Raw genomic sequence first — 115,343 nt, 5'->3', positions numbered from 1 at the left:
GGCGACGCCCTGAGCTACCGCGAACTCAACCGCCGCGCCAACCGCCTGGCTCATCGTCTGATTGCGGCGGGCGTTGGCCCTGACGTACTGGTGGCCGTGCATGTCGAGCGCTCGGTAGACATGGTGGTTAGTCTGTTGGCGACCCTCAAGGCGGGTGGCGCTTATGTGCCGCTCGACCCGCAGTTCCCGGCAGATCGACTGGCCTTCATGCTGGAAGACAGCCGCGCCCGGGTGTTGCTGACCCAATCACACTTGAATGGTCGCCTGGCACAACCGGACGGTCTGCAGGTGCTGTGGGTGGACGCGGTAGACGCCAGCGGTGCCGACCATGACCCGCAGGTGAATATCACGCCGGAGCATTTGGCTTACGTGATCTACACCTCCGGTTCCACCGGCAGGCCCAAGGGTGTGATGGTCCGTCATCAGGCGCTGTGCAGCTTTGCCTGCGGCATGGCCGGTAGCCTGGAGATTGGCTCCGACGCGCGGGTGCTGTCGCTGACCACTTTCTCGTTCGACATCTTCGCCCTGGAACTCTACGTCCCACTGATCGTCGGCGGCACGGTGCTGCTGAGCGGCCAGGCACTGGCCCTCGACCCGGAGGCGATTATCGATCTGGTGCACAACCAATCCGCCCGTGTGCTGCAGGCCACCCCATCGACCTGGCGCATGCTGCTGGAAAGCCCGCGCGCCCAGCTGTTGCAGGGCATCAAGTGCCTGTGTGGCGGCGAAGCGCTGCCGGTCGACCTTGCCCAAGGCTTGCTCGATCTGCGGGGCCCCGTGTGGAATCTCTATGGCCCGACGGAAACCACTGTCTGGTCGGCTGCCCATCGTCTGTCAGAGGCGCAGCCTTTTGTCGGGCGGCCGATTGCCAACACCTCGTTGTTCATTCTCAACGCCGGACTGACGCCATGCCCGCAGGGCGCTGCCGGTGAATTGTTAATCGGCGGCGTTGGCCTGGCGCGCGGCTATCACGCGCGACCATCACTGACCGCAGAACGCTTTGTGCCCAATCCTTATGGTGCCCCGGGCGAACGCCTGTACCGCAGCGGCGACCTCGCACGCTATCGCCCCGACGGCGTGGTCGAGTACATCGGTCGGGTCGATCATCAGGTCAAGGTGCGCGGTTTCCGTATCGAACTGGGTGAAATCGAAGCCTGCCTGCGCGAACACGCGGCAGTGCGTGAAGTCGTGGTGCTGGCTGAGAACGACCGCTTGATCGCCTACCTGGTGACTTTCGCTGCCGAACAGCAGGCAGCGCTGCGTAACCAGTACAAGGCAGCGCTGCGCGAGCGCCTGCCGGACTACATGGTGCCCGCACAGCTTATATTCCTTGATAGCCTGCCATTGACCCCGAACGGCAAGCTCGACCGCAAGGCGCTGCCCAAGGCAGATACCGAGCTGTTGCTCGAAGCCTTTAAGGCGCCCGTCAGTCAGCGCGAACAGCAAGTCGCGGCCATCTGGGCTGATGTGCTGGAGGTGCCGCAAGTGGGCCTCGACGATCACTTCTTTGAGCTGGGCGGGCATTCGCTGCTGGCCACGCGAGTGGTGTCGCGAGTACGCCAGGCACTGGCGCTGGAAGTCGCGCTCAAGACCCTGTTCGAACAGCCTGTGCTCGGTGACTTTGTGCGCGCATTGGGCGAGGAGGGCGTCACCGCACCAGCACTGCTCAAGGCCGACCGCACACACCCCTTGCCGTTGTCTTACGCCCAAGAGCGCCAATGGTTCCTCTGGCAACTCGACCCGCAAAGCTCGGCATACCACATCCCCAGCGCCCTGCGTTTGAAAGGCGCGCTGGACGTGGCCGCGCTGCAACGCAGTTTTGACACGCTGTTGGCGCGTCATGAAAGTCTGCGCACGCGTCTGCGTCAGGAGGCCGGCGGCGCGGTGCAAGTGATTGAAGACCTGGGCTTGATCGAAGTCGAACGTTGCGATACCAACGAAGCCGGGCTAAAGGGGCAGGTGGCCGAGGCCGTCGCCCAACCGTTCGACCTGCTGCGCGGGCCGTTGCTGCGGGTCAAGTTGTTGCGCCTGGCCGACGACGATCACGTCGTGGTGCTGGTACAGCATCACATCGTCTCCGATGGCTGGTCGATGCAGTTGATGGTCGAGGAATTGGTGAAACTGTATGCGGCTTTCAGCGACGGCCACACGCCGCAGTTGCCGACCTTGCCGATTCAGTACGCCGACTACGCGCTGTGGCAGCGCAACTGGATGGAAGCCGGCGAGAAAGCGCGCCAGCTGACTTACTGGCGTGAGCAGTTGGGCGGCGAGCAGCCGGTATTGGAGCTGCCGTTCGACCATCAGCGCCCAGCGTTTCCAACCCATCGTGGTGCGCGTCTCGGTGTTGAGTTGAAGCCGCAGCTGTTGGCCGGCTTGCGCAGCCTGGCGAACCAGGCTGGAGTCACGTTGCCGATGGTGTTGCTGGCGGCCTACCAGGCCTTGCTGCATCGCTACAGCGGCCAGGAAGACGTGCGCGTCGGGGTGCCAATCGCCAACCGCAACCGCCTTGAAACCGAGGGGCTGATTGGTTTCTTCGTCAATACACAGGTGCTCAAGGCTGACATCAACGGCCAGATGAGCGTGGCGCAACTGTTGCGTCAGGTGCGCCAACGGTCCCTGGAAGCGCAGGCTCATCAAGACCTGCCGTTCGAGCAACTGGTGGAAGCGCTGCAGCCCGAACGCAGCATGAGCCTGAGCCCGTTGTTCCAGGTGCTGTTCAACCACCGCGTGACGTCGGCAGGCAGTCATTTGCAGCGTTTGTCCGGGTTGCAGGTCGAGGTGTTGAGCTGGGATGAAGGCGTCGCCCAGTTCGATTTGGCGCTGGATGTGGAGGAATCCCGCGAGGCGTTGCGTGCATCACTGAGTTACGCCACCGATCTGTTTGCACACACCACCATCGAACGCATGGCCGGGCATTGGCAGAACCTGTTGCAGAGCATGGTGGACGATCAGCAGCAGGCCATCGGGCAACTGAACCTGCTCAGCCTTGATGAGCAACAACACATTCTGCACCTGTGGAATTGCACTGATTCGGGCTTCTCGGCCAAGCGCCTGGTGCACGAATTGGTCGCCGACCGTGCTCGGGAAAACCCGAATGCAGTGGCGGTAAAATTCGATGCGCAAACGCTGACGTACGGTGAACTCGATCGCCAGGCCAATCGCCTGGCGCATGCGCTGATCGCCCGTGGTGTAGGCCCGGAAGTGCGCGTGGCCATCGCCATGCCGCGCAGTGCCGAGAGCATGGTGGCATTTCTGGCCGTGATGAAATCGGGTGGCGTGTATGTGCCGCTGGACGTGGAATACCCGCGTGATCGCCTGCTGTACATGATGCAAGACAGCCGCGCGCAACTGTTGCTGACTCACACCCGCGTGTTGCAGCAATTGCCGATACCTGAAGGGCTGAACACCCTGGCGATAGATCGCACCGAGGGCTGGGCCGATTACAGCGACACCGCACCAGAGGTCGCACTGGACGGCGACAACCTCGCCTACGTGATCTACACCTCCGGCTCCACCGGCCTGCCCAAGGGCGTGGCGGTGTCGCACGGCCCGCTCGTGGCGCATATCATCGCCACCGGCGAACGCTATGAAACCGGCCCGGCGGATTGCGAACTGCACTTCATGTCCTTCGCCTTTGACGGCTCCCACGAAGGCTGGATGCACCCGCTGATCAACGGCGCCAGTGTGCTGATCCGCGACGACAGCCTGTGGCTGCCGGAATACACCTACGCACAAATGCACCGCCATAACGTGACGATGGCGGTGTTTCCGCCGGTGTACCTGCAACAACTGGCCGAGCATGCCGAACGCGACGGCAACCCGCCGGCGGTGCGCGTGTATTGTTTTGGTGGTGATGCGGTGGCGCAGGCGAGCTACGACCTGGCCTGGCGTGCGCTCAAACCGACCTACCTGTTCAACGGTTACGGCCCCACCGAAACCGTGGTCACGCCGCTGCTGTGGAAGGCACGCAAGGGCGACCGTTGCGGCGCGGTCTATGCGCCTATCGGCACGTTGCTGGGCAACCGCAGTGGCTACGTGTTAGACGCGCAGTTGAACCTGCAACCGATCGGCGTGGCCGGTGAGTTGTACCTGGGCGGCGAGGGCGTGGCCCGGGGTTATCTGGAGCGTCCGGCGCTGACCGCCGAGCGTTTTGTACCGGACCCGTTCGGCAAACCCGGCAGCCGTGTGTACCGCAGCGGCGACTTGACCCGTGGCCGCCCGGACGGCGTGGTGGACTACCTTGGCCGTGTCGACCACCAAGTGAAGATCCGTGGTTTTCGCATCGAGCTGGGTGAAATCGAGGCCCGTCTGCGCGAGCAGGACAGCGTCGGTGAAACCGTGGTGGTGGCCCAGGAAGGGCCGACCGGCAAGCAGCTGGTGGCGTATGTCGTACCGGCCGATCCCGCGCTGATCAACCAGGCCGAATTCCGTGACGCCCTGCGCCGTGCGCTCAAGACCCGACTGCCGGATTACATGGTGCCCACGCACTTTATGTTCCTGGCGCAAATGCCGCTGACCCCCAACGGCAAACTCGACCGTAAAGGCTTGCCCGCGCCGGATGCGAGCCTGATGCAGCAACGCTATGTGGCACCCGAAACCGAACTGGAGCAGCAGATTGCGGCGATCTGGGCCGAAGTGCTGCGCCTGCCGCAAGTGGGCCTGGATGACAACTTCTTCGAAGTCGGCGGCCATTCCTTGCTGGCGATCCAGATTACTTCGCGGGTCCAGGTCGAGTTGGGCCTGGAAGTGCCCTTGGTCGAAGTGTTCCAGACCGAAACGTTGCGTGCCTATGTGCAGGCCGCCGCCACCTTCCGCGCGGGCAGCGTGGAAGATTTTGATGATCTACGTGACTTTTTGAGCGAACTAGAGGCGATTTGAACCATGCTTTCCAACCCGAATATCGATCTGGTCTCGCGCTTTCTTCGCCTGCCGCTTGAACAACGCCAGCAGTTTTATCAGCGCCTGCAAGCGCGCGGCATGAGTTTCGCGCAATTGCCGATTGCCCCCACCCGGCATGATGTCGACACATTGCCATTGTCTTACGCCCAGGAACGCCAGTGGTTTCTCTGGCAGCTTGATCCGGACAGCGCCACTTATCACATTCCTGGGGCGCTGCGCCTGCAAGGCCAGCTAGACCTCGCGGCGTTACAACACAGTTTCGACCGTTTGCTGGCCCGCCACGAAAGCCTGCGTACCCGCTTGGTACAGGACGGTGAGCAGCTGTTGCAGGCGGTAATGCCTGAAGCCAGGGTTGAAATCGTGCAGATGCAAACGGACGAACAGCAATTGATGGCGCGGGTGGAAGCGGAGGTTGCACGTCCTTTCGATCTGCTCCAGGCGCCGCTGTTGCGCGTGACACTGTTGCAACTGGCCGAAGATGAACATGTGCTGGTGATGGTCCAGCACCACATCATTTCCGATGGCTGGTCGATGCAGGTGATGGTCGAGGAACTCGTGCAGCTCTATGCGGCCTGCTGCCAGGGGCGCACCCTGGCGTTGCCGGACTTGCCGATCCAGTACGCCGACTATGCCCTGTGGCAGCGCGGCTGGATGGAAGCGGGGGAGAAGGCCCGTCAGTTGGCGTACTGGCAGGCACTGCTGGGCGGTGAGCAGCCCGTGCTGGAGTTGCCCCTCGACCATCCGCGACCGGCCCAACAAAGCCATCGCGGCAACAGCCTGCAGGTGCATCTGCAACCGGCACTGGTCAGCGACATCAAGCGCCTTGCGCAGCAAGAGGGCGCCACCCCGTTCATGTTGCTCCTGGCTTCGTTCCAGACCTTGCTCTATCGCTACAGCGGGCAGTCGGACATCCGTATCGGCGTGCCAAATGCCAACCGTAACCGTGTCGAAACCGAGCGGCTGATTGGCTTTTTCGTTAACACCCAGGTGCTCAAGGCCGACCTTGACGGGCAGATGACGTTTGTCGAACTGCTGCAGCAGACCAAGCGGCGCTCACTGGAGGCCCAGGCGCACCAGGACTTGCCGTTCGAGCAACTGGTGGTGGCGTTGCAGCCCGAGCGGAGCCTGAGCCACAACCCGTTGTTCCAGGTGATGTTCAATCACCAGACCGACGCCCAGGGCGGGCGCGAGGGGCAGCAATTACCCGGCTTGCGCGTTTCGGAGCTGGACTGGGACAGCCAGACCACGCACTTCGACCTCAGCCTGGACACCCATGAATCTTCGGAAGGTATCTGGGCGGCGCTGACCTACGCCACTGACCTGTTCGATGCCGCGACAATAGAGCGTTTGGCGCAGCATTGGCAGAACCTGCTGCACGCAGTGGTGAGTGCACCGCACAGCCGTCTCAGTGACGTGGCGATGCTGAGCGCAACCGAACAAACGGTGATACGCAAGGAATGGAATGCCCCGGCCACCGGCGGCGAACTGCAGGCGGTGCATCAGCTGTTCGAGGCCCAGGCCCAGCAGCACCCGCAACGCCAGGCCTTGGCCCTGGATGAGCAGACCATCAGCTATGGCGAGTTGAATCGCCAGGCCAACCGTCTGGCCCATTACCTGATCGCCCACGGCGTAGGCCCGGAGGTGCTGGTCGGCATTGCCGTGGAGCGCTCGTTTGCGATGGTGGTGAGCCTGCTGGCGGTGCTCAAGGCGGGCGGCGCTTACGTGCCGCTCGACCCGCAATACCCGCGTGAGCGCTTGCTGCACATGCTCGACGACAGCGGCTTGCAGCGGGTGTTGACTCAGTCGTCCCTGCGTGAGCGTTTGCCACTGCCTGAACACGTGTCGGCCCTGGACATCGATGTGGCCGATGCGCAACTGGCGCAGTGTGCCGAGCACAATCCCGGGCTCGACTTCGAACCGCGCAGCCTGGCTTACGTCATTTACACCTCAGGTTCTACTGGTAAACCCAAGGGCGTGGCGATCAACCATGCGGCTTTGAGTGAGTTCGCAAACATCGCTGCGGGCTACTCGTGCCTGACCCCGGATGACCGGGTGTTGCAGTTTGCGACCTTGAACTTCGACGGTTTCGTCGAGCAGTTGTACCCGGCGCTGACCGTCGGCGCCAGCGTGGTCCTGCGTGGCCCGCAGCTGTGGGACGGTGCCGAGCTGTACCGGCAGATTATCGCCCAGGGCATCACCCTGGCCGACTTGCCGACGGCCTACTGGAAACTTTTCCTGCAGGATTGCCTGGCGGCCGGCCCACGCGCTTACGGCGCACTGCGCCAGGTGCATATCGGCGGCGAAGCCATGCCGCTGGATGGCCCAGCGCTGTGGCGTCGCGCGGGGCTCGGGCATGTACGCCTGCTCAATACCTACGGGCCTACCGAGGCGACGGTGGTGTCCAGCGTGCTGGACTGCAGCGACGACGCGACCGTGATCGGCGCCAGCGCCAGCCCTATCGGCCGGGCGCTGCCGGGGCGTGCGTTGTATGTGCTCGACCGCGATTTGAATCTGCTGCCGGTCGGTGCCGTGGGTGAGCTGTATATCGCCAGTGAAAGCGGCCTGGCGCGTGCCTATCTGCAGCGACCTGCACTGACCGCCGAACGTTTTGTCGCCGACCCGTTCAGCCGCTTGGGCGAGCGCCTGTACCGCACCGGTGACCTGGCACGCTGTCGCGCCGATGGGGTGATCGAGTACGTCGGGCGAGTCGATCACCAGGTGAAAATCCGTGGTTTCCGCATCGAGTTGGGTGAGATCGAGGCGTTGCTATTGGCCCAGACAGGCGTGCGCGAAACGCTGCTGCTGACCGCTGACAACCAGTTGCTGGCTTACGTGGTGCCCACACAAGCGCTGTCCGAGCCAGAACAACTGGCCGCCGGTGAACAGCTCAAGGCCCGCCTGCGCGAGCAATTGCCGGATTACATGGTGCCGGCGCACCTGATCTTCCTCGCACGCATGCCGTTGAACCCCAATGGGAAGCTGGACCGCCAGGCCCTGCCCAAACCCGATGCCACTTCGGTCCAAGCCGACTGGCAAGCGCCTGTCACCGCTCTACAGCAACAAGTTGCCGGGATCTGGGCCGATATCCTCGGCACTGAGCGTGTGGGCCTGACTCAGCACTTTTTCGAGCTGGGTGGGCATTCCCTGCTCGCCATGCAGGTGGTCTCGCGCATGCGCCAGGCGCTGAACCTCGAAGTGCCACTCAAGATGCTGTTTGAGCAGCCGCGCCTGGATGGATTTGTCGCGGCCATTGAAGCCCATTCCCCGACCGCGCCCAAGGCTCCCGCGTTGCTGCCGGTGGGGCGTGACCAGCCGTTGCCGTTGTCCTATGCCCAGGAGCGCCAATGGTTCCTGTGGCAACTGGAGCCGCAAAGCGCCGCGTATCACATACCTAGCGCCCTGCGCTTGAAAGGGCGGTTGGACACGGCGGCGTTGCAGCGCAGTTTCGATACGTTGCTGGCCCGTCACGAAAGCCTGCGTACCCATTTGCGCCAGACGCACGATGGCGCCGTGCAGGTGATTGACCCGGTGGCGTCGTTGCCGATGGTGCGTGCCGATGTCGAGGAGGCCCAACTCAAGGCGCGCGTCGAAGCTGAAATCGCCCGGCCGTTTGACCTGCAACAAGGACCGTTGCTGCGCGTGACGCTGCTGCGTCTGGCGGCTGACGAACATGTGCTGGTGCTGGTTCAGCATCACATCGTGTCCGATGGTTGGTCGATGCAGTTGGTGGTGGAGGAGCTGGTGCAGCTTTACGCTGCTTACAGCCAGGGGCAGGGCGTGCAATTGCCGCAACTGCCGATCCAGTACGCCGACTACGCCGTGTGGCAACGCAACTGGATGGACGCGGGCGAGAAAGCCCGTCAACTGGCGTACTGGCGCGAGGTGCTGGGCGGTGAGCAGAGCGTGCTGGAATTGCCATTCGACCATCCACGCCCGGCCGTGCAGAGCCACCGTGGTGCACGCTTGCCGATCGAGCTGGCCCCGACACTGGCCCACGACCTCAAGGCACTGGCCCAGCAACAAGGTGTGACGCTGTTCATGCTGCTGCTGGCGTCATTCCAGACCTTGCTGCACCGCTACAGCGGCCAGGAAGAGATCCGCGTCGGCGTGCCGATTGCCAACCGCAATCGCAGCGAGACCGAGCGCCTGATCGGCTTTTTCGTTAACACCCAGGTGCTCAAGGCCGACCTGCATGGCCAGATGAGCGTTGAGCAGTTGTTGCAGCACACGCGTCAGCGCGCGCTGGATGCCCAGGCGCATCAGGACCTGCCGTTCGAGCAATTGGTGGAAGCCCTGCAACCGGAACGCAGCCTGAGTCACAACCCGTTGTTCCAAGTGATGTTCAACCACCAGACCGATGTGGGCCAAGCCCAGGTCCAGCATCAATTGCCGCAACTGCGAGTCGAAGGGCTGGACTGGGAGAGCAAGACGGCGCATTTCGACCTGGACCTGGATATCCAGGAATCCGCCGAAGGCATCTGGGCCACCTTGGGTTATGCCCAGGACCTGTTTGAAGCCGACACCGTGCACCGTATGGCCCGCCATTGGCAGAACCTGTTGCAGGGCATGGTTGCCAACCCGCAGCAAACCCTCAGCCAATTGCCGCTGCTGGACACTGCTGAGCAGCAACAGATTCTACAGCTATGGAATTGCACCGACTCGGGCTTCTCGGGCAAGCGCCTGGTGCACGAAATGGTCGCCGACCGTGCTCGCGAAACACCCGATGCGGTGGCGGTGAAGTTCGATGCGCAAACGCTGACGTACGAGGAACTCGATCGCCAGGCCAATCGCCTGGCGCGTGCGCTGATCGCCCGTGGTGTGGGCCCGGAAGTGCGCGTGGCCATCGCCATGCCGCGCAGTGCCGAGAGCATGGTGGCGTTCCTGGCCGTGATGAAATCGGGTGGCGTGTATGTGCCGCTGGACGTGGAATACCCGCGTGATCGCCTGCTGTACATGATGCAAGACAGCCGCGCCAAGCTACTGCTGACACACTCGGCGGTGCAGCAGCGGCTGCCGACTCCGCAAGGCCTGGAAGTGCTTGCGGTTGATCAGGCCGCGGCCTGGGCCGAGGTTGACGACACCGATCCACGGGTTGCACTGGACGGCGACAACCTCGCCTACGTGATCTACACCTCCGGCTCCACCGGCCTGCCCAAGGGCGTGGCGGTGTCGCACGGCCCGCTCGTGGCGCATATCATCGCCACCGGCGAACGCTATGAAACCGGCCCGGCCGATTGCGAACTGCACTTCATGTCCTTCGCCTTTGACGGCTCCCACGAAGGCTGGATGCACCCGCTGATCAACGGCGCCAGCGTGCTGATCCGCGATGACAGCCTGTGGCTGCCGGAATACACCTACGCGCAAATGCACCGCCATAACGTGACGATGGCGGTGTTCCCGCCGGTGTACCTGCAACAACTGGCCGAGCATGCCGAACGCGACGGCAACCCGCCGGCGGTGCGCGTGTATTGCTTTGGGGGTGATGCGGTGGCGCAGGCGAGCTACGACCTGGCCTGGCGTGCGCTCAAACCGACCTACCTGTTCAACGGTTACGGCCCCACCGAAACCGTGGTCACGCCGCTGCTATGGAAGGCCCGCAAGGGCGACCCTTGCGGCGCTGTCTACGCACCGATTGGTACGTTGTTGGGCAACCGCAGCGGCTACGTGTTGGACGCGCAGTTGAACCTGCAACCGATCGGCGTGGCCGGTGAGTTGTACCTGGGCGGCGAGGGCGTGGCCCGGGGTTATCTGGAGCGTCCGGCGCTGACCGCCGAGCGTTTTGTGCCGGACCCGTTCGGCAAACCCGGCAGCCGCGTGTACCGCAGCGGCGACTTGACCCGTGGCCGCCCGGACGGCGTGGTGGACTACCTGGGCCGTGTCGACCACCAAGTGAAGATTCGTGGTTTTCGCATCGAGCTGGGTGAAATCGAGGCCCGTCTGCGCGAGCAGGACAGCGTCGGTGAAACCGTGGTGGTGGCCCAGGAAGGGCCGACTGGCAAGCAGTTGGTCGCCTATGTGGTGCCGTTGGACCCGGCGTTGATCGACGATGCCGTGGCGCAATCGAACGGCCGTGAAGCGCTGCGCCGCGCCTTGAAAACCCGCCTGCCCGACTACATGGTGCCCACGCACCTGATGTTCCTGGCGCGCATGCCACTCACGCCCAATGGCAAGCTGGATCGCAAAGGCCTGCCGCTGCCGGACGTGAGCCTGATGCAGCAGGTGTATGTGGCGCCACAGAGTGAGTTGGAGCAGAAGATCGCCGCGATCTGGTCCGACGTGCTGCGCCTGCCGCGCGTGGGGCTGCATGACAACTTCTTCGAACTGGGTGGCGACTCGATCATTTCGATCCAGGTCGTCAGCCGTGCGCGCCAAGTGGGTGTGCGGTTCACGCCCAAGGACCTGTTCCAACACCAGACGGTCCAGAGCCTGGCGGCCGTCGCCCGCGAAGGCGAGAGCGCGGTGCTGCTGGATCAGTCGGCGCTGACCGGCGAGCTGTTGCTGCTGCCCATTCAGCATGCGTTTTTTGCCGATGACATCCCGGCGCGTGAGCACTGGAACCAGTCCGTGGTGCTGCAACCGCACCAGTGGCTGGAGGTGCCTGTGCTGGTGGCCGCTCTACAGGCGCTGATTGTGCATCACGACGCCCTGCGCACCACGTTTGCTCAAGGTGTAAATGGCTGGAGTGCGGCGTATCGAAGTGCGGAACAGCATCAGGCCGAACAGGTGCTGTGGCAGACCACCCTCACGACCCTCGAAGAACTTGAAGCCTTGGGCGAGGAAGCCCAGCGCAGCCTCGACCTGAGTCAAGGCCCGTTGCTGCGCGCGGTGTTGGTGGGCATGGCCGATGGCTCACAGCGTTTGTTGCTGGTGATCCACCACTTGGTGGTGGACGGTGTGTCCTGGCGCATCCTCCTCGAGGACCTGCAAACGGCCTACCGCCAAATCGCCCAAGGCGCCGCGATGGTGTTGCCCGCCAAGACCAGCTCCACGCGCGCATGGGCCGCGCGGCTGCAAGCTTACGCCGGCAGCCCGGCGCTGGCGCAGGCGTTGACGTGGTGGCAGACCCAGCTACACGGCAGCCACGCCGGTTTGCCGGGCGCCGACCCGCAGGCCAGCCTGAGCAACCATCATGCATTGAGTGTGACGACCCAGTTGGACCCAGGGTTTACCCGACGTTTGTTGCAGGACGCTCCCAGTGCCTACCGTACCCAGATTAACGACCTGCTGTTGACGGCCCTGGCGCGCGTCATTGTGCGCTGGACCGGTGACGCGTCGATGTTGATCCGCTTGGAAGGCCACGGCCGCGAGGACTTGTTCGATGAGATCGACCTGACCCGCACTGTGGGTTGGTTTACCAGCCTCTATCCCTTGCAACTGACACCGACCGATTCCCTGGCGGGTTCCCTTAAACACATCAAGGAGCAACTGCGCGCTGTACCGGACAAAGGCCTGGGCTTTGGTGCCTTGCGTTACCTGGGTAATGCCGAGGCGCAACAGGCATTGAGTGCATTGCCGCGCCCACGTATCACGTTCAACTACCTGGGGCAGTTCGACGGCAGTTTCGAGGGCGGCGAACAGGAAGGTTTGTTTGCGCCTTCCGGTGACGCCAGTGGTGCCGAGCAAAGCCTTGACGCGCCGCTGGGCAACTGGCTGGAAATCAATGGCCAGGTCTACGCAGGCGAATTGAAGTTGAACTGGAGTTTCAGCCAAGAGATGTTCGCGCAAGCGACCGTGCAGCAGTTGGCGGACGAGTACGCGTTGGAACTCAAGGCCTTGATCGAGCATTGCTGTGCTCCGGAAAATCAAGGCGTCACGCCGTCGGACTTCCCCCTGGCACGCTTGTCTCAAGGCCAGCTGGATGCGCTGCCACTGAACTTCTCTGAGGTGGAAGACCTGTATCCGTTGTCGCCGATGCAGCAAGGCATGTTGTTCCAGTCGTTGTATGGCGAAGGTTCGGGCGATTACATCAACCAGATGCGCATCGATGTGGACGGGCTGAATGTCCCGCGTTTCCGCCAGGCCTGGCAGGCAGCTGTCGACCGGCATGAAATTCTGCGCAGTGGTTTCCTCTGGCAAACCGATGTCGAGCAACCGTTGCAGGTGGTCTACAAGCAGCGGCGCATACCGCTTGAAGCGCTCGATTGGACGGACCGCGCGGATTGCTCTGCGGCCCTCGATAGCCTGGCCGAATCGGCGCGGGCCCAGGGCTTCGTGCTGGAACAGGCGCCGCTGCTGAGCCTGTCGGTCATACGCACTGGGGTGTCGAGTTATCACCTGATCTATACCAACCACCACATCCTGATGGACGGTTGGAGCGGTTCGCAGTTGTTTGGTGAGGTGTTGCAACACTACGCCGGCGAGCCGCTGGCTGCGCCGACGGGGTGCTATCGCGATTACATCGCCTGGTTGCAGGCGCAGAACAAGGCCGTCAGCGAAACCTTCTGGAAAGACCAGTTGGTCAACCTGCAGGCGCCTACGCGGCTGGCATGCGGCCAGTCGAGCGAGGTGCAGACGGCCCCGGCGGCCAACGGTGAACATCGCTTGAGCTTTGATGCCGCGCATACCGAGCGTCTCAAAGTGTTCGCCCAGAGCAACAAGGTCACCCTCAATACGCTGGTGCAAGCCGCCTGGCTGTTGCTGCTGCACCATCACACCGGGCAGGCTACCGTCGCGTTCGGCGCCACGGTGGCGGGGCGCCCAGCCGAGCTGCGCGGTATCGAGCAGCAAGTCGGTTTGTTTATCAATACGCTGCCCGTGGTGGCCACGCCTGAGGCGCAGATGCCGGTCAGCCAGTGGCTGCAACACATCCAGTCGCAGAATGTGCGCTTGCGTGAGCAAGAACACACGCCGCTGTTCGAGATCCAGCGCTGGGCCGGTCTGGGCGGGGAGGCGCTGTTCGACAGCATCCTGGTGTTCGAGAATTACCCGGTGTCCGAGGCGTTGGAGCAGGGCGCGCCGTCGGGTTTACGCTTTGGCACCGTGCACAGTCTGGAGCAGACGCACTACCCGTTGACCGTGCTCCTGGGCATGGGCGAAAGCCTGGGGCTTGAATTGAACTACGACCGGCAGGCCTTCAGTGCCGCGCATATCCAGCGCCTGGCCGAGCACTTCCAGCAGCTGTTGAGTGCCTTGATTATGGATGCCGACCAGTGCCTGGCCGCGCTGCCTTCGGTGGCATTGGCCGAGCGCCAGACGCTGCAGGCCTGGAACGCCACGGCGCAAAGCTACCCGCTGCACCAGAGCGTGCATCAATTGATCGAGGCGCAGGTGGTTCGTACGCCAGACGCTACGGCCCTGGCGTTTGCCGGGCAGCACCTGAGTTACGCCGAGCTGAACCGTCGGGCGAACCGCCTGGCGCATCGCTTGATCGCGGCCGGCGTGGGGCCGGACGTGCTGGTGGGCCTGGCGGTGGAGCGCTCCATCGAGATGGTCGTCGGTCTGTTGGCCGTGCTCAAGGCCGGTGGCGCCTACGTGCCGCTGGACCCGGAATACCCGCGAGATCGACTCGCCTACATGTTGCAGGACAGTGGCGTAACGTGGCTGCTGACCCAGGCTCATCTGCTGGAACAACTGCCGATCCCGGCGGGCGTTCAGCACCTGGTGCTGGAGACGGGCGAGGCGTGGCTTGAGGGTTATAGCGCGCACAATCCTGACATCGCCGTCGATGGCGAAAACCTGGCGTATGTGATCTACACCTCGGGCTCTACCGGGCAGCCCAAGGGCGCCGGTAATCGGCATTCGGCGCTCACCAATCGGCTCTGCTGGATGCAGCAGGCGTATGGCCTGGAGGCGAGCGATAGCGTGTTGCAGAAAACCCCGTTCAGCTTTGACGTGTCGGTGTGGGAGTTCTTCTGGCCACTGATGACCGGCGCGCGCCTGGTGGTGGCTGCGCCCGGGGAACATCGCGATCCGGCCAGGTTGGTCAGCCTGATCAACGCCGAGCAGGTCACCACGCTGCACTTCGTGCCGTCCATGTTGCAAGCGTTCTTGCAGGACTCGGCGGTAAGTGCCTGCCATAGCCTGCAACGCATTGTCTGCAGCGGTGAAGCATTGCCCGTGGATGCCCAGCAGCAGGTGTTTGCCAAGCTGCCCGGTGCCCAGTTGTACAACTTGTATGGGCCGACGGAAGCCGCCATTGATGTGACCCACTGGACCTGTGTCGATGAAGGGCATGATGCGGTGCCGATTGGTCGGCCCATCGCCAACCTGGGTTGCTATGTGCTCGACGGCAACCTGGCGCCGGCGCCGGTGGGCGTGTTGGGTGAGCTGTACCTGGGCGGCATCGGGCTGGCGCGGGGTTATCACCGTCGGCCGGCGCTGACCGCTGAACGTTTTGTGACCGACCCGTTCGGCAGCGGCGCGCGCCTGTACCGTACCGGCGACCTGGCGCGCTATCGCGACGATGGTGTGATCGAGTACGCCGGGCGCATCGACCATCAGGTCAAGCTGCGCGGGCTGCGGATCGAGTTGGGTGAAATCGAGGCGCGCCTGCTGGAGCATGCCTGCGTGCGTGAAGCTGCCGTGCTGGCAGTAGGCGGCACGCACCTGGTGGGTTATCTGGTGTTGCAGGAACCGTGTGCGGACTGGAAAGCCTTGGTGGGTGCTCACCTTGCTGCGCAACTGCCGGATTACATGGTGCCCGCGCAGTGGGTGGTGCTGGCACAGATGCCGTTGAGCCCCAATGGTAAGCTGGATCGCAAAGCGCTACCCAAGCCTGAAGCAAACGCTGCGCAGGACTATCAGGCGCCGCAAAGCGACATTGAGCAGCAGGTCGCGGCGATTTGGAGCGAGGTGCTCGGTGTTGAGCGCGTCGGGCTGAACGACAACTTCTTTGAGTTGGGTGGCCATTCATTGCGCGTGCTGCTGCTCAAGGAGCGCATCAGGCAGGTCAGCGGGGTCAACTTGTCCGTCAGCCAGTTGATGCTCAACCCCACCGTGCGTGGGCAGGTCAATTGCGTGCAGGGCGAGGTACGCAGCGAGTTGATCGTCAAGCTCAACAGCCAGACCCAAGGCACGCCGCTGTTCATGTTCCACCCAAGTTTCGGCTCGGTGCATTGCTACACCGCCATTGCCCTGGCACTCAGGGAGCAGCGCCCGGTGTTCGGCGTGATCTGCCGTGCGCTGGTGGAAGAGGGCGCACCGGTGCCTGAATGGCAGGCGATGGTTGACGATTACACCGCGCAATTGTTGAAGGCTCAGCCACAGGGTGCCTATCGCCTGGCCGGCTGGTCACTGGGCGGCAACCTGGCGATGGAAGTCGCCTACGCACTAGAGCAAGCCGGGCGTGAGGTCGAATTTGTCGGCTGGATTGATTCGGCGCCACCGCAGTGGCTCAAGCCTTATTGGGACGCGGTGGTGATCGAGGATGATCGTGAAGTATCAGCCAATGAGCGCCGTGCGGCGTTGCTTGGGGTGATGTTCCCGGCGTTTGCCGAGCAGATTGAAGGGGCGTGGCAACAGTGCCGGCGTCAGGCTGCGGATGAAGCCGGGCAATGGCAGGCGTTTGTAGCCTGGGCCGAACAGACCCTGGGTGAGGCCTTCACCGGCATCAAGGACGAGTTGCTGCGTGGCAATGAAGCGCAGATTTCCTGGGAGGTTGACCGCGCACTCAGCGAGCGCATGACCGCGGCTGACTTCAAGCCGATCCAGGCTCCGGTCAGTTGCTGGTGGGCTTCTTTGAGCCGCGCGGGGCACTTCAAGGACCTGATCGAACAGAACATGGCCGGTGTGATTGGCCAGGCGCGCATCGAGCGTTCGGTGATGATCGAGACTGATCATGACGGGATCATCGACAGCGCCGCGTTCATCAATAGCCTGGTGGCTGCCATGGAGTAAGGGGCTGTTGTACGAATAAACCCGGATCATTGATCCGGGTTTTTTTGGGCTTTGTTTCAGGTGGGGCAGGCATAAAAAATGCCCGATGAAAGCAGGGCTTTCATCGGGCGTTGAGTTGATCGCCTGGGCGATCAAGGCATCCGGTCAGAAGTTCCAGCGGGTGCTGACCATCACGTTGCGCGGCTCGCCGTAGGCCGCCGAGTTATAGAAGCCCACGTTGGTGTAGTAGGTCGTGTCGAAGATGTTGTTGAGGTTGATGGTGGCCGAGAGGTTCTTGGTCAACTGGTAGCGGGTCATCAGGTCCACCACTGTGTAGGACGACTGGGTAATGTCCTGGTTTTTTTCGAGCGGCGAGTTATAGATTTCGTACCAGCCCTTGCTCTGCCAGCGCACGCCGCCGCCGACGGTGAACTTGTCCAGGTCGCCCTTGAGCTTGTAGGTGGTGTTCAGGTTGACCTGATGCTCCGGCTCGAAGGTGGAGATTTTCTTGCCGTCTTCGTCGCGTACGATCTTGTGGGTGTAGCCACCCTGGACTTGCCAGCCCGGGGCCAGCTCACCGGAGATCTCCGCTTCGTAGCCTTTGGTGACGGCCTTGGAGCCCTTAAACGCGTAGTTGTTCGGCGTTGGGGTCTGGTTGTTGTAGGCATCGTCCGAAATAGCGCGGTTGGTCTCATGCACTTCGAAGTAGGCAATGCTGGTGTTCAGGCGGCCTTCCAGGAACTCGCCCTTGAGGCCGAACTCGTAGTTTTGCCCCTCGTCCGGTTCCAGCAGTTTTTGGTCGCGGTCCTTATAGGTGCTTTCCTGGGGTTGGAAAATATCGGTGTAGCTGGTGTACAGCGAGAAGTTGTCGTTCAGGTCGTAGATGACGCCGGCATATGGGATGAACCGGCCGGTTTCTTTGTAGGACGGGTTATTACCGGTGACGTGGTAGTTGGCGACGCGTCCGCCGAGGATCACGTTAAGGTCATCCATCACGTTCAAACGTGTGGTCATGTAGTAGCCGTTCTGGCGAATGGTGTCGTCGATGTACTGCTGGACCGGGCCGTAGATCGGCCTGTCGATCTTGCCATTCCAGTTGTAGAAGTCGACTTTGTTGCCGCCTGGCCATTCCGGCGACCAATAACCCTTGCCCTGCCAGCGCGAGGTACCGATCGAGCCGCCCACCACCAGTTCATGGTCGCGGCCGAACAGGCTGAAAGGCCCGGTGGCGTACAGATCGGCCGAGGTGCTTTTGGTTTCGCCGGTGTACTTCTGCCCGTTGATCGACGCGGTGCCATCGGACTGAGGCTCAACGAACTGGATCGAGCCCAGGTCGGCGTGGTAGCCGTTGATCTTATGGTCGAGTTGGAACTTGGTGACCCAGCCGTCGCCCATGTCATGTTGCAGCATGGCAAAGGCGGTACGGGTATTCTGCTCCCAGGAACTCCAGGTGGTGCCGTTGTTATAGGAGCGCGGCATCTTGTTGATGCTGCCGTCGTATTTCACCAACGGGAAGGCACCGGACCAGCTGGAGCCTTGTGGAATGTTGTCCTGATAGTCGAAGCCCACCGTCAGCATGGTGTCGGGGGACAGGTCGAATTCGGTAATGCCGTAGTAGGTTTCGGTCTTGCGTGAGTAGTGGTCCATGAAGGACTTTTTGTCTTGATACGCCGCCACTGCGCGACCACGGACGTTGCCGCTGTCGGTCAAGGGGCCGCTGACGTCGACTTCGCTGCGGTAATTGTCCCAGGAACCTGCGCCCAGCTGGACATGGCCCTTGAATTCCGAGGTTGGCTTCTTGCGGATCAGGTTGATGGTCGCGCCCAGGGAACCCGCACCGTTAAGCAGGCCGGTGGCGCCCTTGAGTATTTCGACGCGGTCATAGATGGCCATGTCGCTTAGGGTGTTACCCGCCGAATAGCCGACGTTGCGCACAGTGGACGGAATGCCGTCGTACTGGAAGCTGTTGACCGAAAAACCACGGGAATAATAGTTGGTGCGGTCGGTGTCATAGGCCGACACGGTGATGCCCGGGGTGTGGCGCATCACGTCATCAACGTTATTCAGGCCGAAGTCCTGGATGTGCTGACGGGTGATGACAGTGATCGATTGCGGCGTTTGCCGAGGCGTCAGGGTTAGCCGTGTGGCTGTGGCAATGGTGCCCGGCGTGTAGGAGCCGGAGTCCTCGGTAATGTTGCCCAACGCGTTGCCGGTCACTTGGGTCGGGCTCAGTTCCAACGCTTCGGTTGTACCGGCAGCGGTCACGGTCAGCGAGTTGCCACTGAGGCTGTGAGTGGTCTCAGTCCCACCCAGCAAGGTATCAATTGCCCGCTGCGGCTCCATTTTGCCCTTCACCGCGCGACTGTTCTTGCCCTGCACATCGCTCGGGCTGTACAGCACCTGCACGTTGGTCTGACGACCGAATTCCTGCAGCGCGCTCCCCAGCGACTGTGAAGGAATATCCAGCTCGATCTCCTGCGCCTGCGCATAGCCTGCAACCGGCAACGATATCGCCAGGGCCAGGGCGCTCGGAAGAAGATTAATGTTCAGGGCCCGGCGCATGGATAGCGCTTTGCTCAGAGGGCTGAGACCGAGTCTTGCTGGCATGGATGCTTTCTCTTCTATGTGTAAGTGGGCAAGTTATAGGGGTTTATTGATTCTGGTTCTCATTAACACTAGTGAGACGTTCCTACTTGGGAAAACCGGAAAAGAAATTTCACGCAGGCTCCATTTCGTGCACCACCTGGCCGGCGCGCAGGCGTACCAATTGGTCGGCGATGTCGAAATAGCGGTCGTCGTGGCTGATCACGATGATGGTTTTGCCCAGGCGCTTAAGGTCCGGCAGCAGCTCGGTGTAGAAGATCCGGCGAAAGGCCGGGTCCTGGTCGGCGGCCCATTCGTCGAACACCAGCACCGGGCGTTCTTCGAGCCATGCGTTGACCAAGGCCAGGCGCTTGCGTTGGCCGGTAGACAGGTCGGTGGTGCTGAACACGCCATCCTTCACGCTGACCTTGTGCGCGATCTCCAGGCGTTCCAGGTATTTGGCGGCACTGTCCAATGACTGGGTGGCGCTGCCCTGCACCAGGTCATCGAACAGGTAATAGTCGGAAAAAATCGTGGTAAACAGCTGGCGATAATCATCGCGCTCGGGGTCGGTCACGGCCTCGCCGTTGAGTCGGATCTCGCCGGCCTGGGGCGGGTACAGGCCCAGCAACAGTTTGATCAGGGTGGTCTTGCCGCTGCCGTTTTCGCCGACGATAAATACGATATCGCCTTGCTTGATGCTCAGGTTGATCGGCCCCAGGTGGAACGGTTCGCTGCCCTCAACTGCCGGCGGGCTGTAGCTCACGCCGCGCAGTTCCAGGCTGTTGACCACCGGTTTGGGGGCTTCGCTGTCGTCCATCAGCAGGTGCGGTTCGGGGGAGGAGAAGCGCTGCGACAACTCGCTGATACGGCCAAAGGCAATCTTCGCCTTGCCCACCACCGGCAGGTAGCCCAGCAGGTGTTCCAGCGGGCCTTTCATGTACAGCAGCACCAGCACGAAGCCGGTGATAACGGTAGGGTCCGGGTTCGGGTTGTAGGCCTGCATCGCCAGGGCCAGGCCGATCACCACAAAGAACAGCATCGAGCCAAACGTCTTGGCCAGGATGTAAATGTTGACCGAGCGCACCTGGATGTCGCTGATGCGGTCGGCGGTTTCCTGGATGCGATGGGTGTTCATGCGAAAACGCCGTGGCCGGTGCATGCGCAGTTCCTTGGCGCCGGAAGCGATCGCGTTGTAATAACGCTGCAGTTCATCCTCATGACTGCGTGCTAGGTCGAAGCCCTGGATGCCTTTACCGCCGGCAATGAACTGCACGGCACTGCCGATAATGATCGCCACCACCATCATCAGGAACATCGGCACCGACAGATAGGCCAGGTAACCCAGGCAACCGAGGGTCACCGTGGCAGCGATGGCCAACGGCGTGAAGGCGAAGGAAAAGTCGCTGATGGTATCGACATCATGGGTCAGCACCGGGATCAGGCGGTGCGAGCGATACCGCTCGATCTGCCCGATGGGCGCCGACAGCACTTTTTCGCCCAGGTCTTTGCGCAGGGCGGCGATGATGCGTTGGCCGACGTAGTTGGTGCCGATATCCGAAATGATCGAGCTGATCAATGCCAGCACACACAGCGCCGCAAAGGTCAGGACCACGCCTTGGGTCATGCCGTTGGCCGAATGCAGGGCATTATTGATGGTGGCCAGCAGCAGGGTGATGGCCAGGCCGCCGACCATGCCGAGGGCGACGGAGACGGTCACGATGGTGCGAAAGGGCCTGAGCAAGGCGAGCAGCCCCTTGAAGGCGCTGCGTTTGGGGTCGGTCATAAATACATCCCGGAGAGTGAAAAGAGGGGCTGGGCACACAGACCCTTACCCATGACAAACGAAGCGTCGGCGCGAGTATTTAGCTCGGCGCGCCCGACGGCAGCGGCGAGGTATAAATTGCCGCTGGGCTGGTTCGTTCTTGTGCTGTAGGCGCACGTGTATTGGCGTTGTGCGCAGTCCATTCAGCGAGAGCGAAAAATGACCAAAAAGAACCTGGTGTATGTGTGGTCCCTGAGAAATGCCGCCGCCGACAAGGCAGGGCAGCCGGTGGCTTACAAAGACCATGAGCGCTACATGAAATCAGTGCTGGAGTTCCTGGTGGGGTCGCTGAACGACACACCGCTGGGCGAGGCGTATAACCTGGTCGGCGTGATCTACGACGATGACGAGCAGAATCCACGGGACCAGCAGTTGGTCAGCGATTACGGCTTTGCCTATAAGCCCGGCCGCCAGTGGCTTTACCCGGCGGACTTGCGGGTGCAGGGGCGCCCGGTTAACGACCTGTTGCTGAGTGTGCCATCCACCTATCGCCGCCTGCCTCGCGGCAGCGCCGAACACATCGCCGGCAAGCAGGATTTCGAGCGACGCTTGCACGACACTCTCGTGGAGTTGAAGGCTGATGTCGTGGTGTTGGATGGTCTGTTGGTGATTCTGGATGAGCTGGTACGACCGGGCGCATCGTTTGCGCGGCGCATCATGAACATTCACCCGGGCATTACCCGCATCGAATCGCCGTACGAGCGCCGTGGGGCTTACGCCACCTGGAACGCCTTGTATGGTGCGCGCGGGCAAACCGTGGTGGATTGGGCGACCAAGGCAACCACGCCGTCGGAGCCGCTATACCTTACCGGGGCGTCGTTCCACTACGTGGACAACGGCATCGACTCCGGTGAAGTGTTCCACGACGTGCTCAAAACCGAGATTTCGCCGGAAGACACCATCCTTGAGTTGCGCTGGAACAACTTCAACAACAGCCTGTTCCCGGCGTTGCATGAGGGCTTGGAATTGCTGGCCAGGCAGGCCTGATTCAGCCGAGCTGCAGCTGATATATGCAGGGCAAAATGTGGGAGCCGGCTTGCTCGCGAAAGCGCTGTGTCAGTCGCCGGATGTATCGACTGATTCACCGCCTTCGCGAGCAAGCCCGCTCCCACATTTGAGGGTGTCGGCCTTAGAGATCGCGTACTACACGAAAGCCAATCCAGTCACCGCGCGTCTGCGGGTAGATGTTGTTGCGGTTGCCCGAGCGCGAAAATACCGGCGCTTCGCCCCAGTCATTGCCGCGAATCTGGTAGCTCTCGCAGTTCGGCTCCATCCAGGCGCTGCCGTCGGTAGGCGCGCCGATGTAGTTGGGGTGTTCACAGTCGGCCACACGCTCATACACATTGCCATGCATGTCATACATGCCAAATGCATTCGGCGGGTAACTGCCGACCGGCGAAGAGTAGCTGTAGCCATCCGCCGGCCCGTAGGTATTGGCATGTTCGGCGATGCTGTAGCCCTTGCCTGCATCGAAAGGAAACGGGAACGGTCCGGTTGAACCGGCGCGGGCGGCGTATTCACGCTGCGCTTCACTGACCATGTGGTATGTCTGCCCGGTTTTTTTCGACAGCCAGGCGACGTAGTTCTTTACGTCGTCCATGTCCATGCATACCGCCGGTTGGCGCGGCCCCTGCGGGTAGCGCGGTTTACTGGCGATGCATTCGCGGCCGGGGCGCGTATCGCCATCGGCGATCTTGACCCCGCTCTGGCGGATATAGCTGTCCCATTCACCGGCGGTGATGTGGAAGCGGCTCATGGCGAAGGGTTTGGCGAAGGTCACGTCGTGCATCGGGCCTTCGTCGGGCTCGCGGCCGACTTCGTCTTCGGGGGTGCCCATGGTGAACGTGCCGGCCGGCAGCACCACCATTTCCGGGCAGTCCTTGCAGTCCTTGAATACCTTGCCGGGCTGCGGCGTAGCGGCCTGGGCCAGGTTGGGCAGCGCCGCAGCGCACAGGGCGGTCAGCGCCAGGGCTGTCAGGGGGTTGAGTCGGGATGGATTCATGTGGGCATCTCGTTCAAAGGAAAAAAGTGGCCGTCACAACCGTTGGCTCAGCAAGGTCATGAAGTGCTGGATCTCGTCCGAGCTGTTAAGCAGGCCGGGAGAGGTGCGAATCACTGGGCCGACATCGCGGTCTACCGCATCGATCACCACACGGTTTTTCATCAGGTAGGCGGCTACGGCGTCGCTGTCCTGGCCCTTGACACGGAAGAACGTAAAGCCCGCTGAAAGCTCGGTACTGCGCGGCGTCACCAGCTCGATCTGCGGGTGGGCCAGCAGTTGGTTTTTCAGCTCGGTGTTCAGTTCGTGAATACGCGCCTGCACCGACGCCTTGCCCAGTTGCAGGTGGAGTTTGAAGGCCTCGTCCGCCGCCCAGCGATGCTCGAAAGCGTGGTAGCCCCCGGGGGTCATGGTGGTGGCGAAATTGGTGTCTTCGGAGAAGGTCGGCACCATCGGCGTCACGTCTTTGTTCTCGGCATCACGAGCGCAGACCAGCCCGGTGCCGCGTGGCCCGAACATCCATTTATGGGTGCCGGCGATAAAGAAATCGCAGTGCATGGCCGGAAAATCGAGGTCCTCCACGCCAAAGCCATGCACGCCATCGACCACATAGAGAATGCGGTCCTTATCGTCACGGTTGCGGTTGAGTGTCTCCACCAGCCTGCCGATCTCGCCGATGGGCAGCTTCACGCCACTGCCGGATTGCACCCAGGTCATGCCCAGCACACGGGTATTGGGGCGGATAGCGCGTTTGATGTTGCCGAGCACTTCGTCTACGGACACCTGGTGGGCATTTTCGAATAACCGAATTCGGCGCACCTGCGTGCCTTGCCGGGCGACGCGAAAATCCAGGACGTTCTGTGTGGCGTAGTGCTCGTGCTCGGTGGTGAGGATTTCCTGGTCAGCCCGCAGCTTGATGCCGCCGTAGATCATCGCCAGGCCTTCCGACGTACTGCCGGTCAGCGCGATCTGAGGCGGTGTGGCGTTCAGGTAGCGACCCGCCCATTCGCGCACCTGGCCCTCACGTTTCCAGGTTTCCTCAAGGCCCCAGTCCATCGCCAGGCCCGGGTTGCGGTCGATCTGCTGGCGGTAGCGGTCAATGGCTTCGCGCACGGGCTTGGGATGTGAAGTCACCAGGAAGTTGGAAAAATGCAGGTAGTCCGGGTCTTGGTTGAACAGTTGTTTGAGCCCCGTCCATGGGTCGTTCGTAGCGGGTGCCGGTTCGCCTGCCAACGCCTGTGGGAGGAGGGCGGCGCCCAGCGGCAGGCTGGCGGCGAATACGCCGGCCTGCTTGAGAAATGTACGGCGGTCGGTCATGGACTTGCTTCTAGGTGATTAGCGGTTGGCCAATGGCTTGGCGGCTTTTTGTACCTGGTCCCACACCCGCAGGAAGTTGCCTCCCCAGAGCTTGGCGATATCGGCTTCGGAGTAACCGCGCTGGATCAGCTCGGCGGTGACGTTGCGCACCTCGCCGACGTTCTCCCAGCCCTGGATGCCGCCGCCGTCGTTGAAGTCCGACGAGATACCGACATGATCGATGCCGATCTTGCGCACGGTGTAATCGATGGCGTCGCCCCAATCCTTGAGGGAGGCCTTGGGTTCTTCGTCGAGAATCGCGTACAGCGCGCTGGCGTACTGGCCGAACTTCTGCTCGGACCAGGCGGCGATAATTGCGTCGCCGGGCATCAAGGCCATGGCCAGGTTGGGCAGCGGCGGCAAATCGAAACGCGCGCGCAGGGCGTTGAGTTTGTCCTGGGTCGGTTGGCTCAGCGGGCGTAAATAGGCCGGGAAGCCCACCACTTGCACCACGCCGCCACTGTTCTTGATCAGTTGCAGCTCCTTGTCGCTGAGGTTGCGCGGGATATCCACCGACGCCCGTGGCGCCGAGTGGGACGCCACCATCGGTGTGCGGCTCAACTGCGCCACTTGCTCCACGGCCTTGGTCGACATTTGCGACACGTCGATGATCACGCCCAAGTCATTCAGACGATGCACCGCTTGCTGGCCGATATCCGACAGCCCTTCGAGGGCGTCGGTCGAGTCATTGAAAAACGGCAGCGGGCGCGACGAATCGGACCAGGCGTTGTTGCCGATGTAGCTGAAGCCGAACATGCGCATGCCGCGCGCCGTCCACAGGTCCAGCTGGTTCAGGTCGTTGCCCAGCGGGTAGGCGTTGAGCATGCTGATAAAGATCGCAAACTTGCCCTCGCCATGCAGGCGCCGGAAATCGTCCGGGGTATAGGCGATGCCCACTTGATTAGGAAAGTCGCGCACCATGCCGGAGATGATCTTGTAGCGCACCTCTTGCTCGTGACGGGCCTCTTCGACAAAACCATCGCTGGGTTTGTGCGGCGCATTGGCGCCGTTCCAGATTTCCGGCCAGCCGAAAATCGTCAGGGCGGCGCCCGACAAACGCCCGCGTGCGGCCTTGGCCAAGTCGAACTGGCCACTGCCATCTTTGTCGGCCTCATGGCCGGCCGTGCCGAAATCCAGGGGCACCGTGATATGGCTGTCAAACGACAGCAGGCGGTCCTGCATGTCATTGGCTTGCTTGATCACCTCCAGCGGGTAGCCGGCATTGCCGCGGAACCAGTGGTCCCAAACCAGAAAGCCGGCTCCGGCGCCGATGGCCAGTGCCAGCGGCAGGCCGATATACAACGCCTTTTTCGAACGTGGTTTTGTCATTGCCATCTCAGTCAGTTGGGGCCTTTGCTATCAGGGAAGAACGAGCGATGGCGGGGGAAATTTAGGCCCAGGCGACGCGACAGTAAATTTGTCGCGGCCGCCAACGTTCTAGCTCTGATTAAGCCGTTTTCTAAGGTAGACAATGACCATCTCTCGACGTGGGTTCATCGCAGGCCTGGCGCTGACGGGCGCTGCCGTGCCGGCGGCCTTTTATGCCCATCGCGAGCTGACGCGTGAAGAAGAGTTCCCCATCACGGCGGGCGAGGCCTCGGTGGACTTGGCCGACACTGCAGGCCAGCACTTGGCGAACACCCTGCGCGGCGTCTGGGACCTGCGCCTGGAAGGTCGTGACGCCGGCCTCAAGGGCTTGCCGCTGCAAGGCCTGCAATTGCTGCTCGACATCGCCCCGCGTGGCCGTGGTTTGCGCGGTTACCTGGACACCGCTGAAAACTTGCGTGCCGACGGTGAGCCGCGTTACCGCGTATTGGGTGACCTGCTGACAGGCGAGGGCGCGTTGCTCTATTGGCGCCTGATCGACCGCGAGGCGGCCAATGGCGCGCCCGCCTATGAATTCAAGATGAGCCTTGACGAAGTCTGGGCCGACTTCGCCAACGCTGGCAGCGGGACCTTAAGTGGGCAAATACTCGACCTCAATCGGCCCTTGGCCCTGACCGAGCGCGACAACCGCTTTATCGCCCACAAGCAACTGTTTCCCGAGGCTCGCGAGCGTATCGGCCTCAACCCGAGCTTGTTGGCTTGGCTGATCTCTCCCGAACACCGGCTGTTTCACCAGCTGTGGCACGCCTCTCGTGACCAGTGGCACAAGCTGTCCGAGGAAAAACGTGACGCCTTGCGCGGCATCGGCTGGCAACCCGGGCCGCGCGGCCAGGAGCGCGACGCCCGCGGCAAACGCAAAGACCGTAATGGTTCAGGTATCGACTTTTTCTTCATGCACCGCCATATGCTCGGCACCGCGCGTTCCCTGCAAGACCTGCCGTCGTGGCCGCAATTCCCCGAGCCGCAGCCCGCGCTGGAACGCGATCGCCTGGGCTTTGTGCGGTACTTCGATAATCATGATGGCTTTGCACTTGCGCCCAGTTGGTCGGCACCGGACGACGGCGACTACACCCAGTGGGTCAGCGATATCAAGGCGGCCGAGACCTACCACAGTAACTTCCAGGTGTGGGAGTCCCACTACCGCGACCCGCGTTACCTGGCCAAGCTGACCTTGGGCCAGTTAGGTTCCGAAATGGAACTGGGCCTGCACGACTGGCTGCACATGCGCTGGGCCTCGGTGCCCCGTGACCCGTCCAACGGCGCACCGGTGCCGTTCGCCCGCGACCCTGCGGACTTTGCCGCGCGTTGGTATGCGCCGGAGAACGACTTCCTCGGCGACCCGTTTTCATCCCATGTAAACCCGGTGTTCTGGCACTTTCACGGCTGGATCGATGACCGTATCGAGGACTGGTTCCGCGCCCATGAGCGGTTTAATCCAGGCGAGGTCAGCCGGCTTGAGGTCAACGGTGTGGCCTGGTTTGCGCCGGGGCGCTGGGTGGAAGTGGGTGACCCGTGGCTGGGCCCGGACACCCATGGCTGCAGTACCACGCCGGGTTTGCAGATGGGGCGGTCGATGGAAATGGACCCGGAAACCATGAAGCTGGCGCTACGGATTACATTTGCGGCCGAAGAAGAGGGGCTGCAGGCATTGTTCAAGCGCGTGCCGCAGCGGCCCTGGTATGCGCGGCACTTGAAGGTCAAGTGAGCCCAGGAACGTTTGGCCAAAGGTCCGCCACAAGGAACAAACGTTCGGCTTCCTCCCAGTCCTCGCCGTTCTGAACCAGCTTTACCAGCAGTTGCGCCGGCGCCATTGGCTCGAGTTCGGCCAGCCACCCTTGCATCTGTTCTTCACGCCACACTTCACCCGCCGGGTAGTGCGCCGGCGCCAACCACGCATGCCGGGGCAGGGGTTGCCAACGCCCCGGCGGGCTCGCGCTGACGAAGTCCCGCCAGTCGCGCTGATGCAGCCAGCGCCCGCGCAAATGCTGTGGATGGGCGCCTTGGGGCGATTCGGCCTGGCCCGGCCACGGATAGAGCAAATACCCGCCCAGCCACAAATGTGCATCGAACTGCTGAATATCCAGTGCCGCCAACGCTTCGCGGCTTTCCGGACGTGCCGAGATCGGCAGTTGATGTTGGGCAAGGTGCGCCAGCTTGCGGTCCAGCCGGTCATGGCAGCCGGGGCCGAGCCATTGCGCGGTGTCATGGCCGTTGCCGTCTTGCGGGCCCAGATAGAGTTTGATCGCCAGTTCCAGGTGGTGCACGCCGTCGCGGTCGCGCAGCAGCATATCCAGCTCACCCAAGGTATGCCCGGCGCGGCGGATCGGCAGGTTGGCAGCCAGCAACTCCACACCCGGTGCATGCTGCACGGCGAATTGCCACAGGCGCTCGTAGTACAGGCCCAGACGGCGGGTGCGTGCCAAGCTCAGCCAATGCTGCAGGGCGCTGCTGTCCTGATCGAGTGTACGTAACCAGTGTTCGAGAAGATGGGGCGCCTGCACCCAGTCGCTGCCGGCCAGCGGATGGCGTTGCGGCCAAGGCGTTTGGGCGAGCATGGGGGGCGCGAGCATCACCCACGCCAAATCGCGCACCTCGGGGTGCCGCAACTGGCGGGGCAGGTTGAGCAAGTCTGGGAACACAGTCATGGTCCGAGCATAGCCTTTTAAGCGCTGTACGGGTGGCTGAGAACCATTGTCATCCAGGCGGGCGGCGACAAAGGATTTTGCCTGACGCAGCCTTTCGCCCATAATCGTTCTTTTTGCCACACCCCAAATCCCGCAGGAGCCCCATGGAGCAATTTCGCAATATCGGCATTATCGGTCGCCTGGGCAGTACCCAGGTGCTGGACACCGTCCGCCGGCTGAAAAAGTTCCTGTTGGAACGCCACCTGCATGTGATCCTCGAAGACACCATCGCCGAAATCCTCCCGGGCCATGGCCTGCAAACCTCGTCGCGCAAGATGCTCGGCGAAGTGTGTGACATGGTGATTGTGGTGGGCGGCGACGGCAGCCTGCTCGGCGCGGCACGGGCCCTGGCGCGGCATAACGTGCCGGTGCTGGGGATCAACCGTGGCAGCCTGGGGTTTCTCACGGATATCCGCCCGGATGATCTGGAAGTCGAAGTCGCCAAGGTGCTCGACGGCCATTACCTGGTGGAAAATCGCTTCCTGTTGCAGGCCGAAGTGCGCCGCCACGGTGAAGCCATCGGCCAGGGCGATGCCCTCAATGACGTGGTGCTGCACCCGGGCAAATCCACGCGGATGATCGAGTTCGAGCTGTACATCGACGGCCAGTTCGTCTGCAGCCAGAAGGCCGACGGCCTGATCGTCGCCACGCCGACCGGCTCTACCGCCTACGCGTTGTCGGCCGGTGGCCCGATCATGCATCCCAAGCTGGATGCCATTGTGATCGTGCCGATGTACCCCCATATGTTGTCCAGCAGGCCGATTGTGGTCGATGGCAACAGTGAGCTGAAAATCGTGGTGTCCAAAGACATGCAGATCTACCCGCAAGTCTCCTGTGATGGGCAGAACCATTTTACCTGCGCCCCCGGTGACACCATCACCGTAAGCAAAAAGGCACAGAAGCTGCGGTTGATCCACCCGCTGGACCACAATTACTACGAAGTGTGCCGGACCAAGTTGGGCTGGGGCAGCCGCTTGGGGGGTGGAGGCGACTGATGCTCGATCCCGCGCGTAGCTACGACCTGATTGGTGACGTGCACGGTTGCGCTCATACCCTTGAGCACTTGCTCGACCAATTGGGTTACCACAAGCAGGGCGGCACCTGGCGCCATCCGTCGCGAATGGCGGTGTTCCTCGGCGATATCATCGACCGTGGCCCACGCATTCGCGAGGCGCTGCATATCGTCCATGACATGGCCGAGGCCGGACAGGCGCTGTGCATCATGGGCAACCATGAGTTCAACGCACTGGGCTGGAGCACACCGGCGCCGCCGGGCAGTGGCAAGCAGTTCGTGCGTGAGCACAACCCGCGCCACGCCCGCTTGATCCACGAGACCCTGACCCAGTTCGAGCACCACCCGGCTGACTGGCATGACTTCCTCGGCTGGTTCTATGACATGCCGCTGTTTGTCGACGCCGGGCGTTTCCGTGTGGTGCATGCGTGCTGGGATGACGGCTTTATCCAGCCGCTGCGCGCCACCTTCCCGGATGGCTGCATCGACCAGCACTTCCTGCAGGCCGCTGCCGTGCCGGGCAGTTTTGCCTGCAACGCGTTCGACCGCCTGTTGCGCGGCACAGACATGCGCCTGCCGGATGGCCTGACGCTGACCGGTGGTGATGGCCTGACGCGTTCGTTCTTTCGCACCAAGTTCTGGGAAGACGACCCGAAAACCTACGGCGACATCGTGTTCCAGCCCGATGCGCTGCCGGAGCCGGTGGCGCGTACGCCACTGTCGTCCTCGCAGAAAAATTCCCTGTTGCGCTACGGCGTCGACGAACCGTTGTTGTTCGTCGGCCACTACTGGCGCAGCGGCAAACCGGCGCCGATCCGCCCGAACCTGGCCTGCCTGGACTACAGCGCGGTACTGTACGGCAAGTTGGTGGCCTATCGACTGGACCAGGAAACCCAACTGGATCCGCGTAAATTCGTATGGGTCGACGTTGAGCGGCCCGAGGTGATGTCATGAGTACCGTGGCTGTATTGCGCTTGCCACTGAGCGTCGACCTGGGCGGTTTCGTCAAACTGCTGCAACGTATGCAAGTGCCGCATCGCGTCAGCGAGGAAGCCGGGGAACAGGTGTTGTGGGTGCCCGAGACCATCAGCGACGACGTGCGCGTGCTGTACCAGCGCTTTCCCGCCGGTGACCCGGACCAGCAACTGGATATTCCCGAGCAGGCACCCGTTACGCGTCCAGGCTTCGTCCAGCAATTGCGCATGAGCCCGGTCACGGCGCTGGTGCTGCTGGCGAGCCTTATCGTCGGCGCGGTAACGCTGCTGGGCGAAAACCTGCAAGCCATGAGCTGGCTGACGTTCCTGCCGTTTCACGTGACGGGTGAGTACATCCAGTTCACGCCGTTTGCCGAAACCATGGCCTCGGGGCAGTGGTGGCGGCTGGTCACCCCGATGCTGATCCACTTCGGCATCCTGCACCTGGCGATGAATGGCATGTGGTACTGGGAACTGGGCCGCCGCATCGAAGTGCGCCAGGGCAGTATCAACCTGCTGGGCCTGACGTTGTTGTTCAGCCTGGTCTCCAACTACGCTCAATACGCCTATGGCGGCCCCGGCCTGTTTGGCGGCCTGTCCGGTGTGTTGTATGGCTTGCTCGGGCATTGCTGGATTTTTCAATTATTGTCGCCTAACCCGGCCTATCGCCTGCCCCGTGGGGTGTTGGTGATGATGTTGGTATGGCTGGTACTGTGCCTGTCGGGGCTGGTCTCGATGATCGGTTTCGGCGAAATCGCCAACGCTGCCCACGTCGGCGGCCTGGTTATCGGTTGCCTGACAGGTTTGCTGGGCGGGCTTTACAGCCGCCGCAAAGCTTCTATTTGATAAGGAAGAGCCTCATGTCCTCTTTTGCTGAAATGATCGAAAACATCACCCCGGATATTTACGAGAGCCTCAAACTGGCCGTGGAAATCGGCAAATGGTCCGACGGCCGCAAGCTCACCGCCGAGCAACGCGAGCTGTCCCTGCAAGCGGTGATCGCCTGGGAAATCCAGAACCTGCCGGAAGAGCAGCGCACCGGCTACATGGGCCCGCAGGAATGCGCGTCCAAATCGGCGCCGGTGCCGAACATTCTGTTCAAGTCGGATGCGATCCATTGATTGAAATCGGTCGTGGTGCAGTCAGCAAAATGTCGGCGCAACTCGGTGAGCCGACCGTTCAATACGCGTTTCGTCTGGGCGACACCGAGGTGCCGGTCAACCCGTTGATCGGCACTCACGTGCGCCTGGAATACCTGGGTGCCATTCATTGCAGCCATTGCGGCCGCAAAACCAAAACCAGTTTCAGCCAGGGGTACTGCTACCCGTGCATGACCAAACTGGCCCAGTGTGACCTGTGCATCATGAGCCCCGAGCGTTGCCATTATGACGCCGGTACTTGCCGTGATCCCGGCTGGGGCGAAAAATTCTGCATGACCGACCATGTGGTGTACCTGGCCAATTCGTCGGGCATCAAGGTCGGCATCACCCGTGCCACCCAACTGCCGACGCGTTGGCTCGACCAGGGCGCCAGCCAGGCGCTGCCGATCATGCGCGTCGCGACCCGCCAGCAGTCCGGTTTTGTCGAAGACCTGTTCCGCAGCCAAGTGGCCGACAAGACCAACTGGCGCGCCTTGCTCAAGGGCGATGCGCAATCGGTGGACCTCAAGCAGGTGCGCGACCAGCTGTTTGCCTCTTGTGCTGAAGGCCTGCTGAGTTTGCAGGAACGCTTTGGCCTGCAGGCCATCCAACCGGTGACCGACATCGAACCCATCGAGATCCGTTACCCGGTCGAGCAATACCCGGCCAAGATTGTCAGCTTCAACCTGGACAAGAACCCGATTGCCGAAGGCACGCTGTTGGGGATCAAGGGCCAATACCTGATCTTCGATACCGGCGTTATCAACATTCGTAAGTACACGGCCTACCAGCTCGCCGTGCATCAGTAAAAGGATGCAACCCATGCGCACCGAACAACCGAAGATGATTTACCTGAAGGACTATCAGGCGCCGGACTACCTGATCGAAGAGACGCACCTGACCTTCGAGTTGTTCGAGGACCACAGCCTGGTCCACGCGCAGTTGGTGATGCGCCGCAACCCTGAACGCGGTGCCGGCCTGCCGCCGCTGGTGCTCGATGGCCAACAGCTGGAGCTGCTGACCGTGAACCTGGGCGATCAGGAACTGACCGAGGCTGACTACCAGCTGACCGACAGCCACCTGACCCTGCACCCGACCCGCGAAACCTTCACGGTCGACACCAGCGTGCGCATTCACCCGGAAACCAACACCGCCCTGGAAGGCCTGTACAAATCCGGCGGCATGTTCTGCACCCAGTGCGAGGCCGAGGGCTTTCGCAAGATTACCTATTACCTAGACCGCCCGGACGTGATGAGCACCTTCACCACCACGGTAATCGCCGAGCAACACCGCTACCCGGTGCTGCTGTCCAATGGCAACCCGATTGCCAGCGGCCCGGGTGAAGACGGTCGTCACTGGGCGACCTGGGAAGACCCGTTCAAGAAACCGGCGTACCTGTTTGCGCTGGTGGCCGGTGACCTGTGGTGTGTTGAAGACACGTTCACCACCATGACCAGCCGTGAAGTGGCGCTGCGCATCTACGTCGAGCCGGAAAATATCGACAAATGCCAGCACGCCATGACCAGCCTGAAAAAATCCATGCGCTGGGACGAAGAAACCTACGGCCGCGAGTACGACCTCGATATCTTCATGATCGTGGCGGTCAACGACTTCAACATGGGCGCCATGGAGAACAAGGGCCTTAATATCTTCAACTCCAGCGCCGTGCTGGCCCGCGCCGAAACCGCCACCGATGCCGCGCACCAGCGGGTCGAGGCGATCGTCGCCCACGAATACTTCCACAACTGGTCGGGCAACCGGGTGACCTGCCGCGACTGGTTCCAGCTGTCGCTGAAAGAAGGCTTCACCGTGTTCCGTGATTCGGGCTTCTCCGCCGACATGAACTCGGCCACGGTCAAGCGCATCCAGGACGTGGCGTACCTGCGTACGCACCAGTTCGCCGAAGACGCCGGCCCCATGGCCCACGCCGTGCGCCCGGACAGTTTTATCGAAATCTCCAACTTCTACACCTTGACTGTGTACGAAAAGGGCTCGGAAGTGGTCGGCATGATCCACACCTTGCTCGGTGCAGAAGGCTTCCGTAAAGGCAGCGACCTGTACTTCGAACGCCACGACGGCCAGGCGGTGACCTGCGATGATTTCATCAAGGCCATGGAAGACGCGAACGGTGCTGACCTGACTCAGTTCAAGCGCTGGTACAGCCAGGCCGGTACGCCGCGTCTGGCGGTGAGCGAGTCTTACGACTCCGCCGCCAAAACCTACAGCCTGACCTTCCGCCAGAGCTGCCCGGAAACCCCGGACAAGGTGCAGAAACTGCCGTTCGTGATTCCGGTTGAGTTGGGCTTGCTGGATGCGAAGGGCGCCGGCATTGCCTTGCGCCTGGCCGGTGAAGCGGCTGCCGGTGGCACGTCTCGGGTCATTTCGGTGACCGAAGCCGAGCAGACCTTCACCTTCGTTGATATCGCCGAACAGCCGCTGCCCTCGCTGCTGCGTGGTTTCTCGGCACCGGTGAAACTGAGCTTCCCGTACAACCGCGATCAACTGATGTTCCTGATGCAGCACGACAGCGACGGCTTCAACCGCTGGGATGCCGGCCAGCAACTGTCGGTGCAGGTGTTGCAGGAACTGATCGCCCAGCATCAGGCGGGCCAGCCGCTGAAGCTGGATCAACGCCTGATCGATGCCTTGCGCACAGTGCTCAGCGATGAACGCCTGGACCAGGCGATGGTCGCCGAAATGCTGTCGTTGCCAAGCGAAGCCTACTTGACGGAAATCAGCGAAGTGGCGGATGTCGATGCCATCCACGCCGCCCGTGAGTTTGCCCGTAAGCAGTTGGCTGATAACCTGTTCGAAGGCCTGTGGCTGCGTTACCAGGCCAATCGCGAGCTGTCCAAACAGACGCCTTATGTCGCGGCGGCCGAGCATTTTGCGCGTCGCGCGTTGCAGAACATTGCGCTGTCGTACCTGATGCTCAGCGGCAAGCCTGAAGTATTGGCCGCGACCCTGGAACAGTTCGACGCCTGCGACAACATGACCGAACGCTTGACGGCGCTGGCGGTGCTGGTGAACTCACCGTTCGAGGTAGAAAAAGCCCATGCCTTGTCGGTATTTGCCGAGAACTTCAAAGACAACCCCTTGGTCATGGACCAGTGGTTCAGCGTACAGGCCGGCAGCACCTTGCCGGGCGGGCTGGCTCGGGTCAACGCGCTGATGGAACACCCGGCGTTCAACATCAAGAATCCGAACAAGGTACGGGCGCTGGTCGGCGCATTTGCCGGGCAGAACCTGATCAACTTCCACGCGGCGGATGGCTCGGGGTATCGGTTCCTGGCGGACCTGGTGATTCAATTGAACGCCTTTAACCCGCAGATCGCTTCGCGCCAATTGGCGCCGCTGACCCGCTGGCGTAAATACGACAGCGCGCGCCAAGCGTTGATGAAGGCGGAACTGGAGCGCATTCGTGCGTCCGGTGAGCTGTCGAGTGATGTGTTCGAGGTGGTCAGCAAGAGCCTTGCGTAAGTTCTGCAAATAAAAAAACGGCCTGTTCAGGCCGTTTTTTTTCGTCTCTAACAACCCGCGGCCGTCGTGGCGCTCACGCTATGTTGCCGCGCCGAACTGTATTTTCGCGGCCATTCATTTCGTACGCAGGGCGTTTTTGCTGCTGACACTTTCTGGCAGGGTGCTCTGCTAAGCTGCGGCACTTTTTCCTTTACGGCGGGATCGACGTGTCGCGTACCACTCGTTTACTGACCTTGTTGCAGGCCCTGCGGGGCAAAAAACGCCCTGTGACCGCTGCTGTATTGGCCGCTCAGTTAGAGGTGTCCGAGCGTACGCTGTACCGCGATATTGCTGAATTGACTGCGCTGGGGGCGCCGATTTTCGGCGAAGCGGGGATTGGGTATGTGTTGCGCAGCGGTCTGTTTCTGCCGCCATTGATGCTCAACGCCGAGGAAACCGAAGCCATCGTGCTGGGTTTACGCTATGTGGACCAGCGTGGCGATGACGTGCTGAGCCGTGCGGCCGCCAATGCCTTGGCGAAGATTGCCGACGTGCTCGATCCCGCCGCGCAGGAAGCCCTGCGTAACCCGACGCTGCTGCCTGGGCCGCCCGGGTTTGGCTACCCGGAAAACCGCGTGCCGCTTAACGTGTTTCGCGAGGCGATTCGCAACCAAGCCACGCTGCACATTGATTATGCGGATGCCAGCCAGACCCAGAGCCATCGACTGATCTGGCCCCTGGCCCTGGGCTTTCTCAATGAGGTGCGGGTCATCGTAGCGTGGTGCGAGTTGCGTGGTGCTTATCGCACCTTTCGCACCGACCGGGTGGCCGCAGCTGAAGTCCAGCAGGCGCGTTATCCCGGGCGGCGCAGCGACCTTTTACGGGCGTGGCGCAAGTTGATGGAACAGAATGAGTCCGGGCCCTTTACTCCTGACAAAAACTGACACAGCTCTGGCTTAGCATGACGCCATAAATCGCTAAAAAAGGAGCTGTGCCATGTCCCTGCCTGAATTGGCCCCCGCCATCGTGGCCTATATCACTGCGGCCAATAGCCGTGATACCTCGGTGATGACCGAATGTTTTGCCGACGATGCCAACGTCTTCGATGAAGGTGAGCATCAAGTCGGTACGGCCGCCATCGCCCGTTGGATGGAAGACTCCGGGCGTCGTTATCAGCCCAGGGTCGAAGTGATCAAGGTGCAGCATCGCACCGGTAAGGTGTTGGTCAGCAACGTGGTGTCCGGGAATTTTCCGGGGAGCCCACTGGAATTGCGCTACACCTTTCGCCTGAACGAGCAGGGCAAGATTTCACGGCTGGATATCTCTGTGTAAGTCATACTGGCACGCATGACTTTTGAATCGCCGCTCACGGCTTACCAACACGCCATCGCCCAGCAAGGTTTCGTACCTGACGACGCCCAGCGCCGGGCGGTGCAAGCCTTGCAAACCTGCCACGAAGCCTTGCACGAAGGGCGCTCGCCGATTCCCGGGGTTTACCTGTGGGGGCCGGTCGGTCGGGGCAAAACCTGGTTGATGGACCAGTTCTATCAAAGCCTGCGAGTGCCTGCGCGGCGCCAGCACTTTCACCACTTCATGGGGTGGGTGCATCAGCGCCTGTTCCAGCTCAGCGGCATCCACGATCCCTTGCAGGCCTTGGCGCGGGAGCTCAGCCGGGAAGTGCGCGTGCTGTGTTTTGACGAGTTGTTCGTCAATGACATCGGTGACGCTATCATTCTCGGCCGGCTGTTCCAGGTGATGTTCGAAGAAGGTGTGGTGATGGTCTGCACCTCGAATCAACCTCCCGATCAGCTGTACGCCGGCGGCTTCAATCGCGAGCGTTTCCTGCCGGGTATCGAGGCGATCAAGCAGCACATGCAGGTGGTAGCGGTAGACGGCGGTGAAGACCACCGATTGCATCCCGGTGTAGGGCTGCAGCGCTATTGGGTAGACCAGCCGCATGCGCTCGCCACGGTGTTCAAACAATTGACCGAAGGGCAGGCGCTGAGCAGTGGGCCGGTCAGTGTTGGTTTTCGCTCGATTGTGACGGTGCAGTACAGTGATACGGTGCTCTGGTGTCGCTATTTGGAGCTGTGCGAGCAGCCGCTGGCCGCGATGGATTTCATGTTGCTGTGCGATCGCTTCAAGGCGATCTTGCTGGGTGAAGTCCCCAACCTGAGCGCGCAAAAACGCCCGGGCCGGATTGCCCGTGGCACTGAAGATGCTGCGCAGCGCGTGGTGGCAGGTGATCGCGATTTGCCTGAACTGTCGGTGCACGATGACAGTGTGCGGCGCTTTATCGCACTGGTCGACGAATGCTACGACCGCAAGGTGCCGTTGTTCATCGAGGCCAGCGTCCCGCTGGAAAGTCTCTACACCGAAGGTTACCTGGAGTTTCCGTTCCGCCGCACCCTCAGCCGCTTGCAGGAGATGCAACTGCAGCGCTTTGGTGTATAGGACAATGCCTTAAAAAAACGGATAACAGCGTTTTATGTGCACAACCTGCGTACTTTCTGTCAGGCATTTGTAGTTAATCTCCTTCATCTGCGGCTGAGTCCATGCTTACAATCGTCGCCTCAAAGGGAACCGATTCCCTTGTTGTCGTTATTGAGGAAGGAAATGGACACCCCAGACATCCTGGTACTGCAAGCCAGCTACACCAACCCCGTGCACGCCGAGGCCATCGGCCTGGTGCTCAACCATTACGCTGAAGACCCTATGGGCGGCGGTCATACGTTGCCTGCTGATCTGTTGCTGCAATTGCCCGCCGAGCTGGCCAAGCGCCCCCACGCGTTCAGCGTATTGGCGTTTGTCGGTGGTGAACCGGCGGGGCTGGTCAATTGTTTCGAAGGGTTCTCGACGTTCGCCTGCCGCCCATTGATCAACGTTCACGACGTGATGGTGATGAAGCAGTTTCGTGGCTTGGGGTTGAGCCAGAAGATGTTGAACAAGGTCGAGGAGATCGCGCGTCAGCGTGGTTGCTGCAAGATCACCCTGGAAGTGCTTGAAGGCAATGATGTCGCGCAATCGGCGTACCGCAAGTTCGGTTTTGATGATTCGATTTTTGATCCCGCTCATGGGCGCATGCTGTTCTGGAGCAAGCCGCTTTAATAAATAAGATGCAAAAAAAAGGCGCCATTAAATGGCGCCAAGTTAACCTTTGCCAAAGGAGCGGAATGGCACAGGGTAATGCGGATTAACTAACGATTAAATCAGCTGTTGGGATGTTGCTCTGCGCTGGTTTGATCGGCAGTGCCGGTCTTTACATTCTTGCCGTCGGCCAGCGCAGTTTGATCAGTGGTGCCGTGCGTCTTCTGCGGCATAAAGGTGAAGTTGTTGTAGAACTCCTTCGAGCGCTCTGCGCCGCCTTCTGCAAAGGCGGCTGCGGAGGTCAGGGTCATCAGGCTGGCAAGCATCAAGGTGGAGAGTTTCATGGCAGTATTCCCATTAAGAGTGAGAGGTGTCTGATCGCTCCGTGATCCGATTCGTGAAGCGACTATGGCGCTATCTTATTAAGTGGGAATTAACGTGGCGCGGCCCGAAGTTAACGTTTTTGTTAACTTCGGGTTCGGGGGTTTAAAGCCTCCAGTCCACAGCCAGCGTGAGGGAGCGCGGTTCTCCCCAATACACGCCGTTATAAAAGCCGACGCGTTCGTAATATTTTTTATCAAATAGATTATTGACGTTGATCGAGGCCGAAACATGTTCGTCGAACTGGTAGCGCGACATCAGGTTGACCACGGTGTAGGCCTGTTGCGTGATTTTGGTGCTTTCGGTAATCAGGTCACCGTTATCACCCCGGGCACCTGTCGGGCGCTGGGCAAAGTCGTAGGCATCGCTTTGCCAGTTCACCGCGCCACCCACCGTCAACCCACGCCACTGTCCCGGCAGGCGATAGGCCGTTGAGACTTTCAACAGATTAAGGGGCTGGTTGCGGTTGGCACGTTGCTTCTCGCCATTGCGTGAGTGGGTGTAGGTGTAGCCTGCGGTGAGGTTCCAGTCCGGCATGACCTCGCCCGATACCTCCACCTCAAAGCCTTGCACCTTATTGCCTTTACCGCCTGATTTGTAGAATTGCTCGCGCGTGATCGGGTCCGGCGGCGCACTGTTATCGAGCTCGGCGACGTTATCCTGGGTACTCCAGAAGTAAGCGCTGGCCAGGTTCAGGCGCTCGTTGAGCAGGCTGCCCTTGAGGCCGACCTCGTAGTTGCTGCCCACCACGGGTTCCAGGTACTTCTTGCTGGCATCACGTTCGTCCTGCGGGTTGAAAATATCGGTGTAGCTGGCATACACGGTGTATTCGGGCGTTATGTCGTAGAGCAAACCGGCATACGGCGTCCACATGTCGTTGTGGGTCTGGCTGGTTTTGCTGGCGTTGATCAACTGATTATTACTGTTGTAGTCGGGGGAGATCTTTTCGCTTTCCCAACTGCCGTAACGGCTTCCCAGCACAGCGTGCAGTCGGTCGGTGAGGCTCAGGCGCGTGGCCAGGTAACCCGCCGTCTGTTTTTTGCTGTCGTGTTGACCCTTCAGGCCGGTGGTGCGGTCGGGAAATTTTACGATACCGCCCATGTGTTGCCACTGTTTGATTTGTTCGTAGCCCTCGGGCGTTGTGTAGCGCTGGAACGGCGAAGTGTCCCGCTGTTCGGACTCGCCATACCCCACCATCAGCTCATGCTCGCGCCCGAACAATGGGTAGGCGCCGGTGAGATTGAAATCCACCACGTCCATTTTCGACGTGCCGACCATTTGGTTGGTCCAGGCGTTCATGCCGCTGCCATCCGGATTGGGGAAGCCGGCGCCTCCGTAATACACCTTGCCATCAGTGTCGCTCTGTCGATGGGTATACGCTGCTTTCAGGCGCCAGTCGGGGGACAGTTTGTGATCGATGGAGGCGAAGGTGGTCTTGTCTTTCAGCGGCCAGGAGCTCCAGTCGGCGGCCATGTTCGCCGAGCGCGACAGCCGGGCCTTGCTGCCGTCGCTGTTCCAATAGGGCAGGGTGCCCCAGGAGGTGCCTTGCACATGTTTGTTCTGATAGTCGAAACCTACGGCGACCACCGTGTCGTCCGTCAGGTCGCCTTCGAGAATGCCGTAGCCCACCTCCCGTTGCAGCGCGTAGTTGTCGCGATAGGACTGGCTGTCACGGTAAGCCAGTACGGTACGCCCGCGCAGTCGTCCATCAAACGCCAGGGGGCCGCCCACATCGACGTAGCTGTAGTAATTGTCATGGCTGGCAGCGCTGACGCCGGTCCTGGCCTGCCAGTCTGCGGTAGGGCGCTTGCGGATCATGTTGACCGTGGCCGAAGGGTCGCCTGCGCCGGTGGTCAGGCCAGTGGCGCCGCGCACGACCTCGATGCGGTCGTAAATGATGGTGTCGGCATCCGACTTCATACGCCCGAAGGTGCTGAGCATCCCGTCAACCTGGAAGTTGTTGATCGAATAGCCGCGGGACGAGTAACCCGCCCGATCCGAGTCCAGGTGCTGCACGGTTACCCCTGTGGTCTGGCGCAGGGCGTCGGTCAGCGTGTTGAGGTTGAAGTCATCCATCTGCTGGCGGGTGATCACCGAAATGGATTGCGGGGTTTCCTTGATGGACAGGTTCAGGCGGGTGGCGGTGCTCATCGAACCGGTGGTATAGGCCTGGCTGTGCTCGGTAGTGGCACCCAGGCCTTCGGCAGTGACACGGGTGCTACCCAGCTCCAGCACGGTGTGCTCGGGGTCGGTTTCGGCTAGCAGCTCCGGGCTCAGCACGACGCTGAACAGGCCAACGGTGAAGGTCATGGAGCGGGTAAAAGGCACAAACATCGCGGCAGACTCCTTGTCTTTGTGGCCTTCTCATTAAGAAAAGGCCTTGGCTCAAAGACGAAAGGAGGCGTGGAACTTTAGGCTTGAACGAGAATGATTGTTATCTTTTGATTGCAGAGCCAGTCATCACTTAACCACCACCTCGGCGGCATCAGCTTTTTTCGGCTTGAGCAGGCTGAAATCAATCAGGCCTTTTTTCTGGCCGATGTAGGGATCGCCAATCATCAGCGGACGCGCCTTGAAGCTGTCGCTGACCAGGCTTTTGCTGCGGTCCCACTCATCAAAACTCAACCCCGCCAAGTCAGCCCAGGTGTGAATCAGCTGTGAGCTGCTGGAGGCGCGCTGCAAGTCACCGGCGAAGCTCCAATCATGGGTTTCGCGCCATTTCGGTGAGGCGTAGGCCATGAACGGGATGGTGTACATCGGCGCAGTGGGTTTGCCCTCGTTACGGCCCAGGGTGCTATGGCCCGCCGAGTCGTAGACGTCTTCGCCATGGTCCGAGAGGTACAGCAGGAAGCCGTTGGGGTCGGTCTTGGCGTAATCCTTGATCAGGCTCGACACCACAAAGTCGTTGTACAGCACCGCGTTGTCGTAGCTGTTATAGATCGGCAGTTGGGCGTCGCTGATGCCGGCCGGTACGCCCTGGCGATCGGTGAATTTTTCAAACGTCGGCGGGTAGCGGTATTGATAGCTCATGTGAGTGCCCAGCAAATGCACCACGATGAATTTGCGCTCGGCGGGGTCGGCCATGGCCTTGGCGAACGGCGCCAGTACGTCGCCGTCGTATTGGCGGGCGTTCTGGTTGCGGTTGTTATTGAGATACACCTGCTCGTCGGCCTGTTCGGAAAAGGTCGTGAGCATGGTGTTGCGCTTGGTCATGGTCTGCTGGTTGGTGATCCAGTAGGTCTTGTAGCCGGCCTGTTTCATCACGCTGACAATCGACGGCGTCTTGAGGTACAGGTCCGGGTTCTCTTCATCAGCGAACGTCAGCACTTGTTGAAGCGCTTCAATGGTGTAGGGGCGTGGGGTGATGACGTTGTTGAACACCGCCAGTTGGTCGCGCAGCTTGTCCAGTTCCGGTGTGGTGTTGCGCGGGTAGCCATAAAGGCTCATGCGCTGGCGGTTGGTGGATTCACCGATCACCAGCACCAGCGTTGACGGTTGGCCGGCCATGGTGTCCTTGAGGTTCTTCAAGGGCGGGATCTTGCTGGCGCTGGTCAGCATGCCTTGCATGCTATTGAGCTGTTCGGTGTAGCGGCGGTAGGCGACGATCATCTGCCATGGCACGGCGGGCTCGACACGGGATTCGAAGCCGTCGATGGCCAGTTCCATGGTCGGGTTGGTCGCAATCTGTTTCACCAATGGGTAACCGACAACCGCCAGCACAATGGCGGTGGCCGCCAGAATCGATTGGCCTCGCGGCAGGTAAACCGGGCGCAGGCGCGTCCACAGGAAAACCGCCATGGCGGTATGGGCGAGAAACGCCAGCACAATCCACCAGGCGAAGTATTGGGTGGCGTATTCACCCGCTTCAGAGATGTTCGATTCGAACATGATGAAGATGACGCTTTGGGAAAATTCCTGCTGGTAGATGAAGAAATAACCCAGGCTGGCCATGGAGCAGGCCCACAGCACGACGCCGATCAAGGCGGCAAGCAGGCGCGTACGGCGCGGGAATAACAGCATTGGCGCGAGCCAGAACGCACTCAGGAAGAAGGCTTGACGAAAACCGCTGAAACCGGAGGTGCCGGTCAGCTGGATCAGGAGTTGGGTAATACCCGAGAAATACCAGAAAAACAGAAACAGCCAGCCGAGACCGGCCCAATCAAAGCCTTTCGCAGACGTGGTGCTGCGTTTGAACATCGCCATCCAGTAATCCAACCCGATAATTTTTGCAGTTGACGCGCAAGGACGCACGCAACAGAGGCCACCCATGCATGGGGTGGCCCTTCTCCGCGGGAGTATCGAGAGGGGTATGTGAAAACTTTGTGAGAATTTTGTGGGCGTTATCTTACATTCTGTTCAGCGGCGGTTCAGCAAAGGGCTGATCGTGCGGCTGAAGTCTGATCCAACTGGGCTTGAAGGTGCGAGCGCAGGCGCAGGACTTCCTGCTGCAGTTGATCGCGCTCTTCTTTCAATTGGCGCAATTCATCGCGACGGACGCTGACGTAAAGGGTCTGTGGCGGGCGGGTCATCTGTGCTGTGCTCATTGCTTACCTCGCAAATAGCCGGTAGATCGCGGTGCCGGAACGCATGAGTCGAGGTTCTCGGCAACAGTCGCAGCAATTCTGAATTCTTTTTTGAGTCAATGGAACTTTTTTATTTTTGGTGGTCGCTGTGACTTTTGGGGCGGTGATGCTGAAACGATGGCATTTTTTTGTCATGAAACTACACGGATCCGCTCTGGACTAACCCTCAATAGCCTCATTGCGCTATAAACTATGTCACACATTTATTTAGTAGTTAGGAGCATCAGCACATGCAACTGGGGATTATCGGACTAGGCCGCATGGGCGGTAACATTGCGCGGCGCCTGATGCTCAATGGGCATACCACCGTTGTATACGACCGTAACGAAGCATTCGTCAAAGGCTTGAGCGAGGAGGGCGCCACTGGCGTTGCCGACTTGAAGGCGTTGGTAGCCGGGCTGCAAAAGCCGCGCGCCGTGTGGGTGATGTTGCCGGCAGGCGCCCCCACCGAAGACACTATTAATCAATTGAGCGAGCTGCTTGAAGACGGTGATGTGATCATCGACGGCGGCAATACCATGTACAAAGACGACATCCGTCGCGCTAGAGCCTTGTCGGAAAAAGGTCTGCATTACGTCGACGTTGGCACCTCCGGTGGCGTCTGGGGGCTGGAGCGCGGCTATTGCATGATGATCGGTGGTGACGCCGAAACCGTGCAGCGCCTCGACCCGATCTTCGCCAGCCTGGCACCGGGCCTGGGCAACATCCCTCGCACCAAGGACCGTTCAGCCTCTGCCGACAGCCGCGCCGAGCATGGCTACATTCATGCCGGCCCAGCCGGTTCCGGGCACTTTGTGAAGATGATTCACAACGGCATTGAGTACGGGATGATGCAGGCTTTTGCCGAAGGTTTTGACATCCTCAAGACTAAAAACTCGGACAACCTGCCGGAGCACGAGCGCTTCGACCTCAACGTTGCCGATATCGCCGAAGTCTGGCGCCGTGGCAGCGTGGTGTCGTCCTGGCTGCTGGACCTGACCGCTGACGCGCTGGCCACCGACCCGAAACTCGACGGTTACTCCGGCTCCGTGGCCGACAGTGGCGAAGGCCGCTGGACCATCGAAGCGGCCATGGAGCAAGCGGTGCCGGTACCGGTGCTGTCTACCTCGCTGTTCGCACGCTTCCGTTCCCGCCAGCAGAGCACCTACGGTGACAAAATGCTGTCTGCCATGCGCTTCGGCTTTGGCGGCCATGTGGAGACTTCCAAAAAATGACGGCTAACGGCAAGAAACTCAAGGCCGAACCTGCACCTCCAACCACACTGTTCCTGTTTGGCGCCCATGGCGACCTGGTCAAGCGCCTGCTCATGCCGGCGCTGTACAACCTGAGTCGCGACGGGCTGCTCGGTGACGGCCTGCGCATTGTCGGCGTTGACCACAACGCGATCAGCGACGCCGACTTTGCCAAGAAGCTCGAGGATTTCATTCGCACCGAGGCCGCGAGCAAAGTCAAGGGCAAGGGTGAAAATGCCCTTGACCCCGAGCTGTGGGCCCAGTTGGCCAAAGGCATCAGCTACGTCGAGGGCGATTTCCTCGACGACAGCACCTATGCCGACATCGGCAAGAAGATCGCCGACAGCGGCACTGGCAACGCGGTGTTTTACCTGGCCACTGCACCGCGCTTCTTCAGTGAAGTGGTGCAGCGCCTGGGCAGCGCCGGTCTGCTCCAGGAAACCGATGACGCCTTCCGTCGCGTGGTGATCGAAAAGCCTTTCGGCTCCGACCTGGCGACCGCCGAAGCGCTGAACGCCAGCCTGCTCAAGGTGATGAGCGAGAAGCAGATCTATCGCATCGACCATTACCTGGGCAAGGAAACGGTTCAGAACATTTTGATCAGCCGTTTCTCCAACGTGCTGTTCGAAGCGTTCTGGAACAACCATTACATCGACCACGTGCAAATCACTGCGGCGGAAACCGTCGGTGTGGAAACCCGGGGTAATTTCTTCGAAAAAACCGGCACCCTGCGCGACATGGTACCCAACCACCTGTTCCAGTTGCTGGCGATGGTGGCCATGGAGCCGCCAGCGGCGTTCGGCGCCGATGCAGTGCGTGGTGAAAAGGCCAAGGTCGTCGGCGCCATTCGCCCCTGGTCCCTGGAAGATGCCCGAGCCAACTCGGTACGCGGCCAGTACACCGCCGGTGAAATGGCTGGCAAGCCGCTCCCCGGTTACCGCGAAGAGGCCAATGTCGCGCCCGACAGCAGTACCGAGACGTTCGTTGCGCTCAAGGTGATGATCGACAACTGGCGCTGGGTCGGCGTGCCGTTTTACCTGCGAACCGGCAAGCGCATGAGCATTCGCGACACGGAAATCGTGATCTGTTTCAAGCACGCACCGTATGCGCAGTTCCGCGATACCGAAGTGGATGAGCTCAAGCCCACCTACCTGAAAATCCAGATCCAGCCTAACGAAGGCATGTGGTTCGACCTGTTGGCGAAAAAGCCTGGGCCGACCCTGGAAATGGCTAATATCGAGTTGGGTTTCGACTACAAGGACTTCTTCGAAATGCAGCCGTCGACCGGGTATGAAACCCTCATCTATGACTGTATGACCGGTGACCAGACCTTGTTCCAGCGCGCCGACAACATCGAAAATGGCTGGCGTGCGGTGCAGCCGTTCCTGGATGCCTGGAAGGAAGACGGTGGTATCCAGACCTACAAGGCCGGTGAAGATGGCCCGGAGGCTGCCGATGCCTTACTGGCCCGCGATGGCCGCACCTGGCATAGCCTCGGATGAGTGATGCAACGATTCATCCCATCCGTTTTATCCTCAGTGATGTGGACGGTACGTTGCTGCATCCGGACCACAGCCTGAGCCAGCGCACGGCCGATGCGATTCGCGCCTTGCGCGACGCCGGGGTGTTTTTCAGCCTGGCCAGTGGGCGGCCGCCCAAGGCCATGCTGCACCTGATCGAGACCTTTGGCATTGATGTTCCGGTCGCTGGCTTTAATGGCGGCACGCTGATCAACCCGGATGGCAGCATCCTGGTTGCGCATCATTTGCCGACGGAAGCGGCGCTGGTGACCCTGGCGCTGTTTTCAGCGGAGCCGGACGTAGAGGTGTGGGTATTCGCCGACGGTGACTGGCTGCGCCGTGACCCTTCCGGGCCAATGGAGCAGCGTGAAGCCGATGGCCTGGGCTACGGGCCGGTGGTCGTGGAAAGTTTTGAGCCGTACCTGGACCGGGTCGACAAGATTGTCGCCGCCAGCAACAACACACAGTTGCTGGTGACACTGGAAGCGCAGTTGCAGCCCAGGGTGCAAGGGCTGGCTCAGGTGTCACGCTCGCAGCCGGTGTACCTGGACGTAACGGCGATGCTGGCCAACAAGGGCGAAGCCTTGAAGACCCTGGCTGCGCACCTTGGCGTGCCCATGGAACAGACGGCGGCTATCGGCGACGGCGGCAATGACCCGGCAATGTTTCAGGTTGCCGGCTTGTCGATTGCCATGGGGCAGGCGGAAGAGACCGTCAAGCGACAGGCCAACGTGGTGACCGGCAGCAATGTAGACAATGGTGCAGCGGAAGCGATCGAACGGTTTATTCTCGCGGCACAGTAAACGTCCACTGCACTTCTACTGAACGTGCGCTCATTGTCTTGCAGTCATGCAATGAGCGCATGTTGCAGTATCGATTTACTTCGGCATTGCCCACGACTTTAACTGATGGCCGTTTTTGTCGAGTTCGGCTCGGGCCTGCAACAACAAATCTTCCAATTGCGCCGGGTCGCTATACGTGCTCGACGTCAGTTGTTTGCTGCCGATACGGGTATTGGTACGGTCGATGACGCTCAGGCTGAGAGCGCCATTGCCATCGTGCCAGGCCACGCACTGAAAGGGCTGGAAAGCACGGTCTGCGATCAAAAGAGCTTCGTTGATGCGGAGCGGGGCGTTCATGTGGGTCTTCTCTCTAAATGCCCAATCAAGTGAATGCCGTCGGTTGGGCGAGCCAGGCGGCGAGTTACTTGTACTGATGCACGATGGCGGGGTACGGGTCACATCTTAGAACAAGAAATTTCAACCTTTCGTGATTGACGTCATGTAAGCGACTGTTTTAACAGCCCAATGAACGCTTTCCAGCGCTGCAACTTTTTACCCGTAACAGCCCCGCAGTGGCTTTCTGCCAACACTTATAGCGAAACGGTACAAGAACAGCGTCAATACCTTGCTAGTGTTAGCGACAGGCCTCACAAACCTTTGTTTCTAAATAACTTTAACAATATTGGCGCCAAGGAATAGTCATGGTTGTTACACCTGTTCAGCGACGCCTGCTGGTTGTTGACCCCTGCGATGACTGTCACGGGCTATTGCCCGGCCTGCGCACTGCCGGGTGGGAGGTGGACAACTGTGCATTGGGCGCCGTCGGCGACCGGTCGTGCGATGTGGGGCTGTTGCGATTACAGCCCTTTCACCTCGAGCGCCCCGAAGCGGTCAAGGAGCTGATCAGCCGCAGCGGCACCGAGTGGATTGCGGTGCTCAGCCAGGATGTTTTGCGCCTGCAAAATGTCGGTGATTTCGTCTGTGAATGGTTTTTCGACTTCCACACCTTGCCGTTTGATGTTGCACGCGTGCAGGTCACCCTCGGGCGCGCGTTCGGCATGGCGCGCCTGCGGGGCAAAGGCCACGCGCTGATTGAGGCGCAGGAACACGAGTTGCTGGGTGACAGCCGACCCATCCGCGAGTTGCGCAAATTACTGGCCAAACTTGCGCCAACGGAGTCTCCCGTGTTGATTCGGGGGGACAGCGGCACCGGCAAAGAGTTGGTGGCCAAGACCCTGCATCGTCAATCCCAGCGCCATGCCAAGCCGTTTGTCGCAATCAACTGCGGCGCGATTCCCGAGCACCTCATCCAGTCCGAACTGTTCGGCCATGAAAAGGGTGCGTTCACCGGTGCTCACCAGCGTAAGGTCGGGCGCATTGAGGCGGCCCACGGCGGCACGCTGTTTCTCGATGAAATCGGTGATTTGCCGATGGAGTTGCAAGCCAATCTGCTGCGCTTTCTCCAGGAGAAACAGATCGAGCGCGTTGGCGGCAGCCAGCCCATTGCGGTGGATGTGCGGGTGTTGGCAGCCACTCACGTTGATCTGGAAGCGGCGGTCGAGAAGGGCACGTTTCGAGAAGACTTGTATTACCGGCTCAATGTCCTGCAGGTGGTGACTGCGCCCCTGCGTGAGCGGCATGGCGACGTGGCCATGCTGGCCAATCACTTCTCGCGCTTCTACAGTCAGGAAACCGGGCGTCGAGCCCGCAGTTTCAGCGAGGAGGCCCTCGTCGCGATGGGGCAACACCCTTGGCCGGGCAATGTGCGCGAGCTGGCCAACCGTGTGCGCCGTGGTCTGGTGCTGGCCGAAGGGCGCCAGATCGAAGCCGTTGATCTGGGACTCCAGGACGAACAAGCAATCGTGCCGCCGATGGCTACACTGGAAGATTATAAGCACCGCGCCGAACGTCAGGCGTTGTGTGATGTGCTCAACCGGCACAGCGACAACCTGAGCGTCGCGGCCCGCATGCTGGGCGTGTCCCGGCCGACGTTCTACCGGTTGCTGCACAAACACCAGATCCGCTAGGGCGGGTAAACCGAAAAGCCCCGCAACGACCCTTATCGTTGCGGGGCTTTTCCTTGCGTGCTTTAAAAGTAGTACGGGAATTTCAAGCTGAACGTGAAGTCCGGTGCATCATCCGTCATGCCGATTGACAGGTTCGGTACGATGGTGAGGTTTTCCGAAGCGGCAATGGTCATGCCCACGTTGAAATAACCAGCGTTGGCGTCGCTGGAAACCACCGATTGCCAGTCCTGACCGGTCTGCTTGATCTTGCTTTTGCGCTGCACCAGGTCCGACACGGAAAACGACATGCTCATTTTCTCGTTAAGCGCGAAGGCTACCCCTACGCCCAGTTGAAAGCTGTCGCCCAGGCTGATTTTACCGGGGACTTTCTGATTGACGTTGGGGCTGATATCGCCGAACGACTCCTCGAAGTTATGGGTATACGACAGCGAACCGAACAGCACCGCCGGATCGAAGGTTTTCACCAGGGAGATGCCTGGCGTCACCGACCACACACCGTTACCCGTCGGCAGGCTTTCCGGCACGGCAAGGTTATTGTTATTGGCTTGCTCGATCAGCTTGATGCCATAGGGCTCCTCGCCAGTGGGGGCCTTGACACGCACCGATACCACGGCGTCCGGCAGGTTGGCAGTCTCATCAAGGAATTTGTAGGCGACACCAAAGTTGACGTCACCGATGGTTGGGTTTCGAGTGACGGAGGCTTCCGACATTGCGTTGGCGTCGCCGTTGACACCTCCCGACTGATACGTCGATTCGCGGTAAACCACCGGCACATTCAGGTCGAACTGCCAGCGGTTGTCCAGGTTGTAGCGCCCGGTCAGGTCCAGCGTCCAACTGTCGGATTTGATTCGGTCCAGGTTGATATTCCCGAGGAAGATCGAGTCCAGCGCCAAAAAGCCGTTGAGGGATAACTGCCGGGCGTCGTAGCGGGCATAGGTGACGCCGGTTTCAAAGCTGAATTTGCCGTTGCCGAAAAAGCCGCTGGCCTCGTTATAGAGGTTGCTGACACTTTGTGCCGGGGCCGAATCGTCCTTGAGGCTTTGCCCGTAGGAACTGCCGCCGCCCGCGCCACCCGACGCCGCAGCTGCGCCCACTCCAGGCGTATGACCTGCCACGGTAGTGCCGCCTTTCTGAAAGTCGGCCGGGGATTTTGCCAAGCGTTTAGGGGCGGGCGTTGCAGGTTGGTCTTCTACTTGTCGTACACGTTGCTCCAGCACGGCCAGTGCTTTTTGCTGCACTTCATAGCGTTGCTTGAGCTCTAAAAGTTGCTGCTTCAAGGTTTCGATGTCGGCGTCCGGCGCGGCATACAGCATGGATGCCGGCAATAGCGTACTCAAACAAATCACGGTACGTAACGATATCGATCGATGCATGAAATAAGCCGTCCCTTTCTAATGCGTAAGTGCCGTGGCTCAGCGTAGTTCAATAACCGGAAGGGCGGAGGCCTTTGAGTTGATCGAGGTTAAGGTTCTGGTTGATGTTGTTTAAACCGTTGTTGCCCAGCACCACGTTGAGTTGGGTCATATTGTTTACAAAGTTGCTGTTGCCCTGAATAACCGTGCCTTGCAGGACGTTGCCACCGCCAATTTGCTGCACCACATTGCCCTGGTTGTTATTGGCCTGAAGTGCCATTTGCAGCCCGCCGTTATTCGCCGTTACCGTTACTTGCCCTGCAGCGGTGCCACCGCTGATGGGCTGGCCTGCCATCAGCGCTTGGCCTGACTGTACGTAGTTGGCGGGGGCCAAACCGTTTTGGGTGACGTTGATGTCCACGCCGTTGCTGGCGGTGTTGCCGTCGCCTGCTGCGCGTACGCTTTGCGTCACGCCCTGTCCCGTTCCGAGGCCGGAGCCTCCGATTACCGTGCCGGTGCCTTGAGGTTGCTTGACGATGCCGTTGCCATCATTGCCGGTGACTTGCACATAAAACTGAGGGGTGACGGTGGACGCGTTGACTTGCATATTGGCGCTGCCAGTAACGGTTGCACCGGCGGCGTTGGTCCAGGTGCTGCTCATGACGATACCAAAACTGATAATCCGTCCCGGCATCACATAGCGTCCGCGCAGCTCGGCCATTTCCGAGTCCTTGAGTTCGATCGGCTTGAACGCCGAGGAAGCATAAGCAGGTGCAGTGGCTGCCAGGCACATGACCGTCAGCCAACGGAGAGTGTTCATCGTTTGCTCCTGGAGCGTCCTGCTCCTTATTGCGCCTCTAAAAGAAGTCGCTCTGGATAAAACCGAAGTCCATCAGTTCACTGTCGCGTACCGGGCTGAACCCGTTCAGTTGGCTCCTGGCGGTCAGCGGGGTGGGCGGGGTCAGCAGGGCGTTGGTCTTGTCATAACCCTCGCCGATGACGGCGAATACGATGCCATTCCAACCCTTGACGAAATCGTCCTTGGCGTAGCGCTTGTTGCCCAGCACGGGGTCGCCGATATAGGCCCAGTCTTTGTCGGCTCGCTGCAACACCACGAAGTGCTTGTAGCCGCGAATGTCCAACAACACCACGACCGGTACTTTTACGGTGATGAGTACCTCAGGTGTAATCCGGTAGCCCTTGGCGCGCATATGGATGCTTTCCAGGTAGCGCTTCATGTCGAGCATGGAGAAACCCTGGGTGCGCACCAGATTCTGGTCGGCGTTGACCAGCATGCCCTTGATGACGTGGTCTTCATCCACATCCATCCAATAGGCTTGGCGCAGGATGGTCGCCAGTGCGGCGGCGCCACAGCTGAAATCGGTTTTCTGTTCCACCAGGTTGGCGAACTTGCGTTCACGGATGCTCTCGACTTTCTTGTAGACCACCGCGCCATTGGGCATGACCACTGCCATTTGCGCTGCCCAGGTCGGGCCGGTGAGTGCTAGCAGCAGAAGGAGGGCTCCGAGGCGCATGATCGTATGACCTGTTGGACGCTGGAATAAAAAGGGCCCTGTTGCCAGGGCCCGATCTGGATCAGAAGCGAGTGACTGCTACGTTGTTCTGACCTTGGTTGCCGCTGCCCGACAGAACGTTGGAGTTCGATATCCCAGAACTGAAGTTCATCGAGTTGTTCACGCTGGCATTGTTGACCACGGGTTTGGTGCTCCAGCCGTGGCCGCTGCTCAGGTTGAGGGTCAGGTTGCCCGACACGTCCTGCACGCCGGTGACGGTTGCAGCGCCGCTGCTGCCATTGCCGGAGGCCAGTGCAACACTGCTGCTGCCTTGGTTGGAGGTGCCTGCTTCGGAGTTCAGTTGAATGATGCCCGAGGCATGGTTGCCGCTGTCGTTCAGAGAGGCATTGTTTTTAGTGGCGCTGTTGAGCACCTTGTTGCCGGTGTTCGACTGTGCGGCGCCGGCACTGGCGAACACGAAGTCTGCATCGCCGGAAACGATGGCCACATCGTTTTTGCCTTGGTTGTTGTCGCCGCTCAGCACGTTGCCGTTGGCCACGCCACTGATGTTGTTGTAGGAATCATTGGCTGACGCGTTGTTTTTGGTTTTTTCATTGGTGACCACGTTGCCGTGGTTGGTTTGACCATCCAGCGTGGTCGCGGAAGCGGTGGTAGGCGCTGGCTGTGGATGATGGTTGGGTTGACCCGCTTGAGCAGCAACAGCCATGAGCGCAGCGAGAGCGAAAGCCAGTGGTTTGAGAGCCATTGTAGTTTTCATGGTGTATCTCCTTGCTTCTAATTAGTTGGTTAAGTGTTGGTGCGGTCCAGCGATCGACTCAGCTCCATCAGTTGAGTCGTAAGTTCAGGGTGTTAGCCACTCGGTTCCCCACCCCGGCGCTCTGGTTGACCTGAACCACTCCACGGCTGCCGGTGAAGGCCTGGTCGCTGGTAACGACCTGGCGGCTGCCAGTGGTAGGGGTCAACCCTGAGTCGGTTGCAAGCGCAACGGTCTGTTGCGACATGACGCTGTCGTCGATGCTCTGCGGGCCAGCATTCACGCTGATGCGCACGGCATTGATCATCTGGTTCTGGGCCCCGGCGGACTGGTTGACACTCAGTGCACCGTTGCCATTGCTGAAAGAGTTGCCCTGGATCGCAGCGTTAGCGTTCAGGGAGCGGTCGGCCGCAGCGCCGCTGATTTTTTGTGTGACGGAAATGTTTGCCAGGGCGTTGTGGCCCACTGCAATGGCGAGGTTGTTGCTCAACTGTTGCTGGTCGCCGGCTGCCTGGTTGGTCGAGACCACACCGTCGTATTGCTTGCCGGAGTTCGTGATGGTTGCGTTGTTGTTGCTGTCGGCCATCGCCGCTGTGCAACTGAGCGCCGCAAGGAGCATCCAGGAGCCGTTCATTTCATTGCCCCCCCGACCATGCCACTGATGTTGTTCAAGGGGGCGAGACCGCTGGATATCGCACCATTGACCGTGCCGGAGATGCCGCCACCACTGGTGTGGCCGGCCGCGCTGCCGGCACCCAGGCCTGTACTGCTACCGAATGTGTTCAGGCCAGTAATGTCGCCATTGGGCATGATGCTGCGCGTCAGGCTTGAGCCAGTGCTGATACCCGCGATGTCGTTGTCGCTGAGTTCATTGCTGGCAGCGTGCAGGACTTGGGCTGATGGGTTGGCATTCACGGTGTTGGGGTAGGGGTCTTTACCGCGTGAGCGACCGATTGCATAAGGTTGAACCTGACGCTGGATCACAATCACACCGTCACCGTCCGCCAAAGCCGGAAGGCTTGCGCTGGCACTCAGTACACAGCTGATCAGCAGGAGGCTCAGTGAGCTCGGATTATGTGTGTCCACGGCAGTGTTCCTTATTCTTCGCGCTGACCCTAAACAGCGCTGTAAGGGAAAGAGCAGAACGCGTGCCGCTTTTTATTTGTTGTTGATATTCAGCGAGTTGTAATTAAACCGAGACCCTGTGATGGCTGTGGTGTTTCACCGTTGAGACAGTGCCCGCGCGGCCCTCTATGCGCAGCCCCACGTCAAGGCTGTCTCAGCGGTGTAACAGTCGGCATGACAAAACGATGAATCCGCTCGGGGCGGGCGATTCAGAGGAGGGAGGTGTTTCAAAAATGGACACTGTCGCCGCGAGCAGGCCCGCAGGTGCGGGCACAAGGCTTAGCCCTTGGGTGCTTTACGCGGGATGGCATTGAGTACGGGGTTGCCATCCTGGTTCTGCGTCAGATAAACCGGCAAAACCTTGGGCAGGGAGGGGACGAGGTTGTTGACTTCATTGATGTTGTAGATGCCGCCGATGCGAATGGCTCCGGTACTGGCGTCTGCCAGCATCACCGGTTTGTTCAGGTAGCGGTTGATCAGCGGCAACGCGTCGGTCAACGCCAGGTTGTCGAGCACCAGCTTGCCCTGGCGCCATGCCAGGCCTGCGTCATTGGGGTTGATGGTGGCGACCTGCGGGGCGGCGTCACCGTGGTGATAGCTGGCTTGCATGCCTGGGCTCAGTGCGACGCTGGCGTGGGCCTGGTCGCTGGAAATCTGCACCGAGCCTTCAAGCAACATCACCCGCACCTGGTCCTCATACTTCCAGACGTTGAATTGGGTGCCTGTGACCCGCACCTGTCCCTCGCCCGCCCGCACGATAAACGGGTGCTTGCTGTCATGGGCAACGTTGAAAAATGCCTCGCCCTTTTTCAAGGTGACCCGGCGTTGGTCCTTGTAGTTGCTGAACACCAGCTCGGTGCCCAGGTTCAACTCGACCTGGCTGCCATCGCCGAGCGTAACCTTGCGTTGGTCATTGGTGGCTTCGAAATGTTCATAGGCGCTGGGCAACCAACCCGCTTCCCAGCCGGTGAAGGCGGCAAGCGGCAAGGCGCCAAGGCAGACAGCGGCGGCCACCGCGTAAGTGCGCAAGCGGCGGCGTGGCGTGAGCGGCAGCACAATCGGTGCCGGCTCGTGACGCGGCAGGTGATCGGCGATCTCCCAGATTTCCAGCATGGCCGCGTATTCGAAGGCGTGCAGTGGATGCGCATCGTGCCATTGCGCAAAAGCCTGACGCTCGCCCGCCGTGCAATCACTGGCATGCAGTCGCATGCACCAATGCGCGGCAGCGTCGGTGATGGCGTCATATTCGGCTTCTGAAAGGGGCTTGTCGCTCATGGGCTCATCCTGATTTCGCCCATTCTAACCTCTGGAGGCAGACGGCGAGAACCGCCGTCATGGCGATTGCATATCAATTGGAACTTATTCTCGTTTGTAAATATCAGAAAATACAGGACACGAGTCCGTCATCCCCCCAATGGAGATCGAAAATGCTCAAGAAAACCGTAGTCGCCCTGTGTGCAACCACCGCGCTGCTGAGTGCTGGCGCAGCCCTTGCCGATAAGCCAGGTGCCGGCTGGATTACCATCGAAAAAGCCATTGAGACCGCCAAGACCAAGGCGGCATATGTCGAGGTCTATAGCGCCGAAGCCGATGACAAGGGCTACTGGGAAGTCAAAGGGCGCAAATCCGATGGCACCGTCTATGAAGCACGCATCGACGGCATGTCGGGCAACATCCTGCGTGACCAGAAAGACTGACGTGACCTGCGGGGGCTGCTCAGGCCCCCGGATCCAGAAGACGGCCCAGATGAGTCATCAGGTAGGTGACTGAGTCGGCGTTGGCCAGGATGGTGTCAATGCGTTTGTCGGGGTTACTCATGAACACCTGCCGAGCGTCGTCGAGGTTCTTCGAACCCGTGGCGTTAAGGACTATGCGTTTGACGTGACGGGTATCCGTTTCATCCCCATAGTCTTCCCATGAAGCCGTGACATCATCCCAGGTCTTGAACAACATGGTTGCCGGCGTCAACGTGGACAGTGCAGTCCGGCGTATATCCTCCAGGTCGGTCTTCAACTCTCGAGCACCCGGTCTGGCTGTATTCATCAGGTCAGGGAACGGTCGCATACTGTCAAGGTAGGCGATGTCGGCAGTCTTGGCCTTCAAGTGTGTCAACTCGTGTATCAGTACGCTGGCTCTGGCGTGGGCCGAGATATCGAAGGGTGAGTTCAGGCGATTCTGGTAAGCATCCAAATGCGGATCAAAGAACCGATCGAGCAGATACAGCTTACGGTCCTTGTCCCCGTCGAGCACAAAGGCGTAACTCACGGTCGGGTTCAAGCGGCTGGTCCCGCTGACAAAACGCTTGGAATCGGGGCCGGTCAAGCTCGGGTCGCTCAACTCCTCCAGCATCCCGTCGACTATCTTCTCGATCCTCTGCAACTGATCAGGGGTCAGGCTGATGACACCGAACATTTCACCCAAAAAGAGACCTACCCGGCTATTGGGGTCGAGCGATTTAGAAAATTGAGTGATGTTGCGCTTGCACGTGACGGCGTAGTAAGTCGCCACGTTCAACGCCTCATTAATGACTTGAGCTTTCCAGTTGGACAGCGCCGCAATGTCGCGGATGCCGGTCGCCTGGATATTGATGGCCTCCCGTTCGCCGCCGCGTGTTCTTATGCGCGACAGGACCTTGCCGAAGCGTGGGTTATGGCGGCTGAGGTCCAGCACCCATTGCCCCTTGGCATCGCGGCCAACATAGGGGCCGCGCTGATCGGTGTTTGCCAGGCGCCAGCGTTGGGCGGTTTTCTTGACTGAATACACTTTGCCGTCCAGCGGGACATAGTTTTTCAACGTCTTCTTGTCGCTATAAACATGGGTGACGCTGCTTTTTTCAAGGTCCTTCAAGGCGATATCGTGATCCTCGAAAGGCTGCAGCCGAGTGCGTGAGGGGGCGGTGATGTCCAGCGTCGCCAGGCGGGTGGCGGTCGGCAGGGTTTCGTCTGTCAGGTCGGCCTCGGGCACCTCCTTTCCCGTGGGGGGCAGTTGTGCGGTGCCCTCAAGCTCACTGCGCAGAGAGGCCATTTGCGCCACGCCTCTGACAAAGTCCTTTAATGCGGCCCTCCATTGGTGCAATTGCAGGGCTTCGGCTGAACGCTTGAACAGCGTATAGCTGCGCCAGACCACCAGTGGGTACGCGAGTTTGCCCGCCATGAATTGCACAGCCGTGGGGATTTCTTTGCCCAACAGGCCGGTCACTCTGTCCCATAGCCCCTTGGCGCCTTTCTCGAACTGGCAGGCAAGCATCTTGAGCAGGATCTGCGTGTTGTCATCGAACAGGGAGTGAAGGGCGTTCGAGCTTATCGCGGTCGAGGCGAGGCGAAGGTCGGAGGGGCGATGATGGTTGTTTTGCAGCAAGTTGCGGTAAGTGGCCTGATGTGGGTGCGCCAGATACATGATGACCCCGTCCTGAAGTTCTCCCGGCCTCTCCAATTCATCCAGCAACGCTCGCTCGTTCGCATATTCCTTGAACACATGGTTTTCGCTGTAGGGCGCATAAAGTACCAGGGGGGCCGCGCCTGCCGTTTCATCACCTATCAGGTACATGCCCAGTACCTTGACGGGGGTAGCGCCTTCGGTCGCCATCAACTCCAGCGGCCGAATCATGGCCGATGCACCTGGGAGCGACGCACGCGCCAGGGCGTCTGGCATGTCGAACACCTGTTGGACCCTGCTCAGGGCTTGCGTGGAAAGTCGCTCTTGCAGCTTTTGCTCGTGGGCGTATTGCAACGATTGCCAAGGTAATTGCCGGCAAAACAAACGTCGGCGTTTGCGGCCTTCCTCGGTTTGACTGTTCAACCGGCTTTGCAGCAGCGTCTGGTAGGCGGTTTTCAGATCCAGCTGCCGGACCATCTGAATCACCGCAGTTGCGTCCAACGTGTCCGGCAAGGGGGCGGCGGTGCGTGAGCGTGGGCGAATGCTTTGGGCGTCCTGGTCAGGCCAGTGCTGCAGGGCAAAGTCGGTCAGGCTGTAGGTATGGATGTCGAGGGCCTGGTGAAGGGGGATCAGAATGTTGTCGGGGTTGAGGGGCTGGCCGGGAAAGCGTGCCGTCAGCAGCTTCTGCAGTTCTGTGAGGGCGTACGCACGCAAGGGCGTGATCCCGTGCAAGTAGTCTTCTTCTTCGGGGGCGCTGTTGTGGTACTGCTCGAGAAGCTCCGCCTGATGGATCTGGTCTTGTGTCTGCGCCATTCCCAGCCAGACCGGCAGGGCCTGCTGGTTGATCATACCGTCGGCCACCGCGATTGCCCGTGCAAGGTTGGTGGGCGGCGCCTCCTCCAAGACCCTATCCAGGCCGTCCTGGAACGCGCGGGCGGGCAATTTCAGGGTGAGCAGGTGGTCAACCCCGTCCATGACATAGTCGCTGTAGGTTTTCAGGCGATTATCCAGCACGTTATCGTCAACGCGTTGCAGGGGACCCAATCGATAAACCTGATGGGGCACTCGCTGGGAAATGGGCAGGTTTTCCAGCAGGCTCAAGCGCCTGATCGGGTGCTCAAGACGCTCTGTTGTCGCCTCGCGAAAGGCTTGAATCGAGGCAAAGGCCTCATGCCCGCGCCGTGGCGTCCAGAGCACCACCTGGCCGGAGAAATCCGGATCGATACCGCCGCGTTCAGTCAGTAAAAACGTATTGGCAAGCGGCACGGATTTAACCGGCGAGCCGACATCCAGCGTCAAGGCGTAGGCATCCGGCAAAAAACCGTTGAGGCCATGTCGCGTCAAGCGCACAAGGCTGTCGGCCCTGAGTACGGTGTCGAGTATTTCCTGGCTGCGAGAGGGCAGGGTTTTACCCAATAGCCTCAGTTCGGCCTCGCTGCGTAACCCTAGCAGCAGCGAGTGGGCGTGTTTGTTGCTGAGGCTGCTGAGAAACAGACGTGGGAGTTCGCGCATCTCGTGGCTGGCGAACACCTTCAAGCCTTCATCAATCACCTTGTTGAACCTGCTTACGGTGATGCTGGGCAACCGCAGGGCGACACGCGGGTCGAGCTTCTCGTAAAGACCGATCCCGGCGACGTCGGAAACGGGCCCGGTTTTTATGCTCAGACGCTCGATAAAGTGCTCAACCATGCTCAGGGAGGCGACTGGGGGGCGCTCTTCACGTTCTTTGGCCTGCGTGTCGTAGGTGTTGATAAAGACTTCATCTGCCTTGAGATCCAGACGCTGTGACTGCAGTTGCGCGTCCAGGGCGTGGGCGACCATGCTGCGTAATGTCGGATGACTTTTGCGCTCGATGGCCAGTGTGTTCTCGGCGGCCTTCAGGCGCTGGAGGTGCGGCTTGGCGCGTTCTGCCTTTACCGTAGAGGGGCGGCCATTACCGCTGGTGGCGGGGTGGACGGTCCAACGCCCACCGGTGTCCAGCGGCGCGAGGCGATCATCCAGCATGGTGCGTACATCCAGCGCGTAATCGAGCAGGGCGCTCAGGTCTACCTGGCCATCGCTGCGCCGGTAGAGTTCCAGTGCGTGGTTCATATTGCTGATTTGCGTTCGCGCGATGTCTTCGATCATTCCGGGAAAAATGCTGCCCATCACCGGCCGGGTCGCGATGTTTATCTGTTCCAGGCCGATAAACACGTTGCGCTCGTCCAGTGAAAGGAAATTGAGTAGCTCGTCTTCGTGCCCCGCGGCCTTGAGCATGCTCAATAACGTCTCTTTCAGGTCATCCAGGTCTTTGACCACCTGTAATCCACGAGACTGCGTGTAAAGGTAAGCGTTGTTCTCGTGGATCATCAGGGTGCTGGCCAGCTCCACGTAGTGCTGGTAAGGCGCGTACACACGTACTTTTTCAACACTCAGGCGAGTGGCGTAGGCGCTGCGAGCGGCCTGATCACTCAGGAACATTGCCTGGAGCATGTGACTTTCGTCGGCGCTGATGAGGTTGTTTTGGCGCTTGAGCAGGGTATCGACGCGAAACTTATCCGCCATGACCTGTGCGAAAAAATCCAGGCGTGAGGCGCCGTTGTCTGTGTCTTCGTTCCAGTAGGTCTGCAGCAGGCTGTCCAGCAGCTTCGACAGCATGCTGGAGGTCTGTTCGATTAAGCTCTCCCACTGTTGGCGATCTTGTTCCAACTGGCGCTGGTTGAAGGCGGTTGTGACATGTTTCGGGTTCAAGAACTCGCGGCTTTGCTCTTTTGGCCAGGCATGTCCTACATAAAACTGCAGGAGTACTTCGCTTAATGGCAGGGAATCCACCCAGCGTCGATTGGCGTCCCCGAGGTTTTGTATAAAACAGTTCACCCGCGTATCACGTTGATCCAGGCCCGGGAAATAAGACCGCGCCATGATGCCGAGCAGTGTGTCGAGCATGCTGGGCAACGTGGGAATGTTTTGCAGTTGCCCAAGCATGGCTTGCACGTTCGCCTGTTGGCAAACCTGCAGGGTTTGCTCCTGGTCTTCCATGACAGCGCCTTCGACGATCAGGGTGGTCAACGTGATGGGCGTGCCAACGGGCAATGCGTTGCGCTGGGCGATCGACAGGAACCTGATCAAGTCCACGCGCTGCTGCGCATCCGCCAACTGCGCGCTGACCGCGGCGAGTAGCGAGGCATGATCGTCTGAGACCTGAATGCCCGCATAAGGTGTGTAAAGCAGGGCCTTGCCACCGTCCGGGCTGGGGCTCATCACGAAAGCCCCAGCCATTGGAATCGCAGGCTGGCCGCTAACGTGGATCATCAGCTTTTCGACGCGCATGGGATGGTCGCGCAGTCGCGCATCCTGCCGGGCGGCATCGGTGGCGTAGTACAGCGTATGCAGCCAATCCAGGTCTTTGACTGTCAGCCCCAGCGCACGCTCGCGCTCGCTGGGTGTTTTTCTGCTGACGGGCAGCAGGAACTCGTCGAAAAAATACGCAGGGGTCGCGCGGATCATGGTCTGCCTCCAATGTGCATAGGAGTTGGCAGCGTAAATAGGCGCAGGCGGCGAGCAGGGGTAAATAATCAGCCCCGGTGCAAGTTGACAGCAGGCCGCGTGCGTGGTGTTTAATCAACGGCCTGAATGTTCATTCGTTGCCCCTTCCAATCATAAAAACGGAGCTTCAAATGTCTGCGCAGTCTCCGACAGTTGCCACGGCATCAACCTCAATCGGCTTCTCTGAGCTGGTGGCATTGCTACAACAGATTTTTATCAGGCATGGCACATCCCCGCAGGTGGCTGCCATCCTGGCGCACAACTGCGCCAGCGCCGAACGCGATGGTGCCCACAGTCATGGCATCTTCCGGATTCCGGGGTATCTCAGCACGCTGGCCAGCGGCTGGGTTGACGGCAAAGCCGTGCCGGTGGTCACGGACGTCGCGTCCGGTTGCGTGCGGGTAGACGCCTGCAACGGCTTCGCCCAACCGGCGTTGGCGGCGGCCCGTTCACAGCTGGTAGCCAAGGCCCGCAGCGCCGGCATTGCGTTGCTGGCTATTCACAACTCCCATCATTTCGCCGCGTTGTGGCCGGATGTCGAACCCTTCGCCGAAGAAGGGCTGGTGGCGCTGAGCGTGGTCAACAGCATGACCTGCGTAGTGCCGCATGGCGCCGATCGGCCCCTGTTCGGCACCAATCCCATTGCGTTTGCCGCACCCCGGGCAGACGGCGCGCCCATTGTGTTTGACCTGGCCACCAGCGCCATCGCCCACGGTGACGTGCAGATTGCCGCACGCAAGGGCGAGCGCCTTGAGCCCGGTATGGGCGTCGACAGCCTGGGCCAGCCGACCCAGGACCCCAAGGCGATTCTTGAGGGCGGGGCGTTGTTGCCGTTTGGCGGCCACAAAGGCTCGGCGCTGTCGATGATGGTCGAGTTGTTGGCAGCGGCGCTCACCGGGGGCAACTTCTCATTTGAATTCAATTGGTCGGATCACCCGGGCGCGCGCACGCCGTGGACCGGACAGCTACTGATTCTGATCGACCCAAGCAAAACCGCCGGGCAACACTTTGCCGAGCGCAGCCAGGAGTTGGTGCGGCAGATGCATGCGGCGGGGTTGCGGCGGTTGCCGGGGGATCGGCGTCATCGCACACGGGCGAAGTCGCAGGAGACAGGTATTGTGATTGAGGCGAAGGACCTTCGGCAATTGCAGGAATTGGCCGAGGGTTAAAAGGGGCCGCTGCCTCAGGCAGCAGCCCCCGTTGCTCAGTTGCGGCGACCGAGCAGCAGGCCGACCACCAGGCCAAAGCCTGCGGAAATCGCCACGGTCTGCCATGGATGACCACCGATGTAGGTTTCGGTGGCATCGACGACAGGCTTGCTGCGCTCGCGCACGTTGGACACCGAGTCCAGCGCTTGCTTGAGCTTGATGGCAACCTGCTCGCGCAAGGTTTCGCCTTCTTCGCCTATCAGGGACGCGCTGCTTTTGAGCAGTTTGTCCGATTCTTCGATCAGCGCCGTCAGTTCACTGAAAGCTTGATCCTTGATTTGGTCTTCGACAGCTTGGGCGGCAGTTTTGCGGGCCATTGTGTGACTCCTTGCAGGTAAATGTGACAGTGAACAATGGAGTATCGGGTTGCGGCAAAAGTTGCAGTTTTTTTGCCCATAGCGTGTGCTCGAGCAAAATCCGAATCTGGAAGTTTCGACCTACAGTGTAAGATGTCACCTATTTGTGCAGCAGGTAATTCAACATGAGCTTCAATCTGGCCAACAAAACCCTCGCCGAACGCGCCGAGCTGGAAGATGAAAAGTCCCGCCTCTACGACCTGTGGCAAACCAACCTGGGCAAGGCCAAAGGTGAAGCGGCACGCTTGTTCGGCGAGCGCGCCAAGCGCAAGGGCAAGTGGGCTGAGTGGGTACGTGCGGAACTGGACGGGATGTCACCGCCGGAGTTTTCCAACATGGTGCGCAGCGAAGTCAACAAGCTGATGGCTGCGGCTAAGTAAAGCACGCCACAATCGCCTCACGTACTTTAAGCAACACCGGATCAAGCTGGGCCTGGGTGCGCCAGCCCAGTTCCACCGGGTAGCGCGGTAGCGCCAGCGGGCAGGGCAACACGCGCAAGCCGGTCATCTGCGCAATGGCCTCGGCGGCATGCCCGGGAATCGTCGCCAGCGCCTGGCTGCCCTTGAGCAAGTACGGCAGCGCGGCAAAATGGCTGGTGGATGCGCACACCTGGCGGCTCAGCCCTTGCGCCGCCAAACCTTCGTCGGTAATCCCGATAAACCCTCCCGACGACACCAGCACATGCTCGCGCGTGACGAATTCTTCCAGGCTGATGCCGTGTTGGCCTGGCGTCAGGCTTTGCGGGTCTATCAGGCAGCGGTAATCACCGTCTCCCAGCACGTGCCGGCTCAGCCGGCGCTCGGCAAAGCCACCGGCGGTAATCGCCAGGTCCAGGGTGCGGTCGAGCAGGGCGGCGGCGACGATTTGGCTATGGGTCTGGCGGAAAATCACCCGCAGTTTGGGCGCGCGTTGCGCTATTTCCTCCATTAGCCGGCGGCCGTGGGCGATTTCGAAGTCATCGGACAAACCCAGCACCACCGACCGTCCCTGGTAGTCGGGATGAGTCGGATGGGTCATCGCCAGGCTCTGCCGACAGCGGTCCAGTGCCTCGCTGATGACCGGCTTCAACTGATTGGCCCGCAGGGTCGGCGCCAAGCCACGGCCAGTGCGCACGAACAGCTGGTCGCCATACATTTCGCGTAAGCGCCGCAAACCGGCACTGATTGCCGACTGGGTGACGCCCAGGCGCAATGCCGCGCGGCTGGCGCTGGACTCGTCGTGCAGGGCCTCGAAGGTTTTCAGCAGGTTAAGGTCAATCTGCGCGATATTCATTTGGCTCATATCATTCAGCACTGAAGTGGGCTTTATTCATGATCCTGGCTGGCCGGAGAATGGGCAACCCCCCTTGTTCGGAGTGTTCGTCATGCCTATTTCTACCGTGGCCGCATTGCAAATCGGCGCCCTGCCGGATGGCAAGGCGCAAACCCTGGCACAAATCCTGACCTATGAGGACGAAATACTGCGCAGTGGCGCGCAATTGGTGGTGATGCCGGAGGCCTTGCTCGGCGGCTACCCCAAGGGCGAAAGCTTCGGCACGCAGTTGGGTTATCGCCTGCCGGAGGGCCGCGAAGCGTTTGCGCGGTATTTTGCCAATGCCATCGACGTGCCGGGCATCGAGACCGAGGCCCTGGCCGGGTTGTCGGCACGTACCGGCGCGAGCCTGGTACTCGGTGTGATTGAGCGCAGTGGCAGTACGCTGTATTGCACCGTGCTGTATTTCGAGCCGTCGGGCGGCCTGGTCGCCAAGCACCGCAAGTTGATGCCCACCGGCACCGAACGGCTGATCTGGGGCAAGGGCGATGGCTCGACCTTGCCGGTGATCGACGCAGCGGTAGGCCGCATCGGCGGCGCAGTGTGCTGGGAAAACATGATGCCGTTGCTGCGCACAGCGATGTACGCCAAGGGCGTGGAGGTGTGGTGCGCGCCGACCGTGGATGAGCGCGAGATGTGGCAGGTGAGCATGCGCCATATTGCTCACGAAGGTCGCTGCTTTGTGGTGAGTGCCTGTCAGGTGCAGGCTTCTCCCGAGGCGCTGGGGGTGAAGGTTGCCAACTGGCCATCAGACCGCGCGTTGATCGCCGGCGGCAGCGTGATTGTCGGGCCGATGGGCGACATCCTGGCCGGGCCGCTGGTGGGAGAGGCGGGGTTATTGATCGCGCAGATCGACACCGATGACCTGGTGCGGGCGCGGTATGACTATGACGTAGTGGGGCATTACGCGCGGCCGGATGTTTTTGAGCTGGTGGTGGATGAACGTGCCAAACCGGGTGTGCGCTACATCACTGACTAAAACCCGCTGGAACAATGTGGGCGCTGGCTTGCCTGCGATAGCGGTATGTCAGTCAACACCTCTGCTGCTGACCCGGCGCCATCGCAGGCAAGCCAGCGCCCACATTAATTTTCAGCGCTTGTGCAATTGTGATTCAAGCCATTCCTCGCGGGTCATTTCCCACAGCTCGCGTGGGAAAGTCCCTTCTACAAACTCCCCGTTATCCGTGCGGATCAACCGCATCCCCGTGCGCTCGGAAATCCGCCGTGACCCCAGGTTAGGCGCAGCCTTGGGCACGCGCAGCAGCGGGCGTTTGAGCGTGCCGAACCAGTATTCGGTCACCGCCGCACTGGCTTCGCTCATCAAGCCCTGGCCTTGCCACTGCGGGCCCAGCCAGAAACCTCGGTTGTTGTCCTGTTCGTCCATCAGGCTGATATTGCCGATCAGTTGCTCGGGCGCGCTGTTGAGGCGGATCGACCAGTGCCACTCCTCGCCACGGGCCATGGCGGGCAGGGCGTTCTGTTGCAGATAAGTGCGTGCGCCGTCAGCCGGGTAGGGCCAGGGCACCAGGGCATTGAGGTAGCGCACCACTTCCCAATGCGGGAATTGCTGCTGGATACCGTCCGCGTCGTCCAGGGTGAGCGGGCGCAGGATCAGTCGTTCAGTGAGCAATATCGGTTGCATGGCAGTTACCAGGTCGCCGTGTTCGGCAGGTCCAACGTACCGCGCTCCACGAAGCGCATGGTGCCGAATAGCCCACCGGCCAGTTTGCCACGCAGTACGTACGGCAAGTTGTTCAAGCTCTGGGTCTGGCTCAGCCCCAGCGTTTGACGCAACACCGAAAACGCCGAAACGCTGACCGGCACCATCAGCACGGTCTCGGAAAAGCGTGCAATGGTACCGGCTTGATCACTCACCCCCGACGCCAGCGGCCGACCATTCACGTCCAGGTCCAGGGCTACGCCGCTGTAGTCGATCGCCGTTTCATTGGGGTTTTGCACCCGCAGCTTCACGGCGAAGCGTACTTCCAGGTCCTGGCTTTGCAGCGGCTCGATGCCGACCACCGTAATGTTGACCGGGTCGCGGTTGGGGAACAGCGCGCAGGCGCTCAAGGTAAGCAGCAGCAGCGATAGAACCATGAGCTTGCGCATTAAAGATGCTCCTATTTCGTGACGTCCGGATCCTGCATGACCTTGAGGGTAGAGGACTCCGGATCAAATTCATCCTCTTCCAGCTCTAAGAACTCTTCCGGCAGGAAAATGTTCAGCACAATTGCACAGAACGCACCCACGGTGATGGGCGACTCGAAGATGTTGTGCAGCGCCTTGGGCAAGTCGCGCAAGACTTCCGGCACGGCCGCGACACCCAGGCCCATGCCCAGGGAAATCGCCACAATCAGCACATTGCGCCGATGCAGCCCGGCTTCGGCAAGAATCTTGATCCCGGCCACGGCCACGGTGCCGAACATGATCAGGGTGGCGCCGCCGAGTACCGGTTTGGGCATCAGTTGCAGCACGGCTCCGATCATCGGGAACAGCCCCAGCAGCACCAGCAGGCCGGCGATAAAGTACGCCACGTAGCGACTGGCCACGCCGGTCAGCTGAATCACGCCATTGTTTTGGGCGAAGGTCACCATCGGCAGGCTGTTGAACGTCGCGGCCATCGCTGAATTGAGGCCGTCGGCCAGCAGGCCCGACTTGATACGCTTGATGTACAGCGGGCCTTTGACCGGTTGCTGGGAAATCATCGAGTTGGCCGTCAAGTCACCGGCGGCTTCCAATGGCGAAATCAGGAAGATCACCGCCACCGGTATAAACGCCACCCAGTCGAACGAGAACCCGTACTTGAACGGCACCGGCACGCTGATTAACGGCACCTGCGGCAGCGCCGCCATGTCGACGCGGCCCATCCACCAGGCCACCACGAAGCCCAGGGTCAGGCCGATTACGATCGAACCCAGGCGCAGGAACGGATTACTGAAGCGGTTGAGCACCACAATGGTCAGCAGCACCAGCGCCGCCAGCCCCATGTTGCTCGCCGCGCCCAGATCACTGGAACCGAAGCCCCCCGCCATGTCGGTGACCGCCACCTTGATCAGTGACAAGCCCATCAAGGTGATAATGGTGCCTGTCACTACCGGGGTTATCAGCTTGCGCAGCTTGCCGATGAACTGGCTGAGCACCACTTCGATAAAGGCTGCGAAAAAGCAGATGCCGAAGATCGTCGAGAGGATCTCATCCGTGCCGCCGCCTCGGGCCTTGACCATGAACCCGGCACTTAAAATAACGCTGATAAACGAAAAACTGGTGCCCTGCAGGCACAGTAGGCCGGAACCGATCGGACCGAACGTGCGCGCTTGCACAAAGGTCCCGAGCCCGGACACGAACAGCGCCATGCTCACCAGGTACGGCACTTCGCTTTCCAGGCCAAGCACGCCGCCGACGATCAACGTGGGGGTGATGATGCCGACGAAACTCGCGAGCACATGTTGCAGTGCTGCAAAAATCGCTGCGGTGAAGTGCGGGCGGTCTTCCAGGCCGTAGATCAGGTCGGATTTATAGCGGGGGCGCGGAGCTTGAGCGTCAGACAAAATGCGGGCTCGGGTCAGAAAAGGGACGCGAAGGATGCCAGAAAGTGCCTGTTGTCAGAAGTGTGAAAAAATATTTCGAAATGCGCCCATTAATTTCTCAAGTCTGCCGATAGCCTGAACAGGCCCACACATTAATGACAACCGTGACGCCTGGAGGTCCGAGCGGTGCGTTGACACTCGCGGATCGTGTCGCGGCAGGGATGCTCGCAAACTCTACTTCTTGAGAGCAGCCCTATGTCCCTTCGTAATCTGAATATTGCCCCTCGCGCTTTTCTCGGTTTTGCGTTCATTGCGTTGCTGGTAGTAATCCTTGGCGTGTTTGCCGTCAACCGCATGACGACGATCCGTCAAGCATCGCTGGATATGGGGACCAACCAATTACCCAGCGTGAAGTTTCTCGGCAACATGACCGAGAACGTGCTGCGCCTGCGAATTCTCTCGTTCCGCATATTGATCAATCGCGAGCCCGCCTCCCTGGAAGAAGCCAAAACTCGCGTGGCTTTTTTGGTCGACAAGGTCAAGCAGGCGCAGAGCGCTTATGCGGCGATGCCGTCGGGCGCTCAAGAGGCGGCGTTGTACAAGACTTTCGCCGTCACGCTCGACAGTTACTTCACCGCCCAGGCCGAGATGATGTCGCTGTCCCAGCAGAACAAAGTCGAGGAGATGCGCACCCTCATCAATACACGTATCAAGGACGGTACTGACCTGATGGGCGAGCAGTTGAACAAACTGATTGCTATCAATAGTGCGGATGCCGAACAGGCCGGCCGTGATGCTGAAGGCAGCTATCAGCAAGCGGTCGCCGGCATTATCGGCGTGTCGGTGGTGGCGGCGTTGATGACGGTGTTGCTGGCCTGGCTGCTGACTCGCAGCATCGTTACGCCGCTGCGCAAAGCCGTGGAAGTGGCAGAGACCATTGCGGCCGGCAACCTCAGCAAAGCCATCGAAGACGACGGTAAGGACGAACCGGCACGTTTGCTCGGTGCCTTGGCCGCGATGCAAACCAACCTGCGCCAAACCATCCAGCACATTGCCGGTTCCGCCACCCAGCTTGCGTCAGCAGCGGAAGAACTGAGCGCGGTCACCGAGGAAGCCTCCAAAGGCCTGCAACAGCAGAACAACGAAATCGACCAGGCCGCCACCGCCGTCAACGAAATGACCGCTGCCGTGGAAGAGGTGGCGCGCAACGCGGTGTCCACCTCCGAAGCCTCCAGCCAATCCAACCAGGCGGCGCGTGAAGGGCGTGACCGTGTGGTGGAAACCGTCGGCGCGATTCAAACCATGACTCAGGATGTACAAAACACGTCGGTCATGATCGAAGGCCTGGCCACTCAGGGCCGCGACATTGGCAAGGTCCTCGACGTGATACGCGCAATTGCCGAACAGACCAACCTGCTCGCGCTCAACGCAGCGATTGAAGCGGCCCGCGCCGGTGAAGCCGGCCGTGGGTTCGCGGTGGTGGCCGATGAAGTCCGCGCCTTGGCTCATCGCACCGCGCAGTCGACCCAGGAAATCGAAAAAATGGTCGCCGGTATCCAGAGCGGCACCGGTGAAGCGGTGCAGTCAATGCAGCAGAGCAACCAGCGCACCCAGGCCACCCTGGAAATGGCCCGCGCCGCCGGTGTGGCCCTGGAGCAGATCACCCAATCCATCAGCCTGATCAATGAGCGCAACCTGGTGATCGCCAGCGCGTCGGAAGAGCAGGCGCAGGTGTCCCGTGAAGTGGACCGCAACCTGGTGAACATCCGCGACCTGGCGACTCAGTCGGCGGCGGGCGCCAACCAGACCAGCGCGGCCAGCCATGAGCTGTCGCGCCTGGCGGTGGATTTGAACGGGATGGTCGCGCGTTTCGTCATCTGATCCGAAAGCGTGGGGGAGCGCGCCGCTCCCCGCATTTACACCTCGTTCACGTTGACCCAACGCGCTTCCCGCGCGGCCAAGCGAATCGCCGTTGCCAGCCGTTCGACCTCCCACGCGTGCTCAAAGTCGGTACCATCGACGCCCTGGCCTGCCAGCGCCATGATCAATTCGTGTACTTCCAGCGTCTTCAACTCGTTGTAGCCCAACTGATGCCCGGCCGCCGGGCTGAACGCGGCATAGCCGGGCAGGGCAGGACCTGCCAGCAAACGCTGGAAACCGTCCTGGCCGACACGGCATACACGCAGCTCATTCAAGCGTTCCTGATCGAACGCAAGGGTGCCTTTCGTACCGCTGATTTCGAAGCTCAGGTGGTTCTTGTAGCCATGCTTGAGCCAACTGCTGCTCACGGTGCCACGGGCGCCGTTGGCAAAGCGCAGCAGCGCATGCACCTGGTCATCCACGGCAATCGCGCGGTGCGTCTGGCTACCGGCGGTGGCGGGGCGCTGGGCATGGACGGTCTGGGTGTCGGCGCACACGCTGAGCACATCGCCCACCAGGTAGCGTGCCATCGACAGCAGATGGCTACCGAGGTCCGCCAGCGCACCACCGGCATGTTCCACTTCACAACGCCACGACCAGGGCGAAGCCGGGTCGGCCATGAAGTCTTCGCTGAACTCGCCCTGGAAGCTGATGATCTCGCCCAGCTCGCCATTGGCGATCATCTGCCGTGCCAGGCTGATCATCGGGTTGTGCTGATAGTTGTAGCCGACACGCGTGACCACGCCGGCGGCACGCGCAGCGCGGCGCATGGCGTCGGCCTGTTCCAGGCTGACGGCCAGCGGCTTTTCGCAATACACCGCCTTGCCCGCCGCAATGGCGGCCATGGCCATGGGGTAGTGCAGATGATTGGGGGTGGTGATGGCCACCACTTCAACCGTGGGGTCGTCGATCAGCGCCTGCCAATCGCCGTGGGCCTGGGCAAACCCCCACGCCGTGGCGCAACGCCGAGCGCGCTCGGTGTCGGCATCGGCCAGGGCGGCCAGCTTGAGGCGTACCGGCAGTTCGAATACCGCCCGCGCATTGTTGAACGCTAACGCATGGGCGCGCCCCATGAAGCCCGTGCCGATCAGGCCGATTCCGAGTTCACGCATAGCCGTGGTCCTTTGAATTATTGTTTTCAAGAGCGCCATTAATGGAATAAAAATTCTCTAAATTCAATAGGTGGAATAAATATTCATTAATCAGCCTGGGTAATGCAGTCATATTCAGGCCGCGGCCAAACGCCGCCAGTTAACAAAAGATAACGTAGCGCCGATTGTCAGACGATTCGAAAGCCCGATAGGATGGCCCTGCTTCCTCCAGGCGCTCTAGAGTGCAGGTTTCAGAGCCCGGGAAGGCGAGACCACCTAACAATAATAAATGGGGAGAAAGGTCTATGAGTGAGCCTGTCATGGGTTGGGCTGTTTGCTGCCCGCGCGCCGCACGCAAGGTTGCGATGCTGGCCACAGCGCTCTCGCTGTTTGGGGTGTTATCGACACCCGTGTTCGCCGCCGGCGATACCAGTGCACAGCCGGTATTTGCGATTGAATCCCCCAAGGCCGCCAAAGGCCTGATGATCGATGTGGTCCACGCCGGCAAGCGTCTGGTGGCGGTCGGTGATCGCGGGCACATCCTCTATTCCGATCACCAGGGCAGCACCTGGACCCAAGCCAAAGTCCCTACCCGGCAACTGCTCACGGCGGTGTATTTCGTCGACGATAAACACGGTTGGGCGGTCGGCCATGATGCGCAGATTCTGGCGAGCGCCGACGGCGGCGCCACCTGGGCCCAGCAATACCAGGATCTCAAGCGCGAAGCCCCGTTGCTCGACGTGTGGTTCAAGGATGCCGAACACGGTATCGCCGTGGGCGCCTACGGTGCGTTGATTGAAACCACCGATGGTGGCAAACGCTGGGAAGACGTCAGCGACCGTCTCGACAACGAAGACCAGTTCCACCTCAACGCCATCGCCTACATCAAGGACGCCGGGCTGTTTATTGTCGGCGAGCAGGGCAGCATGTTCCGCTCCAGCGACGACGGCCAGACCTGGGAGAAGCTCGAAGGCCCCTACGCGGGGTCGCTGTTCGGTGTGATCAGCACCGCCCAACCGCAAACCCTGTTGGTCTATGGCCTGCGCGGCAACCTGTATCGCTCCACGGATTTCGGCACCACCTGGGAGCAGGTCCAATTGAATGCGGCGCGTGGCGCCCTGGAGTTCGGTTTGTCGGGGGCGAGTTTGCTCGATGACGGCTCGCTGGTCGTGGTCGGCAACGGCGGCAGTGTGGTGGTCAGTCACGACGACGGCCAGACCTTCAGCGTATTCAACCGCCCGGACCGCATTTCATTGTCGGCGGTCACTGCGGCAGGCAATGGCAACTTGATTCTGGTCGGGCAGGGCGGTGTACGCGTTGCGACGCCGGCCGGCGCTGAACTCGAAAAACAATAAGAAGGCGGGTAAAGAATGAGCAGTCATCACAACGATAAAGCGACCTTGCTTGAGCGCCTGATCTTCAACAATCGCCCGGCAGTCATCGTCATCTGCCTGCTGGTGAGTATTTTCCTGTTCTGGCAGGCGACGCTGATTCGTCCGTCCACCAGCTTTGAAAAGATGATCCCCCTAAAGCATCCCTTCATCGAAAAGATGATGGAACACCGCAATGACCTGGCCAACCTGGGCAACACCGTGCGCATCTCGGTGGAGGCCAAGGATGGCGACATTTTCACCAAGGAGTACATGGAGACCCTGCGCCAGATCAACGACGAGGTGTTCTACATCTCGGGCGTCGACCGCTCGGGCCTCAAGTCGCTGTGGAGCCCCAGCGTACGCTGGACCGAAGTCACCGAAGAAGGCTTTGCCGGCGGTGAAGTGATCCCGCAAAGCTACAACGGCTCGCCACAAAGCCTCGACCAGTTGCGCAATAACGTGCTCAAGTCCGGCCAGGTCGGGCGCCTGGTGGCCAACGACTTCAAGTCAAGCATCGTCGACATCCCGCTGCTGGAGTCCTACCCGGACCCGCAGGATCAGGGCAAATTGCTGGCCCTGGACTACCGCAAGTTCTCCCATGAACTCGAAGACAAGATCCGCGACAAGTTTGAAGCGCAAAACCCCAACGTCAAAATCCACATCGTCGGCTTTGCCAAGAAGGTCGGCGACCTGATTGATGGCCTGGTCATGGTGGTGATGTTCTTTGGCATCGCATTCGTCATCACCCTGATTCTGCTGCTGTGGTTCACCAACTGCCTGCGTAGCACCGTCGCGGTATTGAGCACGACATTGGTGGCGGTGGTCTGGCAACTCGGGCTGATGCACTTTTTCGGTTTCGGCCTCGATCCGTATTCGATGCTGGTGCCGTTCCTGATTTTCGCCATCGGTATTTCCCATGGCGTGCAGAAGATCAACGGTATTGCGCTGCAATCCAGTGAGGCTGACAACGCGCTGACCGCGGCGCGACGCACGTTCCGGCAACTGTTCCTGCCGGGGATGATCGCGATTCTCGCCGACGCCGTGGGCTTTATCACGCTGCTGATCATCGATATCGGCGTAATCCGCGAGCTGGCCATCGGCGCCTCCATCGGCGTGGCGGTGATCGTGTTCACCAACCTGATCCTGCTGCCAGTGGCGATCTCCTACGTCGGCATCAGCCAGCGCGCCATCGCCAAGAGCAAAAAGGACGCGCACCGCGAACACCCGTTCTGGCGCCTGCTGTCCAAATTCGCCAGCCCCAAGGTCGCGCCGGTGTCTGTTTTGCTCGCGCTGATCGCCTTCGGTGGCGGCCTCTGGTACAGCCAGAACCTCAAGATTGGCGATCTGGACCAGGGCGCACCGGAACTGCGCCCGGACTCGCGCTACAACAAGGACAACAATTTCATCATCAGCAACTACTCCACCAGTTCCGACGTGCTGGTGGTGATGGTCAAGACCCGTGCTGAAGGCTGTTCGCGCTATGAAGCCATGGCGCCCATCGACCAACTGATGTGGAAGATGCAGAACACCGAGGGCGTGCAGTCGGCGATCTCACTGGTGACCGTGTCCAAGCAAATGATCAAGGGGATGAACGAGGGCAACCTCAAATGGGAAACCTTGTCGCGCAACCCTGACGTACTGAACAACTCTATTGCCCGTGCCGATGGCCTGTACAACAACAATTGCTCGCTGGCGCCGGTGCTGGTGTTCCTCAACGACCACAAGGCCGAAACCCTCGACCGTGCGGTACATGCCGTGCAGGACTTCGCCAAGGAGAACAACAAGGACGGCCTGGAATTTATCCTCGCCGCCGGTAACGCCGGGATCGAAGCCGCCACCAACGAGGTCATCAAGGAGTCGGAGCTGACCATTCTGATCCTGGTCTACCTGTGCGTGGCCACCATGTGCATGATCACCTTCCGCTCGTGGGCCGCCACCCTGTGCATCGTGTTGCCGCTGGTACTGACCTCGGTGCTGGGCAACGCGCTGATGGCGTTCATGGGCATCGGCGTCAAGGTCGCGACCTTGCCGGTGGTGGCGCTGGGCGTGGGGATTGGCGTGGATTACGGCATCTACATCTACAGCCGTCTGGAAAGCTTCCTGCGTGCCGGCTTGCCGTTGCAAGAGGCTTACTACCAAACGCTCAAGTCCACCGGCAAAGCCGTGCTGTTCACCGGCCTGTGCCTGGCAATCGGCGTGTGCACCTGGATCTTCTCGGCCATCAAGTTCCAGGCCGACATGGGCCTGATGCTCACCTTCATGCTGCTGTGGAACATGTTCGGCGCGCTGTGGCTGTTGCCGGCGCTCGCGCGGTTCCTGATCAAGCCCGAGAAACTGGCGGGGCAGAAGGGCAATTCGTTGTTTGCCCACTGATGGTTTAACGGCCTTGCTCGGTCAACCTGTGGGAGCGGCGGTGCGACGATTCGACTTGCTCGCGAATGCGGTGGTTCAGTCTATGCATTGGGTGACTGATACTCCGCATTCGCGAGCAAGTCGCACCGCCGCTGCCACTTTGGTTCTATGTCCAACCTATAGATTACAGCGTGGGCTATCATTGGCACTTTCCCGCAAAATGATTGACTGCCATGACTGCTGACAACCTGACTACCATCCTCGCCACCAGCGACATGCTGGAAATCGATGGCCTGCACGCCTTTGATTTCAACCTGGACGACCAAAAATTGCTGATCATTTGCATGGACGGTCGTGCCGAGAAACGCTGGAGTTTCAGCCTGGAGCAAGTCAAGGCGGCGGTTTTTGATCAAACCCTGCAAAGCTGGACCCTTACCGGTGACTCGGGCGAGCATCGCCTGGTCTGCATGAGCGGCGTCACCGGCAACAATAACGACGAGGATGAAGCGGATGATGATGCGTAAATTCTGGCCCCTGCTGATGGCGGGCAGTGTGGGTGCGATGTCGGTGCAAGCCGCGCCGGTCGACACGTATGAACTGCTGGTGGGCAGCTACACGGCCGGCACCAGCGAAGGCATCTACCGCCTGCAGTTTGATAGCCGTACGGGGCAGTTCAGTGGCAAGCCGGTGCTGGCGGCCAAGGCGGCCAACCCCTCGTGGCTGACGGTTTCCAAAGACCAGAAGCACCTGTTTGTGGTCAACGAGAACGGCCCGGGCCAGAAAGACCCGGTCGGGCGCGTCAGCAGCTACAGCATTGACCCGCAGAGCCATCAGCTCACCCTGATCAACCAGGTGCAGAGCCTGGGCAACGAGCCGACCCATTCCAGCCTGGCTGCTGACGGGCGCTACCTGTTCGTCGCCAACTATTCAGTGCTGGAAGACCCGGGCGGTAGCCTGGCGGTGCTGCCGGTCGATGCCAATGGCAAGCTGTCGGCGCCGGTGCAGTTGAGCGCGCACCCGGCGAGCCGCGTCAACCCTGAGCGCCAGGCCTCCAACCACGTGCATTCGGTGGTGTCGTCGCCGGATGGCAAATACGTGTATGTCCAGGACTTGGGGGCAGACAAGATTTTTGTTTACCACTATGACCCAAAGGCCAACCATGAACTGCCACTCACTGCGGCCAACCCGGCCTCCGTGCCATTGCCACCGGGCAGCGGCCCACGCCACTTGCTGTTCAGTGCCGATGGCAAGCATGCCTGGCTGACCACCGAGATGAGCGCTCAGGTGGCGGTGTTCGATTACAAGGACGGCACGCTCAGCCAAACCCAACTGGTGGATTTCGCTGCCGGGCAGCCGGTGTCCGACAAGGCGGGCGCAGCACTGCACGCCTCAAGTGACGGCAAATTCCTTTACGTCAGCAACCGCGGCACGGCCAACCAGATGCTGGTATTCAGCATCGACCCGGCTACCGCGCACCTCAAGGAACTCCAGCGCCGTTCCGTCGAAGGTGACCACCCACGCGAGTTCAGCCTGGACCCGAGCGGCAAGTTCCTGCTGATCGCCAACCAGAAAAGCAATGAAATCGTGGTGGTCGAACGTGACCCCAAGACCGGCCTGCTGGGTAAAACCGTGCAGAAATTGCCGATCGATGCACCCAGCGACCTCAAGTTCCTGGTGCGTCAATAAGCCACAGGCCCCGCAGTGCGGGGCCTGACTCTGTGTATTAATTCTATTAATAGCGGCTACTGTTTCAAAGCATTTCTAAGGTTTAGCCCTCGGGCGTAAGTTTGGTTCCAAGGCCTTCCCCGGCCACTCAATCAAACGAACACAAGGGTTACCGACATGAACTTCAATCTCTTCTCGATTATCGCCGCTTCCGCTGTTTCCGCCACCGTGGCATTGCCTGCCGCTGCCAGCGTGGAAGTCTCCGGCAAAAAATCCAGCACCAGCGCCTACACCCAGAAATACCTGCAACAGAGCGCCAACTTCTATGCCGCACTGGATCACAAGATTCAACACTGAGCTTGAGCTGAGCGACGGTCAAATGTGGGAGCTGGCTTGCCTGCGATGAAATCAACTCGGTGTATCAGTTGGACCGAGTTGTCGGCATCGCAGGCAAGCCAGCTCCCACATTTGATTGTGTTGGGCTCAGGGTTTTGCCATCACCGCAATAAACAGCGGCGATTCCACAAAGCGTTGTAGCCAGGCTTGTAACTGGCGATACGGCGTCCCGGCAAACCACTCGCGATCCACATGGGCAAACTGGCGCACAAACGGCGCCAGTGCCACATCGGCCAGGCTCAAATGCTCGGCCAGCAAATAGTCATTTCCCGCCAACAAACCTTCCAGCGTCTGTAAAAACACCTCGCCCTCGGCCCGGTAATGTTCCATCGGCTGCTCCGGGTAGCGCTCGGCGTACTTGTATCGATTCAAGTGATGTTTGAAGACCTGATCGTTCTCGGTAATCAGGTCCAGCACCCTCGGGTCGCCTTTTAGCAACCAGTCATCCGGATCATGCTGCGCCAACGCCCATTGCATGATTTCCAGGCTTTCCTCGATCACCCGGCCACCCACGCTGAGCACCGGCACCGTGCCCTTGGGCGACAGCGCGAGCATCTCGGCCGGCTTGGCCTTGAGGCTTACCTCGACGATCTGCACAGGCACGCCTGAGTAGCGCAACGCCAGGCGCGCCCGCATCGCATACGGGCAGCGCCGAAACGAATACAGCAGCGCTTCGCTCACTTGACCTCCAGGGTGCTCAAGCCATTGCCCTGGCGCTTGACCTGGATCTGCACCGGGATGCGTTCGTGCATTTCCTGCACGTGAGAGATCACCGCCACCTTGCGGCCCTGTGCCTGCAGGCCGTCCAAGGCGTCCATGGCCAATTGCAGCGATTCCGGGTCGAGGCTGCCAAAGCCTTCGTCGATAAACAGCGACTCGATTTTCAACGTACTCGACGCCATCGAAGCCAGGCCCAACGCCAGCGCCAGTGACACCAGGAATGTTTCGCCACCGGACAACGAATGCACCGAGCGCAATTCGTCGCCCATCTCCGTATCCATCACCAGCAAGCCGAGCATGCTGCCGCCACGCTTGAGGCGGTAGCGGCGCACCAACTGGCGCAGTTGCACGTTGGCGTGGTGCACCAACAGGTCGAGGTTGTAGGCCTGGGCGATCTTGCGGAAGGTGTCGCCGGTGGCCGAGCCGATCAGCGCATTCAGGCGTGCCCAGCGCTGCCACTCGTCATACGCCTTGGCGATATGCTCGGCCAACACGTGGTTGGCGTCCTGGCGGCGCTGGTCTTCGGACTGGCGCGCACGCAGTTCCGCGCAGGTTTTTTCACCTTCGGCCAATTGCTGATTGAGCGCAGCCAGGGCAGCGTCCAGTTGTTCGGCTGCCAGGTTGCCGTTGTGCAATGCTTGGTGTTCAGCCAGGCGTTGTTCGCGTTCCTGCAGCAGCACCTTGGCTTGTTCGACGGCTTTTTCGCTGTGCTGCAACTGCTGGCGCAATGCGCTGACGTGGCTGTCATCAAAGGCCAGCAAGCGCGTGAGCCCTTCGTCATGCAGGTCGGGGTGCAAGGCACGCCATTCGCTCAGGCGTTCGCCCAGGGTGTGCTGCTCGGCGGCCAAGGCCTGTTGGCGATCCTGCTGCGCCTTGAGGTCGGCGGCCAATTGAATCAGCGCGTTGCGGATCTCTTGCAGCTGTTGGTTGGCATCGGTCTCGCTTTGGCGTGACTGGGCCACCGCCTGGTCCAGTTGCTGTTGCCACTGTTCGGCACTGCTGTGCTCGCCGAGCAGTGCGCTGAGTGTTGCCTGCGCGGTCTGTTGCCGTGCAGACAGCTCGGTGACCTGCTGGAGCAAGGCGTCCAGTTGCTGCTGGCGATGCTGCTGATGGGTGTGTTCTTTCTCGATGGCCTGCTGGCGCTCATGCTGCTCGGCCAGTTCATCGCGCTGGTGGCCCAGTTGCTCAAGGCGTTGGCTGACGTGCTGGTCCAACTGCATAAACGTCGCCGCCGGTTCACGGCGCAGACCTTCGAGGGTTTCGGCGGGCAGCAGGCTGGCGAAGGCATGGAGTTCTTCGTCGAGGCGCTCGCGGTCGTTGGACAGTTCGCGCTGCTGGTCCACCAGCAACTGGCGGGCTTGCTGGCTTGCGTCCTGGGCGGCTTGCAGTTGTTGCTGCAAGCGCCCGGCATTTTGCTGAAGGTTGAGCAGGGCGCCCTGGCGTTGTTCGTCCTGGCTGATGCTTTGCGTCAGTTGCGCCAGTTGCTGGGCCAGCCAGGTGCTGCGTTTGGCGGCGTCCTGATTGAACAACGAGGCGGCCAATGGGTGCGCTTGCAGGCTGGGTGTCAGGCCTTGTTGCTGGGTCGCCAGTTGCTCCTGCTGCTGCAGGAACTCCTTTTGCTGGGCGATCAAACCGCCGACTTCGCCACGCAGCTCGGTGAGTTTTTCCTTGAGCGTGTCGACCGCTTTCTGCGCCGTCGCTTCTTCGTTTTCATCATGACGGCCAAGGCTTTGCAGCAACGCTTCGGGCTGGTGGTACGGATGCTCATGGCTGCCGCACACCGGGCACGGTTGGTCGTCCTGCAACTGCTCGCGCAATTCCTCGACGCTGGCACTGCGGGCCAGGCGCTGGCGTTCCAGCAGTTGCTTGGTCACCGTCAGGGTTTGTTCGGCCACCGTCAGTTCGGCTTTGGTCTGCAGGCCGGTCTGGTTCAGTTGTTCGCGTTGCTGCTGGGCGTCCGCGAGCTTTTGCGTCAATGCAGCAGCCTGTTGGTCCAGCTGTTGCTGGCTATCCCACAGGCGCGTGAGGTCTTCGAACGCGCGCTGTTGCTTGCGGTTGTCTTGCAGCAGGCTGGCGAGTAATTGAATCTGCTCTGCGACCGCGTGCGGCTCGGCACCGGCTTCCTGATACAGCAGGTCCAGCGCGTCGCGTTGTTGGGCGAACTTGTCGGCTGCGGCGGTGGCGCACTGTTCGAGTTGCGGCAGCTCGCTCTGGCCCTTGTTGAGGCGGTTGCCGATCAGCATCAGCTGTTGCAGACGGTCGCGGTAGGCGCTCCAGGCGTCGCTCAGCGGTGCCAGAGTGGCACTGCGTTCCAGCTCGGCCGCCAGGCGTTGCAGGCGTTCGGTGACTTGGGTTTGCTTCTCCAGCAACCCGGTGAGCAAGGCCTGGCCTTCTTGGCAGGCGCTTTCCTGTTGCTGTTTGTCGTCGCTGCGCTTGGTCAGGTCTTGGGTCAGGTGGGCGAGGGTGCTCTGTGCTTCGAACGCCTGACGCAACAAGGGCACGGCGTCGGCCTGCTGTTTCAGGGCGTCAGCCAAGGCTGCCTGGGCGGCGGACTGCTGCTGTTGCGCCTGCTCCTGACGCGCCTGCAGCGTGGTTTGCTGCGCGAGGTGCTGCTGAATCTGCGCGGCGAGCGGTGCAAGTAACGTAGCGAGTTCAGCCTGGCGCGCAAACTGATGGCGTTGCGGTGCCAATTGCTCCAGGCGGCTCAGGTCCTGGCGCTGCTGGCCCTGGCCTGCCCAATCCGCCTGCGCCCGTTGCAGTTGCTCTGTTGCATGTTGCTGGCGCTCCTGCCACTCACGCAGCTCCTTGAGCCAGGTGTGCTGCAGCTCCAACTGCTTGAGCTGGGCCTGTTGGGTCTTGAGCTGTTGCTGAGCCTCGGTCAACTGTTGATCGAGTTCGGCGCGGGCCTCGGCGGGCAACGGCACCACGCCGGTGGCCTGGTCTTGCAGCTGTTTATGCGCGTCCTTGGCGTCCTTGGCCTTGTCGAAGGCGCGGCGGCCCAACTGGGTGTAGAGCGCGGTGTCGGTGAGCTTTTCCAGCAGTTCGCTGCGCTCGTTATCGTTGGCCTTGAGGAAGGCACTGAATTCGCTTTGCGCCAGCAACACCGCGCGGGTGAACTGTTCGAAATTCAGGCCCAGGGCCAGTTCCAGCTGGGTTTTGTATTCAGTCTTCTGGCTGGCCAGCAGTTGGTCGCTGTCCAGGTCGATCAGGCTTTGTCGGCTGTTCTGCAACTTGCCGCTGGCCTTGTCACGGGCGCGGTTGGCTTCCCAGCGCGCACGGTAGCGACGGCCGCTGACGCCGACAAAATCCACCTCGGCATAGCCACCGCCGGTGCCGCGACGCAGCAGGGTGCGCGGGTCGCCGATGGAAATATCGCTGTCGGTATCCGGCATTTTCGCCTGGCCGGTATCGCCCAGGCGCGGCACCGCGCCAAACAGCGCCAGGCACAAGGCATCCAGCAAGGTACTTTTGCCCGCGCCGGTCGGCCCGGTGATGGCGAACAACCCGGCGCTGGCCAAGGGCTCGGCGGTAAAGTCGATTTCAAACGGGCCAGCCAGGGAGGCGAGGTTTTTCAGGCGGATGGCGAGGATCTTCATGGCTGTTCGCCCTCCTGTTGCACTTCCTGGAGCAGCACGGCGAAGTCCTTCAAGGTCTGTTCATCCACTTCACTGCCATAGCTGTCCTGCCACGCGCGGCTGAACAGCTCTTGGGGCGTGAGCTGGTCGAGTTCGATCAGGCGCTCGTCGTCAGTCTCGTCACTGCCGCGTTTGCCGGCATATTCGGCGGCAATGCGCACCAGGCGCACGGCCTTGCCTTGCAGGGCGGTTTCGATTTGCTGGCGCAGGTCCGGTTGCGGCTCATCGAGGCGCACGCGCACTTCCAGCCATGGGTGGCGCTGGGTTTCGGCGAGCAGGTCGATGTCGGGCAGGTCCGCCAATTGCTTGAGGATATCTGCCAGTGGCGCGGCTTCCAGGCGTTGCAGGTTGACCGAACGCGGAATCAGGCGCGGCTCGACACTCACCAGGCACTGGCCCTGAAAGGTCACGTCGAGAATTTGGTGCTTGTAGCCGATTTCGGAAAACGACAAGGGGATCGGCGAGCCACTGTAGCGAATCCGGTCCTCGCCATTTACCCGCTGCGGCTTGTGCAAGTGGCCGAGGGCTACATAACTCACGCTGGCATCGAACAGGCTGGCGGGCAGTGCCTCGGCATTGCCGATGATCAGGCTGCGCTCGGAGTCTTCCGACACCGAACCACCCGCCATGTGCGCGTGGCTGATGGCAATCAGCGCCTGGCCTTTTTTGCGTTTGGCATTGGCGGCGGCGATCAGCCATTCATGTACCTGGCCGATGCCGCGCAGGTAGTCGTCGCCCAAGTGCGCGCCGGTGACTTCCGCCGGGCGCAAAAATGGCAGCGCCAGGCACCAGGCGGCGATCTTGCCTTTGGCGTCAGGCAGCGGGATCAGCAACCGGTCGGCATCCAGTTGGCCATCATCCAGCCACAGCACCCGCCCCAGGGCATGGGTGCGCAAACGGCGCATCAACGGCGCCGGCAACTCGATACGCGAGCCGGAGTCGTGGTTGCCGGCGATCATCACAATCGTGAGTGTCGGGTTTTGTTCGTGGGCGCTGATGATGAAGTCATACAGACGCTCCTGGGCCTTGAGCGGCGGGTTGACCGTGTCGAAGATGTCCCCGGCGATCAGCAACACATCCGGCTGCTCGGCTTTTAATTGACCCAGCAGCCACTCGAGAAAACAGGCGTGTTCGAAGTCGCGTTCCTGGCCATGCAGGTTTTGGCCGAGGTGCCAGTCGGAGGTGTGGAACAGACGCAAGGCGAACTCCGTGGAGAAGATGAAAAGGAGGGGAGTTTACCTGTAAAAGCCCACACCGTGCCCGCGGCTGACCCAGATCAACTGTGGGAGCTGGCTTGCCTGCGATGGCATCACCTCGGTGTGACAGAAAGACCGAGGTGTCTGTATCGCAGGCAAGCCAGCTCCAACAGGGGTCATGCGGCGTGCAGGCAGTCCAGCGCGCGGTCGGCGAGGGTTTTGGCGCTGTTGATCAGGTGCTCGGTGGCACCGGCGATGTGGCGTTGATCGCCGCTCAACCCTTGGCTGGAAACGGCTGCGGTGGCGGCTGCACAGCGCAGCAAGTCGCAGATTTGGGCGAGGGCGTCTTCGAAGCTGAGGTCGTGGTGCACGGTGAAGGACGGCGGTGAGTCGGGTTGTAGGTAGTGGCTCAGGGCGCGCTCGAAGATTTCGCGGTCGAGGGTGAAGCGGGGTGGGTCTGGGACGATTTTATGCATGAATGAATCTCCTGAAAGATCTGGAGCCATTCTCTTGCCGATCTCACTCGTCAAAAGGTGGCAGCTATGTGCGGGGTGAGATTGCCGGTCAGGTACACCCGGTCAGACCGAAGTCTGCCCGCACACAGCCGCCATAGAGCATGTTGCTCGCGGTTGTGGCACTTGGTACCTAATCACATCACAGGATCTCACCCCTGATCGCTGATATGCAGCGACGGAGCGAAGGCTAGCCAGTGGAGTGAGCAGGCGCAAGGCCGAAGGATTGTCTAGGAAACTTCCCGCAAATTAAAGGGATATGGATTGCTGGCCTTTAACAATGCATGTCGATCAGGCGTTTAGGTAGATATGAGTACATATCCGTTGCTGCGGTAACGGCTGCTTAGGGTTCCGCCCTTACGGCGGGTCACTTTTTTACAAAGCGCCTAAAAAAGTAACCAAAAAACGCTTTGCCCCACCACTTGGTGCCTCGCTTAGGCTCGGCATGCCCGCACTCCGGCTTGAATCCGTGGGCCGCCGCAATGGGCCATCCCTGGCCCAGTGCGGCTAACCCGGCGTCCTGCCGGGTTACCCACGGATTCAAGCCTGCGTTCGGCCAGCGTGGTTAACGGGGCCTCTCAGATCAAGATCAACAGCAGAGCACGGCGGCCTGGTAGCCGACCTGAGTGGTTGAAGCAAAAGCAGAGCAGAAGCAGTGCAACACAGCATCCACCTGATGTAATGAGATCCAAATGTGCGAGCGGGCTTGCTCGCGAAAGCGGTGGGTCAGTCAGCACATTTGTAACTGAACCACCGCATTCGCGAGCAAGCCCGCTCCCACAATTTGACCGAGTTTAGCTACCAGGCCGTGGCGCTGCGCTTTTCTGTGGGAGCTGGCTTGCCTGCGATGCAGACACCTCGGTACATCAGGCATAAGCCGTTGATGCCATCGCAGGCAAGCCTGCTCCCACAATTTGACCGAGTTTAGCTACCAGGCCGAGGCGCTGCGCTTTTCTGTGGGAGCTGGCTTGCCTGCGATGCAGACACCTCGGTACATCAGGCATAAGCCGTTGATGTCATCGCGAGCAAGCCCGCTCCCACAGTTTGACCGAGTTTAGCTGCCAGGCGCGGCGCTGCGCTTTTCTGTGGGAGCTGGCTTGCCTGCGATGCAGGCACCTCGGTACATCAGGTATAAGCAGTTGATGCCATCGCGGGCAAGCCCGGCTCCCACAGTTTGACCGAGTTTATCTGCCAGGCCGTGGCGCTGCGCTTTTCTGTGGGAGCTGGCTTGCCTGCGATGGCATCACCTCGGAACATCTGAAACAGCGAGGTGCCTGCAGCGCGGGCAAGCCCGGCTCCCACACAAGCCAGTTCCCACATAGGCTTTGTGGGGTGAGGCAGCCCGGGATTTACTTGGGATACAGCGGCGGCAGGCTGGTGGTATCCGTCGCCGGGTCTTGTTCGCGTTCAGCCGTAGGAATGGCTTTTATCGCGCGCCACAAGTCTTCGCCCAGCCAATATTGGCCGCTTTCGCTGTACAGCGCGCCGTTCAGACCATCCAGCGCATCCGACAATGGCACAAACCGCGCGGCCATATCCGCCAGGGTTTCCGGCTGTTGCCGCGCCCAGGCGTCCAGTGCCTGGCGCGTGGCCTGCGGGTCGTTGGCCTGGGTGGCGCGCTTGAGGTCGTCGAGCAGTGTGCGCGGGCTTGGGCCGGTTTGCGCGGCACGTTGCACGGCCGGTTGCCGACGCGCACGCCACCACAGGCCGAAGCCCAGCAGTGTGGTGCATACGAAGATCAGTGTGCTCAGTTGCCACAGCCACAGGCGGTCATCGTCTGGCGCAGTAATTACCGTCGGCGTGGCGGGGGTGTCCACCACCAGGCTCGGGTTGGTCGCCACTTGCAGGGTGCGCGCGGGCAGGCTGGTGCGTTCGAGGTGGTCTTCGTGGGTGTTCCACCACACCACTTCCACGGCCGGCAGTTCGACGGCGCCGGCGCGGGTCGGCACCAGCGCTTCGCGGTCTTCGCGGCTGCCTGTCAGGCCGTGGTCGTTGCTCTGGTTGGCGAGCACCGGTTGGTCGGGGTAGCGGCGCAGGCCGTTGATGTCGGTGCTGGGCAGCGCCGGCAGTTGCGCGCTGGAAAGGCCCTCGGCCTTGACTGTGAGGCTGCGGGTCAAGGAGTCGCCGACTTGCACGTGATCAGGCGCGGGGTTCCAGGCTTCGCTCAGGTTCAGGCTGCGCGCAGGCAACCAGGGCGCATCGGCCGGGTAGAATTCCGGCTTGGGTTTGACCGTCAACGGCAACTCGGCCGAGCTGACGTGAATCAACTTGCCCGGTTTGGTGCCTTGCAGCGTGTTCTCTTGGGGCGGGCGCGATTCCACCAGGGTCGCACTGAAGGTCTGCGCCGGAATCATCAATGCGCCGCTGTGCTGCGGGTAGATCGCGTAGCGGGTTTCGATCACGCCATGGCGAATGCTGTTGATGACTTTCTCGTAGGTGCGCGACTCACCCAACTGCTCGATGCGTGCATCGGGAATCTGCAACGGGGTCAGGCTGCTGTCGTCATACAGCGACACCGAATGATAAACGCGCACGGTCAACAGGGCCTGGGCCTGGACGTACACGCTGGTTTGGTCGAGGTTGGTTTCGATGAACACCGGGGCCAGTTCGGCGCTGGTGTTCTGGCTGGCCGTTTCGACCACTTGCAGGCTGATCGGCTGGGTCTTGAGTTCACCGACTTGCAGCGGCGGAATCACCACGGTGCCGTTTTCCTTGGGCAGCAGGGTGATGATCCAGCGCGTGGTGGCGTGGTTATCGCCGCCCAGGGTGGTGAGCTGGTTGATCTGGCGGGTGCCGCTGACTTCGAACTGTGCGTCGAGGGGCGACAGGTCGGGTTTGCCGAATTGGGTGACGTCGCTGGACTCCACCGTCAGTTCCACCGTTTCCCCGGAATTGACGCGGCTGCGGTCGACGCTGGCGACGAGGTTCGCCGCCTGGGCGTGGCCTGCCGACAACGCAAGCAGGAGCAGAAGGGTGGTGCGGCGGCTCATCGAGTCTTGTCCTGATGTTGTTGCTGTTCGTACCAGAATTTGCGGCGCAGCAGTTCGCCGGGGTTGTCCGGGATCTCCTGCAGCCATTGCTCCAGGGCCTGGCGATGCTCGCCGTCAATGCTGGCATCGGCAGGGCGCAAGGGCGGGGTGGTGGTTTGCTCATCCCCTAACTCGCTGCCCGGTACGTCGTTGCCGCCGGTTTTTGGCGCAGTGCCTGATTTGCTCTCGCCGGTGCCGGTCTCACCCTGGCCCTGGGGCGATTGTTCGCCACCCGTGGCACTTTGCCCGGTATTGCCCGGTTGCGCAGTTTGGCCGGGTTGGGTGGTTTCGTCATCTTCGCTTTTTGCCGGCTTGGTCGGTTCGGGCTGTGCTTGTTGCTGCATCACGCTTTCCACCAAGGCTTTGTTTTTGAGCGCCGGTTGCAGGTCGGGCTGGGCCTCCAGCGCCTGTTCGTAGGCGTCGATGGCCGCTTCCAGTTCGCCGGATTTCGCCAGGGCGTTACCACGATTGTAGTGGGAGTAGGCGTCATTGCCTTGGGCAAAACGCTTGATAGCCTCGGCATAGTTACCGGCCTCGTACAGCGCCACGCCTTGCCATTGCGGGTCCTCGAAGCGCTCGGCCGCTTCGGCGGGGCGCTTGTGCTTGAGCAAGTACTGGCCCTGCTGGTCGGGGCGCAGCCACAGGTCCTGAAGTTCAAAGGCGTAACTTGGTTGCGGCGCCCCGAGTAACAGCAAAGGCAAACAAAACAGCCAGCCACGGCGCCCGGCGCAGGCAGCGAGGAGCAACAGCGGCAGGAGCAGCCAGTAGCCCTGGTCGGCCCAGGCGTCGAGGTGCAACAGTTGGCCATCGTTGCGCAGGGTTTGCGGGCCGTCGAGCAGGTTGAGTTGACGCAGGTCTTTGTCGTCCAGGCGTGCGGCGCGGTAACGGCCGCCCATTTCACTGGCGAAGGCCTTGAGGGTTGGGCTGTCGAGGCGCGGCACCAGGATCGCGCCTTGGTCGTCCTTGAGGAACTCGCCGCTTTCCTGGGTCACCGGTGTGCCTTCACGGCTGCCGATGCCGAGGATCGACAGCGTTGGCGCCTGCCCACCTTGCAGCTGCAGCCGAATGCCTTGGCGTTCCTGTTTCGACAGCGACGAGCCCACCAGCAACAGGCGCCCCTGACCGAGGCCGCCCTGTTTGAGCAAACCCAGGGCCTTTGCCACTGCCAGGTCGGCGCGATGGCCGGGCTCGGGCATGATCGAAGGGCGCAGGGCCTCGAGCAGGTTACGGCTGGTGGCCAGGTCATCCGACAGCGGCACCAGGGTGTGGGCGCTACCGGCATACACGACGATTGCGGTCGGCGCATTGTCGCGTGCTTGCAGCAAGTCATACAGCTTGCGCCGCGCTTGCTCCAGGCGATTGGGCGGGCTGTCGGTGGCGAGCATTTCCGGGGTCAATTCCAGCAGCACCACGACCGGGTCGGAGGGTTTCTGGCTGGACTGTTCAACCCTTTGCCAGCTGGGACCCAACAAGGCCAACACGGCCAGTAGCCAGCCGACACCCAGCAGCACCCACGGCGATTTGCTTTCGCGACCGTTGCCACCACTGAGCAACACCGCATGAAAGGCCGGTGGCAGGATCATCTGCCAGCGCCCGGCGCGTTTTTGCCGATGCCAAAGCTGCCACAGCAGCCAGCCGAGCAGCGGCAACAACAACAGCCACCAGGGACGGAACCAGTGCGGCCACAGGTCGATCATCGACGCCTCCGCAAACGCAGGCGTTTGAGGCGTTGGCGCCATTCGGGGTGCTGTTGCAGGAAAATGCCCTTGGTCGAGAGTTTATTGAGTAAGCGTTGCAGCGCGTTGTTGGGCCAGCGTTCCTGGACCACCAGCAACATGCTCAGGATCAACGCCAGGGCCAATGGCGCACTGTAAAGCGCCTGGGCCGGGCGGGCTTGTGTCGGTTGTTGCGCAACAGGCTCAAGCTGATCGAGGGTGTCCTTGATCTTTTGCAGCTCGTTGCCGTCGCGGGCGCGGAAGTAGCGGCCACCGGTAGCGTCGGCAATCGCCTTCAACGCGGGTTCGTCGAGGTCGAGGCTCGGGTTGACGCCGAGGATGCCCAGGGAGCCGGTTTGCTCGGGGTCGGCGCCAATGCCGATGGGGTAGATTTTCAAGCCTTCTTCAGCGGCCAGGCGTGCGGCGGTCAACGGGTCGATTTGCCCGGCGTTGTTGGCGCCATCGGTGACTAGGATCAGCACGCGGCTTTGCGCCGGGCGCTGGCGCAGGCGTTTCAGGGCCAGGCCAATCGCATCACCGATGGCGGTGTTCTTGCCGGCAATGCCGATGCGCGCTTCGTCCAGCCAGGTGCGCACGGTGCGCCGGTCGAAGGTCAGCGGCGCTTGCAGGTAGGCCTGGCTGCCAAACAGGATCAGGCCGACGCGGTCGCCTTCGCGGCTTTCCAGGAAGTCCCCGAGCAGGTGTTGGACCAGGCTCAGGCGGCTGACGTCATCGTCTTGCCAGTGCATATCCGGGAAGTCCATGGAGCCGGACACGTCCACCGCCACCAGCAAGTCGCGGCCGCTGGCGGCAATCGGCAGCGGTTCGCCGAGCCATTCCGGGCGGGCGGCGGCGCTCAACAGCAGCAGCCACAGCACCACGAACGGCGCCTGCTGGCGCCAGCCCGGCAGGTTGACGCGCGCGCGACGACGGGCCAGGCCTTCGAGGTCGGCGAGGTAGCTGACTTTCAGGGCGGGCTCGCCGCTGTCGGCCACGGGCAGGATCAGCCGCATCAGCCAGGGCAATGGCAACAGGGCGAAGATCCACGGCCAGGCGAACTCAAACATGTTTGCGAATCCAGGTGTCGACGGCTTGGGTCAGGCCGGCGATGGCCTTGTCGTCGAGTTTGCATTCGGGTTTGTAGGCGCCTTCCACCAGCACCATCCAGCGGGTCAGGCCGGCAGCAGGGCAGCGGTTGTCGAGGAACGCCAGCCATTTGCGGCCGTTGAGGGTGTGGCTCTGGCTGTAGGGGTAGTCGTTGCGGCACAGGCGCTTGAGCAAGCCGTTGAGCTGTTGCAGCCAGGCGCCGGCGGGGGCGCCGTCGTAGGGTTTTGGCATCAGCGCAAGCTCTGCCAGGGCGGTGATGCGCAGTGGGTCCAGCGGTTGTTCGGCACGCGCGACCGGGCGGCGCGCCGGCAGGAAACGGCGCAGCCACCACAACCCCCAGGCGCACAGCGGAATTACCAGCAGCAACAGCCACCAGCCCGGCGCAGGGGGCCAGAAGCCAATGGCCGGCGGGGCGATCAGGGGTTGCAGTTGGTCGAGGCTGCTCATTGCTTTTTAACCGGGCGTTGCGGGTTGAGGTATTCGCGCAGCTGCTCGACCATTTCGCTCTGGGTACTCAAGGGCATCAATAGAATCCGCAGTTTCTGTGCGAGCAGTTCCCAGCGGGCGATGCGCGCTTCGGCCTGGGCCTTGTAGGCCTGGCGTAAGTCGAAGTTAAGCGTGTCCATTTCCAACTGCGCGCCGCGTTCGGCAAAGCGCAACAACCCCGCCGCGGGCAAGGCGTGGTCCAGCGGGTCGGAGATGGGCAGCAGCAAGAGGTCGCAATGCCGAGACAGCAGGCTCAGCTGCTGTTCGGCACCTTCGGTGAGCGCGCGTTCATCGCAGATCACAATCACCAGGCTGCCCGGGCGCAACACTTCGCGGCCACGGCGCAAGGCCATGCCGAGGGCGTCCGCTTCGGGTCGGCTTTCGGTATTGAGGCTCTGGTTGACCCGCACCAGGCGGTTGAGCAGTTGCAGCAGGCTTTGCTTGCTGCGCCGGGGCTTGATTTCGTAGTGTTCGCTGTCGCCGAAGACCAGCCCGCCAACGCGGTCGTTATGCCCCAGGGCTGCCCAGCCGATCAGGCTGGCGGCTTGCGCGGCCATTACCGACTTGAACATCTGGCCGGAACCGAAAAACAGCCGGCAGCTTTGCTCGACCATGATGAAAATCGGTCGCTCGCGTTCTTCGTGGAACAGTTTGGTATGCGGTTCCTGGGTACGCGCCGTCACACGCCAATCGATGGTGCGCACATCGTCCCCGGCCTGGTACACGCGCACCTGGTCAAAGTCCACGCCACGCCCGCGCAACTTGGAATGGTGCAGGCCGATCAACGGGCTGCGCTGGCTCGGCGTGGAAAACAACTGCACTTCGCGCACACGGTGGCGCATCTCAATCAATTCGCTGAGCGTGACGCGGATTCCATCGCTGGCATTCATGGGTTTCAAGCGACGGCAACGACATCGAGAATACGTTGCACCACGCGGTCCTGGTCAATGCCGGCCGCTTCGGCTTCGAACGACAAAATGATGCGGTGGCGCAGCACGTCGAACAGCACGGCCTGGATATCTTCCGGGCTCACAAAGTCGCGGCCGGCCAGCCACGCATGCGCGCGGGCGCAGCGGTCCAGGGCGATAGAGCCGCGCGGGCTGGCGCCGTAGGCGATCCACTCGGCCATTTCCGGGTCGAACTTGGCCGGGGTGCGCGTGGCCATCACCAGTTGCACCAGGTATTCCTCCACCGCATCGGCCATGTACAGGCCGAGGATTTCCTTGCGCGCAGCAAAAATCGCCTGCTGACTGACGCGGCGTTCGGGCTTGGTTTCACCGTTGAGGGCTTCGCCTCGGGCTTGTTGCAGGATGCGTCGCTCTACCGCTGCATCCGGGAACCCGATTTTGACGTGCATCAGGAAGCGGTCGAGCTGGGCTTCGGGCAATGGGTAGGTGCCTTCCTGCTCGATGGGGTTTTGCGTGGCCATCACCAGAAACAGTGGCGACAAGTCGTAGGTGCTGCGCCCGACGCTGACCTGGCGCTCGGCCATGGCTTCGAGCAGTGCCGACTGCACCTTGGCCGGTGCGCGGTTTATTTCGTCCGCCAGCACCAGGTTGTGGAAGATCGGGCCCTGTTGGAACACAAAGCTGCCGGTTTCCGGGCGATAGATCTCGGTGCCGGTGATGTCGGCAGGCAGCAGGTCGGGGGTGAACTGGATGCGATGGAACTGCGCTTCGATGCCTTCGGCCAACTCTTTGATGGCTTTGGTCTTGGCCAGGCCCGGTGCGCCTTCGACCAGCATATGGCCGTCGGCAAGCAGGGCGATCAGGAGGCGATCGATGAGTTTTTCCTGGCCGAGAATCTGCGTAGAAAGAAAGGTTCGCAGCGCGAGCAGCGCTTCACGATGTTCCATCGATGACGGTTCCTGGAGAGGTGAGCCTGGGCGTCGAGAAAAAACGCCGGGCCTGGGGCGCTTACTTTAATGCATCGAGGGGGGTGGCGACTAACGGCGTGACGGGTATTTTTGGCAAATCTTGTAGGAAATTTGTATGGGGACACGGTCAATGTGGGAGGGGCTTGCCCCCGATAGCGGTGGATCAGTTTATACATCTGTGACTGATCGACTGCTATCGGGGGCGAGCCCCCTCCCACATTTGATCGTTGGTACGGTTTAGATTCGGGTAAAGGTGCCTGTGCCCTTAAGAATGTTCTGCAAGGTTTCTTCCACTTCAGCCAAATCCGACGCGGCGGTGCTGTGGAGAATTTCCAGATGATCCTTGCCACCCAGTGCATCGGCATCGCCCGCAGCCAACTCAACCCGCAACGTCGTGTCGCTTAGCGTGACCTTCAGCCCATCCAGGGTCGACGGCTCGTAATCCCAAGTCAGTTCGACTTCATCTTCGTCCGGGTAACGGGTGAGCATGAACATCTCGCCGTTTTTACCGTGGCAGCAGAGCATGGCCATGTTGTCTTCTTCGTCGTCGCACGGGGTGGCCATCAGCGCGTCGGTGTTCAGTTGCAGCATGGGAAATCCTGTTTGGGGGAGGGCACAGCGGGGCAATTGTGCCATTGCGGCGAATTTTGTGCTGCATTCTGTGTCAGACCCAGGGTATGACCTGACGGGCTATATCAGTCATTTTCGGTACTCGCGAGCTGAAAAATAGCGAGTTTTTCTTCGGAAAAATACGGGTTGCTCAAGTCGCAACCCCAGGCCTGCGTACCGATGACCGAATATGTCGCAGCGTCGCAAGCAGCCGTCTTCCTACACTCGTTAAGCTGCGCAACGGATGTGCTCTGTGCCGGGAGTCTGACCTGCCCGTCGTACCGTCGCCCTGCATGCTGCACATCTTATGGGAGTTGTATGTGACCTCATTGTCTTGTCCAGCTTCACCCACCTGTCACCCTGATTCGTTTATGGTGCTTGTTATCAGTACCTGCGAACAGCGCTGACGGTCTCCCCGCAAGGGGAAAACGCGACGCTTCCATCAATAACAAGCCCAAGCGGAGTACCACAGATGGCGTTCTTCACCGCAGCCAGCAAGGCCGACTTCCAGCATCAACTGCAAGCGGCACTGGCGCAGCACATCAGTGAACAGGCACTGCCACAAGTGGCGCTGTTCGCTGAACAATTTTTCGGCATCATTTCCCTGGACGAACTGACCCAACGTCGCCTTTCCGACCTGGCCGGTTGCACTTTATCTGCCTGGCGCCTGCTTGAGCGCTTTGATCACACCCAACCGCAAGTGCGGGTCTACAACCCCGATTACGAACGTCATGGCTGGCAGTCGACCCATACCGCCGTCGAAGTGCTGCACCATGACCTGCCCTTTCTGGTGGACTCGGTCCGTACCGAGCTGAACCGTCGTGGCTACAGCATCCATACCCTGCAGACCACCGTCCTCAGCGTGCGCCGTGGCAAGAAGGCCGAGCTGCTGGAAATCCTGCCCAAAGGCACCCAGGGCGAAGGCATCCAGCAAGAATCGCTGATGTACCTGGAAATCGACCGCTGCGCCAATGCCGCCGAACTGAGCGTGCTGAGCAAAGAGCTTGAGCAGGTACTGGGCGAAGTGCGCGTGGCCGTGGCCGATTTCGAACCGATGAAAGCCAAGGTCCAGGACCTGCTGGCCGGTATTGATGCAAGCAAGTTCAGCATCGACGGCGAAGAAAAAGCCGAGATCAAAAGCTTCCTGGAATGGCTGGTGGGCAACCACTTCACCTTCCTCGGCTATGAAGAGTTTGTGGTACGTGACGGGGCGGATGGCGGTCATATCGAATATGACGCCAATTCCTTCCTCGGCCTGACCAAGCTGCTGCGTGCCGGCCTCACCGCCGAAGACCTGCGTATCGAAGACTACGCCGTAGCCTACCTGAACGAGCCGGTTGTGCTGTCGTTCGCCAAGGCTGCGCACCCAAGCCGCGTGCATCGCCCGGCTTATCCGGACTATGTGTCGATCCGCGAGATCAGCGCCGACGGCAAAGTTATCAAGGAACACCGCTTCATGGGCCTCTACACCTCTTCGGTGTACGGCGAAAGCGTGCGGGTGATTCCTTATATCCGCCGCAAGGTGGCGGAAATCGAACGCCGTTCGGGCTTCCAGGCCAAGGCTCACCTGGGCAAGGAACTGGCGCAAGTCGTTGAAGTGTTGCCGCGCGATGACCTGTTCCAGACCCCGGTCGACGAGCTGTTCAGCACCGTGATGTCGATCGTGCAGATCCAGGAGCGCAACAAGATCCGCGTGTTCCTGCGCAAAGACCCGTACGGTCGTTTCTGCTACTGCCTGGCCTACGTGCCACGTGACATCTACTCCACCGAAGTGCGCCAGAAGATTCAGCAAGTGCTGATGGATCGTCTGAAAGCCTCGGACTGCGAATTCTGGACCTTCTTCTCCGAGTCCGTGCTGGCCCGTGTGCAACTGATTCTGCGGGTTGACCCGAAGAACCGCCTCGCCATCGACCCGCTGCAACTGGAAAAAGAAGTGGTGCAGGCCTGCCGCAGCTGGCAGGACGACTACTCCAGCCTGGTCGTGGAAAGCTTCGGCGAAGCCCAAGGCACCAACGTGCTGGCGGATTTCCCGAAAGGCTTCCCAGCCGGTTACCGTGAGCGTTTTGCTGCGCATTCGGCTGTGGTCGATATGCAGCACCTGAACAGCCTGACCGAAGCCAACCCGCTGGTGATGAGCTTCTACCAGCCGTTGGGCCAGGTCTCCGGCCAACGCGAGCTGCATTGCAAGCTCTACCACGCCGATACCCCGCTGGCGTTGTCCGACGTGTTGCCGATCCTGGAAAACCTCGGCCTGCGCGTGCTGGGTGAGTTCCCGTACCGCCTGCGTCATGCCAATGGTCGCGAGTTCTGGATCCATGACTTTGCGTTCATCGCCGCCGAAGGCGTGAACCTGGATATCCAGCAGCTCAACGACACCTTGCAGGACGCGTTCGTGCACATCGTTCACGGCGATGCCGAAAACGATGCGTTCAACCGCCTGGTACTGACCGCCGGCCTGCCTTGGCGCGACGTGGCGCTGCTGCGTGCGTACGCGCGCTACCTGAAGCAGATCCGCCTGGGCTTCGACCTCGGTTACATCGCCAGCACCCTGAACAACCACACCGACATCGCCCGCGAGTTGACCCGGTTGTTCAAGACCCGCTTCTACCTGGCGCGCAAGCTCACCGCCGATGACCTGGAAGACAAGCAGCAACGTCTGGAGCAAGCGATCCTCACCGCCCTGGACGACGTTCAGGTGCTCAACGAAGACCGTATCCTGCGTCGCTACCTGGACCTGATCAAGGCGACCCTGCGTACCAACTTCTACCAGACCGACGCCAACGGCCAGAACAAGTCGTACTTCAGCTTCAAGTTCGACCCGCGCGCCATCCCTGAGCTGCCCAAGCCGGTGCCGAAGTTTGAAATCTTCGTGTACTCGCCACGCGTTGAAGGCGTGCACCTGCGCTTTGGTAACGTCGCGCGCGGCGGCCTGCGTTGGTCCGACCGTGAAGAGGATTACCGTACCGAAGTGCTCGGCCTGGTAAAAGCCCAGCAAGTGAAGAACTCGGTGATCGTGCCAGTGGGCGCCAAGGGCGGCTTCCTGCCGCGTCGCCTGCCATTGGGCGGCAGCCGGGACGAGATCGCGGCCGAGGGCATCGCCTGCTACCGCATCTTCATTTCCGGCCTGTTGGACATCACCGACAACCTGAAAGACGGCGCCCTGGTGCCGCCGGTCAACGTCGTGCGTCATGACGACGATGACCCGTACCTGGTCGTGGCTGCGGACAAGGGCACTGCGACCTTCTCCGACATCGCCAACGGCATTGCCATCGACTACGGCTTCTGGCTGGGCGATGCGTTCGCTTCCGGTGGTTCCGCCGGTTACGACCACAAGAAAATGGGCATCACCGCCAAGGGCGCGTGGGTCGGTGTGCAGCGTCACTTCCGTGAGCGCGGCATCAACGTGCAGGAAGACAGCATCACGGTGGTGGGCGTCGGCGATATGGCCGGTGACGTGTTCGGTAACGGCTTGTTGATGTCCGACAAGCTGCAACTGGTCGCGGCCTTCAACCACTTGCACATCTTCATCGACCCGAACCCGAACCCGGCGACCAGCTTCGTCGAGCGTCAGCGCATGTTCGAGCTGCCGCGTTCGGCGTGGACCGACTACGACACCAGCATCATGTCCGAAGGCGGCGGTATCTTCTCGCGCAGCGCGAAGAGCATTGCCATCTCGCCACAGATGAAAGAGCGCTTCGACATCCGGGCCGACAAGCTGACCCCGACCGAACTGCTGAACGCCTTGCTCAAGGCGCCGGTGGACCTGTTGTGGAACGGCGGTATCGGTACTTACGTCAAGGCCAGCACTGAAAGCCACGCCGACGTGGGCGACAAGGCCAACGACGCGCTGCGCGTCAACGGCAACGAGCTGCGCTGCAAGGTCGTGGGCGAGGGCGGTAACCTCGGCATGACCCAGCTGGGTCGTGTGGAATTCGGCCTCAATGGCGGCGGTTCCAACACCGACTTCATCGACAACGCCGGTGGTGTGGACTGCTCCGACCACGAAGTGAACATCAAGATCCTGCTCAACGAAGTGGTGCAGGCCGGTGACATGACCGACAAGCAGCGCAACCAGCTGCTGGCGAGCATGACCGACGAAGTCGGCAACCTGGTGTTGGGCAACAACTACAAGCAAACCCAGGCGTTGTCCCTGGCCGCACGCCGTGCCTACGAGCGTGCTGCCGAGTACAAGCGCCTGATGAGCGACCTGGAAGGCCGTGGCAAGCTGGACCGCGCCATCGAGTACCTGCCGACCGAGGAGCAGCTCTCCGAGCGCGCCGCAACCGGCAAGGGCCTGACCCGTCCGGAGCTGTCGGTGTTGATCTCCTACAGCAAGATCGACCTCAAGGAAGCACTGCTCAAGTCGCTGGTGCCGGATGACGACTACCTGACCCGTGACATGGAGACCGCGTTCCCACCGAGCCTGGTCGCCAAGTTCGGCGAAGCCATGCGTCGCCACCGCCTCAAGCGTGAGATCGTCAGCACCCAGATCGCCAACGACCTGGTTAACCACATGGGCATCACCTTCGTTCAACGACTCAAAGAGTCGACCGGCATGAGCCCGGCGAACGTAGCGGGCGCGTATGTGATTGTGCGTGACATCTTCCATCTCCCGCACTGGTTCCGTCAGATTGAAGCCCTGGACCACCTGGTCTCCGCCGACGTGCAACTGGAGCTGATGGACGAGCTGATGCGCCTGGGCCGCCGTGCTACGCGCTGGTTCCTGCGCAGCCGTCGCAACGAGCAGGACGCTGGCCGTGACACCGCGCATTTCGGTCCACACCTGGCGGCGTTGGGCCTCAAGCTCGACGAATTGCTGGAAGGCCCGACCCGCGAAGGCTGGCAGAACCGCTACCAGGCCTACACCGAAGCCGGCGTACCGGAATTGTTGGCGCGCATGGTTGCAGGTACTACCCACCTGTACACATTGCTGCCGATCATCGAAGCCGCCGACGTTACCGGGCATGACGCCGCTGAAGTGGCCAAAGCCTACTTCGCCGTCGGCAGTGCCCTGGACTTGCCGTGGTACCTGCAGCAGATCAGCGATCTGCCGGTGGCCAACAACTGGCAGGCCCAGGCACGCGAAGCCTTCCGCGACGACGTGGACTGGCAGCAACGGGCGATCACCATCGCGGTCCTGCAAATGGCCGATGCGCCACAAGACATGGAAGCCCGCGTGGCCCTGTGGCTTGAGCAGCACCAGGACATGGCCGATCGCTGGCGCGCAATGATGGTGGAAATTCGTGCAGCTGTCGGCACGGACTACGCCATGTACGCGGTGGCCAACCGTGAGTTGTTGGACCTGGCGTTGAGCGGTCAGTCGGTGCTTGCGCCGGCTTGATCCTGCGGTAAAACAAAAGCCCCCGTATCGTGAGATACGGGGGCTTTTTGTTGGAACCCTATTTATCAAACACCAGGGTCAACGGTGGGAGCTGGCTTGCCTGCGATAGCGGTGGGTCAGCCAGCCCATTCTCCACTGAGAGACCGTTATCGCAGGCCAGCCAGCTCCCACAGTGTGTTTGATCTCAAAAACTAGCGCGGGGTCGCGCTGGCAATACCCTGGCAAGACTGGATGATTTTTTTCAACCCGTTGTTGTTTTCCGGCAACGCGAACGTCGCGGTCAACGGCTCTGCGCCTTCTGTGGCCGGGGCTAATGAAAGTTTTAGCGCTTGGCCTCGCGAAGCATCGCTGACCCAGTAGGCTAATTCATCGGGCGGAACAGAGGTGCTGAGCGCAAAGACCGTACCGATCTGGAAAGCCCCGGCGTAAGTCCAAACGCCATTTACCGGGCGTTCGATGCTCGCGCGTGTTCCGGTGGTAATACGCAACGGGCCGTTTGCGCTGGCATCTTTGCCTTCAAACGGATCGCTGTCGAAACCCAGTGATTGCGGGGTGATCTGCAGCGCAAGGCTGGCCGTCGGGTTCTGCGGGTGACAGCTGATTTCCAGGCTGGCCTTGACGTGAAAGCCGCCGTAGGCGCTGACACCAAAAGTACGCGCGGTGAGCATCGGGCTGTCTGCGTAGGGTTGCTCAAGCAACCACACAGGGTGCGCTGGGGTAATGATGGCAGTTCCGATACCTGACTCGTCGCCTGCCTGTGCTTGAGCAATGAGAGGTAGAGCGAAAATGGCAGCGAACAACGTAAAGGTGAAGGCTCGCATAGAGGTATTCATCCGCGTGTAAGACGTGAGCTAAGGAATGAATGCATTTTGCCTGTCAGCGATAACCGGTTCTGTCGGGTTTTTCGCAAATGCAGCGCGGCTCAGTAGCTTGGTTTCCAGGTGATCCAGATGCTCGGTCATCAGGCTGACTGCGCTGTTCACATCCCGTTGCTCGACGGCGTCGACAATGGCTGCATGCTCCTGCCACGCACAGTACGTGCAGGCGTGCGCCTCATATTGGGCGATGATCAGCGAGGTCAGCGGTACCAGGCTGTTGAGAAACTGCGCCAGCGGAGCATTCCGCGCCATCGCGGCCAATTGCAGGTGGAATTCCCCGGACAGGCGAATCGCCGGCCCGCGTTGATCGCGCTCGATGCACTCACGTTCACGAGCGATCAGCTCATGCAAGTGCCGAACCTGGGTCGGTGTGGCGTGCACACAGGCCAACTGCACCACGGTGATTTCCGCCAGGCGTCGCGCTTCCAGAATCTGTCGCGTCTGCAGGGCATCCGGCGCGGCCACTTGGGCGCGCTGGTTGGGGCGCAGAATGATGACTTGCTGATGCGACAGCTTTGCCAGTACCCGGCGAATCACGCTGCGGCTGACACCAAAGGTTTCGCCCAGGCTTTCTTCGGTAAAACGGCTGGCGGGTGCGATGCGTTGTTCCAGAATGGCGTCGAACAGGCGCGGGTAGATGTCTTCCACCGACGGCTTTTTACCTGCCACCAGACGCATCGCGGGCAGGGCGGTGAGGACTGATTTGCGGTGCAGCGCGTGAGCGGTCATGGCCTGTCTCCAAAAAGTCAGCTGCCCAGATGGTCGTCCGGGATGTTCAAGCGGATGCCCATGCGCAGGCCTTCCTGAAGGATGTGCCGACGCATTTCGGCACTCGCCAGGGCGCTGTTCTTGTTGCGGATCGCGCGCACCACGGCCTCGTTTTCCTGCAGGCGTTCCGCCAGGTGTTCGGGTGAGTTACGCAACACCTGGGCGCTCTGCTTGAGGGCGTTGCTGGTCTGTTGCACCACGTTCTGGAAGATCGGGTTGGAGGTGAGGGCGAACAGTTCTTCGTGGAAGCCGATGTAGGCGTTCATGCCCGCTTCGGCATCGCCGGCATCCAGGGCTTCGCGCATGTCCATGAGTGTCAGGCGCAGTTGGCCGACTTCCTTGCTGCTGATGGACTGAGCGACCAGGCCGACGATGAAGGGCTCGAGGGTGTAGCGAAGTTGCAGGATGTCTTCGAGGCTTGCGTCCGCCACGGCGTCGCTCGATTGCGGTTCGCTGAGGCTGGTTTCCAGCACCACCACGCCCTTGCCCGGCATCGAACGCACCAGGCCGAGGGTTTCCAGCACGATCACGGCTTCACGCAGGCTCGGGCGACTGATGCCCATCTGCTCGGCCAGTTCGCGCTGGCCGGGCAGCATTTCGCCACGCCGCCACTGGCCCCGGGCCAGGGCCGCGCGCAGTTTTTCTACGACTGAGTTGACGACGGTTGAGGTGCTGATCACGTCTACGTCTCCTTGAGAGTGCAAATACAATGGCCAAACTGGCGACGGTCAAACTGTGGGAGCGGGCTTGCTCGCGAATACGGAGTGTCAGTCAGCTTATTATTTAGCTGACCCAACGCCTTCGCGAGCAAGCCCGCTCCCACAGTTGATCTGTCTCGCTCATAGAATGGGTCAGAACTCCTGATGCGCCGGCAACACCGGCTTCTTGGCCTGAAAGGCATAGCCTTGCTCGCCGTGCAGCACCTTGTTGGCGCGCTGGATATCGATGTCTTTTTCCCAGCGTGCAATGGCCACGGTGGCGACACAGTTGCCGATCAGGTTGGTCAGCGCGCGGCCGATGCCCATGAACCAGTCCACCGCCAGCACCAGCACCAGGCCCACCACCGGAATCGCCGGAATGGCCGTGAGGGTCGCCGCCAGAATCACCAGCGCCGAGCCTGGAATCCCGTGGGCACCTTTGGAGGTGATCAGCGACACCAGCAAAATGGTCAACAGGTCGGTCATCGACAACGGCGTGCCGGTGGCATTGGCGATAAACACGATGGCCAGGGTCAGGTAGATCGAGAAACCGTCGAGGTTGAACGAGTAGCCGGTTGGAATCACCAGGCCGACCGTCGAGCTGCCGATGCCCAGGTGTTCAAGTTTGCGCATGATCTGTGGCAGCACGGCGTCGGACGACGCGGTGCCCATCACGATCAGCAGCTCTTCGCGCAGGTACTTGAGCAGCGGCAGCATGCGCAGGCCGGACAGGCGCATTACCAGGCCAAGCACCAGCCCGACAAAGGCAAAGCAGGTCAGGTAGAACAAGCCCACCAGGCTGCCCAGGTGTTGCAGCGAATCCAGGCCATAAGTGCTGGTGGTGAAGGCGATGGCACCGAACACGCCGATGGGCGCCAGGCGTACGATCATGCCCATGATGCGGAAGATGACATGGCTCAGTTCATTGATCAGCCGCGAGATGCCGGAAGCGGCTTCACCCACCAGGTTCAGCGCGCTGCCGAACAGCACCGAGAACAGCAGCACTTGCAGCACATTGTTGTCGGCGAAGGCGCCGATCACCGAGTTGGGAATCAGCTCCATCAGGAACTGGCTGGTGCCGCGGATATGCTGGCCCTTGTCGGCCAGTTCATTCAGACCGGCGGAGGACAACTGCTCCAGGTGGATATTGGCGCCGGTGCCGATACCGGTGCTGAAGGCCATGATCAGGCCGATCACCAGGGCGACGGTGGTGAGCACTTCAAAGTAGATCACCGACTTGAGGCCGATACGCCCGACTTTTTTCAAGTCGCCGGCGCCGGAAATACCGCTGACCACCACGCAAAACACGATCAGGCCAATCAGCATCTTGATCAGCTTGATAAAGCCGTCACCCAGGGTTTTGAGTTGCGAGGAGAATTCGGGAAGGGCCAGGCCGCAGACGATGCCGAGCATCAGGCCAATCACGACTTGCAGGAAAATCGAACGCGAGCACCATCTGAGCATGGGAGGGATCTCTATTCGGTGCCCTGGTGGTTCCAGGGCTTAATTGTTGTGGTCTTACCGGTAAGTCCAGTGCGCGGCCAGTCTACGCCGGTTTTTTTTGAAACCACAAGTAAATATTCTGTGCTTGACCGGTCCCGGTCTGACCAGTTGGTCGGTGATTGCGATGCTTGAGCGGTTGGCGGGTCGGAAAAATTTTCGCTTATCATCCGCCGCTTGTTACGCGAGGTGATGATGGACAAACCAGGACTGACCACGAATGCAGCAGGGCTGACTCACTGCACCTGGCGCACGGCGGCGCCGGAGTACCCGCGTTACCACGATGATGAATGGGGCGTGCCGGTAGCCGACGATATCCAGCTGTACGAGAAGATCTGCCTGGAAGGTTTTCAGGCGGGCATGGCCTGGATCACCATTTTGCGCAAGCGCGAGCAGTTTCGGGCCGCGTTTGAGGGCTTTGACTTTCGCCGCGTGGCGCAATACACCGAGCCCGACATAGCGCGGCTGATGAATGACCCGGGCATCGTGCGCAACCGCGCGAAGATCGTCTCTACCATCAACAATGCGCGCAGAGCGTGTGAACTGGTGGATGAAACCGGCTCGCTGGCGCGCTGGCTGTGGGCATTTGAACCGACGGATGAGGAGCGTCCGGCGCGGGTGGACATGGCTTACTGGACAGGCAACCCGACATCATCGGCTTCGGTGCGTTTGTCGAAAGCCTTGAAGAAACGCGGCTGGACCTTTGTCGGCCCGACCACGATGTATGCGCTGATGCAGGCCATGGGCATGGTCAATGACCACTTGGAAGGGTGTGCCTGCCGACCGCGGATCGAAGCGCTACGCCAACAGTTCAAGCGCCCCTGAACCAATCGGCTTCAAGCTTGCGCATGATCGCGCTGTGCCGGTCAATCCAATGGCTGGCACGCCGCTGTCGCGGGCGTGCCAGCTCTCAGAGGGATGTGGTTGTGCCTGGCGGGTCAGGACAGGAAACCACCGTCCACATTCAGCGATACACCGGTGGTGTAGCTGGAGGCATCGCTGGCCAGGAACAACACCGCGCCGGCCATTTCGCTCGGGTCCGCCACGCGCTTGAGTGGGATCTGCGCCAGGGCCATTTTCAGGATCGCGTCGTTCTTCACCAGCGCCGAAGCGAACTTGGTGTCGGTCAGGCCAGGCAGCAGGGCGTTGCAACGGATGCCGAACGCCGCGCACTCTTTGGCAAATACCTTGGTCATGTTGATCACGGCGGCCTTGGTCACCGAGTAAATACCCTGGAATACACCTGGGGAAATACCGTTGATCGACGCCACGTTGATGATGCTGCCGCCGCCGTTATCGCGCATCAGCTTGCCGGCTTCCACGGACATGAAGAAGTAGCCGCGAATGTTGACGTCAACCGTCTTCTGGAAGGCGCCGAGGTCGGTGTCGAGCACGTTGCAGAATTGCGGGTTGGTCGCGGCGTTGTTGACCAGGATATCCAGGCGCCCGAACTGTTCACGGATGCCGGCGAACACCTGGGTGATCTGTTCCATTTCGCCGATATGGCAGGCCACGGCGGTGGCCTTGCCGCCTGCGGCGATGATCGCATCGGCCACGTGCTGGCAGCCTTCAAGCTTGCGGCTGGAGACAATCACATGGGCGCCTTGCTGGGCCAGGAGCTTGGCAATGGCTTCACCGATACCGCGGCTGGCGCCGGAAACAAAAGCAATCTTGCCGTCGAGGTCGAACAGGTGAGTCTTGGACATAAGGTTTCCTTCAGAGGGCGGATTTGTCGATGACATTCAGGCTCATTTGCTCCAGCAGCTTGTTCATATGGATGAACTGCGCAAAGCGTTTGTCCTGGGTTTGGCCGTGGAAAAAGCGGTAGTAGATCTGCTGCACGATACCGGCCAGGCGGAACAGGCCGTAGGTGTAATAGAAATCGAAATTGTCGACCTGGATGCCGGCGCGCTCGGCGTAGTAATCGACGAACTGGCGGCGCGTGAGCATGCCGGGGGCGTTGCTCGGCTGGCGGCGCATCAGTTGCACGGGCGCGGGGTCAGCGGCTTCGATCCAGTAGGCGAGGGTGTTGCCCAAATCCATCAACGGGTCGCCCAAGGTGGTCAGCTCCCAGTCCAGCACGCCGATGATCTGCATCGGGTTGTTGGGGTCGAGGATCACATTGTCGAAGCGGTAGTCGTTGTGCACGATGCTGGAGGTAGGGTGGTCGGCCGGCATCTTGTCGTTGAGCCATGCGCGCACCGCTTCCCAGCGTGGGGCATCGGGGGTCAGGGCTTTTTCGTAGCGGTCGCTCCAGCCGCGAATCTGGCGCTCTACGTAGCCTTCAGGCTTGCCCAGGTCGGCCAGGCCGCAGGCGGTGTAATCGACTTGGTGCAGTTCGACGAACTTGTCGATAAAGCTTTTGCACAGGGCTTCGGTCCTGGCCGCATCCAGGCCCAGCTCGGGCGGCAGGTCGGAGCGCAGAATGATGCCGTTGACCCGTTCCATCACATAGAACTCGGCGCCGATCATCGACTCATCGGTGCAATGCACATAGGCTTTAGGGCAATAGGGGAAGCCGTCTTTCAGCTGGTTGAGAATGCGGTACTCGCGGCCCATGTCATGGGCGGACTTGGCCTTGTGGCCAAACGGCGGGCGCCGCAGCACGAATTCCTGGCCCGGGTATTCAAGCAGGTAAGTCAGGTTCGACGCACCGCCGGGGAACTGGCTGATTTTGACCGTGCCGCTCAAGCCCGGAATGTGGGCCTTGAGGTAGGGATCGATCAGGCTGGCATCAAGTTCTTCGCCTGGGCGAATCTGGGTCGATTGGTCGTTAAGCGCCATGCTTATCCCTTCTGCTTATTCTAAAGGCCTTGGACTATTGGCTAATCTAATGCGCACCACCGCCCAGCGACAAGGTCGGGGCGGCTTAATAGGTTAGCGTGTTGGATGATGATCAGCGGGCTTGATGTGTTCAAATCACCAGCATCGCCCGGCCACCGGGGTTGCAGGACAGGTTGGCACCTATTTCGACTTTTGCCAGGTCGATGCCCAGGCCCGCGAGCAGGCTGTTGACCAGTGGGTCGAGCAATGGGCTGAGCAGGCTTGAGATGATACCGCTGAGCAGGTTCAGGACCTCGGTCAGTATGCCGACCACCAGGCCGAGCACTAAGCCTAGAAGCCCGTCGAGCGTCGGTGTATGGCTGGTCAGCCGAATTCCGTTAAGGGTGTTGCTCAAGCTGCCGATGACGTTATTGGAACTGAAGCTGAAGTAGCTCGGTGGCTGTTTCACCTCCGGAGGCGCCACGTAGACATGGTTGCGCGTGGTCTCGGCCACGCTGCTGTCGACCCTCAGGCTGAGGCCGCCGACTGCGTAGGGCTGCCTAGGCTCGCACACGCCTTGGCTGCATTTTTTGACGCCAAGGTCGAGCAGCGGAAAATCGTCGACTTTCAGGGTTTCGGTGGAGGAAAACAGGTTTTTCGGATCTATCTGGCCCACCATCAATCGCACCGCAGACGTGCTGCCTGACACGGACAGTGATTTGTCTGCGGGCCCGTTGCAGCGGTAGCCGGTGACGTAACTGCTACCGCTGGCGGCCTCGAGGGCAATGTCTATTTGCGTGCCCGGCACAGGATCGAGTGAACTGCCCAGCAGCAAACCCACCACATCGGTGACCAGGCCGATCACTTTATTGAGCACGTCGATGACGGGCAGCTTCAAGGAAATCCAGGTGCGGACTTGCGCGGTCCTGACAAAAATCGGCTGGGTATCGATCAACTGCGGGTTGCCAATTGCAGAAATCTGCGCGGGTTCGATGACACGGGTCTTGACCGTGATATTCAGCAGCCCCAGTACGTCCACCGGCAATTCGACGGCCACTGCGCTGGCTTTGTTGGATAGCTGCACAAAGCCCTGAATCAGGTTGAACAGTTGCAGGTTGACGTCCAGGGCGCTCTTGTCCGTGCCGTTTTGTATATTGATCAGGTCGCCCAGGTGCAGGATCTGTGTGCCTGGCGCAATCAGCTTGATTGCTTCGAGGTTATTGATCACCACCTTGACCGCATCACCGCCCAGCTTGAGCACATCGATGGCGGCCTGGATCAACTGGCCGACGGTCGCGTCGGTCTTAAGCAACTGGTCGTAGTTGCCGGCGCTGACATTCAGGCGGATAGCCAACGCGTCCAGGTAGCTGAGCAAGCTGATGTCCGTGTTGATCAAGCCTTTCCAGCCCACCGCATCGATTTGTAATTTGCCGCCCAGCAAACCGCCGATCAAGCCATTGAGTGCCGCCGATTTGGTGCTGTCCACCGTCAACAAGGTACTGCGAACGGTGAGGGTCGCCACGGGCGGCGAGGGTGCGGCAGCGACCGCCGTGGCGCTCAAGAGAGAGGTCTGGCTGAGGGTTCGTCCCGAGAATAATGAGTGGATGGCGTGGCCAACGCTGGTCGTGACGCGATGGGTGGCGATGACCCGGATGGCGTCGGCCTTGTTGGGATCGGCGCTGAAGGTGCGCATAAAGTCAGCACCGGTGGCCAGGGTGCCGCAGGCGATTGCCAGCGTGCGATCGGCGTCGACCTTGAAGTTGTTGCGTTCCGCGCTTTGCGTTGCGAATTGCGCTGCATTGTTATTGGGCGCCGCGCATGTGCCGCCGCGGCTCACCGCTTCCAGCGCCGCGGTATCGGCCACGCGCTGCAACTTGCGCTTCTCCAGGTACAAGCGACCGCTGTCGATCACCAGCAACAGAAACAACAACGCGATCCCGAGGGTTACAGCGCCCACCAGGCCGATGACCCCGCGTTGGCGGGCCGGGCCGAGTCCATGGCCAAACATTGTGCGTTCCTTCGCCGGTCCTGCACCGACGTCCTGAGCATCCCCGAAAACAGTGTAGTCAGGTTTTGCGCAGGCGCTGGCTAATCGCTACTAGTTGCGTGGCGGCAAGGTAACGGGCGTCAGAACGGGGCGGCCCGCGAAGTATTCCACCAGGTTGTCGGCCACGCGCTGCACGGTGTCATGGGCCGCTTCCGGCGACAGGCCGGCCACATGGGAGGTGAGCACGGTATTGCTCAGGTGTTTGAGGGCGTCGGGCACTTTGGGCTCATCGTCGAACACATCCAGTGCGGCACCGCCGATACGCCGCTGCTCAAGGGCGGTCACCAGGTCAGCGGTCACAACCACACTGCCGCGCCCGATGTTCACCAGGTAACCGTGCGGCCCCAGGGCGTCCAGGGCGTGGCGATCAATCAGGTGACGGGTACTTGCGCCACCGGGTGTCGCCAGGATCAGGAAGTCCGATGTGCGCGCAAGCTCCACGGCCGTTGCGCAGTAGGTGTAATCCACGTCATCGCGGGGCTGGCGGTTGTGGTAACTCACCTCCATGCCGAACCCGAGGGCGGCGCGCTTGGCGATCTCCATGCCCACCGCGCCAAGGCCGAGAATGCCCAGGTGTTTGCCGCCCAGGGAAGGGCGCATCACCTTCGGCCATTCGCTGCGCCTTACGGCTGCGTCCGTTTGCGGAATGCCGCGCACCAGCGACAGCAGCAACGCCATGGCGTGGTCGGCCACTGACGGTGCGTTCACACCCGCGCCGTTGGTCACAACAATCCCGCGATTGCTCGCCGCCTGCAGGTCCACATGCTCGTAGCCAGCGCCGATCACGCAGATGATCTCCAGCAGCGGCAGCGCGGCGATTTCCTCGGCATACAATCCCAACGGCCCACGGGTCAGCACTGCCTTGATCTGCCCACCATGGGCCTTGATCGCCTGGGCGCGCTCGGCCGGCGTCGGCGCCAGAATCACGTGAAAGTCGTTGCTCTCAATGATTTGCAGGTATTCGTTGATGGTTTCAACCAGGACCAGAACAGTGGTGGACATCGGAAGGCTCTTCCTGAAGGGTTTGAGAGAATGAGTATGCGGGATTTGTAAGACGGAACGTTTTGTTCAGTCACAAAAAAATCCCGCATAGGTATCACTGGAACTCAATAGTCTGCGCTGTCACCCGCTTCACAAATGCCCCGGCCAGGGTCGCGTTGTGATGCTCGATGATCGCCTCGGCCGACAACGTCGGAGTGTCCATGCAAGTATGGCCGTCCTGCGGCAATACCACCGAAAACCCAAGCTCCACCGCTACTCGGCAAGTGGTGTCGATGCAGAACTGGGTTTTCATCCCGACAATCACCAGTTCATTGACCTGCGCGGCGGCCAACTGATTCGCCAGATCAGTCCCCAGGAAGCAGCTGGGGCGGGTTTTATTGAACAGGTGGTCGCGCGCTTCTTCGACCTCCAGGCCGTGCCACAGCTGCCAGAGTGGGCTGCCGGCTTCAATCGGCGAGCCCGCGGGGCCAGTGTGCCGGGCAACGAAGATCGGTGCGTTGGCGCTGCGGGCGCGATGGATAAGCTGGTTGATGGTGTCGAGCACACGTTCGCGCTTGAAGGGTTTTTCCGGCCCGTCGTATAAACCGGTTTGCATATCGATGATCAGCAGGGCGTTTGCCATGGTCTTGCTCCTTGCAGTGGCCAGAGGGCGGAGCAATAAAAAGGCCCCGTCCATTGCTGGCGGGGCCTTGGGTTGTTTCTGGGTGTCTCTAGTTCACGCACCCACAGCAACCGCACGACCCGCCATAAGCGGTCGTGGTGATGGTGCGGGTGAGGCGTCGCTGAGTAAAGTTCATGGCCCGATCATGCTGGCGCGTACGCGAGTCTGTCAACGGGTGCGTCCAATCGCTTTGCGCGTTGCCGGGTGTAGTGCACGGCCTCAAGGAACTCGTCTGACAAACCTGCTGCTGCGTATCGTGCGAGCGAGGGTGACGCCATAGCCGTTCAGCCGCGAGGTGTCCCTATTGAGCCGCGCCAGCCTGCCGCGCCTTGATTTGCTCTGCCTGTGCTATCGGCATGAAATCATAGGTGGGGAAGAATTCCGTCTTGTAAACGCCCCAGGCGGTGTTTTCGATCGCTAAATTGACCTCAGCCAGGCGCGATGCCGGAAGGCGCAGGACGATGACCTGTCCGATGCCCATCGTGATATTCCAACTCACGACTTCCACGCCGGCAGGCGGAAATACTTTGTGAAACTCCTGCTTGGCCAGTTGGGCTTTCAACGCACTTAACGGCCGTGACTGATCGTGTTTAAGAAATACGGTCAACATAACGGCGTTGTCAGCTGTGGCGGTAATATTTTTTGCGCTGGAACTTGCGCCGGTCTGCGCGGTGACCACGCTTGGCAGCAGGATAATCGCGAGCAGTGCAGGTATTAACAGTGACGTACGAGGAGTGAGTATGTTCATGTGTCGGTACCTTGCTTTTTTTATAGAAAGGCGTGCTCATATAGCCAAGTGAGGGCAGTGCGCGCCAATAACATTGCGGTGGGTATGCCGAGTCAACGTGGCATTTTAATGCAGTGTTTGAGTTCGCTTAGTTCGACATGGCTGTCTTTATGGGGCCGTTGTAAGGGGCGTGCACCACATAAATTCGAACCGTTGGCTGATTGGCTACCATGTCGCGAGGTACTTCTCGAGAATAGGTGAACTCGCTGCTATCCAGCTTTTCCAGCCGTCTGACAACGGTTCTGGTAGGGCCAGCGTCAGGCACCAGAATGTGGGTTTTCCTGTCGCCCGTGACCAGGAAATACCCGCCACCGCCATCCGCGTATTTTGATCGCCCGGTATCGGTATAAAAGAACTCATAGCGGTTTCGCTGAGGGTCCCACATTGATATGCCCACTACGCCAGGGTAGTTTGCCTTGACGTCTTTTTCCGGGGCCCCTTCGATATAGACTTTGGTGGTCAACCATTGAGGGGAGGACGCCAGCGCACGGATATCCCGTTCAGGCTCCGCTTGTTGTGCGTAACTTTTGGATGGATTGAATATCCCAGTCAGAAGCAGGCCGGCCAATACAAAAGTGAGTCTTCGCATGTTTAACTCCTGGGAGTTTAGTCAGTGTTTACCTCCAGTGCGTGGGGATATTAGTGTGGGTGGCCGAGTTTGCTCAATAGCTATGAATGTTCCTGTTACAGTTATAGTGGTGTTTTAGTGAAAATATAATTTAGATGCAGGCAGTGTCTTGTCGTGCTGTAGGGTACTTCTTGAAAAGCTCGAACTCCTAAAGGGATGCGCGCTGTGGGTGTGCAGTGATTACGCGACTCCTCAGTGTTCGAAAACCGCAGCCAACGCTGTCTGTGAACGGCTGCCGTGCCTAACCATTCCTCTGCTAAGTCTTTGCTTATTCACAAGAATCCCGGACAATCGCGCCCCTGTTGTGGTCGGGGCGCTGCCTGTCAGGTTTTTCTGACTCGCCCCGGCCGTGAAAATGCGGAGATCCGACCGGATGAATGATCAGGCCAATAGCGTCGACGAACGCTATGCAACGACACCTGCAACCCTCACAAGCTGGAGCCGCCAGGACACCACCTGGATGCTTGGGCTGTTCGGCACCGCCATCGGCGCCGGTACTTTGTTTTTGCCGATCAACGCGGGCCTGGGGGGCTTTTGGCCACTGGTGATCCTGGCGCTGCTGGCATTCCCGATGACATTCTTTGCCCACCGTGGGCTAACCCGTTTCGTACTGTCCGGCCGCGAAGGTTCCGACATTACCGACGTGGTTGAAGAACATTTCGGTGTCAAAGCCGGTGCGTTGATCACCTTGTTGTACTTCTTCGCCATCTTCCCGATCCTGCTGATCTATAGCGTGGCGCTGACCAACACCGTCAGTAGCTTTATGGAACACCAACTGCACATCCTGCCGCCGCCGCGCGCGATCCTGGCATTTGTGCTGATTCTCGGGCTGTTGGCCGTGGTGCGTTGCGGCGAACAAGTGATCGTCAAGGCCATGAGCCTGATGGTCTATCCGTTTATCGTCGCCTTGCTGTTCCTGGCGGTGTACCTGATCCCGCATTGGACCGGCGGCATTCTCAGCACCGCCAGTGAGGTGCCGGCGCCGTCGGCGTTGCTCAGCACGCTGTGGCTGGCGATTCCGGTGATGGTGTTCTCGTTCAACCATTCGCCGATCATCTCGGCCTTCGCGGTTGACCAGAAGCGCCAGTACGGCGCCAACGCCGATGAGCGCAGTTCGCAGATCCTGTCCCGTGCGCACCTGTTGATGGTGGTGATGGTGCTGTTCTTCGTGTTCAGCTGCGTGCTGACCCTGTCGCCGGCGCAGTTGGCCGAAGCGAAAGCGCAGAACCTGTCGATCCTGTCGTACCTGGCCAACCACTTCGACAATCCGACAATCGCCTTCGCCGCACCGTTGATTGCGTTCGTGGCGATTGCCAAGTCGTTCCTGGGCCACTACATCGGTGCCAGCGAAGGCCTCAAGGGCCTGGTGCTTAAAACCGGTCGCCGTCCGGCAGCCAAGGCGCTGGACCGCATGACCGCTGCGTTCATGCTGGTGGTGTGCTGGATCGTCGCCACGCTTAACCCGAGTATCCTGGGCATGATCGAGACGCTGGGCGGCCCGATCATCGCGTCGATCCTGTTCCTGATGCCGATGTACGCGATCCGCAAAGTGCCGGCCATGGCCAAATACCGTGGGCAGGCGTCCAACGTGTTTGTCACGGCGGTAGGCTTGGTTGCGATTACTGCGTTGATCTACTCGCTGCTGTCCTGACGGCAGGCTGCACGCACCAAGGCCGATTCGCGCACAGCGCGAATCGGCTTTTTTTTCGCGCTGAAAAAACTCGCCAATCAATGAGGGCTAAGCTGTCGGCTTATTGGTTCCCTTTTTGGAGACGCCCATGGCCCGGCCCCGTCCGCAACTGGTTACAGGCAAGCTGGAAAAACTGCACCCCACTCAATTGACAGTGGGCCTGGCTGAAGTCGCCACCAAGCGCGAAGCCTGGACCAAACTCAAGCGCAAGGAGCGCGCCGCCGCGCTCGACAAGCACTGGTTTCCTTGCGTGCTCGGCCCGGACGAGCGCTATTACATCACCGATCATCACCATTTTGGCCTGGCGCTGATGCTGGAGGGCGTCAAGAGTGTGTCCTTGTTGATGCTCAAGGACCTGTCATTTGTGGACCGCAGCACGTTCTGGAACGTCATGGCGTTCAATCAATGGGTGCACCCTTACGACGCGCGTGGTTTACGGCGTACCTACGAAGCCATTCCGCGCAAAATTACCGATTTGCAGGATGACCCTTACCGCAGCCTGGCGGGCATGTTGCGCACGGCCGGCGGTTACGCCAAGGATGCGACGCCATTCAGCGAGTTTCTGTGGGCGGATTTCCTGCGCAGCCGCATTGGCAGCGACGTGGCCAGCCAGCCAAACCCCAAGTTGTTGAGCAAGGTCATGGTCCTGGCGCGCAGCCAGGAAGCGCGTTATTTACCAGGATGGGTTGGGCCGATTGAAAACTGAAACCGAAACGCCTGTTGTTGCACCGCCCAATCGTACCCAGGACATCCTCGCCGGGTTATCCATTGCCGGTTTGCTGCTGCCGGAGGCCGTGGCGTATTCGAGCATTGCCGCGCTGCCGCCCCAGGCCGGTGTGATTGCCTTGTTTGCCGGGCTGGTGTGTTACGGCCTGTTCGGCACCAGTCGCTTTGCGATTGTCTCGGCGACGTCATCTTCTGCGGCGGTGCTGGCGGCGGCTACGTCGAGTCTGGCGGGCGATGACCCGGCGCTGAGGCTGTCCCTGGCGTTTGGGCTGGTGTTGATCACCGGGGTGCTTTTCCTGTTGGCCGGGTTATTCAAGCTGGGCGGTGTAACGTCGTTTATCGCCAAGCCGGTGTTGCGTGGCTTTGCCTTCGGCCTGGCGCTGACCATCATCCTCAAGCAGTTGGCCAGCGTGGTGGGCGTGCACCTGGTCGACAACAACCTGATCCGCTTCCTGCCGCAGTTGCTGGAGCAACTGCCCCGTTGGAATTGGCCGGCTGCGTTGGTTGCGGCGGCTGCGTTGGTTGTGTTGTGGCTATGCGCGCGAATACCGCGCCTGCCAGGCGGATTGTTGGTGGTGGTCCTCGGTATCGGCGCCGGGCAGTACCTGGATCTACAGGCCCACGGCGTAGCGTTGATCGGCCTGATCGACCTGCGGCTGGAATTGGGCCACTTCCCGGTCCTGCCGTTCGCGGACTGGTTGCGCCTGGGCGAATTGGCGTTTGCCCTGGTCATGATCCTGTATGCGGAGTCCTACGGCTCCATCAGTTCGTTCGCGCTTAAACACGGAGATCGGGTGTCATCCAATCGCGATTTGCTCGCGTTGGGTGCGGCTAACCTGATCTCGGGATTGTTCCACGGCATGCCGGCCGGCGCGGGCTATTCGGCGACGTCGGCCAATGAAGCCGCTGGCGCCGGCTCGCGGCTGGCAGGCATCGTTGCCGCGCTGGTGGTGTTGGTGATCGTGTTGACGGTGTTGCCGTATGTAGCGCTGACCCCGGAGCCGGTGCTCGCCGCCATTGTCATCTATGCGCTGGGTCGCGGCTTGAGCCTGCAACCTTTGGGGCGCTACTTCCTATGGCGGCGTGACCGTTTGCTGGTGATCTGTGCCGTGGCGGCCGTGCTGTTGCTGGGCGTACTGGACGGGCTGTTGGTGTCCGTGGCGATCAGCGTGGTGTTGATGTTGCGCCAGATGTCGTCGGCAGATATTCAGGTGCTTGGGCGTTTGGCTGACAGTCACGACTTTGTCGATCGCCAGCACCATGCCGATGCGCTGGACGTACCTGGCGTGTTGATCGTACGGCCCAACGAAGCGCTGTTTTTCGCCAATGCCGAACGCGTCCTCGGCGCGGCGTTGCGCCTGATGCGTCAATCGCAGGCCGAGGCCGTGGTGCTGAGCCTGGAAGAGTCCCCTGACCTCGACGGCACCAGTATCGAAGCGCTGGCAGCGTTTTTCGCGCAAGTGCGGGGGGAGGGCAAGCGCCTGGTTCTGGCACGCGTGCGGCATGAGGCCCGCGAGGTGTTGCAGGCGTTGCCTGAAGCCTCGGCGCCACAGGTATTGCTCAGCGGCTTGAGCGTTGACGACGCAGTACAGCTTGCGCTGAGCGTCAATTCACGGGCATAAAAAAACGCCGCGCATCTTTCGATACGCGGCGTCCTTTACGTCAACACACCTTAGGCTTGAATCACCGGGATGTTGGCGCTTGCTGCGATTTTACGGAACTCGGCGATCTGGTCGAAGTTCAGGTAGCGGTAAACGTCACTGGCCATGGTGTCCAGTTTGGCCGCGTAGCCCATGTACTCTTCGACGGTCGGCAGGCGACCCAGCGTGGAAGCTACAGCCGCCAGCTCGGCCGAAGCCAGGTAGACGTTTGCGCCATCACCCAGACGGTTCGGGAAGTTACGGGTCGACGTCGACACAACCGTCGAGTTCGGCTCTACACGTGCCTGGTTACCCATGCACAGCGAGCAGCCCGGCATTTCCATGCGCGCGCCAGCCTTGCCGTAGATGCCGTAGTAGCCTTCTTCGGTCAGTTGGTGAGCGTCCATCTTGGTCGGCGGCGACAGCCACAGACGGGTTGGCAGCTGACCCTTGACCTGTTCCAGCAACTTACCGGCAGCGCGGAAGTGACCGATGTTGGTCATGCACGAACCGATGAACACTTCGTCGATCTTCTCGCCGGCAACGCTGGACAACAGACGAGCATCGTCCGGGTCGTTTGGCGCGCAGAGAATCGGCTCGTTGATTTCGGCCAGGTCGATTTCGATGATTTCGGCGTATTCCGCGTCGGCATCGGCTTCCATCAGCTCCGGGTTGGCAACCCAGGCTTCCATCGCTTGGGCGCGACGTTCCAGGGTCCGTGCATCGCCGTAGCCTTCGCCGATCATCCAGCGCAGCAGGGTGATGTTGGAGTTCAGGTACTCGGTGACGGAGTCTTTCGACAGCTTGATGGTGCAACCGGCAGCCGAACGTTCAGCCGAGGCGTCGGACAGCTCGAAAGCCTGTTCCAGCGTCAGGTCGTTCAGGCCTTCGATCTCCAGGATGCGGCCGGAGAAGGCGTTCTTCTTGCCTTTCTTCTCTACGGTCAGCAGGCCAGCCTGGATCGCGTAGTAAGGAATGGCGTGAACCAGGTCACGCAGGGTGATGCCAGGTTGCATTTTGCCTTTGAAGCGCACCAGGATCGATTCCGGCATGTCCAGTGGCATAACGCCAGTGGCTGCAGCGAACGCCACCAGACCGGAACCGGCCGGGAACGAGATGCCCATCGGGAAACGGGTGTGGGAGTCACCACCGGTGCCGACGGTGTCCGGCAGCAGCATGCGGTTCAGCCAGCTGTGGATGATGCCGTCGCCTGGACGCAGCGATACACCGCCACGGGTCATGATGAAGTCAGGCAGGGTGTGGTGGGTGGTCACGTCGATCGGCTTTGGGTAGGCCGCGGTATGGCAGAACGACTGCATTACCAGATCGGTCGAGAAGCCCAGGCACGCCAGGTCTTTCAGTTCGTCACGGGTCATAGGACCGGTGGTGTCCTGAGAGCCTACGGTGGTCATCTTCGGTTCGCAGTAGGTGCCAGGGCGAACGCCTTTGCCTTCTGCCAGACCGCATGCACGGCCGACCATTTTCTGCGCCAGGGTGAAGCCCTTGTCGCTTTCAGCCGGCGCTTCCGGCAGCTTGAACAGGGTCGAAGGCGGCAGGCCGAGTTCGGTGCGAGCCTTCTCGGTCAGGCCACGGCCGATGATCAACGGGATACGGCCACCGGCACGCACTTCGTCCAACAGCACCGGGGTCTTCATTTCGAAGGTGGTCAGGACTTCGTCAGTGCCGTGTTTGCAGACTTTGCCAGCATGCGGGTACAGGTCGATCACGTCGCCCATGTTCATGTTGGTAACGTCGAATTCGATTGGCAGTGCGCCCGCATCTTCCATGGTGTTGTAGAAGATTGGAGCGATCTTGCTGCCGAAGCAGAAACCGCCGGCACGCTTGTTCGGCACGTAAGGAACGTCGTCACCGAAGAACCACAGTACGGAGTTGGTCGCCGACTTACGGGACGAACCGGTACCGACCACGTCACCGACGTAGGCGATCGGGAAGCCCTGGCCGCGCATTTCTTCGATCTGCTTCATCGGGCCGGTCTTGCCTTGCTCGTCCGGCACGATGCCTTCACGGGCCATTTTCAGCATGGCCAGAGCGTGCAACGGGATGTCTGGACGGGACCAGGCATCAGGCGCAGGGGACAGGTCGTCGGTGTTGGTTTCGCCAGTCACCTTGAACACGCGCAGGCTGATCTTGTCGGCCAGGGTCGGGCGGTTCTTGAACCACTCGCCGTCGGCCCAGGACTGGATCACGGCTTTGGCGTGTTCGTTGCCGTTCTTGGCTTTTTCAGCCACGTCGTGGAACGCATCGAACATCAGCAGGGTGTGCTTGAGTTGGGCGGCAGCTACCGGTGCAAGCGTGGCGTCGTCCAGCAACTCGACCAACGTCACGATGTTGTAGCCGCCTTGCATGGTGCCAAGCAGTTCAACAGCGCGTTTCTTGTCGATCAGGGGGGAAGTGGCTTCGCCCTTGGCCAGGGCAGACAGGAAACCGGCCTTGACGTAGGCAGCTTCGTCAACGCCTGGTGGAATGCGGTTGGTGATCAGGTCAACGAGGAATTCTTCTTCGCCAGCCGGAGGATTTTTCAGCAGCTCGACCAGGCCTGCGGTTTGTTCGGCGTTAAGCGGCTGGGGAACGATACCCAGTGCTGCGCGCTCTTCGATATGTTTGCGGTAGGCTTCAAGCACAGTTATTACCCTCATCAGTGGTCCCACGGGACGCTCATCCAGAAATGAACGGCACGCATGCGCTCGGGGGCTTTTGGGCCGCAAAGCCAGCGCTGCCGGCATTCCTCACAGAAGCTGCTTTCAAAGTTTTACGCCTGCAGAACGGAGCTGATGAGGGTTGGCGCGGGCTCTGACCTACCGGGTCAAATCCACGCCAACACCGTTCTGAAGGAACGACTGTGCTCGTGACGCTTTGAAAACAGCTTCCAGCGGATTATTGGCGCCTTACAAGGCCGGATGATTCTACGGCAAAAAAAATCTAAAGGTAAGTTGCCTAACCAAGTTTGCTGGGTGATGAATCTTAGACAAAGGGCTAACATGGCGCATTGTTTCGCTGATTTGCGTGTCGTTACCCATGCCCAACCAAACCATCAAGACCCCTTGCGTCGGCCTGTGCTCCACGGTGTACGGCGATCTCGTGTGCCGTGGCTGCAAGCGCTTCCACCATGAAGTCATCCAATGGAATGGCTATAACGAAGAAGAAAAACGCGCAGTCTGGCTCAGGCTCGAGCAACTGCTGGTGCTGGTAATGGCCGGTAAACTGGAAGTCTTCGACCCCAAGATGCTGCGCGGGCAACTGGAGCAGCGCAAGATTCGCTTCGTGCCGCATCAGTCCGAGTACTGCTGGGCCTATCAGTTGATCGCCCGTGGCGCACGGGTGATTTCCAACCTGGAAGCCTATGGCATGGTGCTGTTGCCGGAGTTTCGTGACTGGGCGTTGCCGGAGTTGCGTGATGCCATCGACCGGGAGTTTTTTATCTTGTCCGAGGCGCATTATCAGCGTTATATCGCGCCGGGGTTTTTGAAAGACGCGCTGGGACACTGACTGCAGAGGTCAATGTGGGAGCTGGCTTGCCTGCGATGGCTGTCTGCCAGGCGACACAACGTTGACTGATCTATCGCTATCGCAGCATAGGTATCTACGCAATTCTTTATGTTGCTCTGAGCCTGTGAGGAGTTTAGGTAGATTGAGTACATATCCGTTGCTGCGGTAACGGCTGCTTAGGGTTCCGCCCTTACGGCGGGTCACTTTTGGCAAAC

82 protein-coding genes (1 of these 82 running past the window's edge) are annotated in these 115,343 nt (G+C 60.7%); 34 read left to right on the top strand and 48 right to left on the bottom strand.

Annotated elements, in window-relative coordinates; translation table 11 throughout:
• Together ACI77D_RS13685 and ACI77D_RS13680 are read left to right on the top strand one after the other, a co-directional pair.
• A protein-coding gene (locus ACI77D_RS13685; protein ID WP_407016774.1) for a non-ribosomal peptide synthase/polyketide synthase crosses the window boundary here: on the top strand, positions 1-4,878 show its end. It extends 9,177 nt beyond the left edge of the window; only the last 4,878 of its 14,055 coding nucleotides appear in the window; the start codon falls outside the window, past its left edge; its stop codon occupies positions 4,876-4,878.
• Between the two features lie 3 nt (positions 4,879-4,881).
• On the top strand, positions 4,882-16,734 hold the full coding sequence (locus ACI77D_RS13680) for an amino acid adenylation domain-containing protein (RefSeq protein WP_407016773.1): 11,853 nt from the start codon (positions 4,882-4,884) through the stop codon (positions 16,732-16,734).
• Between the two features lie 144 nt (positions 16,735-16,878).
• Here ACI77D_RS13680 and ACI77D_RS13675 read toward each other — a convergent pair whose 3' ends face one another.
• Complete coding sequence (locus ACI77D_RS13675; RefSeq protein WP_407016772.1) at positions 16,879-19,320, bottom strand: TonB-dependent siderophore receptor; 2,442 nt, start codon at positions 19,318-19,320, stop codon at positions 16,879-16,881.
• A gap of 109 nt (positions 19,321-19,429) precedes the next feature.
• Positions 19,430-21,082 carry a cyclic peptide export ABC transporter gene (locus ACI77D_RS13670; protein WP_064452742.1) on the bottom strand — a complete coding sequence of 551 codons (1,653 nt, stop codon included), beginning with the start codon at positions 21,080-21,082 and terminating at the stop codon, positions 19,430-19,432.
• 198 nt (positions 21,083-21,280) lie between these two features.
• Here ACI77D_RS13670 and ACI77D_RS13665 point away from each other — a divergent pair, with 198 nt between their 5' ends.
• The gene (locus ACI77D_RS13665; RefSeq protein ID WP_407016771.1) at positions 21,281-22,108 is read left to right on the top strand and encodes a formyltransferase family protein; all 828 of its coding nucleotides are present in this window, start codon (positions 21,281-21,283) and stop codon (positions 22,106-22,108) included.
• A gap of 142 nt (positions 22,109-22,250) precedes the next feature.
• Here the strand turns inward: ACI77D_RS13665 and ACI77D_RS13660 are convergent, their stop codons facing one another.
• From ACI77D_RS13660 to pvdM, 3 genes are read right to left on the bottom strand one after another with little or no spacing between them, the layout of a single operon-like run.
• Complete coding sequence (locus ACI77D_RS13660; protein WP_064452740.1) at positions 22,251-23,123, bottom strand: formylglycine-generating enzyme family protein; 873 nt, start codon at positions 23,121-23,123, stop codon at positions 22,251-22,253.
• A 33-nt stretch (positions 23,124-23,156) separates the two neighbouring features.
• Entirely contained in the window at positions 23,157-24,437 is a 1,281-nt protein-coding gene (locus tag ACI77D_RS13655; RefSeq protein WP_407016770.1) for an aminotransferase class V-fold PLP-dependent enzyme, read from the bottom strand.
• 18 nt (positions 24,438-24,455) lie between these two features.
• On the bottom strand, positions 24,456-25,805 hold the full coding sequence (pvdM, locus tag ACI77D_RS13650) for a pyoverdine-tailoring dipeptidase-like protein PvdM (RefSeq protein ID WP_064452739.1): 1,350 nt from the start codon (positions 25,803-25,805) through the stop codon (positions 24,456-24,458).
• A gap of 142 nt (positions 25,806-25,947) precedes the next feature.
• Between pvdM and ACI77D_RS13645 the strand changes: the two genes are divergently transcribed.
• A complete protein-coding gene (locus ACI77D_RS13645) occupies positions 25,948-27,567 on the top strand; it encodes a PvdJ/PvdD/PvdP-like protein (RefSeq protein WP_262664997.1) in 1,620 nt (539 codons plus the stop codon).
• On the opposite strand, the gene ACI77D_RS13640 is transcribed toward ACI77D_RS13645, so the two are convergent.
• Entirely contained in the window at positions 27,560-28,507 is a 948-nt protein-coding gene (locus ACI77D_RS13640) for a DUF1853 family protein (RefSeq protein ID WP_407016769.1), read from the bottom strand. The genes ACI77D_RS13645 and ACI77D_RS13640 overlap by 8 nt on opposite strands.
• Positions 28,508-28,650: 143 nt before the next feature.
• Between ACI77D_RS13640 and ACI77D_RS13635 the strand changes: the two genes are divergently transcribed.
• The 10 genes from ACI77D_RS13635 (at position 28,651) to ACI77D_RS13590 (ending at position 38,238) form a co-directional block, all read left to right on the top strand.
• Entirely contained in the window at positions 28,651-29,541 is an 891-nt protein-coding gene (locus ACI77D_RS13635; RefSeq protein WP_010210870.1) for an NAD(+) kinase, read from the top strand.
• The gene (locus tag ACI77D_RS13630) at positions 29,538-30,512 is read left to right on the top strand and encodes a metallophosphoesterase (protein WP_407016815.1); all 975 of its coding nucleotides are present in this window, start codon (positions 29,538-29,540) and stop codon (positions 30,510-30,512) included. Before ACI77D_RS13635 ends, ACI77D_RS13630 begins: the two co-directional genes overlap by 4 nt.
• Complete coding sequence (locus ACI77D_RS13625; protein ID WP_064452736.1) at positions 30,509-31,378, top strand: rhomboid family intramembrane serine protease; 870 nt, start codon at positions 30,509-30,511, stop codon at positions 31,376-31,378. Before ACI77D_RS13630 ends, ACI77D_RS13625 begins: the two co-directional genes overlap by 4 nt.
• A 14-nt stretch (positions 31,379-31,392) precedes the next feature.
• On the top strand, positions 31,393-31,653 hold the full coding sequence (locus tag ACI77D_RS13620) for a YeaC family protein (protein ID WP_017138108.1): 261 nt from the start codon (positions 31,393-31,395) through the stop codon (positions 31,651-31,653).
• Entirely contained in the window at positions 31,650-32,480 is an 831-nt protein-coding gene (locus tag ACI77D_RS13615; protein ID WP_128591797.1) for a DUF2797 domain-containing protein, read from the top strand. Before ACI77D_RS13620 ends, ACI77D_RS13615 begins: the two co-directional genes overlap by 4 nt.
• A 13-nt stretch (positions 32,481-32,493) precedes the next feature.
• Positions 32,494-35,151: an aminopeptidase N gene (gene pepN / locus ACI77D_RS13610; protein ID WP_407016768.1), complete on the top strand. Its 2,658-nt coding sequence runs from the start codon at positions 32,494-32,496 to the stop codon at positions 35,149-35,151.
• Positions 35,152-35,357: 206 nt separating this feature from the next.
• Positions 35,358-36,074, top strand: coding sequence for a YafY family protein (locus ACI77D_RS13605; protein WP_221294960.1), 717 nt, complete (start codon positions 35,358-35,360; stop codon positions 36,072-36,074).
• Between the two features lie 52 nt (positions 36,075-36,126).
• A complete protein-coding gene (locus tag ACI77D_RS13600) occupies positions 36,127-36,462 on the top strand; it encodes a nuclear transport factor 2 family protein (protein ID WP_407016767.1) in 336 nt (111 codons plus the stop codon).
• A gap of 15 nt (positions 36,463-36,477) precedes the next feature.
• Positions 36,478-37,584 (top strand): cell division protein ZapE, encoded by a 1,107-nt coding sequence (gene zapE, locus ACI77D_RS13595; RefSeq protein WP_064452731.1) that lies wholly within the window; start codon positions 36,478-36,480, stop codon positions 37,582-37,584.
• 162 nt (positions 37,585-37,746) lie between these two features.
• Positions 37,747-38,238 carry a GNAT family N-acetyltransferase gene (locus ACI77D_RS13590; RefSeq protein ID WP_407016766.1) on the top strand — a complete coding sequence of 164 codons (492 nt, stop codon included), beginning with the start codon at positions 37,747-37,749 and terminating at the stop codon, positions 38,236-38,238.
• A 101-nt stretch (positions 38,239-38,339) separates the two neighbouring features.
• Here ACI77D_RS13590 and ACI77D_RS13585 read toward each other — a convergent pair whose 3' ends face one another.
• From ACI77D_RS13585 to ACI77D_RS13570, 4 genes are all read right to left on the bottom strand, one after another.
• A complete protein-coding gene (locus ACI77D_RS13585) occupies positions 38,340-38,561 on the bottom strand; it encodes a hypothetical protein (protein WP_407016765.1) in 222 nt (73 codons plus the stop codon).
• Positions 38,562-38,703: 142 nt separating this feature from the next.
• The gene (locus tag ACI77D_RS13580) at positions 38,704-40,932 is read right to left on the bottom strand and encodes a TonB-dependent siderophore receptor (RefSeq protein ID WP_407016764.1); all 2,229 of its coding nucleotides are present in this window, start codon (positions 40,930-40,932) and stop codon (positions 38,704-38,706) included.
• Positions 40,933-41,058: 126 nt separating this feature from the next.
• Positions 41,059-42,801: a phosphoethanolamine transferase CptA gene (locus ACI77D_RS13575; protein ID WP_407016763.1), complete on the bottom strand. Its 1,743-nt coding sequence runs from the start codon at positions 42,799-42,801 to the stop codon at positions 41,059-41,061.
• 164 nt (positions 42,802-42,965) lie between these two features.
• Positions 42,966-43,142 carry a DUF6026 family protein gene (locus ACI77D_RS13570; RefSeq protein WP_156526286.1) on the bottom strand — a complete coding sequence of 59 codons (177 nt, stop codon included), beginning with the start codon at positions 43,140-43,142 and terminating at the stop codon, positions 42,966-42,968.
• Between the two features lie 269 nt (positions 43,143-43,411).
• Between ACI77D_RS13570 and gnd the strand changes: the two genes are divergently transcribed.
• Genes gnd through ACI77D_RS13555 form a run of 3 tightly spaced genes read left to right on the top strand, consistent with a single transcriptional unit; the run spans position 43,412 to position 46,736 of the window.
• Positions 43,412-44,395: a phosphogluconate dehydrogenase (NAD(+)-dependent, decarboxylating) gene (gene gnd, locus ACI77D_RS13565; RefSeq protein ID WP_262664981.1), complete on the top strand. Its 984-nt coding sequence runs from the start codon at positions 43,412-43,414 to the stop codon at positions 44,393-44,395.
• On the top strand, positions 44,392-45,915 hold the full coding sequence (zwf, locus tag ACI77D_RS13560; protein WP_221294953.1) for a glucose-6-phosphate dehydrogenase: 1,524 nt from the start codon (positions 44,392-44,394) through the stop codon (positions 45,913-45,915). The genes gnd and zwf overlap by 4 nt, the downstream gene beginning before the upstream one ends.
• Positions 45,912-46,736, top strand: a complete 825-nt coding sequence (locus ACI77D_RS13555; protein ID WP_259762408.1) for an HAD family hydrolase — start codon at positions 45,912-45,914, stop codon at positions 46,734-46,736. The genes zwf and ACI77D_RS13555 overlap by 4 nt, the downstream gene beginning before the upstream one ends.
• Positions 46,737-46,811: 75 nt before the next feature.
• Here ACI77D_RS13555 and ACI77D_RS13550 read toward each other — a convergent pair whose 3' ends face one another.
• Positions 46,812-47,072 (bottom strand): hypothetical protein, encoded by a 261-nt coding sequence (locus tag ACI77D_RS13550; protein WP_064452723.1) that lies wholly within the window; start codon positions 47,070-47,072, stop codon positions 46,812-46,814.
• A 344-nt stretch (positions 47,073-47,416) separates the two neighbouring features.
• Here ACI77D_RS13550 and ACI77D_RS13545 point away from each other — a divergent pair, with 344 nt between their 5' ends.
• Positions 47,417-48,742, top strand: coding sequence for a sigma-54 dependent transcriptional regulator (locus ACI77D_RS13545; protein WP_064452722.1), 1,326 nt, complete (start codon positions 47,417-47,419; stop codon positions 48,740-48,742).
• Between the two features lie 62 nt (positions 48,743-48,804).
• Here the strand turns inward: ACI77D_RS13545 and ACI77D_RS13540 are convergent, their stop codons facing one another.
• The 7 genes from ACI77D_RS13540 to ACI77D_RS13510 form a co-directional block, all read right to left on the bottom strand.
• A complete protein-coding gene (locus tag ACI77D_RS13540) occupies positions 48,805-50,115 on the bottom strand; it encodes a transporter (RefSeq protein ID WP_064452721.1) in 1,311 nt (436 codons plus the stop codon).
• 49 nt (positions 50,116-50,164) lie between these two features.
• Entirely contained in the window at positions 50,165-50,914 is a 750-nt protein-coding gene (locus tag ACI77D_RS13535; protein WP_064452720.1) for a hypothetical protein, read from the bottom strand.
• Positions 50,915-50,951: 37 nt separating this feature from the next.
• A complete protein-coding gene (locus ACI77D_RS13530; protein WP_064452719.1) occupies positions 50,952-51,629 on the bottom strand; it encodes a C39 family peptidase in 678 nt (225 codons plus the stop codon).
• Between the two features lie 61 nt (positions 51,630-51,690).
• Positions 51,691-52,386 (bottom strand): hypothetical protein, encoded by a 696-nt coding sequence (locus ACI77D_RS13525; protein ID WP_064452718.1) that lies wholly within the window; start codon positions 52,384-52,386, stop codon positions 51,691-51,693.
• 67 nt (positions 52,387-52,453) lie between these two features.
• On the bottom strand, positions 52,454-53,017 hold the full coding sequence (locus ACI77D_RS13520) for a hypothetical protein (RefSeq protein WP_064452717.1): 564 nt from the start codon (positions 53,015-53,017) through the stop codon (positions 52,454-52,456).
• Positions 53,014-53,469: a hypothetical protein gene (locus ACI77D_RS13515; RefSeq protein ID WP_407016762.1), complete on the bottom strand. Its 456-nt coding sequence runs from the start codon at positions 53,467-53,469 to the stop codon at positions 53,014-53,016. The genes ACI77D_RS13520 and ACI77D_RS13515 overlap by 4 nt, the downstream gene beginning before the upstream one ends.
• A gap of 318 nt (positions 53,470-53,787) precedes the next feature.
• A complete protein-coding gene (locus ACI77D_RS13510; protein WP_407016761.1) occupies positions 53,788-54,783 on the bottom strand; it encodes a FecR family protein in 996 nt (331 codons plus the stop codon).
• A gap of 152 nt (positions 54,784-54,935) precedes the next feature.
• On the opposite strand from ACI77D_RS13510, the gene ACI77D_RS13505 reads away from it, so the two are divergent.
• Complete coding sequence (locus ACI77D_RS13505; RefSeq protein ID WP_064452714.1) at positions 54,936-55,205, top strand: PepSY domain-containing protein; 270 nt, start codon at positions 54,936-54,938, stop codon at positions 55,203-55,205.
• A gap of 19 nt (positions 55,206-55,224) precedes the next feature.
• Here the strand turns inward: ACI77D_RS13505 and ACI77D_RS13500 are convergent, their stop codons facing one another.
• Positions 55,225-60,369, bottom strand: a complete 5,145-nt coding sequence (locus tag ACI77D_RS13500; protein ID WP_407016760.1) for a dermonecrotic toxin domain-containing protein — start codon at positions 60,367-60,369, stop codon at positions 55,225-55,227.
• A 170-nt stretch (positions 60,370-60,539) separates the two neighbouring features.
• On the opposite strand from ACI77D_RS13500, the gene ACI77D_RS13495 reads away from it, so the two are divergent.
• A complete protein-coding gene (locus tag ACI77D_RS13495; RefSeq protein WP_262664972.1) occupies positions 60,540-61,577 on the top strand; it encodes an Ldh family oxidoreductase in 1,038 nt (345 codons plus the stop codon).
• Between the two features lie 35 nt (positions 61,578-61,612).
• Here ACI77D_RS13495 and ACI77D_RS13490 read toward each other — a convergent pair whose 3' ends face one another.
• A complete protein-coding gene (locus tag ACI77D_RS13490; RefSeq protein WP_064452711.1) occupies positions 61,613-61,933 on the bottom strand; it encodes a YqjD family protein in 321 nt (106 codons plus the stop codon).
• 164 nt (positions 61,934-62,097) lie between these two features.
• Between ACI77D_RS13490 and ACI77D_RS13485 the strand changes: the two genes are divergently transcribed.
• Complete coding sequence (locus tag ACI77D_RS13485) at positions 62,098-62,352, top strand: hypothetical protein (protein WP_003190904.1); 255 nt, start codon at positions 62,098-62,100, stop codon at positions 62,350-62,352.
• Here ACI77D_RS13485 and ACI77D_RS13480 read toward each other — a convergent pair.
• Positions 62,345-63,244, bottom strand: coding sequence for a LysR family transcriptional regulator (locus ACI77D_RS13480; RefSeq protein WP_262664969.1), 900 nt, complete (start codon positions 63,242-63,244; stop codon positions 62,345-62,347). The genes ACI77D_RS13485 and ACI77D_RS13480 overlap by 8 nt on opposite strands.
• Before the next feature lie 91 nt (positions 63,245-63,335).
• On the opposite strand from ACI77D_RS13480, the gene ACI77D_RS13475 reads away from it, so the two are divergent.
• Entirely contained in the window at positions 63,336-64,262 is a 927-nt protein-coding gene (locus ACI77D_RS13475; RefSeq protein ID WP_407016759.1) for a carbon-nitrogen hydrolase family protein, read from the top strand.
• Positions 64,263-64,373: 111 nt separating this feature from the next.
• On the opposite strand, the gene ACI77D_RS13470 is transcribed toward ACI77D_RS13475, so the two are convergent.
• Genes ACI77D_RS13470 through ACI77D_RS13460 form a run of 3 tightly spaced genes read right to left on the bottom strand, consistent with a single transcriptional unit; the run spans position 64,374 to position 66,831 of the window.
• The gene (locus ACI77D_RS13470; RefSeq protein WP_064452708.1) at positions 64,374-64,925 is read right to left on the bottom strand and encodes a GNAT family N-acetyltransferase; all 552 of its coding nucleotides are present in this window, start codon (positions 64,923-64,925) and stop codon (positions 64,374-64,376) included.
• Positions 64,926-64,930: 5 nt separating this feature from the next.
• Positions 64,931-65,392, bottom strand: a complete 462-nt coding sequence (locus ACI77D_RS13465) for an LEA type 2 family protein (RefSeq protein ID WP_064452707.1) — start codon at positions 65,390-65,392, stop codon at positions 64,931-64,933.
• An 11-nt stretch (positions 65,393-65,403) separates the two neighbouring features.
• Positions 65,404-66,831, bottom strand: coding sequence for a nucleobase:cation symporter-2 family protein (locus ACI77D_RS13460; RefSeq protein ID WP_053256554.1), 1,428 nt, complete (start codon positions 66,829-66,831; stop codon positions 65,404-65,406).
• A gap of 234 nt (positions 66,832-67,065) precedes the next feature.
• On the opposite strand from ACI77D_RS13460, the gene ACI77D_RS13455 reads away from it, so the two are divergent.
• Complete coding sequence (locus tag ACI77D_RS13455) at positions 67,066-68,691, top strand: methyl-accepting chemotaxis protein (RefSeq protein WP_407016758.1); 1,626 nt, start codon at positions 67,066-67,068, stop codon at positions 68,689-68,691.
• A gap of 35 nt (positions 68,692-68,726) precedes the next feature.
• On the opposite strand, the gene ACI77D_RS13450 is transcribed toward ACI77D_RS13455, so the two are convergent.
• Positions 68,727-69,842 (bottom strand): Gfo/Idh/MocA family protein, encoded by a 1,116-nt coding sequence (locus tag ACI77D_RS13450; RefSeq protein WP_407016757.1) that lies wholly within the window; start codon positions 69,840-69,842, stop codon positions 68,727-68,729.
• 299 nt (positions 69,843-70,141) lie between these two features.
• On the opposite strand from ACI77D_RS13450, the gene ACI77D_RS13445 reads away from it, so the two are divergent.
• The 5 genes from ACI77D_RS13445 to ACI77D_RS13425 all read left to right on the top strand — a co-directional run bounded on the left by ACI77D_RS13445 (position 70,142) and on the right by ACI77D_RS13425 (position 75,568).
• Positions 70,142-71,176, top strand: a complete 1,035-nt coding sequence (locus ACI77D_RS13445) for a WD40/YVTN/BNR-like repeat-containing protein (protein WP_407016814.1) — start codon at positions 70,142-70,144, stop codon at positions 71,174-71,176.
• A 15-nt stretch (positions 71,177-71,191) separates the two neighbouring features.
• Positions 71,192-73,567, top strand: a complete 2,376-nt coding sequence (locus tag ACI77D_RS13440) for an RND family transporter (RefSeq protein ID WP_064452702.1) — start codon at positions 71,192-71,194, stop codon at positions 73,565-73,567.
• Positions 73,568-73,779: 212 nt separating this feature from the next.
• A complete protein-coding gene (locus tag ACI77D_RS13435) occupies positions 73,780-74,070 on the top strand; it encodes a DUF5629 family protein (RefSeq protein ID WP_407016755.1) in 291 nt (96 codons plus the stop codon).
• Positions 74,057-75,232, top strand: coding sequence for a lactonase family protein (locus tag ACI77D_RS13430; RefSeq protein ID WP_407016753.1), 1,176 nt, complete (start codon positions 74,057-74,059; stop codon positions 75,230-75,232). Before ACI77D_RS13435 ends, ACI77D_RS13430 begins: the two co-directional genes overlap by 14 nt.
• 156 nt (positions 75,233-75,388) lie before the next feature.
• Positions 75,389-75,568 (top strand): hypothetical protein, encoded by a 180-nt coding sequence (locus ACI77D_RS13425; protein ID WP_064452699.1) that lies wholly within the window; start codon positions 75,389-75,391, stop codon positions 75,566-75,568.
• Positions 75,569-75,694: 126 nt separating this feature from the next.
• Here ACI77D_RS13425 and ACI77D_RS13420 read toward each other — a convergent pair whose 3' ends face one another.
• The 11 genes from ACI77D_RS13420 to ACI77D_RS13370 all read right to left on the bottom strand — a co-directional run bounded on the left by ACI77D_RS13420 (position 75,695) and on the right by ACI77D_RS13370 (position 90,474).
• Complete coding sequence (locus ACI77D_RS13420) at positions 75,695-76,288, bottom strand: glutathione S-transferase (RefSeq protein ID WP_407016751.1); 594 nt, start codon at positions 76,286-76,288, stop codon at positions 75,695-75,697.
• Complete coding sequence (locus tag ACI77D_RS13415; RefSeq protein WP_407016749.1) at positions 76,285-79,923, bottom strand: AAA family ATPase; 3,639 nt, start codon at positions 79,921-79,923, stop codon at positions 76,285-76,287. The genes ACI77D_RS13420 and ACI77D_RS13415 overlap by 4 nt, the downstream gene beginning before the upstream one ends.
• Positions 79,920-81,161, bottom strand: a complete 1,242-nt coding sequence (locus tag ACI77D_RS13410) for an exonuclease SbcCD subunit D C-terminal domain-containing protein (protein WP_407016747.1) — start codon at positions 81,159-81,161, stop codon at positions 79,920-79,922. Before ACI77D_RS13410 ends, ACI77D_RS13415 begins: the two co-directional genes overlap by 4 nt.
• A gap of 173 nt (positions 81,162-81,334) precedes the next feature.
• Positions 81,335-81,634, bottom strand: coding sequence for a DUF6124 family protein (locus ACI77D_RS13405; protein WP_407016745.1), 300 nt, complete (start codon positions 81,632-81,634; stop codon positions 81,335-81,337).
• A 1,385-nt stretch (positions 81,635-83,019) separates the two neighbouring features.
• Positions 83,020-84,660: a BatD family protein gene (locus ACI77D_RS13400; RefSeq protein ID WP_262664955.1), complete on the bottom strand. Its 1,641-nt coding sequence runs from the start codon at positions 84,658-84,660 to the stop codon at positions 83,020-83,022.
• Positions 84,657-86,396, bottom strand: coding sequence for a tetratricopeptide repeat protein (locus ACI77D_RS13395; RefSeq protein ID WP_407016744.1), 1,740 nt, complete (start codon positions 86,394-86,396; stop codon positions 84,657-84,659). The genes ACI77D_RS13400 and ACI77D_RS13395 overlap by 4 nt, the downstream gene beginning before the upstream one ends.
• Entirely contained in the window at positions 86,393-87,481 is a 1,089-nt protein-coding gene (locus ACI77D_RS13390) for a vWA domain-containing protein (protein WP_407016743.1), read from the bottom strand. The genes ACI77D_RS13395 and ACI77D_RS13390 overlap by 4 nt, the downstream gene beginning before the upstream one ends.
• On the bottom strand, positions 87,474-87,968 hold the full coding sequence (locus ACI77D_RS13385) for a DUF4381 domain-containing protein (protein ID WP_064452692.1): 495 nt from the start codon (positions 87,966-87,968) through the stop codon (positions 87,474-87,476). The genes ACI77D_RS13390 and ACI77D_RS13385 overlap by 8 nt, the downstream gene beginning before the upstream one ends.
• Positions 87,965-88,897: a DUF58 domain-containing protein gene (locus ACI77D_RS13380; RefSeq protein WP_407016742.1), complete on the bottom strand. Its 933-nt coding sequence runs from the start codon at positions 88,895-88,897 to the stop codon at positions 87,965-87,967. Before ACI77D_RS13380 ends, ACI77D_RS13385 begins: the two co-directional genes overlap by 4 nt.
• A gap of 5 nt (positions 88,898-88,902) precedes the next feature.
• A complete protein-coding gene (locus tag ACI77D_RS13375; RefSeq protein WP_003174327.1) occupies positions 88,903-89,862 on the bottom strand; it encodes a MoxR family ATPase in 960 nt (319 codons plus the stop codon).
• A 258-nt stretch (positions 89,863-90,120) separates the two neighbouring features.
• Positions 90,121-90,474 carry a hypothetical protein gene (locus tag ACI77D_RS13370; RefSeq protein ID WP_064452691.1) on the bottom strand — a complete coding sequence of 118 codons (354 nt, stop codon included), beginning with the start codon at positions 90,472-90,474 and terminating at the stop codon, positions 90,121-90,123.
• A gap of 490 nt (positions 90,475-90,964) precedes the next feature.
• Between ACI77D_RS13370 and ACI77D_RS13365 the strand changes: the two genes are divergently transcribed.
• Complete coding sequence (locus ACI77D_RS13365; RefSeq protein WP_064452690.1) at positions 90,965-95,833, top strand: NAD-glutamate dehydrogenase; 4,869 nt, start codon at positions 90,965-90,967, stop codon at positions 95,831-95,833.
• A gap of 191 nt (positions 95,834-96,024) precedes the next feature.
• On the opposite strand, the gene ACI77D_RS13360 is transcribed toward ACI77D_RS13365, so the two are convergent.
• The 4 genes from ACI77D_RS13360 to ACI77D_RS13345 form a co-directional block, all read right to left on the bottom strand.
• Positions 96,025-96,654, bottom strand: a complete 630-nt coding sequence (locus ACI77D_RS13360) for a hypothetical protein (RefSeq protein ID WP_221294938.1) — start codon at positions 96,652-96,654, stop codon at positions 96,025-96,027.
• Between the two features lie 30 nt (positions 96,655-96,684).
• Complete coding sequence (locus tag ACI77D_RS13355; protein WP_407016741.1) at positions 96,685-97,440, bottom strand: GntR family transcriptional regulator; 756 nt, start codon at positions 97,438-97,440, stop codon at positions 96,685-96,687.
• Between the two features lie 17 nt (positions 97,441-97,457).
• Entirely contained in the window at positions 97,458-98,159 is a 702-nt protein-coding gene (locus ACI77D_RS13350; RefSeq protein WP_053255777.1) for a FadR/GntR family transcriptional regulator, read from the bottom strand.
• 171 nt (positions 98,160-98,330) lie between these two features.
• Entirely contained in the window at positions 98,331-99,656 is a 1,326-nt protein-coding gene (locus tag ACI77D_RS13345; RefSeq protein WP_407016813.1) for a C4-dicarboxylate transporter DctA, read from the bottom strand.
• A gap of 216 nt (positions 99,657-99,872) precedes the next feature.
• Here ACI77D_RS13345 and ACI77D_RS13340 point away from each other — a divergent pair, with 216 nt between their 5' ends.
• Positions 99,873-100,502, top strand: coding sequence for a DNA-3-methyladenine glycosylase I (locus tag ACI77D_RS13340; RefSeq protein ID WP_407016740.1), 630 nt, complete (start codon positions 99,873-99,875; stop codon positions 100,500-100,502).
• Between the two features lie 113 nt (positions 100,503-100,615).
• Here the strand turns inward: ACI77D_RS13340 and ACI77D_RS13335 are convergent, their stop codons facing one another.
• The 7 genes from ACI77D_RS13335 to ACI77D_RS13305 form a co-directional block, all read right to left on the bottom strand.
• Positions 100,616-101,383 (bottom strand): SDR family oxidoreductase, encoded by a 768-nt coding sequence (locus ACI77D_RS13335; protein WP_128591280.1) that lies wholly within the window; start codon positions 101,381-101,383, stop codon positions 100,616-100,618.
• 10 nt (positions 101,384-101,393) lie between these two features.
• Positions 101,394-102,461, bottom strand: coding sequence for a phosphotransferase family protein (locus ACI77D_RS13330; protein ID WP_407016739.1), 1,068 nt, complete (start codon positions 102,459-102,461; stop codon positions 101,394-101,396).
• Between the two features lie 130 nt (positions 102,462-102,591).
• The gene (locus ACI77D_RS13325) at positions 102,592-104,448 is read right to left on the bottom strand and encodes a pilus assembly protein TadG-related protein (protein ID WP_064452685.1); all 1,857 of its coding nucleotides are present in this window, start codon (positions 104,446-104,448) and stop codon (positions 102,592-102,594) included.
• 90 nt (positions 104,449-104,538) lie between these two features.
• Positions 104,539-105,489 (bottom strand): 2-hydroxyacid dehydrogenase, encoded by a 951-nt coding sequence (locus ACI77D_RS13320; RefSeq protein ID WP_064452684.1) that lies wholly within the window; start codon positions 105,487-105,489, stop codon positions 104,539-104,541.
• Between the two features lie 94 nt (positions 105,490-105,583).
• Positions 105,584-106,111, bottom strand: coding sequence for a cysteine hydrolase family protein (locus ACI77D_RS13315; RefSeq protein WP_407016738.1), 528 nt, complete (start codon positions 106,109-106,111; stop codon positions 105,584-105,586).
• A gap of 340 nt (positions 106,112-106,451) precedes the next feature.
• A complete protein-coding gene (locus tag ACI77D_RS13310) occupies positions 106,452-106,898 on the bottom strand; it encodes a hypothetical protein (protein WP_064452682.1) in 447 nt (148 codons plus the stop codon).
• 127 nt (positions 106,899-107,025) lie between these two features.
• Complete coding sequence (locus tag ACI77D_RS13305; protein ID WP_407016737.1) at positions 107,026-107,526, bottom strand: DUF4822 domain-containing protein; 501 nt, start codon at positions 107,524-107,526, stop codon at positions 107,026-107,028.
• Positions 107,527-107,938: 412 nt separating this feature from the next.
• Here ACI77D_RS13305 and ACI77D_RS13300 point away from each other — a divergent pair, with 412 nt between their 5' ends.
• From ACI77D_RS13300 to ACI77D_RS13290, 3 genes are all read left to right on the top strand, one after another.
• Positions 107,939-109,216, top strand: coding sequence for a serine/threonine transporter (locus tag ACI77D_RS13300; RefSeq protein ID WP_064452680.1), 1,278 nt, complete (start codon positions 107,939-107,941; stop codon positions 109,214-109,216).
• A 127-nt stretch (positions 109,217-109,343) separates the two neighbouring features.
• Complete coding sequence (locus ACI77D_RS13295; protein ID WP_221294932.1) at positions 109,344-109,961, top strand: ParB-like protein; 618 nt, start codon at positions 109,344-109,346, stop codon at positions 109,959-109,961.
• Entirely contained in the window at positions 109,951-111,603 is a 1,653-nt protein-coding gene (locus tag ACI77D_RS13290; RefSeq protein ID WP_407016736.1) for a SulP family inorganic anion transporter, read from the top strand. Before ACI77D_RS13295 ends, ACI77D_RS13290 begins: the two co-directional genes overlap by 11 nt.
• A gap of 50 nt (positions 111,604-111,653) precedes the next feature.
• Here the strand turns inward: ACI77D_RS13290 and acnB are convergent, their stop codons facing one another.
• Positions 111,654-114,263, bottom strand: a complete 2,610-nt coding sequence (acnB, locus tag ACI77D_RS13285; protein WP_064452677.1) for a bifunctional aconitate hydratase 2/2-methylisocitrate dehydratase — start codon at positions 114,261-114,263, stop codon at positions 111,654-111,656.
• Positions 114,264-114,657: 394 nt separating this feature from the next.
• Here acnB and ACI77D_RS13280 point away from each other — a divergent pair, with 394 nt between their 5' ends.
• Positions 114,658-115,128: a DUF1289 domain-containing protein gene (locus tag ACI77D_RS13280; RefSeq protein WP_064452676.1), complete on the top strand. Its 471-nt coding sequence runs from the start codon at positions 114,658-114,660 to the stop codon at positions 115,126-115,128.
• Positions 115,129-115,343 lie beyond the last annotated feature (215 nt).

This window comes from Pseudomonas sp. O39 (genome assembly GCF_045447295.1).
Taxonomy (GTDB): Bacteria; Pseudomonadota; Gammaproteobacteria; order Pseudomonadales; family Pseudomonadaceae; genus Aquipseudomonas; species Aquipseudomonas antarctica_A.
This window is presented reverse-complemented; position numbering and strand designations above follow the sequence as displayed.

Excerpts from the sequence above, each read along its gene's own strand:
- ACI77D_RS13680 (WP_407016773.1), top strand. The coding sequence starts at position 4,882 with ATGCTTTCCAACCCGAATATCGATCTGGTCTCGCGCTTTCTTCGCCTG.
- ACI77D_RS13675 (WP_407016772.1), bottom strand. The coding sequence starts at position 19,320 with ATGCCAGCAAGACTCGGTCTCAGCCCTCTGAGCAAAGCGCTATCCATG.
- ACI77D_RS13670 (WP_064452742.1), bottom strand. The coding sequence starts at position 21,082 with ATGACCGACCCCAAACGCAGCGCCTTCAAGGGGCTGCTCGCCTTGCTC.
- ACI77D_RS13665 (WP_407016771.1), top strand. The coding sequence starts at position 21,281 with ATGACCAAAAAGAACCTGGTGTATGTGTGGTCCCTGAGAAATGCCGCC.
- ACI77D_RS13660 (WP_064452740.1), bottom strand. The coding sequence starts at position 23,123 with ATGAATCCATCCCGACTCAACCCCCTGACAGCCCTGGCGCTGACCGCC.
- ACI77D_RS13655 (WP_407016770.1), bottom strand. The coding sequence starts at position 24,437 with ATGACCGACCGCCGTACATTTCTCAAGCAGGCCGGCGTATTCGCCGCC.
- pvdM (WP_064452739.1), bottom strand. The coding sequence starts at position 25,805 with ATGACAAAACCACGTTCGAAAAAGGCGTTGTATATCGGCCTGCCGCTG.
- ACI77D_RS13645 (WP_262664997.1), top strand. The coding sequence starts at position 25,948 with ATGACCATCTCTCGACGTGGGTTCATCGCAGGCCTGGCGCTGACGGGC.
- ACI77D_RS13640 (WP_407016769.1), bottom strand. The coding sequence starts at position 28,507 with ATGACTGTGTTCCCAGACTTGCTCAACCTGCCCCGCCAGTTGCGGCAC.
- ACI77D_RS13635 (WP_010210870.1), top strand. The coding sequence starts at position 28,651 with ATGGAGCAATTTCGCAATATCGGCATTATCGGTCGCCTGGGCAGTACC.
- ACI77D_RS13625 (WP_064452736.1), top strand. The coding sequence starts at position 30,509 with ATGAGTACCGTGGCTGTATTGCGCTTGCCACTGAGCGTCGACCTGGGC.
- ACI77D_RS13620 (WP_017138108.1), top strand. The coding sequence starts at position 31,393 with ATGTCCTCTTTTGCTGAAATGATCGAAAACATCACCCCGGATATTTAC.
- pepN (WP_407016768.1), top strand. The coding sequence starts at position 32,494 with ATGCGCACCGAACAACCGAAGATGATTTACCTGAAGGACTATCAGGCG.
- ACI77D_RS13600 (WP_407016767.1), top strand. The coding sequence starts at position 36,127 with ATGTCCCTGCCTGAATTGGCCCCCGCCATCGTGGCCTATATCACTGCG.
- zapE (WP_064452731.1), top strand. The coding sequence starts at position 36,478 with ATGACTTTTGAATCGCCGCTCACGGCTTACCAACACGCCATCGCCCAG.
- ACI77D_RS13590 (WP_407016766.1), top strand. The coding sequence starts at position 37,747 with ATGGACACCCCAGACATCCTGGTACTGCAAGCCAGCTACACCAACCCC.
- ACI77D_RS13585 (WP_407016765.1), bottom strand. The coding sequence starts at position 38,561 with ATGAAACTCTCCACCTTGATGCTTGCCAGCCTGATGACCCTGACCTCC.
- ACI77D_RS13580 (WP_407016764.1), bottom strand. The coding sequence starts at position 40,932 with ATGTTTGTGCCTTTTACCCGCTCCATGACCTTCACCGTTGGCCTGTTC.
- ACI77D_RS13575 (WP_407016763.1), bottom strand. The coding sequence starts at position 42,801 with ATGGCGATGTTCAAACGCAGCACCACGTCTGCGAAAGGCTTTGATTGG.
- ACI77D_RS13570 (WP_156526286.1), bottom strand. The coding sequence starts at position 43,142 with ATGAGCACAGCACAGATGACCCGCCCGCCACAGACCCTTTACGTCAGC.
- gnd (WP_262664981.1), top strand. The coding sequence starts at position 43,412 with ATGCAACTGGGGATTATCGGACTAGGCCGCATGGGCGGTAACATTGCG.
- zwf (WP_221294953.1), top strand. The coding sequence starts at position 44,392 with ATGACGGCTAACGGCAAGAAACTCAAGGCCGAACCTGCACCTCCAACC.
- ACI77D_RS13555 (WP_259762408.1), top strand. The coding sequence starts at position 45,912 with ATGAGTGATGCAACGATTCATCCCATCCGTTTTATCCTCAGTGATGTG.
- ACI77D_RS13550 (WP_064452723.1), bottom strand. The coding sequence starts at position 47,072 with ATGAACGCCCCGCTCCGCATCAACGAAGCTCTTTTGATCGCAGACCGT.
- ACI77D_RS13545 (WP_064452722.1), top strand. The coding sequence starts at position 47,417 with ATGGTTGTTACACCTGTTCAGCGACGCCTGCTGGTTGTTGACCCCTGC.
- ACI77D_RS13540 (WP_064452721.1), bottom strand. The coding sequence starts at position 50,115 with ATGCATCGATCGATATCGTTACGTACCGTGATTTGTTTGAGTACGCTA.
- ACI77D_RS13535 (WP_064452720.1), bottom strand. The coding sequence starts at position 50,914 with ATGAACACTCTCCGTTGGCTGACGGTCATGTGCCTGGCAGCCACTGCA.
- ACI77D_RS13530 (WP_064452719.1), bottom strand. The coding sequence starts at position 51,629 with ATGCGCCTCGGAGCCCTCCTTCTGCTGCTAGCACTCACCGGCCCGACC.
- ACI77D_RS13525 (WP_064452718.1), bottom strand. The coding sequence starts at position 52,386 with ATGAAAACTACAATGGCTCTCAAACCACTGGCTTTCGCTCTCGCTGCG.
- ACI77D_RS13520 (WP_064452717.1), bottom strand. The coding sequence starts at position 53,017 with ATGAACGGCTCCTGGATGCTCCTTGCGGCGCTCAGTTGCACAGCGGCG.
- ACI77D_RS13510 (WP_407016761.1), bottom strand. The coding sequence starts at position 54,783 with ATGAGCGACAAGCCCCTTTCAGAAGCCGAATATGACGCCATCACCGAC.
- ACI77D_RS13505 (WP_064452714.1), top strand. The coding sequence starts at position 54,936 with ATGCTCAAGAAAACCGTAGTCGCCCTGTGTGCAACCACCGCGCTGCTG.
- ACI77D_RS13500 (WP_407016760.1), bottom strand. The coding sequence starts at position 60,369 with ATGATCCGCGCGACCCCTGCGTATTTTTTCGACGAGTTCCTGCTGCCC.
- ACI77D_RS13495 (WP_262664972.1), top strand. The coding sequence starts at position 60,540 with ATGTCTGCGCAGTCTCCGACAGTTGCCACGGCATCAACCTCAATCGGC.
- ACI77D_RS13490 (WP_064452711.1), bottom strand. The coding sequence starts at position 61,933 with ATGGCCCGCAAAACTGCCGCCCAAGCTGTCGAAGACCAAATCAAGGAT.
- ACI77D_RS13485 (WP_003190904.1), top strand. The coding sequence starts at position 62,098 with ATGAGCTTCAATCTGGCCAACAAAACCCTCGCCGAACGCGCCGAGCTG.
- ACI77D_RS13480 (WP_262664969.1), bottom strand. The coding sequence starts at position 63,244 with ATGAATATCGCGCAGATTGACCTTAACCTGCTGAAAACCTTCGAGGCC.
- ACI77D_RS13475 (WP_407016759.1), top strand. The coding sequence starts at position 63,336 with ATGCCTATTTCTACCGTGGCCGCATTGCAAATCGGCGCCCTGCCGGAT.
- ACI77D_RS13470 (WP_064452708.1), bottom strand. The coding sequence starts at position 64,925 with ATGCAACCGATATTGCTCACTGAACGACTGATCCTGCGCCCGCTCACC.
- ACI77D_RS13465 (WP_064452707.1), bottom strand. The coding sequence starts at position 65,392 with ATGCGCAAGCTCATGGTTCTATCGCTGCTGCTGCTTACCTTGAGCGCC.
- ACI77D_RS13455 (WP_407016758.1), top strand. The coding sequence starts at position 67,066 with ATGTCCCTTCGTAATCTGAATATTGCCCCTCGCGCTTTTCTCGGTTTT.
- ACI77D_RS13450 (WP_407016757.1), bottom strand. The coding sequence starts at position 69,842 with ATGCGTGAACTCGGAATCGGCCTGATCGGCACGGGCTTCATGGGGCGC.
- ACI77D_RS13445 (WP_407016814.1), top strand. The coding sequence starts at position 70,142 with ATGGGTTGGGCTGTTTGCTGCCCGCGCGCCGCACGCAAGGTTGCGATG.
- ACI77D_RS13440 (WP_064452702.1), top strand. The coding sequence starts at position 71,192 with ATGAGCAGTCATCACAACGATAAAGCGACCTTGCTTGAGCGCCTGATC.
- ACI77D_RS13435 (WP_407016755.1), top strand. The coding sequence starts at position 73,780 with ATGACTGCTGACAACCTGACTACCATCCTCGCCACCAGCGACATGCTG.
- ACI77D_RS13430 (WP_407016753.1), top strand. The coding sequence starts at position 74,057 with ATGATGATGCGTAAATTCTGGCCCCTGCTGATGGCGGGCAGTGTGGGT.
- ACI77D_RS13425 (WP_064452699.1), top strand. The coding sequence starts at position 75,389 with ATGAACTTCAATCTCTTCTCGATTATCGCCGCTTCCGCTGTTTCCGCC.
- ACI77D_RS13415 (WP_407016749.1), bottom strand. The coding sequence starts at position 79,923 with ATGAAGATCCTCGCCATCCGCCTGAAAAACCTCGCCTCCCTGGCTGGC.
- ACI77D_RS13405 (WP_407016745.1), bottom strand. The coding sequence starts at position 81,634 with ATGCATAAAATCGTCCCAGACCCACCCCGCTTCACCCTCGACCGCGAA.
- ACI77D_RS13400 (WP_262664955.1), bottom strand. The coding sequence starts at position 84,660 with ATGAGCCGCCGCACCACCCTTCTGCTCCTGCTTGCGTTGTCGGCAGGC.
- ACI77D_RS13395 (WP_407016744.1), bottom strand. The coding sequence starts at position 86,396 with ATGATCGACCTGTGGCCGCACTGGTTCCGTCCCTGGTGGCTGTTGTTG.
- ACI77D_RS13390 (WP_407016743.1), bottom strand. The coding sequence starts at position 87,481 with ATGTTTGAGTTCGCCTGGCCGTGGATCTTCGCCCTGTTGCCATTGCCC.
- ACI77D_RS13385 (WP_064452692.1), bottom strand. The coding sequence starts at position 87,968 with ATGAGCAGCCTCGACCAACTGCAACCCCTGATCGCCCCGCCGGCCATT.
- ACI77D_RS13380 (WP_407016742.1), bottom strand. The coding sequence starts at position 88,897 with ATGAATGCCAGCGATGGAATCCGCGTCACGCTCAGCGAATTGATTGAG.
- ACI77D_RS13375 (WP_003174327.1), bottom strand. The coding sequence starts at position 89,862 with ATGGAACATCGTGAAGCGCTGCTCGCGCTGCGAACCTTTCTTTCTACG.
- ACI77D_RS13370 (WP_064452691.1), bottom strand. The coding sequence starts at position 90,474 with ATGCTGCAACTGAACACCGACGCGCTGATGGCCACCCCGTGCGACGAC.
- ACI77D_RS13365 (WP_064452690.1), top strand. The coding sequence starts at position 90,965 with ATGGCGTTCTTCACCGCAGCCAGCAAGGCCGACTTCCAGCATCAACTG.
- ACI77D_RS13360 (WP_221294938.1), bottom strand. The coding sequence starts at position 96,654 with ATGCGAGCCTTCACCTTTACGTTGTTCGCTGCCATTTTCGCTCTACCT.
- ACI77D_RS13355 (WP_407016741.1), bottom strand. The coding sequence starts at position 97,440 with ATGACCGCTCACGCGCTGCACCGCAAATCAGTCCTCACCGCCCTGCCC.
- ACI77D_RS13340 (WP_407016740.1), top strand. The coding sequence starts at position 99,873 with ATGGACAAACCAGGACTGACCACGAATGCAGCAGGGCTGACTCACTGC.
- ACI77D_RS13335 (WP_128591280.1), bottom strand. The coding sequence starts at position 101,383 with ATGTCCAAGACTCACCTGTTCGACCTCGACGGCAAGATTGCTTTTGTT.
- ACI77D_RS13330 (WP_407016739.1), bottom strand. The coding sequence starts at position 102,461 with ATGGCGCTTAACGACCAATCGACCCAGATTCGCCCAGGCGAAGAACTT.
- ACI77D_RS13325 (WP_064452685.1), bottom strand. The coding sequence starts at position 104,448 with ATGTTTGGCCATGGACTCGGCCCGGCCCGCCAACGCGGGGTCATCGGC.
- ACI77D_RS13320 (WP_064452684.1), bottom strand. The coding sequence starts at position 105,489 with ATGTCCACCACTGTTCTGGTCCTGGTTGAAACCATCAACGAATACCTG.
- ACI77D_RS13315 (WP_407016738.1), bottom strand. The coding sequence starts at position 106,111 with ATGGCAAACGCCCTGCTGATCATCGATATGCAAACCGGTTTATACGAC.
- ACI77D_RS13310 (WP_064452682.1), bottom strand. The coding sequence starts at position 106,898 with ATGAACATACTCACTCCTCGTACGTCACTGTTAATACCTGCACTGCTC.
- ACI77D_RS13305 (WP_407016737.1), bottom strand. The coding sequence starts at position 107,526 with ATGCGAAGACTCACTTTTGTATTGGCCGGCCTGCTTCTGACTGGGATA.
- ACI77D_RS13300 (WP_064452680.1), top strand. The coding sequence starts at position 107,939 with ATGAATGATCAGGCCAATAGCGTCGACGAACGCTATGCAACGACACCT.
- ACI77D_RS13295 (WP_221294932.1), top strand. The coding sequence starts at position 109,344 with ATGGCCCGGCCCCGTCCGCAACTGGTTACAGGCAAGCTGGAAAAACTG.
- ACI77D_RS13280 (WP_064452676.1), top strand. The coding sequence starts at position 114,658 with ATGCCCAACCAAACCATCAAGACCCCTTGCGTCGGCCTGTGCTCCACG.